Source organism: Cupriavidus sp. 05L310 (assembly GCF_056398185.1).
In genome coordinates, this window is the sequence record NZ_JBFTOX010000001.1 from 169,018 (window position 1) to 284,360 (window position 115,343).

97 protein-coding genes and 5 pseudogenes (2 of these 102 only partly in view) are annotated in these 115,343 nt (G+C 65.5%); 62 read left to right on the forward strand and 40 right to left on the reverse strand.

The genetic code is table 11. From position 1 onward, the window contains the following. A protein-coding gene (locus tag AC1DS6_RS00805; RefSeq protein WP_441627905.1) for an alpha-hydroxy acid oxidase crosses the window boundary here: on the reverse strand, positions 1-835 show its 5' portion. The gene continues 401 nt to the left of window position 1, outside the view; 835 of the gene's 1,236 nt are visible here — the first part of the coding sequence; the start codon lies at positions 833-835; its stop codon lies off the left edge, out of view. 117 nt (positions 836-952) lie between these two features. Continuing rightward, positions 953-1,882: a glutarate dioxygenase GlaH gene (gene glaH / locus AC1DS6_RS00810; protein ID WP_441627903.1), complete on the reverse strand. Its 930-nt coding sequence runs from the start codon at positions 1,880-1,882 to the stop codon at positions 953-955. Positions 1,883-1,933: 51 nt separating this feature from the next. Here glaH and AC1DS6_RS00815 point away from each other — a divergent pair, with 51 nt between their 5' ends. After that, a complete protein-coding gene (locus tag AC1DS6_RS00815; RefSeq protein WP_441627901.1) occupies positions 1,934-2,887 on the forward strand; it encodes a LysR family transcriptional regulator in 954 nt (317 codons plus the stop codon). Positions 2,888-2,962: 75 nt separating this feature from the next. Here AC1DS6_RS00815 and AC1DS6_RS00820 read toward each other — a convergent pair whose 3' ends face one another. Further along, positions 2,963-4,234, reverse strand: coding sequence for an MFS transporter (locus tag AC1DS6_RS00820; protein ID WP_441628023.1), 1,272 nt, complete (start codon positions 4,232-4,234; stop codon positions 2,963-2,965). A gap of 208 nt (positions 4,235-4,442) precedes the next feature. Beyond that, the gene (locus AC1DS6_RS00825) at positions 4,443-5,027 is read right to left on the reverse strand and encodes a hypothetical protein (RefSeq protein ID WP_477101728.1); all 585 of its coding nucleotides are present in this window, start codon (positions 5,025-5,027) and stop codon (positions 4,443-4,445) included. Positions 5,028-5,182: 155 nt separating this feature from the next. On the opposite strand from AC1DS6_RS00825, the gene AC1DS6_RS00830 reads away from it, so the two are divergent. Further along, positions 5,183-6,178 carry a Bug family tripartite tricarboxylate transporter substrate binding protein gene (locus tag AC1DS6_RS00830; protein ID WP_477101729.1) on the forward strand — a complete coding sequence of 332 codons (996 nt, stop codon included), beginning with the start codon at positions 5,183-5,185 and terminating at the stop codon, positions 6,176-6,178. Positions 6,179-6,377: 199 nt separating this feature from the next. Here AC1DS6_RS00830 and AC1DS6_RS00835 read toward each other — a convergent pair whose 3' ends face one another. Then, positions 6,378-6,938 carry an RBBP9/YdeN family alpha/beta hydrolase gene (locus AC1DS6_RS00835; protein ID WP_441627895.1) on the reverse strand — a complete coding sequence of 187 codons (561 nt, stop codon included), beginning with the start codon at positions 6,936-6,938 and terminating at the stop codon, positions 6,378-6,380. Between the two features lie 9 nt (positions 6,939-6,947). Then, a complete protein-coding gene (locus tag AC1DS6_RS00840) occupies positions 6,948-7,859 on the reverse strand; it encodes a TauD/TfdA dioxygenase family protein (RefSeq protein WP_441627893.1) in 912 nt (303 codons plus the stop codon). Between the two features lie 129 nt (positions 7,860-7,988). On the opposite strand from AC1DS6_RS00840, the gene AC1DS6_RS00845 reads away from it, so the two are divergent. The 3 genes from AC1DS6_RS00845 (at position 7,989) to AC1DS6_RS00855 (ending at position 11,795) form a co-directional block, all read left to right on the forward strand. Next, the gene (locus AC1DS6_RS00845; RefSeq protein ID WP_477101730.1) at positions 7,989-9,032 is read left to right on the forward strand and encodes an AraC family transcriptional regulator; all 1,044 of its coding nucleotides are present in this window, start codon (positions 7,989-7,991) and stop codon (positions 9,030-9,032) included. Between the two features lie 162 nt (positions 9,033-9,194). Beyond that, positions 9,195-10,037: a GntR family transcriptional regulator gene (locus tag AC1DS6_RS00850; RefSeq protein ID WP_477101731.1), complete on the forward strand. Its 843-nt coding sequence runs from the start codon at positions 9,195-9,197 to the stop codon at positions 10,035-10,037. 552 nt (positions 10,038-10,589) lie between these two features. Beyond that, a complete protein-coding gene (locus AC1DS6_RS00855; RefSeq protein WP_477101732.1) occupies positions 10,590-11,795 on the forward strand; it encodes a porin in 1,206 nt (401 codons plus the stop codon). A gap of 327 nt (positions 11,796-12,122) precedes the next feature. On the opposite strand, the gene AC1DS6_RS00860 is transcribed toward AC1DS6_RS00855, so the two are convergent. Beyond that, positions 12,123-12,389, reverse strand: coding sequence for a hypothetical protein (locus AC1DS6_RS00860; RefSeq protein ID WP_441634478.1), 267 nt, complete (start codon positions 12,387-12,389; stop codon positions 12,123-12,125). Between the two features lie 275 nt (positions 12,390-12,664). On the opposite strand from AC1DS6_RS00860, the gene AC1DS6_RS00865 reads away from it, so the two are divergent. From AC1DS6_RS00865 to AC1DS6_RS00890, 6 genes are all read left to right on the forward strand, one after another. After that, positions 12,665-13,114: a DnaB-like helicase C-terminal domain-containing protein gene (locus AC1DS6_RS00865; protein WP_477101733.1), complete on the forward strand. Its 450-nt coding sequence runs from the start codon at positions 12,665-12,667 to the stop codon at positions 13,112-13,114. A gap of 17 nt (positions 13,115-13,131) precedes the next feature. After that, positions 13,132-13,365, forward strand: a complete 234-nt coding sequence (locus tag AC1DS6_RS00870) for a hypothetical protein (protein WP_477101734.1) — start codon at positions 13,132-13,134, stop codon at positions 13,363-13,365. A gap of 105 nt (positions 13,366-13,470) precedes the next feature. Beyond that, entirely contained in the window at positions 13,471-13,689 is a 219-nt protein-coding gene (locus AC1DS6_RS00875) for a hypothetical protein (protein ID WP_441634470.1), read from the forward strand. Between the two features lie 753 nt (positions 13,690-14,442). Further along, positions 14,443-14,709: a hypothetical protein gene (locus tag AC1DS6_RS00880; RefSeq protein ID WP_441631611.1), complete on the forward strand. Its 267-nt coding sequence runs from the start codon at positions 14,443-14,445 to the stop codon at positions 14,707-14,709. 69 nt (positions 14,710-14,778) lie between these two features. Further along, the gene (locus AC1DS6_RS00885) at positions 14,779-15,201 is read left to right on the forward strand and encodes a ubiquitination-like system serine protease family protein (RefSeq protein ID WP_441631613.1); all 423 of its coding nucleotides are present in this window, start codon (positions 14,779-14,781) and stop codon (positions 15,199-15,201) included. Next, on the forward strand, positions 15,195-15,569 hold the full coding sequence (locus AC1DS6_RS00890; RefSeq protein WP_477101735.1) for a hypothetical protein: 375 nt from the start codon (positions 15,195-15,197) through the stop codon (positions 15,567-15,569). Before AC1DS6_RS00885 ends, AC1DS6_RS00890 begins: the two co-directional genes overlap by 7 nt. 157 nt (positions 15,570-15,726) lie before the next feature. On the opposite strand, the gene AC1DS6_RS00895 is transcribed toward AC1DS6_RS00890, so the two are convergent. After that, positions 15,727-15,924: a hypothetical protein gene (locus AC1DS6_RS00895; RefSeq protein ID WP_441631617.1), complete on the reverse strand. Its 198-nt coding sequence runs from the start codon at positions 15,922-15,924 to the stop codon at positions 15,727-15,729. Between the two features lie 353 nt (positions 15,925-16,277). On the opposite strand from AC1DS6_RS00895, the gene AC1DS6_RS00900 reads away from it, so the two are divergent. The 3 genes and pseudogenes from AC1DS6_RS00900 to AC1DS6_RS00910 all read left to right on the forward strand — a co-directional run. Next, positions 16,278-16,727 carry a BON domain-containing protein gene (locus AC1DS6_RS00900; protein ID WP_441631619.1) on the forward strand — a complete coding sequence of 150 codons (450 nt, stop codon included), beginning with the start codon at positions 16,278-16,280 and terminating at the stop codon, positions 16,725-16,727. Positions 16,728-17,211: 484 nt separating this feature from the next. Continuing rightward, complete coding sequence (locus AC1DS6_RS00905) at positions 17,212-17,451, forward strand: hypothetical protein (RefSeq protein WP_441631621.1); 240 nt, start codon at positions 17,212-17,214, stop codon at positions 17,449-17,451. 321 nt (positions 17,452-17,772) lie between these two features. After that, positions 17,773-18,483, forward strand: a pseudogene (locus tag AC1DS6_RS00910) (Fic family protein); the annotation flags it as partial. 251 nt (positions 18,484-18,734) lie between these two features. Here the strand turns inward: AC1DS6_RS00910 and AC1DS6_RS00915 are convergent. Beyond that, positions 18,735-19,685, reverse strand: coding sequence for a LysR family transcriptional regulator (locus tag AC1DS6_RS00915; RefSeq protein ID WP_441631623.1), 951 nt, complete (start codon positions 19,683-19,685; stop codon positions 18,735-18,737). Between the two features lie 154 nt (positions 19,686-19,839). Here AC1DS6_RS00915 and AC1DS6_RS00920 point away from each other — a divergent pair, with 154 nt between their 5' ends. From AC1DS6_RS00920 to fba, 11 genes are all read left to right on the forward strand, one after another. Further along, positions 19,840-21,306, forward strand: a complete 1,467-nt coding sequence (locus AC1DS6_RS00920; RefSeq protein ID WP_441631625.1) for a form I ribulose bisphosphate carboxylase large subunit — start codon at positions 19,840-19,842, stop codon at positions 21,304-21,306. Between the two features lie 44 nt (positions 21,307-21,350). Beyond that, entirely contained in the window at positions 21,351-21,770 is a 420-nt protein-coding gene (locus tag AC1DS6_RS00925; RefSeq protein ID WP_276288579.1) for a ribulose bisphosphate carboxylase small subunit, read from the forward strand. A 36-nt stretch (positions 21,771-21,806) separates the two neighbouring features. Beyond that, entirely contained in the window at positions 21,807-22,721 is a 915-nt protein-coding gene (cbbX, locus tag AC1DS6_RS00930; RefSeq protein WP_441631627.1) for a CbbX protein, read from the forward strand. A gap of 10 nt (positions 22,722-22,731) precedes the next feature. After that, the gene (locus AC1DS6_RS00935) at positions 22,732-23,496 is read left to right on the forward strand and encodes an HAD family hydrolase (RefSeq protein ID WP_441631629.1); all 765 of its coding nucleotides are present in this window, start codon (positions 22,732-22,734) and stop codon (positions 23,494-23,496) included. Between the two features lies 1 nt (position 23,497). After that, the gene (gene rpe, locus AC1DS6_RS00940; protein ID WP_441631631.1) at positions 23,498-24,214 is read left to right on the forward strand and encodes a ribulose-phosphate 3-epimerase; all 717 of its coding nucleotides are present in this window, start codon (positions 23,498-23,500) and stop codon (positions 24,212-24,214) included. Between the two features lie 49 nt (positions 24,215-24,263). Beyond that, entirely contained in the window at positions 24,264-25,349 is a 1,086-nt protein-coding gene (locus AC1DS6_RS00945; RefSeq protein ID WP_477101736.1) for a class 1 fructose-bisphosphatase, read from the forward strand. An 11-nt stretch (positions 25,350-25,360) separates the two neighbouring features. Further along, the gene (locus tag AC1DS6_RS00950) at positions 25,361-26,239 is read left to right on the forward strand and encodes a phosphoribulokinase (protein ID WP_035873561.1); all 879 of its coding nucleotides are present in this window, start codon (positions 25,361-25,363) and stop codon (positions 26,237-26,239) included. A gap of 10 nt (positions 26,240-26,249) precedes the next feature. Next, positions 26,250-28,262, forward strand: a complete 2,013-nt coding sequence (tkt, locus tag AC1DS6_RS00955) for a transketolase (RefSeq protein WP_477101737.1) — start codon at positions 26,250-26,252, stop codon at positions 28,260-28,262. Continuing rightward, complete coding sequence (gene gph / locus AC1DS6_RS00960) at positions 28,262-28,957, forward strand: phosphoglycolate phosphatase (protein WP_441631637.1); 696 nt, start codon at positions 28,262-28,264, stop codon at positions 28,955-28,957. The genes tkt and gph overlap by 1 nt, the downstream gene beginning before the upstream one ends. Positions 28,958-29,050: 93 nt before the next feature. Then, the gene (locus AC1DS6_RS00965; protein ID WP_477101738.1) at positions 29,051-30,259 is read left to right on the forward strand and encodes a phosphoglycerate kinase; all 1,209 of its coding nucleotides are present in this window, start codon (positions 29,051-29,053) and stop codon (positions 30,257-30,259) included. 57 nt (positions 30,260-30,316) lie between these two features. Then, positions 30,317-31,354: a class II fructose-bisphosphate aldolase gene (fba, locus tag AC1DS6_RS00970; protein WP_441631641.1), complete on the forward strand. Its 1,038-nt coding sequence runs from the start codon at positions 30,317-30,319 to the stop codon at positions 31,352-31,354. Between the two features lie 42 nt (positions 31,355-31,396). Here fba and AC1DS6_RS00975 read toward each other — a convergent pair whose 3' ends face one another. The 7 genes from AC1DS6_RS00975 to AC1DS6_RS01005 form a co-directional block, all read right to left on the reverse strand. Next, positions 31,397-32,617 (reverse strand): ATP-grasp domain-containing protein, encoded by a 1,221-nt coding sequence (locus tag AC1DS6_RS00975; protein WP_477101739.1) that lies wholly within the window; start codon positions 32,615-32,617, stop codon positions 31,397-31,399. After that, on the reverse strand, positions 32,572-33,948 hold the full coding sequence (gene pabB / locus AC1DS6_RS00980; RefSeq protein ID WP_477101740.1) for an aminodeoxychorismate synthase component I: 1,377 nt from the start codon (positions 33,946-33,948) through the stop codon (positions 32,572-32,574). The genes AC1DS6_RS00975 and pabB overlap by 46 nt, the downstream gene beginning before the upstream one ends. Positions 33,949-33,991: 43 nt before the next feature. Further along, a complete protein-coding gene (locus AC1DS6_RS00985) occupies positions 33,992-34,810 on the reverse strand; it encodes a formylmethanofuran dehydrogenase subunit C (RefSeq protein WP_477101741.1) in 819 nt (272 codons plus the stop codon). Continuing rightward, positions 34,807-35,721, reverse strand: a complete 915-nt coding sequence (gene fhcD, locus AC1DS6_RS00990) for a formylmethanofuran--tetrahydromethanopterin N-formyltransferase (protein WP_441631649.1) — start codon at positions 35,719-35,721, stop codon at positions 34,807-34,809. Before fhcD ends, AC1DS6_RS00985 begins: the two co-directional genes overlap by 4 nt. Before the next feature lie 40 nt (positions 35,722-35,761). After that, positions 35,762-37,444, reverse strand: coding sequence for a formylmethanofuran dehydrogenase subunit A (locus tag AC1DS6_RS00995; RefSeq protein ID WP_441631651.1), 1,683 nt, complete (start codon positions 37,442-37,444; stop codon positions 35,762-35,764). Beyond that, positions 37,441-38,787 carry a molybdopterin-binding domain-containing protein gene (locus tag AC1DS6_RS01000; protein WP_477101742.1) on the reverse strand — a complete coding sequence of 449 codons (1,347 nt, stop codon included), beginning with the start codon at positions 38,785-38,787 and terminating at the stop codon, positions 37,441-37,443. The genes AC1DS6_RS00995 and AC1DS6_RS01000 overlap by 4 nt, the downstream gene beginning before the upstream one ends. Before the next feature lie 442 nt (positions 38,788-39,229). Continuing rightward, positions 39,230-39,958, reverse strand: a complete 729-nt coding sequence (locus AC1DS6_RS01005; RefSeq protein ID WP_441631655.1) for a HisA/HisF-related TIM barrel protein — start codon at positions 39,956-39,958, stop codon at positions 39,230-39,232. A 9-nt stretch (positions 39,959-39,967) separates the two neighbouring features. Here AC1DS6_RS01005 and AC1DS6_RS01010 point away from each other — a divergent pair, with 9 nt between their 5' ends. The 3 genes from AC1DS6_RS01010 to AC1DS6_RS01020 are packed head-to-tail and all read left to right on the forward strand — an operon-like array spanning position 39,968 to position 42,669. Further along, positions 39,968-40,963, forward strand: a complete 996-nt coding sequence (locus AC1DS6_RS01010; RefSeq protein ID WP_441631657.1) for an ATP-grasp domain-containing protein — start codon at positions 39,968-39,970, stop codon at positions 40,961-40,963. Further along, positions 40,953-42,035 (forward strand): hydantoinase/oxoprolinase family protein, encoded by a 1,083-nt coding sequence (locus AC1DS6_RS01015; RefSeq protein ID WP_441631659.1) that lies wholly within the window; start codon positions 40,953-40,955, stop codon positions 42,033-42,035. The genes AC1DS6_RS01010 and AC1DS6_RS01015 overlap by 11 nt, the downstream gene beginning before the upstream one ends. Positions 42,036-42,072: 37 nt before the next feature. Further along, entirely contained in the window at positions 42,073-42,669 is a 597-nt protein-coding gene (locus AC1DS6_RS01020; RefSeq protein ID WP_441631661.1) for an amino acid kinase family protein, read from the forward strand. 2 nt (positions 42,670-42,671) lie between these two features. Here the strand turns inward: AC1DS6_RS01020 and AC1DS6_RS01025 are convergent, their stop codons facing one another. From AC1DS6_RS01025 to AC1DS6_RS01040, 4 genes are read right to left on the reverse strand one after another with little or no spacing between them, the layout of a single operon-like run. Then, positions 42,672-43,376 carry a (5-formylfuran-3-yl)methyl phosphate synthase gene (locus tag AC1DS6_RS01025; RefSeq protein ID WP_441631662.1) on the reverse strand — a complete coding sequence of 235 codons (705 nt, stop codon included), beginning with the start codon at positions 43,374-43,376 and terminating at the stop codon, positions 42,672-42,674. After that, a complete protein-coding gene (locus tag AC1DS6_RS01030; protein ID WP_477101743.1) occupies positions 43,373-43,996 on the reverse strand; it encodes a DUF447 domain-containing protein in 624 nt (207 codons plus the stop codon). The genes AC1DS6_RS01025 and AC1DS6_RS01030 overlap by 4 nt, the downstream gene beginning before the upstream one ends. Before the next feature lie 13 nt (positions 43,997-44,009). Continuing rightward, entirely contained in the window at positions 44,010-45,395 is a 1,386-nt protein-coding gene (locus AC1DS6_RS01035; protein ID WP_477101744.1) for a DUF6513 domain-containing protein, read from the reverse strand. Beyond that, positions 45,374-45,946 (reverse strand): flavoprotein, encoded by a 573-nt coding sequence (locus AC1DS6_RS01040; protein WP_441631682.1) that lies wholly within the window; start codon positions 45,944-45,946, stop codon positions 45,374-45,376. The genes AC1DS6_RS01035 and AC1DS6_RS01040 overlap by 22 nt, the downstream gene beginning before the upstream one ends. A gap of 490 nt (positions 45,947-46,436) precedes the next feature. Between AC1DS6_RS01040 and AC1DS6_RS01045 the strand changes: the two genes are divergently transcribed. Beyond that, complete coding sequence (locus AC1DS6_RS01045) at positions 46,437-46,847, forward strand: dihydroneopterin aldolase (RefSeq protein WP_477101773.1); 411 nt, start codon at positions 46,437-46,439, stop codon at positions 46,845-46,847. A 49-nt stretch (positions 46,848-46,896) separates the two neighbouring features. Here the strand turns inward: AC1DS6_RS01045 and AC1DS6_RS01050 are convergent, their stop codons facing one another. The 6 genes from AC1DS6_RS01050 to AC1DS6_RS01075 all read right to left on the reverse strand — a co-directional run bounded on the left by AC1DS6_RS01050 (position 46,897) and on the right by AC1DS6_RS01075 (position 54,172). Next, positions 46,897-47,814 (reverse strand): triphosphoribosyl-dephospho-CoA synthase, encoded by a 918-nt coding sequence (locus tag AC1DS6_RS01050; RefSeq protein ID WP_477101745.1) that lies wholly within the window; start codon positions 47,812-47,814, stop codon positions 46,897-46,899. Then, positions 47,811-48,785, reverse strand: coding sequence for an ATP-grasp domain-containing protein (locus AC1DS6_RS01055; protein WP_441631670.1), 975 nt, complete (start codon positions 48,783-48,785; stop codon positions 47,811-47,813). Before AC1DS6_RS01055 ends, AC1DS6_RS01050 begins: the two co-directional genes overlap by 4 nt. A 1-nt stretch (position 48,786) precedes the next feature. After that, entirely contained in the window at positions 48,787-49,800 is a 1,014-nt protein-coding gene (gene mch / locus AC1DS6_RS01060) for a methenyltetrahydromethanopterin cyclohydrolase (RefSeq protein ID WP_441631672.1), read from the reverse strand. A 39-nt stretch (positions 49,801-49,839) separates the two neighbouring features. Then, positions 49,840-50,745: an NAD(P)-dependent methylenetetrahydromethanopterin dehydrogenase gene (locus AC1DS6_RS01065; protein WP_441631674.1), complete on the reverse strand. Its 906-nt coding sequence runs from the start codon at positions 50,743-50,745 to the stop codon at positions 49,840-49,842. A 170-nt stretch (positions 50,746-50,915) separates the two neighbouring features. Then, complete coding sequence (locus tag AC1DS6_RS01070) at positions 50,916-51,995, reverse strand: beta-ribofuranosylaminobenzene 5'-phosphate synthase family protein (protein WP_477101746.1); 1,080 nt, start codon at positions 51,993-51,995, stop codon at positions 50,916-50,918. Positions 51,996-52,126: 131 nt separating this feature from the next. Next, positions 52,127-54,172, reverse strand: a complete 2,046-nt coding sequence (locus tag AC1DS6_RS01075) for a sigma-54-dependent Fis family transcriptional regulator (protein WP_477101747.1) — start codon at positions 54,170-54,172, stop codon at positions 52,127-52,129. Positions 54,173-54,358: 186 nt separating this feature from the next. Between AC1DS6_RS01075 and AC1DS6_RS01080 the strand changes: the two genes are divergently transcribed. From AC1DS6_RS01080 to AC1DS6_RS01125, 10 genes are all read left to right on the forward strand, one after another. Next, the gene (locus tag AC1DS6_RS01080) at positions 54,359-55,474 is read left to right on the forward strand and encodes an aminomethyl transferase family protein (protein ID WP_441631282.1); all 1,116 of its coding nucleotides are present in this window, start codon (positions 54,359-54,361) and stop codon (positions 55,472-55,474) included. 54 nt (positions 55,475-55,528) lie between these two features. Further along, complete coding sequence (locus tag AC1DS6_RS01085; protein WP_441631284.1) at positions 55,529-56,086, forward strand: dimethylamine monooxygenase subunit DmmA family protein; 558 nt, start codon at positions 55,529-55,531, stop codon at positions 56,084-56,086. Further along, positions 56,083-57,045 carry a PDR/VanB family oxidoreductase gene (locus tag AC1DS6_RS01090; protein ID WP_477101748.1) on the forward strand — a complete coding sequence of 321 codons (963 nt, stop codon included), beginning with the start codon at positions 56,083-56,085 and terminating at the stop codon, positions 57,043-57,045. Before AC1DS6_RS01085 ends, AC1DS6_RS01090 begins: the two co-directional genes overlap by 4 nt. An 8-nt stretch (positions 57,046-57,053) precedes the next feature. After that, on the forward strand, positions 57,054-58,097 hold the full coding sequence (locus AC1DS6_RS01095; RefSeq protein WP_477101749.1) for a heme-dependent oxidative N-demethylase family protein: 1,044 nt from the start codon (positions 57,054-57,056) through the stop codon (positions 58,095-58,097). A gap of 117 nt (positions 58,098-58,214) precedes the next feature. Continuing rightward, complete coding sequence (locus AC1DS6_RS01100; RefSeq protein ID WP_477101750.1) at positions 58,215-60,407, forward strand: oxidoreductase; 2,193 nt, start codon at positions 58,215-58,217, stop codon at positions 60,405-60,407. Positions 60,408-60,484: 77 nt separating this feature from the next. Then, a complete protein-coding gene (locus AC1DS6_RS01105) occupies positions 60,485-62,647 on the forward strand; it encodes a (Fe-S)-binding protein (protein ID WP_477101751.1) in 2,163 nt (720 codons plus the stop codon). 13 nt (positions 62,648-62,660) lie between these two features. After that, on the forward strand, positions 62,661-64,106 hold the full coding sequence (locus AC1DS6_RS01110) for a hypothetical protein (RefSeq protein ID WP_477101752.1): 1,446 nt from the start codon (positions 62,661-62,663) through the stop codon (positions 64,104-64,106). After that, positions 64,103-64,903 carry an electron transfer flavoprotein subunit beta/FixA family protein gene (locus AC1DS6_RS01115; protein WP_441631296.1) on the forward strand — a complete coding sequence of 267 codons (801 nt, stop codon included), beginning with the start codon at positions 64,103-64,105 and terminating at the stop codon, positions 64,901-64,903. The genes AC1DS6_RS01110 and AC1DS6_RS01115 overlap by 4 nt, the downstream gene beginning before the upstream one ends. Beyond that, positions 64,900-65,862: an electron transfer flavoprotein subunit alpha/FixB family protein gene (locus AC1DS6_RS01120; protein ID WP_477101753.1), complete on the forward strand. Its 963-nt coding sequence runs from the start codon at positions 64,900-64,902 to the stop codon at positions 65,860-65,862. Before AC1DS6_RS01115 ends, AC1DS6_RS01120 begins: the two co-directional genes overlap by 4 nt. A gap of 57 nt (positions 65,863-65,919) precedes the next feature. Then, positions 65,920-66,714 (forward strand): TorF family putative porin, encoded by a 795-nt coding sequence (locus AC1DS6_RS01125; RefSeq protein WP_477101754.1) that lies wholly within the window; start codon positions 65,920-65,922, stop codon positions 66,712-66,714. Between the two features lie 31 nt (positions 66,715-66,745). Here the strand turns inward: AC1DS6_RS01125 and AC1DS6_RS01130 are convergent, their stop codons facing one another. After that, positions 66,746-69,031 (reverse strand): PAS domain S-box protein, encoded by a 2,286-nt coding sequence (locus AC1DS6_RS01130; protein ID WP_441631302.1) that lies wholly within the window; start codon positions 69,029-69,031, stop codon positions 66,746-66,748. A 103-nt stretch (positions 69,032-69,134) separates the two neighbouring features. Between AC1DS6_RS01130 and AC1DS6_RS01135 the strand changes: the two genes are divergently transcribed. The 4 genes from AC1DS6_RS01135 to AC1DS6_RS01150 all read left to right on the forward strand — a co-directional run bounded on the left by AC1DS6_RS01135 (position 69,135) and on the right by AC1DS6_RS01150 (position 73,306). Beyond that, positions 69,135-70,778, forward strand: a complete 1,644-nt coding sequence (locus tag AC1DS6_RS01135) for a histidine kinase (protein ID WP_477101755.1) — start codon at positions 69,135-69,137, stop codon at positions 70,776-70,778. A 179-nt stretch (positions 70,779-70,957) separates the two neighbouring features. Beyond that, positions 70,958-71,602: a two-component system response regulator NarL gene (narL, locus tag AC1DS6_RS01140; protein WP_441631306.1), complete on the forward strand. Its 645-nt coding sequence runs from the start codon at positions 70,958-70,960 to the stop codon at positions 71,600-71,602. Positions 71,603-71,951: 349 nt separating this feature from the next. Then, a complete protein-coding gene (locus AC1DS6_RS01145) occupies positions 71,952-72,995 on the forward strand; it encodes an EamA family transporter (RefSeq protein ID WP_441631308.1) in 1,044 nt (347 codons plus the stop codon). A gap of 35 nt (positions 72,996-73,030) precedes the next feature. Next, entirely contained in the window at positions 73,031-73,306 is a 276-nt protein-coding gene (locus AC1DS6_RS01150) for a hypothetical protein (protein WP_441631310.1), read from the forward strand. 174 nt (positions 73,307-73,480) lie between these two features. Here the strand turns inward: AC1DS6_RS01150 and AC1DS6_RS01155 are convergent, their stop codons facing one another. Further along, entirely contained in the window at positions 73,481-74,899 is a 1,419-nt protein-coding gene (locus AC1DS6_RS01155; protein ID WP_441631312.1) for a pyridoxal phosphate-dependent decarboxylase family protein, read from the reverse strand. A gap of 155 nt (positions 74,900-75,054) precedes the next feature. Beyond that, a complete protein-coding gene (locus tag AC1DS6_RS01160; RefSeq protein ID WP_441631314.1) occupies positions 75,055-76,800 on the reverse strand; it encodes a sigma-54 interaction domain-containing protein in 1,746 nt (581 codons plus the stop codon). Positions 76,801-76,978: 178 nt separating this feature from the next. Here AC1DS6_RS01160 and AC1DS6_RS01165 point away from each other — a divergent pair, with 178 nt between their 5' ends. The 4 genes from AC1DS6_RS01165 (at position 76,979) to AC1DS6_RS01180 (ending at position 85,645) form a co-directional block, all read left to right on the forward strand. Further along, positions 76,979-78,526: an acyl-CoA carboxylase subunit beta gene (locus tag AC1DS6_RS01165; RefSeq protein WP_441631316.1), complete on the forward strand. Its 1,548-nt coding sequence runs from the start codon at positions 76,979-76,981 to the stop codon at positions 78,524-78,526. Positions 78,527-78,759: 233 nt separating this feature from the next. Then, positions 78,760-82,077, forward strand: a complete 3,318-nt coding sequence (locus tag AC1DS6_RS01170; RefSeq protein WP_477101756.1) for an acetyl-CoA carboxylase family protein — start codon at positions 78,760-78,762, stop codon at positions 82,075-82,077. A gap of 26 nt (positions 82,078-82,103) precedes the next feature. After that, complete coding sequence (locus tag AC1DS6_RS01175; RefSeq protein ID WP_441631349.1) at positions 82,104-84,575, forward strand: CaiB/BaiF CoA-transferase family protein; 2,472 nt, start codon at positions 82,104-82,106, stop codon at positions 84,573-84,575. A 47-nt stretch (positions 84,576-84,622) separates the two neighbouring features. Then, complete coding sequence (locus AC1DS6_RS01180; protein WP_477101757.1) at positions 84,623-85,645, forward strand: Bug family tripartite tricarboxylate transporter substrate binding protein; 1,023 nt, start codon at positions 84,623-84,625, stop codon at positions 85,643-85,645. Positions 85,646-85,751: 106 nt separating this feature from the next. Here AC1DS6_RS01180 and AC1DS6_RS01185 read toward each other — a convergent pair whose 3' ends face one another. From AC1DS6_RS01185 to AC1DS6_RS01200, 4 genes are all read right to left on the reverse strand, one after another. Then, on the reverse strand, positions 85,752-86,030 hold the full coding sequence (locus AC1DS6_RS01185; RefSeq protein ID WP_477101758.1) for a hypothetical protein: 279 nt from the start codon (positions 86,028-86,030) through the stop codon (positions 85,752-85,754). A gap of 22 nt (positions 86,031-86,052) precedes the next feature. Next, a complete protein-coding gene (locus tag AC1DS6_RS01190; RefSeq protein WP_441631323.1) occupies positions 86,053-86,511 on the reverse strand; it encodes a MarR family winged helix-turn-helix transcriptional regulator in 459 nt (152 codons plus the stop codon). A gap of 173 nt (positions 86,512-86,684) precedes the next feature. Then, positions 86,685-86,921: a hypothetical protein gene (locus tag AC1DS6_RS01195; protein WP_477101759.1), complete on the reverse strand. Its 237-nt coding sequence runs from the start codon at positions 86,919-86,921 to the stop codon at positions 86,685-86,687. An 86-nt stretch (positions 86,922-87,007) separates the two neighbouring features. After that, the gene (locus AC1DS6_RS01200) at positions 87,008-87,460 is read right to left on the reverse strand and encodes an Ohr family peroxiredoxin (RefSeq protein ID WP_441631327.1); all 453 of its coding nucleotides are present in this window, start codon (positions 87,458-87,460) and stop codon (positions 87,008-87,010) included. 339 nt (positions 87,461-87,799) lie between these two features. Here AC1DS6_RS01200 and AC1DS6_RS01205 point away from each other — a divergent pair, with 339 nt between their 5' ends. From AC1DS6_RS01205 to AC1DS6_RS01220, 4 genes are all read left to right on the forward strand, one after another. Further along, positions 87,800-88,375 carry a low affinity iron permease family protein gene (locus AC1DS6_RS01205; protein ID WP_441631329.1) on the forward strand — a complete coding sequence of 192 codons (576 nt, stop codon included), beginning with the start codon at positions 87,800-87,802 and terminating at the stop codon, positions 88,373-88,375. 494 nt (positions 88,376-88,869) lie between these two features. After that, entirely contained in the window at positions 88,870-89,892 is a 1,023-nt protein-coding gene (locus AC1DS6_RS01210; protein WP_477101760.1) for a fatty acid desaturase, read from the forward strand. Positions 89,893-89,909: 17 nt separating this feature from the next. After that, a complete protein-coding gene (locus AC1DS6_RS01215; protein ID WP_477101761.1) occupies positions 89,910-90,737 on the forward strand; it encodes a phosphate/phosphite/phosphonate ABC transporter substrate-binding protein in 828 nt (275 codons plus the stop codon). Between the two features lie 1,179 nt (positions 90,738-91,916). Continuing rightward, on the forward strand, positions 91,917-94,046 hold the full coding sequence (locus AC1DS6_RS01220) for a TonB-dependent receptor family protein (RefSeq protein WP_441631351.1): 2,130 nt from the start codon (positions 91,917-91,919) through the stop codon (positions 94,044-94,046). A gap of 243 nt (positions 94,047-94,289) precedes the next feature. Here the strand turns inward: AC1DS6_RS01220 and AC1DS6_RS01225 are convergent. Further along, a pseudogene (locus tag AC1DS6_RS01225) lies at positions 94,290-95,006 on the reverse strand (tyrosine-type recombinase/integrase); the annotation flags it as partial. Positions 95,007-95,606: 600 nt separating this feature from the next. Between AC1DS6_RS01225 and AC1DS6_RS01230 the strand changes: the two are divergent. Then, the gene (locus tag AC1DS6_RS01230) at positions 95,607-95,780 is read left to right on the forward strand and encodes a hypothetical protein (RefSeq protein ID WP_477101775.1); all 174 of its coding nucleotides are present in this window, start codon (positions 95,607-95,609) and stop codon (positions 95,778-95,780) included. Here the strand turns inward: AC1DS6_RS01230 and AC1DS6_RS01235 are convergent. Next, entirely contained in the window at positions 95,700-95,885 is a 186-nt protein-coding gene (locus AC1DS6_RS01235) for a helix-turn-helix domain-containing protein (protein WP_441631335.1), read from the reverse strand. The two genes, AC1DS6_RS01230 and AC1DS6_RS01235, sit on opposite strands and share 81 nt — an antisense overlap. A 45-nt stretch (positions 95,886-95,930) precedes the next feature. Here AC1DS6_RS01235 and AC1DS6_RS01240 point away from each other — a divergent pair, with 45 nt between their 5' ends. Continuing rightward, positions 95,931-96,638: a PAS domain-containing protein gene (locus AC1DS6_RS01240; protein WP_441631337.1), complete on the forward strand. Its 708-nt coding sequence runs from the start codon at positions 95,931-95,933 to the stop codon at positions 96,636-96,638. Positions 96,639-96,741: 103 nt separating this feature from the next. On the opposite strand, the gene AC1DS6_RS01245 is transcribed toward AC1DS6_RS01240, so the two are convergent. Beyond that, complete coding sequence (locus tag AC1DS6_RS01245; protein WP_441631339.1) at positions 96,742-97,311, reverse strand: hypothetical protein; 570 nt, start codon at positions 97,309-97,311, stop codon at positions 96,742-96,744. Positions 97,312-97,705: 394 nt separating this feature from the next. Here AC1DS6_RS01245 and AC1DS6_RS01250 point away from each other — a divergent pair, with 394 nt between their 5' ends. Both AC1DS6_RS01250 and AC1DS6_RS01255 read left to right on the forward strand, forming a co-directional pair. Then, positions 97,706-98,272, forward strand: a complete 567-nt coding sequence (locus AC1DS6_RS01250) for a phosphate-starvation-inducible PsiE family protein (protein WP_267600556.1) — start codon at positions 97,706-97,708, stop codon at positions 98,270-98,272. 55 nt (positions 98,273-98,327) lie between these two features. Continuing rightward, positions 98,328-98,748 (forward strand): annotated as a pseudogene (locus tag AC1DS6_RS01255) (transposase); the annotation flags it as partial. A 31-nt stretch (positions 98,749-98,779) separates the two neighbouring features. Here the strand turns inward: AC1DS6_RS01255 and AC1DS6_RS01260 are convergent. The 3 genes and pseudogenes from AC1DS6_RS01260 to AC1DS6_RS01270 all read right to left on the reverse strand — a co-directional run. Further along, positions 98,780-98,980 carry a hypothetical protein gene (locus AC1DS6_RS01260; protein ID WP_477101762.1) on the reverse strand — a complete coding sequence of 67 codons (201 nt, stop codon included), beginning with the start codon at positions 98,978-98,980 and terminating at the stop codon, positions 98,780-98,782. Between the two features lie 185 nt (positions 98,981-99,165). Then, positions 99,166-101,868, reverse strand: coding sequence for an excinuclease ABC subunit UvrA (locus tag AC1DS6_RS01265; RefSeq protein ID WP_477101763.1), 2,703 nt, complete (start codon positions 101,866-101,868; stop codon positions 99,166-99,168). Between the two features lie 199 nt (positions 101,869-102,067). Beyond that, positions 102,068-102,394: pseudogene (locus AC1DS6_RS01270) on the reverse strand (LysR substrate-binding domain-containing protein); the annotation flags it as partial. A gap of 679 nt (positions 102,395-103,073) precedes the next feature. Between AC1DS6_RS01270 and AC1DS6_RS01275 the strand changes: the two are divergent. The 3 genes and pseudogenes from AC1DS6_RS01275 to AC1DS6_RS01285 form a co-directional block, all read left to right on the forward strand. Further along, entirely contained in the window at positions 103,074-105,122 is a 2,049-nt protein-coding gene (locus tag AC1DS6_RS01275; RefSeq protein ID WP_477101764.1) for an ATP-binding protein, read from the forward strand. 393 nt (positions 105,123-105,515) lie between these two features. Beyond that, on the forward strand, positions 105,516-107,372 hold the full coding sequence (locus tag AC1DS6_RS01280; protein ID WP_477101765.1) for a diguanylate cyclase domain-containing protein: 1,857 nt from the start codon (positions 105,516-105,518) through the stop codon (positions 107,370-107,372). A 264-nt stretch (positions 107,373-107,636) separates the two neighbouring features. After that, a pseudogene (locus tag AC1DS6_RS01285) lies at positions 107,637-108,032 on the forward strand (aminotransferase class V-fold PLP-dependent enzyme); the annotation flags it as partial. Between the two features lie 367 nt (positions 108,033-108,399). Here the strand turns inward: AC1DS6_RS01285 and AC1DS6_RS01290 are convergent. Further along, positions 108,400-109,305, reverse strand: coding sequence for a LysR family transcriptional regulator (locus tag AC1DS6_RS01290; RefSeq protein WP_477101766.1), 906 nt, complete (start codon positions 109,303-109,305; stop codon positions 108,400-108,402). Positions 109,306-109,757: 452 nt separating this feature from the next. Between AC1DS6_RS01290 and AC1DS6_RS01295 the strand changes: the two genes are divergently transcribed. The 4 genes in view from AC1DS6_RS01295 to AC1DS6_RS01310 are tightly spaced (each overlapping or abutting the next) and all read left to right on the forward strand, a layout consistent with a single transcriptional unit that may run on beyond the window. Beyond that, a complete protein-coding gene (locus AC1DS6_RS01295) occupies positions 109,758-112,805 on the forward strand; it encodes a xanthine dehydrogenase family protein molybdopterin-binding subunit (RefSeq protein WP_441635773.1) in 3,048 nt (1,015 codons plus the stop codon). Beyond that, positions 112,802-113,617, forward strand: coding sequence for an FAD binding domain-containing protein (locus AC1DS6_RS01300; protein WP_477101767.1), 816 nt, complete (start codon positions 112,802-112,804; stop codon positions 113,615-113,617). Before AC1DS6_RS01295 ends, AC1DS6_RS01300 begins: the two co-directional genes overlap by 4 nt. Further along, positions 113,614-114,192 carry a (2Fe-2S)-binding protein gene (locus AC1DS6_RS01305; protein ID WP_441635769.1) on the forward strand — a complete coding sequence of 193 codons (579 nt, stop codon included), beginning with the start codon at positions 113,614-113,616 and terminating at the stop codon, positions 114,190-114,192. Before AC1DS6_RS01300 ends, AC1DS6_RS01305 begins: the two co-directional genes overlap by 4 nt. Then, positions 114,185-115,343 carry the 5' portion of an AMP-binding protein gene (locus tag AC1DS6_RS01310; protein ID WP_441635767.1) on the forward strand. The gene runs 440 nt beyond the window's last position, so 1,159 of the gene's 1,599 nt are visible here — the first part of the coding sequence; the start codon lies at positions 114,185-114,187; its stop codon lies beyond the right edge, outside the window. Before AC1DS6_RS01305 ends, AC1DS6_RS01310 begins: the two co-directional genes overlap by 8 nt.

Genomic DNA, 115,343 nt, shown 5'->3' on the forward strand with positions numbered 1-115,343 from the left:
CGGCGTCGGACGTATGCAAAATGCCCTTGATGACCAGGTTGCCGCGCCATCTTTGCCGGATTCGCTCGATATCCGTCCAGCTCAGGTGATCGCGTCCCGTCGTATCGCGAATGGCGGAGGCCGACAGGATCGGCGCGCCGCGAGACGCAAAAGAATTCTCAAAATGCGGCATCCCACTCGAAACGAGGGTTCTGGCGAACGTCCCGGCCAGCCAACGCGGCCGAGACACGCCATCGAATGCCAGGCGGACAGATGGTCGCAAAGGCAAAGAGAAGCCAGTACGGACGTTATTCTCCCGGTTGGCCCAAACGGGAATATCAACCGTAAGGACAAGCGTAGCGAACCCGGCCGCTTCAATCCGCTCAATCAGGGCATCCCTGCGCGCGGCGTCACCTGGCAGGTAGGCCTGAAACCACGTACCTGGCGCGGCCGCCTGAACGGCTTCCATCGGAATCAAGGACGTGCCGCTCATGATTGCGGGTATCCGCTCTTCCCGCGCCGTTTGCGCGAGGACCACATCGCCGCGGTAAGCGGCAATCGCACTGATTCCAACGGGCGCCACGCCAAAGGGAGACGCGTAACGTTGCCCAAAGATCTCAGTCGCTTGCGACCGTCCCGACACGTCGACAAGAACTTTGGGACGAAACTTGACCTCGTCGAATGCCGTCCTGTTCGCGGCAAGCGACTTTTCATCCTCCGCGGCACCGGCGATGTAGCCAAAGATCGGGCGCGGAAGCACTCTCTTTGCCGCGACTTCAAAATCGGCAAGCGAGAGGATCGGCCGCAGTCGTCTATGAATCTGACGGTTGGCGCCATAGGCAGGCTTGGCGGGCATTCCAGCGCTCGGAACGGCTTGGCTTTCTGCAACTTCTGTTTGAGATGTCATCTTGATTTGAAGCGTCTATCAGGCCCAACCGCTGTCACTATCAGCCACGCCGGATCACATCGATCATTAGGCGAACGTGCCTCGCTGGCGCATCAGCTCACGGAACAGCGCCTCGTTCTTCTCGAACGGCGCACGCCCGTGGAGGTAGAAGTAGTTGTTCAGGACAACCAGATCGCCGACGGGTAGCGACACTTCCTTTGTTCCCGGCGAAGCCTCCATGGAAGTCGACAGGTCGTTGAGAAATGCAGCCTCCTCGCGATTGCGAGGCTGTACAAACTGATCGATGAAGGACATCGACAACCCAAACTCATTCTGGAAGAAGAGTGGGCGCTCGACTCTATCGCCGACATTCTTGGACCCCGGTGCCTTGTAGAGGAAAGGCTGCGTCCCGAGACGGTGACTGACAAACCGGTCACGCGCCTCCCAATCGTCCAGATGCAGGAATCGGGACTCGCCGCCGATTGCATTCTGTTCTGCAAACTTCATCATCAACAGCCAGTCCGTCGCTTCGGTAACGAAGGTGCCATCGGTGTGCATCGTGAAGAGTCGATAGGCTTGGCGCAAATAGGAGTCGCTATCGTCCGTGTGCTTGACCACGAAGCGAGCATAGTAATTGCCCGACATCGCATCGTGGTTGCTGGGACCAAGGAGGTGCCCAATGGCAGTGCCGAAGCGAACGAAATCGTCGGCGTCCGTCGTCAGTCCCTGGAGGCCTACCGTAAAGCCACCATGCTGCCGATCCTTCACAATGCCGTTGATGGTTGTAGCGAAGTCCTCGCCGACGTGCTTCGCGAGTACATCCGCGAGCTCGTAGCGCATGAAGGGGACATACTCGAGGTTCTGAACATCGACCTTGCGTACGTCGTGCAGGAACCCAAGAAGGGCCTCGCGCTCAACGGTCACATGCAGGATGCGATGGTGATCTGCGTGGGCAGATAATTGGAAACGGGGCTCGTCATTGCTGGCAAGCACTGCCGCAGGAAACGGGGCATTCATCGATAGCTCTCCGGGATGTTGTATGGCGCTATTTCATCTGGATTCTTTGATATGATCCAGATGGAAGACAGTAATCTTTGTTCCGAAATCGAGATTAAAACGATGATTGACGTTCGCCAGTTGCAGTGTTTCCTCGCCGTGGCGGAAGAGCTTCACTTTGCGAAGGCGGCAGATCGCCTGGGTGTCGCCCAATCAGGGCTCAGCACCCAGATCCAGCGCCTTGAACAAGATTTGGGGGTCACGCTCTTGAATCGCAACAAAAGGAAGCCGGTGTCACTTACCGACGCGGGGCACCTGTTCCATGCCGAGGCTGTGGCGGCGTTGCGGCACATTGAGCGAGCCGACCAGGTGGGACGCTTGGCTGCCCGAGGGCTGGCTGGCGTCATCCGTGTCGGCTATGTGGCATCTGGCGTAAGCAGCGGCCTTTTGTCCATGATGCTGAGCGAGTTTCGGAAATCACACGAGATGGTCCGGATCGAAGTCGTGCCAATGGAAACGCCAAGGCAGCTCGAAGCGCTCAGCGATGGCCAGATCGATGTGGGAATTGTCAGGCCAAGACGGCTCTATCCGGCCGGCGTCATCACGAAAGTCATACAGACTGAACGCCTGCTGGCCGCAATGACAGGAAGTCATCCCCTTGCAAAGCGAGGGACGGTTTCAGCGCGCGCGCTAGCAGATCAGTCCTTTATCGTCCCGCAGTTTGCGGACGAGGAAGGATTCGGGTCTGCGTTATCCGCCCTGGGCAAAGCCGGGGGGTTCACGCCTCATCTGGAATATCGCGTCCAGGATTTCATCTCCGCGATTTGCCTCGCGTCCGCGGGATACGGAGTGGCCATCGTGCCTGAGTCAATGCAGAACTTCTCCCAGCCAGGTATCTTTTACACGCAGATCGCCGACTTTAAATTCTCAGTGCACCTGGCGCTAGCTCACAGGCGTCGGGAAATATCCCCGGCGGTACGGGCATTCGTGCAACTCGGAACCGAGATATTCAATGGCCGTGCCTGAATCGATCAACGGGATCCTGCATCGTCCCCGCGATGGAGGATCGTGGGGACGATGGGTTGGGTGCCGGCAGCGCGCTCAGCCGCGTCGCGTTTCCGCGACGTAACACCATCTGCCAATGAGGAACACGGTGAAGGGCAGAACTGCCGCGAGCGGTAGCCAGCGCAAGGCGACTTGAAGACCGACTGCGTCCGCTACCATACCGGTGATAAAGGGGCCTGCTGCGAGTCCCAATATATTGTTAAACAACGTCAGTGTGGCAAATGCCGAGCCATGAATAGCTGGCGGTGTGGCTCCGGCAATGATCGCGCTGCATGTGCCGAACGAGCTCGCAAGGAAGAACACGCCGGGCGCAAGGAGCGCGAGTTGCAGATTACCTTGTGGCAAGCGGAACGCAATCGCCAGCAGAGTGCCTAGCACGAGGCAATAGCCAATGGCCATGTTCCACCGCTTGAGCGACGAATCCCCGCTGATCCGATCGGTCATCACACCGCACATGAGTTGGCCCAGGCCGCTGACAAGGACGAGCCCGGCCGCCAGTACGGCCGCCTGGCTGACAGGCATGCCCCAGTAGCGATTCAGGTAGCTGGGCAGCCACACGAAAAGCGTACCCTGAACGAAGATCTGCAGGGCGCAGCCGAGGTACGCGCAAAAGACGGAACGGGACGGAAACAGGCCGGAGAAAAGCGCACGCGGTGTCAGTTTCACATGCCCGTATACCTGAGTTCCGTTCGCATTGTCCGGTTGCGCGCTTGCAAGCTTTTCTTCCGTGACCACGAAGTAATAAATGATCACCAGCACAAAGCCAATGATCGCCATCAGACCCATCGACCAGCGCCAGCCAAAGTGCGTCGCAATGATGCCGGAAAGCGAAACACCGAGCACGGACCCAAAAGCGGCGGCAGACGTAAAGCCTCCGGCAATGGTGGACCGCATATGCTTTGGAAAGACGCTAACGAGCATAGCGAATCCGACACTGCCGTAGGCAGCCTCGCCGACACCAACGAACAAGCGCGCGACGAACATCTCGTGGTAGGTGCTGGCAATGGCGCACCCGAGCGTGGCAACACTCCACACCGCAACCATCAGCGCAATGCTTTTGACTCGTCCCCAGCGGTCCGCGATTATGGAAAATGGGAGGGTCAGCACGCCAACCGCCAACGGCACCACGCTGCTAATCGAACCGAGCTGTGTATCGGAAATCTGCCACTGCACTTTCAAGAGTGGAAACAAGGCATTGATCGCCTGCCGCGACATATAGTCGGACAGTAACAGGCAAAACATCAATGCAAACACGACCCACGCGTAGGGTCGGGCACCAGTGGGAGCCGCAGCCGGCTCAGCCGGCATCGCGTTACTCGTACATGGGTTCAATTATGTCTCCTCTAGTGATTCTCGAAACTGATGGCTATTGGTGCGGCCTGCTGTCGTGTGGGCGGTGTGAAGCAAGGCCTTCGGGCCAGGGCGGCAGTGGTGGCTGCTGGCCATCAGCATCGCCGGGCGCTTTGCCGGGCGCTTTCTTTGTGTCGCCGTGCGCGCTTTGGAATTCGACGCTCGATCAGTCAAGGCCCACGAACACGGTGGCATCACGTTCGACGACACGATCCTCGGTAAGGACTTCTCGCACCGGATCATCTAGCCTGGCGCCACTTCCCGCTTTACCTTGCACGCCGTGAACTTGGCCATTTACGACAGTAATTCGCCGACGCAGGGAGCACTGGATCACCATAAGGGCCAGATTCGGCACACCTCGAGGAGTCGGTTGGTACCCGTAGCGCATCAGATCTGCAAGGCGCCATGCCTGGTGACCATGGAAGCCCTTCCAGAAGAGAAGAAACCGGTTGTTCTGCGACACCGTGGCGGGGCCAGCGCTTCGGCCAATCCGCACTCCCTGGTGGACACCGCCAAGGCCAACGGCATCGATACATACCCGTATCCCGTTGCCCTGTTCAATGCGCTCCCGTTGGCCGCGTGTGTCGACGACGACGGGGCCTTGCAGCCATGGAACCTCAAGACCTTGATCCCTGCACGGCTGATACTGGCAGCGCTCGCAAGAGACGTCTTCGAAAGTGCGCTCGCTATGTCTTGCTAGGGTTTTCCCGCTGTTTGCGCGAAATGGCAAAAACTTGTCGTAATCGGTCAAGCCGGTTGACCCGGTGCGATCCGAGAATGGACAAAGGGTGAATGTATCGCAAAGCCTGCCACAGGATCGCCGGCCTGAAGGTTTAGTGCGGCATCGAGGTCATCGGCGACAGACCTTTCCAAACACGCAAAGCGTAGCAATCAAAAGGTATAGACATGAAGAAGCAGACCAATAACTTCCGGTGGCGCGGTTACGCCTTGGCGATCGGTGTTGGTGTCGCCGGTGGGATCCCCATGGCCCAGGCCCAGGAGGCTTGGCCCAGCAAGCCGATTCGTCTGGTGGTGGCGGGGCCTGCCGGCGGCAGTGCCGACGCGTTGGCGCGACTGCTGGCGGAAGGGCTGCAGAAGACATTGAGCAAGCCGGTCATCGTAGAGAACAAGCCCGGTGCCGCCGGCGCGCTGGCGATCAGCGATTTGCAGTCCAACGGCAAGGATGGCCATACTCTCCTGGTCATCCAGGGCGGCGTCGTGAGCGAAGCGCCGTTGGCCTACAAGGTCCACTACAACCCCTTTGCGGACCTGAAGCCCCTGGCCCAGATCAGTCGCACGGGGTTGGTGCTGGTTGCCAACAAGGATGTGCCCGTCTCCAACCTGAAGCAGTTGGTGGACTACGGCAAATTGCAAAAAGACGGACTCGTCTTCGCTTCTTACGCTGCGGGACTGAAGGGCCACACCTCGGGCATGCTGCTCGGGCAACTCACGCATGTGCAAATGCGGCATGTGGGCTACAAGGGCTCTCCCCCGGCATTGAACGACCTGATGGGCGGCCATGTGCCCCTGATGTTCGATGGCGTGACGACCTCTTTGCCGCTGATCAAGGCCGGAAAGATCAAAGCGATTGCGCTGAACTATCCGACGCGGATTGCCGGATTGCCGGATGTGCCGACTTTCAAGGAGCTCGGTTACCCACAACTGGCGGAAGCAGGCTGGTTCGCCGTGTGGTCCCGCCCGGATGTCGCTCCGGCAGTCCAGCAAAAAATCCGCGAGGCGACGCTGGCGTATTTCAAGCAACCCGCAGTGCAGAATCGCGTCAAGGACATGGGCATGGAGCAGGGCGGGGGCGCCACCTCGGAAGAGTTGATGGCGGACCTGAAGCAGGCGTACCAGCAACAGTCCGCGCTGCTGAAGTCCATTAACTACCAGCCAGAATAATAAGAAATATCCGGTGCAGCGGTAGTAGCCCGGCCGCGCAACTGGCCGGCTGGGTTACTACCGTTCCGGCGCGGCCGTCAGGTAAGCATACGGATCGTGGTCATTGAATCTGTCCGGTCGTCCCTGGCGGCACTGTCGTTTTCAAATTCCGCAGTCCGGGTCCTTTTTTCCCGGCCGATGGCACTCGGCCGTGTTTCGGTCACGAGAGTTCGCGAATGAACGCTTCGGCCTGCGGCCACTCGCCATAGCCTGACGCGGGATTCAGATGCCCGACCTCGCCGAGTTCGACGAAGCGACTGCCCCACGCCTGCGCCAGGTCACGGGCGCGATCGAGACGCGTCAGGGGATCGTTGCTGCTTGCCGCAACAATGCTCGGAAACGGCAATTTGCCGCGAGGGATCGGCAGCCAGCCGTGGTCGCTCAGTGTGTCGGTTGTCGGGTAGCCTGCCGGCATGGGCGTCTCGAGGTCCGCGGGCGCTGCAAGCAGTGCGCCGAGGATCTCGGGTGTGGCGCCTCGTGCCGCCCAATGGGCGACCATCATCGCGCCTGCGCTGTGCGCCACGATGATCACCGGCCCCTCGATGGTGGCTAGCGCGCGATCGATCGCGTCGACGCGGGCAGCGCAGCTCAGCTTGTCTTGCTCAAGCGGGGCGACGCTGACCACGCCAGGCAGTTTCGCCGCCAGCAGGGTCTGCCAGTGTTCCGGCACATGGTCACGCAAGCCTGGGACGATGAGAACGGTCGTTTTCGTAGAGGCCATGTCGATCTTTCAGTAAGGCGCGTCACCGATGATGGCGGTGCGCTCCATCTTTCGGTGACACGGGGGGTAATCCATCACTGCGTAGTGTTGGGTTGAGCGGTTGTCCCAGAACACAACACTGTTTTTCTTCCAACGAAAACGCACCTGGTATTCGGGGATGGTGGCCTGGCTGACCAGGTAGTTAAGCAAATTACTGGCACCCGGCGCCTTGTCTAGCCCGTAGCGGACGTTGGCCGGCACGTTGTAATTTGTGAAGTGCGTCGTAAAACTCCCGTTGACGAACAGGACTTTCTCTCCGGTTTCGGGATGAATGCGCACCACCGGGTGCTCGGCGTCCGGGTACTGAGCCTTCAGTGCAAGACGTTTTTCGATCGGCATCGCGGCGCCGAAGCTTGCCTCGATGCTGTGGCGCGCGCGCAATGAGGCGATCTTCGTCTTGATATCCTCGGGCAACTGGTTGTAGGCCTCGACCATGTTGACCCACATCGTGTCGCCACCCACAGGCGGGCATTCGATACAGCGCAGCACGCAGCCCAACGGAGGCTTTTCGCGCCAGGTGGCATCGGTATGCCAGGAATTCTCGTTGCGTTCGGGAGGGCTGTCCGGGGTTTTGTAGATCTGAACCAGTCCGGGGTAATCGGGATGGCTGCCCACCACAGGATGGTCCTCCAGCTCGCCAAAGCGGCGCGCAAAGGCCACGTGCTGCGCGCGAGTGATGTCCTGGTCGCGGAAGAACAGCACGCGATACTTTAAGAGCAGGGCCCGGATTTCGGCCATCAGTTGGTCGTCTTCGGCAGCCGCGCCCAGGTTGACGTTGCCGAGCTCCGCACCGATCGTGCAAGTGACTGGCTCGACCTGGATCGAGTTGCCCAGAGAGGTTGCGCGGACCGCTGCGGGTGCCGCATTGAGGCGTTGAATCATGAACGTTTGTCTCCCATTGCCGATTATGCCCTTCGATCCTGGCGAGTTTGGGCGTCGCGGGTTTCTCCCGCTTGACAATACATGACAGGCATTTATCATTCTATGTCACCCTCCTACGTCAGTTCCCCGATGTCGTTACTTGTCCGCGCCGCGGCCCTCACGAACTACAGCGAGGTCGCTCGTGCCGCCGGGCTGGATCCGGTGCGAATGCTCTTTGACGCAGGGATAAGTCCGAGCGTACTGCGCGAGCCGGACATCATGATTCCAGTCGAGCGTTTTGGACGTCTGCTCCAGGCGTCCGCGACCATGTCAGGCAACGAGAGTTTCGGGCTGTGCATGGCCGAGTCGCGCCTATTGTCCAATCTTGGGGCGGTAGGATTGCTGATCCGCGACCAGGCAACGCTGCGCGACTCGCTTGGCATGCTGATGCGCTACCAGGCGATGCTCAATGGTGCGCTGTCGCTGGCGGTCGAGGAATGCGGAGGACTGGTCATTATTCGCGAGGCGGTAATGGCTGGCAACGCACATCAGCCAACACGCCAAAGGGTTGAACTGGCGCTAGGGGTAATGGTGCGGTTGATACGCCAGCTCCTCAAGCCCGACTGGGAGCCGCGGCGCGTATGCTTCGAGCACCCGGCGCCGCGCGACCTTAGTGCACACCAACGGTTTTTTGGCCCTCACGTCGAGTTCGACTACGACTTCAACTGCATCGTCTGCGCGAAGGCCGATCTCGATGCACGCAACCCGTCGGCCGATCCGGCCATGGTGCGCTACGCGCAGCAGTTGATAGACGCGTCCGCCATGCCGCAGCAGGCGACCATGCTTGAGGACGTGCGTCGCACGATCCTTCTGCTGTTGCCCAGTGGGCGCTGCAGCATCGAACAGGTGGCCGAGCACCTGGGCGTGGTGTGCCGCACGGTCCAGCGCCGGCTGGCGGAACAGGGGCGGAGCTTCTCGTCGATCGTTAACGACATCCGCACGGAACTCGCGGCGCGTCACGTCATCGAGAGCGATCGTCCGTTGACCGAGGTGGCGACCCTGCTAGGTTTTTCCGCGCCAAGCGGATTCTCGCGCTGGTATCACGCGCAATTCGGTTGCAGCCCCAAGGAGAGCCGGGCCGCAAGCGGCACCGTGCGCCGACAGACAGCACCTCCGCCGGCGAGCAGGGCATAAGCCTTCAAAAGGCCAGGGCATACGGACGCTCCTTGCGCGGGATCGCGGAGATCTTCCGTCTGGCCAGCGCGTCGCGCCGGATCGAGGACCGGGGAAGGATAGAATACCGAAGTTACGCAGCAGCCATGCGGCGTCCAGGACAGTACACCGGTATTCGAAACCATGAGCAGAAGTAAGACTGAAAACCTCCCGGATCTCTCTAGCCTCCTCACGCCAAAAAATCAGCTGATGCTGGCAGTTGAGCACGCTGTGCTAAGAGGGCAGGACTGGGCACGCGCATCCGCGCCCATTGCTGAACAGATCGCCGCCAGACTGGCGGGCGTGATCACGCTCGATCTAATCCGGTCGGGTCAGCGCCTGCTTGAGAAAGACATTAGCGAAGTGCTGCATGTAAGCCGCGCGCCAGTCAGGGAGGCTATGCGCATCCTCGAACGAGACCGGCTGGTCGAGTTTCAGGCCAGGCGCGGTGCCATCGTCACCGCGCCCGGCGAGATGGAGCTTCGCGATATCTTTAAGGTTCGAGCAGTACTCTACGTTACGATGCTGGAGCAGGTTATGCGCGAGAACTCGGACGGGCTCCAGGACGTCCTCGACGAGCGCATGCCGAAGCTTGCCAAGGCAGCGGAGGAGTCGGTCGACGCCTATGCTGTCGAGAGCTTTCTGCTGAACTTTGCGATTGTCGATTTGTGTGCCAACAGATTGCTGGTTGACATGCTGCAATCCATATCGCTTCGCACGTTGCGCTACGCTCGCCTTGGACTATCTGCCGCTCCGCAATCCATTCCTGCTTCGTTGAAGACCTGGCGTGCGCTTCAAAACGCGGCGCAGAAGCGTGACGAGAAGTTGCTGCTCTCCGTTGCCCAGAAGCGGCTGGATGAGGCGAGGGATGCCGCGCTGCGTGCTCTCAAGATGAAGCCCGGCGTTCCGATAGTCTCAAAGGACGACAAAGGCCCGGCCACGCGGGAGCAGACTGCGCAAACAGCCAGGCGGCGCAAGGCTGCCTAGTTGCACCTACGCGGGCCATCAGGGTTACTGGTTTGATGCCTGCGGTACGCAGTTCCTTCTGTTGATGCTTCGTGCCGGTGGCGGCCACCCCGGTAGCTACGCGAAGCAGCACTGTCAAGCATTACCCGCGGGGCGACGACGGCGTGGAGCGACGGCGCTTGCCTGGCTTCACCGTCGTCTACGGCTCTCTCCACCCTCGCGATGCTGCAATCATCCACACGGGGTGGCACTTCATCAAAGCTGTCGGCTCGCCTCGTCAGGTTGAGGCCGCCTCGCGCCCCATCTGCTGTTCTCACCATTCTTGTGCGTCGACGCATCGGTCCGGAAACCAATGGCTGGCTTGCCGCGCTCAAATTTATTGTTGTCGACAATAATATATCTGGTGTACAGTCCATGGACTCAAGGAACTGACCGAGCCACCGATTTGTCTGTGCGGTTGCTGTTGAGGGAAGCCCTAGGTAACTCGGGGCGTTCTTCGCCATGGCCACGACACGCGTGGCTGATGGCATCGTTTGTGACAGGCGAAAAAAATAACCTAAAGGAGAGGAGGCAATGGGATCATTGAGAAAGCTGAGCAAGCTTAATCACGCACTCATCGCTGCGGGCGCAATCTGCACCGGCGGCGCACACGCACAGAGCAGCGTGACGCTATATGGCGTGGCGGATATAAACGTTGAGTTCGCCAATCATGTCGGCGCCGTTCCCACCGCTGCCAACAAGTTCAATGCGGGCCCGTCCAACAATGTCTACCGCATGGATTCCGGCGGCCTGTCCGGTTCGCGTTGGGGCTTGCGCGGCGTGGAAGATCTGGGCAACGGCGTGAAATCCGTTTTCGTACTGGAGAGTGGCTTTAACCTGGATACCGGCACGTCGCAGCAAGGCGGCCGCCTGTTCGGTCGACAGGCCTACGTTGGCATCCAAAGCACGCAGTTTGGCCAGGTGACCTTCGGCCGTCAGTACACTTCGATGTTCGAGAGCATCGCGAACTTCGTGCCGGCAGCCTTTGCCACCCAGTATGAACCGATCGTGATGCTGACCGGCGCCAACTTCCGCGAGGACAACACCATCAAGTACTCCGGCCGGTTCGGCTCGGTCTCTGCACTGGCACACTGGTCCTTCGGTACCGGCCTGGCATTGCCGACGACGGTGGCCAACGGCCCATTGCTCGGCGGCAACGGCGAAGTGCCGGGCCAGTTCCGCCGCGACACCGCCTATGGCGCAGGGTTGACCTATATCTCTGGCCCTGTCGGTGTGGCCGTTGCGTACGACCAGTTCAATCCAACCATTTCCAACCCGTTAACAGCTGTTGCCCTCGGCAGCGGCAGCTTCAAGAAGGCGACGGTCGCGGCAAGCTATGCGTTCGGCGCGGCAAAGATCATGGGCGGCTACCGCTGGGGTCAGAACAAGGACCAGAATGGCAGCCTGATCGAGCGCGACGACTTCTACTGGATCGGCGCCAACTACCAGGTGACGCCGGCGCTTGGCCTGACGCTTGAGTACAACTACGACAACGTCAAGAGCTTCTTCGCCAACAAGTCGGTGCCGAACCCATGGCAAGTTGCCTTTATCGCGGACTACACGCTTTCCAAGCGGACTGATGCCTACCTGACCACGGCATATTCAAAGAATGCGGGTCTGGGACTGGATTCCCCGATGATTGGCTTTGCTAACAGCCTTTCCCTTGGCAATAGCTACACGCTAGCCAGCGGTCAAAGCAATATGCTCGGTGTCGCCGCGGGTATTCGCCACAAGTTCTAAAGACAGTCCAACGGTATGTGACAAGGGCTTACTTGCGCAGTGGTGCGGGCAGTCCTGCGGCATGCTCGCGTGCATGCGCTTCTCTCACATGCTCTTTGTGCTGCCTCCGCGGCACTTTTTTTGGTGCGCCCGGCGGGGCGCACTTGCTTGAGGGGCACTGTCACGTTACCAAAGCGGTTACGCAAGATGGTGGGAGAATGCGGGAAGAAAATGGAGGCTTCTGTGACTGGAAAAATGCGAAAAGGCTAAGTAACTTTCGTAGGCGCGGCGCCGATGGAGTTCGTAGAGACGGATCTGGAAGGCGAAGCCGCTACCTCCATTGACTCGTCAACCGAAGAGATGCGTGCGGTCGCAGCTGCCGTTAACAAAATATTCGCATCTTAGAGATATTGCTCCAAGTTTCACTTCCTGGCCAAGCAGCTGGAGAATGCGAGCGGTGGTCTTCTTGTCCGGGTGGGCCTGCACGCGGAAGTTGACGAATACGGTGCCGCCTTCCTGGAAGTCGAAAGAGAGCTTGTTGACCTTGGCCTCGTTGAGCACGTTGTCGTCGCCGTGCTTCTCGTTGCGGGTGTTGATGTGGTTGATCCGAACCATTTCGGTGTCGAGCGGTGGTGGCGGTTTGGGATTTGGGCAGCGCGCGCGGACATGACCTCGTCCGGGTAGGCCTCGACGCCCTCGATGCGCATGGCGTCCTTCTGGGCCTTGGCCAGCTGGTTGAGCGCGGATTGGTTGACCTCCAGCAGGTGCTGGTGCTCGGGGTGCGCGGCCACGAAGCGGATCAGCGCCATCTTGTCGGTGCAGCGCGCTTTCCAGTTCTTGCGGGTGGACAGGCCTGACACCTTCGGCGCGGCCGATGCGATGGGCAACCGATGGGCAACCGCCCGGCCGACGTGGTGACGGTCTTCGAGGCGCAGCAAGGGCAGGGCCACGCCGATCGCGCCGGTGGCCTGGGCTACCTGACCGAGCTGGCTCACCGCACGCCCAGCGCCGCGAATATCGCCCGCTACGCCGAGATCGTCCGCGACCGCGCACTGCTGCGCGAGCTGCTGGCCGAGTTCTGCGATTCGGTCGACGCGCGCGCCCACGGCTCCGGGGAGATGGCGATTCCCACCGGGCTCAATTCCCTGGATACGGCGCTCAACGGCGGGCTGCGCCACGGCAATCTGGTCATCGTGGCCGGCCGCCCGTCGATGGGCAAGACCGCGCTGACGACCGACATCGGGCTGAACATGAGCGCAACGTCATCTGGGCGCGGTATGCCTACCAGCTCGAGCGCGCCGCTGGTGTGCGCGGCTTGGCCGGGTACTACCAGAGCCTGATTGGCGTGGGAAACGACATGGCCTTGCTGGCGCTGGTCTGGCGCAGGTACGCCGGGCGGGAGAGGGCGGATCAGGATTTCTCGTTCCGGCAGATCGCGGCCGAGTGCGGCGGGAGCAAGAGCACGTACGAGCGGGCGAATAAGGTACTGGTCGCCCACCTGGCCGCGTTGGAGAAGCGGGCGGACGAGACGCTGACCACCAGTTTCCGTGCCCAGGGCGTGATCGAGGGCGATTCCTTACAAGCCGCTTGAGTTTCTGGGACAGTAGGCCTAATATCTGCCCACACTCGCAGCAGTTGTCCCCAGAGCCCGCCTTGAGCGGGCTTTCGCGTCTCCGGCCTACGGAAAGGAGTCGAGATGACGAAAGGAAGGGCGTACCGCCGCGCGCAAGTCGCACGGCTGAAGGTGTATCGGCGCAACTACCTCTGCGGGCTGCGCAACGAACGAGAGATCGGCCGCGCCGTGTGGACGCCGACGCTGTGCAGCTGCTGGATGTGTGGCAACCCGCGCCGGCATATGGGTGAGCGGACCGTCCAAGAGCGCCGGTTTATGCAGGCGCGTGTGGAAGAAGAATGACGCAAGCCCGCATGGTTCGCCCAGCGGGCTTTTTGGCATTCTGGGGATGGTGACCAAGAGGCGCGGGGCTGTAGCGGCAGTTCTGGAGGCGCGCTGAAAGTCGAAAGGCAATCGGACAGGCGATATCGCTAGCCGAGAGGGGTCCGGTTCGGGTTCGAATCCCGCCTTGGTCACCATCCTCAGCATAACCATAGGCCCACCCGGTGAAAGCCGCGTGGGCTTTTTCCATTGGAGCCAGCCATGTTCGCACCGCTCGCCTTCGGCCTTTGGTGGGGCGTCTGTGCGGAGGCATGTTGCCCTGGCTCAATGGTTTCCCGGGGCAGCCCCGTACAGCGCGCAAGGGACGGCGAAACGTCTCCGCTGGCGGGCCGAGAGAATAGCTTGCCCGATATGCCGGGGGGTAGGCAACCCCATCGCGGCCCCGGATGCCTAGAGCGCTACCATCGGCACGATCTACGAGGGTGGCGAGTGGGATGCTGACGGCAACGTGGTCACGCCGCCAGCGGCTGTGCCTGGGTGGCACGTGAACCTGCGCCTGGAACGCCCGCTGGCCGCCGGCGAGGCGACGGCACTGGGCAGCATTGTCGTCGCGCCGGAGCCGGGGACGCCATATCGGGTGTGGGCTTCGATACTTGTCTGTATAGACAGATTTCCTAAAATTGTGGTGCAGACGGAAGGCGCCCGCCCGTCGGGGCGGGGCCTGCCAGTATCGATAGTTATGTTTGGGGTACATAACGAGATCTGGAGGCTACTATGGACCAGCATGCGCGCACATTGGTGGTGTTCTACCCCCTAGAAACAGGGGAATGTTCCTTTGCAGAAGTCAGCGGCCAGAGTGTCATTCACTTCGGTCCATTCGAGTCCCGAGAGCTTGCCGAGAAGCTCCTCGCGGACATGTATCCCGAAACGCCGATCGTGGAACTGCCGGAGCAGTCTGCGAAACTCGATGATGATCAGATAATGATCCTCGGATACGCCACAGCACAGCAGGTAGCGTTTCAAGAAGAAACCGGCGAGTAGCCTGCCGCACAATCGACTAAGCCACCTTCGGGTGGCTTTTTCATCCGGCCATTCCTGGACACCATCGCGGTGTCCGAGCTGGGCCGTGCGCTGCTGGCGAAGTCCGACAACGGGTACAACGTGCTGGTCGGCAGCATGCCGGCGGCGCCAATCCTGTTTCACAGCTACGCCGACCACCCGCGGCGGCTGATTCAGATCCAGCATGGCGACGGGCCGGGCCCGCGCTGGGGCTGGAACGGTGACGTGAAGCGCCCCACGTTCACGCCCAGCGTGCTGGTGCGCAGCGGCCACTACGTTCCCGGGTACAAGACCGGCGGCGACTGCTGGTGCGCCTACTACGCCGAGCACCCGGACGAAGAGCGCGATTTCGAGTGTGGCGTGTGCCACAGCTTTGTGATCGACGGCAGCATCCAGTTCCTGGGCGACTGCACGCATGCGCTGGCCGGCCAGACGGTGCCGCTGGCCGAGTTTCCGGAGGGCTGGGGATGCTGATGCCGACGATTCCATGGCGCGCTGCAGGATTGGCGGTGGTCGCTGAAACGCTGTTCGCCGCCGGCTGGACGGCGAACGGCTGGCGGAAGGACGCTGAACTGGCCGAGCTCACTGCCGCACGCTCCCAGGCGGATCTGGCAACCACGGATCAAGCGCTGCAGGATCTGCGCGCCGCCGGCGCCAGCATCCGCCAAAAGGCCGACGAGCTCGCCGGCATCCAATCGACTCTTGGCGCCAAGCTCGACGCCATCCGCAAGGATATGAAGAATGCGAGGCCCTTGCCTGTGGATTGCCGCCCTGACGATTTCCGGGTGCGCAAGCTGTCCGACGCCGTTGAGGCAGCCAAGCAAGCCGCCGCCGCTCGATAGCGCGCTGGCGGCGCCCGTGCGTAGTACCGGATCCGCCAGCGGCGGCCGACTATGACACCTGGCAGGACTGGGTTATGCGGGACTTGCTAGGTGCGCTGGGGGAGTGTGCAGCTTGGCATCGCAAGTTGGTCGAAGCGTGGCCCATGTAGGCCGCCGTTCAGCGCCTCTTGGCGACGGTGTCCAGAAAATTACGCCCGTGGTTGGTGAGACGAACTTGGCTACGGCCGTGTTTCGGTCGTTCCAGTCGTACGAGCTGCCGATGCACGAGGCTCTTGAGGTCGGCAGGGTCCAATTCGAGATTCCCGTCTGCACTTTCGAGAAGCATCAAGGCGGCGATTTCATGAGGACTGAGCATCTTCGTCTCCTGCGAAGGGGATAGGATTGTTGAAGGTCATGCAGCGGGCGGCTGCGCCGTTGAAAAGCTAACTCTCCATCTCCGTGTCCAACCTCGCAACGCAGGATACATTTCCTTACTGCGTATGACAAAGGGAAGTGAAGTCCCCGGTTCCTGCGCGCCTTGGAAGTGGCGTTAGCGCGATTCACCTTCTCAAATCGTAATGCCTGTGTCTGGATGTAACGTAGCCGGACCGACGCGGAACTCCGTCCTCTTGTTGCTTGTCCTTTTTGTATAGTGCGCGCGTGCCGCGATGTGGCATCGCCATGCACTATGACCCGCCGACCCGCAGAAGCACCAGCAGGAGACATTTAATGAAATCAATCCAAAAGATGTGGCTTGCTAGCGTTGTTGGGTTGCTTGCTGCTTCGGGCAATGCAGCTGCCAGGGGGGATGTGGGCAGAATACTGGCTGCAACGGATGGTGCGCCACCCATGAACAGTGCGCCTGGCACGCCTGGGCTTCCCGAGGCACCAAGCAATCGCACCGTGCCAAAGGATAACTCCACCGCAATGGGGAAATCTGCACCGTCTGCGGAGTCCTCGACGAAACTCAGCGACAGTGCCATCACGATGAAAGTGAAAGCCGAGCTTCTTGCCTCGAAGGTGCTCAGGCCCAACGGAATTCGAGTGCGAACTGAAAACGGTGTCGTGCACCTCGACGGCAAAGTGCAAAATGACTCGGAGAAGCTGACGGCCCTGAATGCAGTCCGTGCAGTGGATGGCGTGCAATCAGTGGTAGATGGTCTGCAGGTCGGGAAATAGGCTGGAGCAACTGCGCTAGTCGACGTGCTGCAGCCTGAAATCTCCGAGCAGGCGGTGGCTGACACTCGGCAGTGAAAACGCGCGGGATAGGTCCGTGATATTGCGCGCGAAAGGCGCCCCGCTGGTACCGAGGGAATGGCCGGGCGAAAGGGCTCGGGCTGGCCCCGCGCGGCCTGCGCGCAAATCTCAAAGCCGGCGCATCCCCGACTTGCTGTCATGGCGTCTCGCAATGACGAACTGCCTGTAGGACGAAATCCGGCATGAAATCAGTGCGCACCCGATAGCATGTGCGCATGGCTCGAAGGATACTGGACTACCCAGTTCGGATAAGCCCATGCTGCTCTTTGTGATCGTTACCCTCGCGGCAATTGGGGTGATCGCCATTGCGATTTCCCTTTTGAAATAGTGACGATGCGCTGCTTCAAGATGAAGTCGGAATGGCTCAGTCTAAGGCCGCGGTCGCAGATCCTCCGTAGGAGATGCTATGGCTTTCAAATACACCTTCATTGATGTAACCAACGCCACGCCCGCCGGCGCCCCCGTTCTCGTGGCTGAACTGACCGCAGACGCGCCCATGCCGCATCTCGCTCTTGGTGTGGTCATTCGCCTGCCGGACGCCGCCGGCAAGCCTTGGCTAGTGAAGGAACTGAGCCTGAGTCCGATGATCGAGATCAACGTGGTCGGCGCGGACCTGGCGGTCTTGGTCTATGTGACTGCCGGGTAAGCCTCCGGCTTTCGCGGACGTCCACAAATGCGCTGCGTGGCTGTCGCGCAGCTATTCCCAGCGTCCTTGCTGGCAAGTGCCAGGTACTGCTGGACCTGACCGCATGCCAAGCAGGATGCTCCGTCGGGTACCGCGGTCAGCCTGCCGCAGCTCGGGCTCTTCGGGACCTCGCGCCCAAGCCCGGGGAACGTCTCTGGGATGCAGAACGCATCAGAGTCGAGGGAAGCGAGCCCGCAGCGGCGGCTTTACATAGGGCGGGCCACCCGGAATCGGTGGTGCTGCCCGCCTGCGTCGAAAGACAGGTACTCCGCTAGCCAGACCATTGCCCGGATCAAGGTCGGTGGCTGGCGTGACGGCGCCAGCGGTCCGATGCAGGTGGTGTCCGGCCCCATCGGCCGGCAACGTGGGTATTTCGAAGCGCCGCCAGCCAATCGCCTGGAAGCTGAAACAAGCCGATTTCTCGACTGGGTCAATGGCGCATCGAACGATCTACCTCTGCTCAAGGCAGGGCTCGGCCATTTGTGGCTCGTCACCTTGCATCCGTTTGACGACGGCAACGGCCGTATAGCCCGTGCGACCGGCGACCTGCTGCTGGCGCGCGCCGATGGCAGCCCGCAGCGTTCCTATAGCCTGTCGGCGCAGATCCGGCGGGAGCGCAAGGCCTACTACGATCTCCTGGAGCGGACCCAGAAGCGGTCGATGGATGTCACCGAGTGGCTGGCCTGGTTCCTCGATACGCTGCATCGCGCCGTCGATCAGGCGCAGGACACCCTTGATGTTGTGCTCGTCAAGACGCGATTCTGGCAGCGTTGGGCGACCACGCCACTGAACGAGCGGCAAGTGAAACTGCTCAACGGACTGCTTGATGGTTTCGAAGGCAAGCTCACCAGCTCCAAATGGGCGGCGATCGCCAAATGCTCTCCAGACACCGCGCTGCGCGACATCACGGATCTGCTCGCACGTGGCGTCCTGCGGAAATCGGATGCAGGCGGGCGCAGCACCAGCTATGAGTTGAACGACCTATCCGTGTAGGCGCGCCTCCGGGAAATGACTTGGCTCATGGGTGGAACCGCGTCTCTATGCGGTTGGTCCGCGAGCACCAAGCGCACACTCTCGTCGCTGGCACACGCGTTGCCGCAACGCATACACCCCCAGTGGGCTTGGCTGCAGTGCCGGTATGCGCCAGTTCGTGTAGCGCGCAAGCGGCAACATAACCGATGCGTGCGCCTGCCGCGCATCGGCGAACCCCGGATGCGCTACGCGCCCAGGCAGCTCTCCCATCGCTAGGCCACGCGCCGCCCGGGCAGCAGCCCGGCGTACTCCCTCCCCAGGTACTCGGCCGTTTGTTCCAGCAGGAACGCCCGGCAGCCCTCGCTGGCCGGCATCAGCCGCTTGCTCGCCATGTGCGCGATATGCCAGACGCGCTCGATCGGCGTGCCCGCCACATCCAGCAGTGCAATCTCCTTGGTGCGCAATTCCAGTGACAGAGTGTGCAGTGACAACAGGCTGATGCCCATGCCTGCCATTACGGCTTGCTTGATCGTTTCATTGCTGCCCAGGGTGACCACTTTGGCCGGCGCGAACAGGTGGTGCTTGAACATTTGCTCGGCCACCGTACGGGTGCCGGATCCTGGCTCGCGCAGCAGGAAGGTTTCGTGGCGCAGTTCTTGCAGATCGAAGCCCCCGGCATCGCGTAGCGGATGCCGGGGCGAGGCCACGATCACGTGCGGATGCATGGCGATGGGTTCGGACACGGCGTCGAGTTCGCGCGGAGGCCGACCCATCAGCGCGAGGTCGATCTCGTTGTCCTGCAGCAGGCGCAGCAGCGTTTCTCGGTTGCCTTCGGCAAAGCGCACGTCGACGTGCGGATAGCGCGCCGAGTAGCCGGCCAGCAGCCTGGGCGCGAAGTACTTGGCGGTACTGATCAGCCCGATGGAGATCGAGCCCTGGTCGATGCCCTTGACCGCCTGCAGGCCGTCCTCGGCGTCTTTCACCTCGCCCAGGATGCGCGAGGCGTGATGCAGGAAGCGGTCGCCGGCCTCGGTCAGCGTGAGCTGGCGGCTGACGCGCTCGAACAGCGGGAGCCCGACCACGGACTCGAGTTGCTTGACCTGCATGGAGACGGCGGGCTGGGTCAGGTGCAGTTCCTCGGCCGCCCGCACGAAGCTGGCGTGCCGGGCAACGGTGACGAAGATCTGCAACTGGCGAAGGGTGAGGGAGCGGAGAAAGGACATGAGGTACGCACCACCTTGTCAGATAAGGGATCCCTTATATGCGGGCTAAGAATATCTGAATTTACCTTATGTGGATAGCTGGATATCTTTTCCTCACACGCAGTCAATGCAGCCCATGCAGCCCATGCAGCCAACCCACGGGAAGGAAACCACCATGAACGCCCCTGAGACGATCCAAGCCACCGCCAAGCCCCGCAAGCGTTACGACGCCGGTGTGATGAAGTACAAGGAAATGGGATATTGGGATGCAGGCTACGAGCCCAAGGACACCGACCTGCTCGCGCTGTTCCGCATCACGCCGCAGGCGGGCGTGGATCCCGTCGAGGCTGCCGCCGCGGTGGCTGGCGAGTCGTCCACGGCCACGTGGACGGTGGTGTGGACCGACCGGCTCACCGCCTGCGATATGTACCGCGCCAAGGCCTACCGCGTGGATCCGGTGCCGAACAATCCCGAGCAGTTCTTCTGCTACGTGGCGTATGACTTGTCGCTGTTCGAGGAAGGCTCGATCGCCAACCTGACCGCCTCCATCATCGGCAACGTGTTCAGCTTCAAGCCGATCAAGGCGGCCCGCCTGGAAGACATGCGCTTCCCGGTGGCTTACGTGAAGACCTTTGCCGGCCCGTCCACTGGCATCATCGTCGAGCGCGAACGCCTGGACAAGTTCGGCCGCCCGCTGCTGGGCGCCACCACCAAGCCCAAGCTGGGCCTGTCGGGCCGGAACTATGGCCGCGTGGTCTACGAAGGGCTGAAGGGCGGGCTGGATTTCATGAAGGACGACGAGAACATCAACTCGCAGCCTTTCATGCACTGGCGCGACCGCTTCCTGTTCGTGATGGATGCGGTCAACAAGGCGTCCGCCGCTACCGGCGAGGTCAAGGGCAGCTACCTGAACGTCACCGCCGGCACCATGGAGGAAATGTACCGGCGCGCCGAGTTCGCCAAATCGCTGGGCTCGGTGATCATCATGATTGACCTGATCGTGGGCTGGACCTGCATCCAGTCGATGAGCAACTGGTGCCGGCAGAACGACATGGTGCTGCATTTGCACCGCGCCGGGCATGGCACCTACACACGCCAGAAGAATCACGGCGTGTCCTTCCGCGTGATCGCCAAATGGCTCCGCCTGGCGGGTGTCGACCATATGCATACCGGTACCGCGGTGGGCAAGCTTGAAGGCGATCCGCTCACCGTGCAGGGCTACTACAACGTCTGCCGCGATGCCTATACCAAGACCGACCTGACGCGCGGTTTGTTTTTCGACCAGGACTGGGCCTCGCTGCGCAAGGTGATGCCGGTGGCCTCGGGCGGCATCCACGCCGGGCAAATGCACCAGCTGCTCGACCTGTTCGGCGACGACGTGGTGCTGCAGTTCGGCGGCGGCACCATTGGCCACCCGCAAGGCATCCAGGCCGGCGCCACGGCCAACCGCGTGGCCCTGGAAGCCATGGTGCTGGCCCGCAACGAGGGGCGCGACATCGTCAACGAAGGGCCCGACATCCTGCGCGACGCAGCCAAATGGTGCTCGCCGCTGCGGGCAGCGCTTGATACGTGGGGCGATATCAGCTTCAACTACACGCCGACCGATACCTCGGATTTCGTGCCCACCGCGTCCGTGGCCTGAGCCCGCGCCGTACCTGACACCAACGAACAAGAGACGAGGACATCATGCGCATTACACAAGGCACCTTCTCCTTCCTGCCCGAACTCACCGACGCGCAGATCACCAGCCAGCTCGAGTACTGCCTGAACAAGGGCTGGGCGGTCGGCATCGAGTACACCGACGACCCCCATCCGCGCAATACGTACTGGGAGATGTTCGGACTGCCGATGTTCGACCTGCGCGACGCCGCCGGCATCCTGCTGGAGATCAACAACGCGCGCAAGACTTTCCCCAACCACTACATCCGCGTGATGGCCTTCGATGCGACGCATACGGTGGAATCGGTGGTGATGTCCTTCATCGTCAACCGGCCCGCTGACGAGCCGGGCTTTCGCCTGGTACGGCAGGAGGAACCGGGTCGCACGATGCGCTACTCGATCGAGGGCTATGCCGCGCAGGCTCGTCCCGAAGGTAGCCGCTACTAAGTCCGCAGCATCTCGTCGACACTCACGGAGGACACCATGTCAGCGCCGGAATCTCCCTCGCACCTGCAGCCGCCTGGCACGCTGGCGGATGTGCTCGCCAGCTCGGGAATCGCTGATTTGCTGGCACAGCTTGACCGCGAACTGATCGGGCTGGCGCCAGTGAAAGGGCGCATCCGCGATATCGCCGCGCTGCTGCTGGTGGACAAGCTGCGGGCGGCGCGCGGGTTCAGCGCCGGCGCGCCCAGCCTGCATATGTGCTTCACCGGCAATCCCGGTACCGGAAAGACCACCGTGGCCATGCGCATGGCGCAGATTCTCCATCAACTCGGCTACGTGCGCCGGGGGCATCTGGTGGCGGTCACGCGCGATGACCTTGTCGGTCAGTACATTGGCCACACCGCGCCCAAGACCAAGGAAATCCTGAAGAAAGCGATGGGCGGTGTGCTGTTCATCGACGAGGCTTACTACCTCTACCGGCCCGAGAACGAACGCGATTATGGCCAGGAAGCCATTGAGATCCTGCTGCAGGTGATGGAGAACAACCGCGACGACCTGGTGGTGATCCTGGCCGGGTACAAGGACCGCATGGACCGGTTCTTCGAATCCAACCCGGGCATGTCCTCTCGCGTCGCGCACCATATCGACTTTCCCGACTACCAGGTCGACGAACTGGGACAGATTGCGGACCTGATGCTTGGCGAGATGCAGTATCGCTTCGACGAGCAAAGCCGCGCGGTCTTTGCCGACTACCTTGCGCGCCGCATGGTGCAGCCGCATTTTGCCAACGCCCGCAGCGTGCGCAACGCGCTCGACCGCGCGCGGCTGCGGCACGCCTCCCGCCTGCTGCGGGATCCCGGCGTGGTCGCCGACGACCTCGCGCTGACCACCATCACCGCCCCCGACCTGCTTGCCAGCCGCGTGTTCGCGCCGGCAGCCCCGGCAGACCAATGAGGAGTGAGCCATGCAAGCCCTGATCTTCGATGTCGACGGTACCCTTGCCGATACCGAGTCCGCGCATCTCCAGGCCTTCAATGCGGCGTTTGCCGAAGTCGGCCTCGACTGGCGCTGGGACGTGGCGCTCTACACGCGGCTGCTCAAAGTGGCCGGCGGCAAGGAGCGGCTGCTGCATTACTGGCGCATGGCGGACCCCGAGGAAGCCCGCGGGAGCCAGGTGCGCGAGACCATCGAGGCGGTGCATGCCATCAAGACCCGTCACTATGCCGAGAGAGTCAGCGGTGGTGCGCTGCCGTTGCGCCCGGGCATTGCGCGGCTGATCGAGGAGGCCGGGCAGTCCGGCATGCCGATCGCGATCGCCACTACCACTACGCCGGCCAACCTAGATGCGCTGCTGCGCGCGCCGTTGGGCGTAGCTTGGCGCCAGCGCTTCGCCGTCATCTGCGACGCAGGCACCACCGCCGAGAAGAAACCGGCGCCGGATGTCTACCTGGCCGTGCTGGACCGGCTCGGCCTGGACTCGGCAGACTGCCTGGCGGTGGAGGATTCCGAGAATGGCTTGCGCGCCGCGCTGGCCGCGGGCATTCCCACCGTCATCACACCCACTGCCTATACCTCGCAGGACCGCTTCGACGGTGCGCTGCTGGTGCTCCCGCATCTGGGCGATCCGGAAGAACCCATGCCGCAGCACCTGCCGGGCGCGGACCACCGCTGGGCCGACCTGGCCGCTCTGCGCCGCTGGCATCGCGGCACCTTGTTCGAGGCAGCTTGATATGCATACCCATGACCATGCAAGCGGGAAAGGCACGGCGATTCGCCTGGCGCCGTCGATCCTGTCCGCAGACTTCGCGAGGCTGGGCGAGGAAGTGCGCGCGATCGAGGCGGCGGGTGCCGACCTCGTGCACTTCGACGTGATGGACAACCACTATGTGCCGAACCTGACCATCGGCCCGCTGGTTTGCGAGGCGATCCGTCCGCATGTGTCCATCCCCATCGACGTGCACCTGATGGTGGAGCCGGTCGATGCGCTGATCCCGATGTTCGCCAAGGCCGGCGCGTCGATCATCACCTTCCATCCGGAGGCTAGCCGTCATGTCGACCGCACCCTCGGACTGATTCGCGAGCATGGCTGCAAGGCGGGCCTGGTGTTCAATCCGGCCACGCCGCTGGACTACCTGGCGCATACGCTGGACAAGCTCGACATGGTGCTGCTGATGAGTGTGAACCCGGGCTTCGGCGGTCAGAAGTTCATTCCCGGCACGCTCGCCAAGCTGCGGGAGGTACGCGCGCGTATCGACCGGCACACGGACGCAGGCGGTCAGCCGGTCTGGCTCGAGATCGACGGCGGCGTGAAGCCCGACAACATCGCGGATATTGCCCGGGCGGGCGCGGATACCTTCGTTGCCGGCAGCGCGGTGTTCGGCGCGCCGGATACCGACGGTGGCTATCGCGCCATCCTGCGGCATTTGCGCGAAGCGGCGCAGACATAGCGCTGCCCAGGCACGCCAAGCAAAGACAGATAAAAAGAGGAGACCTGCCATGCCACATCAAAACCAGCCACACCGAATGACCTTGACGCAGTTCCTGATCGAGGAGCGCCGCCGCTATCCGCATGCCAGCGGCGGCTTCAACGGCCTGATCCTCAACGTCGCCATGGCATGCAAGGAGATTGCGCGCGCCGTCGCGTTCGGCGCGCTGGGCGGCCTGCATGGCAGCGCCGACGGCGCCGTCAACGTCCAGGGCGAGACCCAGCAAAAGCTCGATGTACTGAGCAATACCACCTTCCTGCGCGTCAACGAGTGGGGTGGCTACCTGGCCGGCATGGCGTCGGAGGAAATGGCGGCCCCTTACCAGATTCCGTCGCAGTATCCGCGGGGCAAGTACCTGCTGGTGTTCGATCCGCTCGATGGCTCATCCAATATCGACGTCAACGTCTCCGTGGGCAGCATCTTCTCCGTGCTGCGCGCGCCGGAGGGCGTGGATGCGGTGTCCGAGCTGCATTTCCTGCAACCCGGCACGGCGCAGGTAGCCGCCGGCTACGCCATCTACGGGCCCACCACCATGCTGGTGCTGACCGTGGGCAACGGCGTCAACGGCTTCACGCTCGATCCCAACCTGGGCGAGTTCTTCCTCACCCACGCCAACCTCACGGTGCCCGCGGACACGCACGAGTTCGCCATCAACACCTCAAACAGCCGCTTCTGGGAGGCGCCGGTTCGGCAATACATCTCCGAGTGCGTGGCCGGCCGGACCGGGCCGCGCGGCAAGGATTTCAACATGCGCTGGATTGCCTCGATGGTCGCCGAGGCGCACCGCATCCTGATGCGCGGCGGCGTCTTCATGTACCCGCGCGACAGCAAGGACCCGGCCAAGGCCGGCCGCCTGCGCCTGCTGTACGAGGCCAATCCCATCGCCTTCCTGATGGAGCAGGCCGGCGGGCGCGCCAGCACGGGCCGGCAGCCGCTGATGTCGGTCCAGCCCAGCGCCTTGCACCAGCGCATCGGCGTGGTCTTCGGCTCGCGCAACGAGGTGGAGCGGATCGAGCGCTATCACAGCGAGCCGCCCGGCGCCGAGCTTCCCAATCCCCTGTTCAACGAACGCAGCCTGTTTCGCGTTCCCGCCTGAGGTGCCCGGACATGTCCGAACGCTATCCCATCATCGCCATTACCGGCTCCTCCGGCGCCGGCACCACCTCCGTCACCCGCACCTTCGAGAACATCTTCCGCCGCGAAGGCGTGAAATCCGTGGTGATCGAGGGCGACAGCTTCCACCGCTACAACCGCGCCGAGATGAAGGTCAGGATGACCGAGGCAGAGCAGAGCGGCAATATGAACTTCAGCCACTTCGGCCCTGGCACCAATCTCTTCGGTGAGCTGGAAAACCTGTTCCGCACCTATGCCGAGTCCGGTACCGGCATGCGGCGCCGCTATCTGCACAACGCCGACGAGGCCGCCCCCTTCCAGCAGGAGCCGGGTACCTTTACCGCCTGGGAGCCGTTGCCAGAGGACGCCGAGCTGCTCTTCTACGAGGGCCTGCACGGCGGCGTGGTGACGGACGAAGTCAATGTGGCCCGCTATCCCGACCTGCTGATCGGTGTGGTGCCGGTGATCAACCTGGAATGGATCCAGAAGCTGTGGCGCGACCAGAAGCAGCGCGGCTACTCGAGCGAGGCGGTGACCGACACCATCCTGCGGCGCATGCCTGATTACGTGAACTACATCTGCCCGCAGTTCTCGCGCACCCATGTGAATTTCCAGCGCGTGCCGTGCGTGGATACGTCCAACCCGTTCATTGCCCGGGAGATCCCCGCGCCGGACGAAAGCATGGTGGTGATCCGCTTCGCCAACCCGAAGGGGATCGACTTCCAGTACCTGCTGAGCATGGTGCACGACTCCTTCATGTCGCGGGCCAACACCATCGTGGTGCCCGGCGGCAAGATGGAACTCGCCATGCAACTGATCTTCACCCCCTTTGTGCTGCGCATGATGGAGCGCCGCAAGCGCGCCGACGAGTAAGGAGCCGGCCATGAACGCACCAGAATGTATCGATCCGGCGGCGCGCTGCGCCAACGCACTGCGCTTCCTTGCCGCCGATGCGGTGGAGCAGGCCAGGTCCGGCCACCCGGGCGCGCCCATGGGTATGGCCGAGATGGCCGAGGTGCTGTGGCGGCGCCACCTGCGCCACAATCCCGCCAACCCGGCGTGGCCCGACCGCGACCGCTTCGTGCTGTCCAACGGCCATGCCTCCATGCTGCTGTACGGGCTGTTGCATCTGAGCGGTTACGCGCTGACGATGGCGCAGTTGCGGCAGTTCCGCCAGTTGCATTCGAGCACACCGGGGCATCCGGAAGTCGGCCACACGCCGGGCATCGAGACCACTACCGGCCCGCTTGGGCAGGGACTGGCCAACGCGGTCGGCATGGCGTTGTCGGAGAAGCTGCTGGCTGCCCGCTTCAATCGCGCCGGGCATACCATCATCGACCACCACACCTATGTGTTTCTCGGCGATGGCTGCCTGATGGAAGGCATTAGCCACGAGGCGTGTTCGCTGGCCGGAACATTGAAGCTCGGCAAGCTGATCTGCCTGTACGACGACAACGGCATCTCCATCGACGGCGAGGTGTCGGGCTGGTTTGCCGACGATACGCCGCGGCGCTTCGAGGCCTACGGCTGGCATGTGATCCCGAACGTCGATGGCCACGATACCCGCGCCATCGATGCGGCCATCCGCCAGGCCAAGGCGCAAGGCGAGCGGCCCACGCTGATCTGCTGCAAGACGGTGATCGGCAAAGGTGCGCCAGCCAAGGCCGGCGGGCATGAGGTGCATGGTGCGCCGCTGGGCCCGCAAGAGATCGCCGCCATGCGCGAAGCGCTGGGCTGGGACGCCGAACCCTTCGCGGTGCCGCCAGACGTGGCCGCCGCCTGGGACGCGCGTGCGCTGGGTGCCGGGCGCGAAGCCGACTGGAACGCGCGCTTCGCCTGGTACAGCACGGCCCATCCTGAGCTGGCCGCGGAGTTCCTGCGCCGCGATCAGGGCAAGTTGCCGGAAGCGTTCGAGGCCGGGCTGATGGCCTTGCTCGAAACGCCATCGGCCCTGCACGGCAAGATCGCCACGCGCAAGGCATCGCAGCTCACGCTGGAAGCGCTGACCGCCGCCTTGCCGGAACTGCTGGGCGGCTCGGCGGACCTGACCGGCTCCAACCTGACCGACGTGAAGGCCTCGGTCTGGGTCAACCATGCCGGGCAGGGCAACTATGTCAGCTACGGCGTGCGCGAGTTCGGCATGGCGGCGGTGATGAACGGCATGGCCCTGCACGGAGGGCTGATTCCATATGGCGGCACCTTCATGGTGTTCTCCGACTACTCCCGCAACGCCATCCGCATGGCCGCGCTGATGCGGCAGCGGGTGATCCATGTGCTTACCCACGACTCGATCGGCCTGGGCGAGGATGGGCCTACCCACCAGCCCGTCGAGCATGCGGCGAGCCTGCGGCTGATCCCGAACAACCAGGTCTGGCGCCCCTGCGACGGCGTGGAAACCGCGCTCGCCTGGCTGGACGCGGTGCAGCGCGGCGACGGGCCAAGCTGCCTGCTGCTGTCGCGCCAGGCGCTGACACCGTTCGCGCGCGATGCCGGGCAACTTGCCGGCATCCGGCGCGGCGGCTATGTGCTGCAGGATGTGGAGGCGCACCAGGCGGTGCTGATCGCCACCGGTTCGGAAGTGGAGATCGCCATGCGCGCGGCCGCCCACCTGGCCGAGGAAGGGATTCGCGTACGGGTGGTGTCGATGCCCTGCGTGGAGCGCTTCCATGCGCAGGATGCGGCCTACCGGGAAGCGGTGCTGCCGGCCGGCGTGCCGCGCGTCAGCGTGGAGGCCGGCGTCACCTGGCCCTGGCGCGCGGTGGTGGGCGAGCAGGGCGCCACCGTGGGGATCGACACCTTCGGCGCTTCGGCGCCGGCCGATGCGCTGTACCAGCACTTCGGCCTGACGCCGGCGCGGGTCGCGGATACGGCGCGCGCTCTGCTGGGGAGGCCGTGATGCGCATCGCACCGGACCTGCCTTACACCGCGGTGCTGGTCGACCTCGACGGCACCCTGGTCGATACGGCGCACGACATCGTGGAGGCCGCCAACCGCATGCTGGACGAACTGGGCCGCGCGCCATTGCCCTTTGACACCATCAGCGGTTTTATCGGCAAGGGCGTGCCCAATCTGGTGCGGCGCGTGCTGGAGACCGCGGCAAGCGGCGATCGGGATGGCGCCGATTCCGCCGAGGCGGTGTTCCACCGCCACTATGCGGAAGTCAACGGGCACCTTGGCCGCGTTTTCCCCGGCGTGCAGACCGGGCTGGCGGCCTTGCAGCAGCAGGGCTACCGGATCGCGTGCGTGACCAACAAGCCCAGGGCGCTGGCAGCGCCGCTGCTGGCCGTGACCGGGCTGGCCAGGTACCTGGAGGTCCTGGTCGGCGGCGACTCGATCGCGCGGATGAAGCCGGACCCCGAGCCGCTGCGCCATGCTTGCCGGCTGCTGCAGGCTGATGAGAGGCGCAGCGTGCTGGTTGGCGATTCGGCGGTTGACGTGGCCGCGGCGCGCGCGGCGGGCATGCCGGTCTTCCTGGTGCGGTACGGCTATGCCGGCCCCGGCGGCGTTGCCGCGCTGGGTGGCGATGCGGTGATCGATTCGCTGGAAGACGTGCCGGCGCTGCTTGCGCCCGCGCGCCGGATGCTGGCCTGAGTCGGGCAGGGAGAGCGAAGCAGACCCACGATGGATCAAACCGCGCAGAGACCAGATAACCACACGCCTACCACATCCGCCAGGACCCACACCATGCCCCCCATCGGTAAAGTACAGACCCTATCGTCCTTGCTCACCGGCAGCGACCTCACCGGCAAACGCATCTTCATCCGTGCCGACCTCAACGTCCCCCGGGACGCCGCGGGCGAGATCACCGACGACACCCGCATCCGCGCCTCCGTGCCCGCCATTGAAGCCTGCCTGCAAGCCGGCGCGTCGGTCATGGTGACTTCCCACCTGGGCCGGCCGGTGGAGGGCGAGCCCGATCCGCGCCAAAGCCTCGCGCCGGTGCGCCGCCGCCTCTCGGCGCTGCTGAGGCGCGAGGTGCCGCTGCTGGCCGGTTGGGTCAACGGCGGCTTCGATGTTCCGCCCGGCCACGTGGTGCTGCTGGAGAACTGCCGCGAGAACAAGGGCGAGAAGTCCAACTGCGAGGAACTCTCCCAGAAGATGGCCAGGCTGTGCGACATCTACGTCAACGACGCCTTCGGCACCGCCCACCGCGCCGAGGCAACTACCCACGGCATCGCCAGATACGCGCCAGTGGCCTGCGCGGGCCCGCTGCTGGCCGCCGAGATCGACGCGCTGGGCCGTGCGCTGGGCCAGCCGGCGCGCCCGCTGGTCGCCATCGTGGCGGGCTCCAAGGTTTCGACGAAGCTCACCATCCTCAAATCCCTGGCCGCCAAGGTCGACCAGCTGATCGTGGGGGGCGGGATCGCCAATACCTTCATGCTGGCGGCTGGCCTGAAGATCGGCAATTCCCTCGCCGAGGCGGGCCTGGTGGCGGAAGCCCGCGCCATCATCGGCATGATGGCCGCGCGCCGCGCGGCGGTGACCATTCCGGTGGACGTAGTGTGCGCCAAGACGTTCAGCGCCACTGCCGCCGGCACTGTGAAGCGTGCGGAAGACGTGGCGGACGACGACATGATCCTGGATCTCGGCCCGGACACGGCAGCGCAACTGGCCAGGCAGCTCATGGCTGCCGGCACCATCGTGTGGAACGGGCCGGTGGGTGTGTTCGAGTTCGACCAGTTCGGCAATGGCACGAGGGTGCTGGCCGAAGCCATTGCCACATCGAAGGCGTTCTCGATCGCCGGTGGCGGCGATACGCTCGCGGCCATCGCCAAGTACGGTATCGCGGAGCAGGTCGGCTATATCTCGACAGGTGGCGGCGCCTTCCTGGAATTCCTGGAGGGCAAGACACTGCCGGCCTTCGAGGTGCTGGAGCAGCGGGCGGCCGCCTGACGGGCGCCCATGCAATACCGAATTCACCGAATCAGCGTCAACTTACGGAGTTCCATCATGTCACTCGTATCCCTGCGCCAGTTGCTCGACCACGCGGGAGAGTTCGGCTACGGCGTGCCGGCTTTCAACGTCAATAATCTGGAGCAGATCCACGCCATCATGGAAGCCGCCGAGGAGACCGACAGCCCGGTCATCCTGCAGGCCTCGGCCGGCGCGCGAAAATATGCCGGCGAGGCCTACCTGCGCCACATGGTGCTGGCGGCGGCGGAGACACATCCGGATATTCCCATCGTGCTGCACCAGGATCACGGCTCCAGTCCGGCGGTGTGCCAGGCCTCGATCCGCTCCGGCTTCACCAGCGTGATGATGGACGGGTCGCTGCGCGAAGACATGAAGACCCCGTCGGACTACGATTACAACGTCGGCGTGACCCGCCGCGTGTGCGAGATGGCACACGCCGTAGGAGTATCGGTGGAGGGCGAACTGGGCTGCCTGGGCTCGCTCGAAACCGGCCAGGCCGGCGAGGAGGACGGCGTCGGCGCCGCCGGCATCCTGTCGCACGACATGATGCTGACCGATCCGGAGCAGGCGCGCGACTTCGTCGCGCGCACCGGCGTGGATGCACTAGCGATCGCCATCGGCACCAGCCACGGCGCCTACAAGTTCTCGCGCAAGCCCACCGGCGACATTCTGGCGATGGACCGCATCCGCGCGATCCATCAGAAGATTCCCGACACCCACCTGGTGATGCATGGCTCCAGTTCGGTGCCGCAGGAGTGGCTGGAGATCATTCGCCAGTACGGCGGCGATATCAAGGAGACCTACGGCGTGCCCGTCGAGGAGATCCTGCGCGGCATCAAGACCGGCGTGCGCAAGGTGAATATCGATACCGATATCCGCCTGGCGATGACCGGCGCAATCCGCAAGTCGCTGTCCGACGACCGCAGCGAGTTCGATCCGCGCAAGGCCTTGCTGGCGGCCAAGAAGGGCGCCAAGAGCGTGGTGCGGTTGCGCTTCGAGGCGTTCGGCTGTGCGGGACAGGCCTCGAGGATCAAGCCGGTGCCGTTGGAAAAGCAGGTGCAGCGCTACCGTTAGGCGTCGGTGATACGGGCGGAGATTCGGGCGGGGAAGCGAATGCTAAGCGTGCTGCTGCCGGCTGTGCGGGCCCTTGAATAGAGACGCCGCGATGCCGCCGGTGCCGCGAAGTCCGTCGTGACGCGTCTTGAGCAGGGCCAGGATCTGCGCGCTGCGCGTGCGCAGTCCGGCTTCGGTCTCGGCCGCCGTCCGCCCGGCGGCCGAGACGGAACAGAAGGGGTGGCCGGCGGCCACGTAGCTGCCGGGCACGGGAATGTCGTGGCACCAGCCGGTGCGCATCAGCGCGGCGGTGAGCGTGGCGTTGATCCGCGCCGGCGCTTGCGAGAAGACGACTTCAAAGCCACGCACGCCGGCCTGGCCTGCGGCCGGGCGCGCGGGTATTTCTCCACGGCAGGCTTGCAGGTGCGCGTGCATCAGGCCGAGCGGATAGGCATCGGCATAGAGCGCCATGCTGGCTGGCGGACGCGGGTTGACTTCAAGCACCATCAGGTCCGGCGCATCGAACAGGAAGTCGATGCTGTTGAGTCCAACCAGGCTGGTTTCGCGTGCGATGCAATGGATGATATCGACGAGGCGCGAGACGATGCCTGGAGGCAGTATTGCCGGCCCGGTCGCGCCGCGGAACAGGTAGGGACAGTCGTGATGCGACGCAATGCGCTGCAGGCTGATGCCAACCAGATCGACGCCGCGGCGGTGGGCGACGAATAGCGCGGACATCGGCAGGCCGGGTCTTTGCCGCTGGAAGTATGGGGTGGTGTCGGCGGTATCGGCGGCGATGGCGTGCTCGGAAGCCAAATGCCGGATGTGGTAGCCGCCGGTGCCGCCGACAACTTTACATAGCCAACCTGTCGGATCGCGCGGCATCTCCACGGTGGTTTCCGGATGCGGAATGCCGAGTGCGGCCAGCAGCCGGAAAAAGGCGCCGGGCTGCTTGACGCCGCGTACGGTGGCGGCGCTGTTGCCGAGCAGCGGCAACAGTGCATGACCGGCATCGAGCAACTCCGGCAGTTGTTCGAAGCCGCTGCCGGCGACCCAACCAGATGGGTGTTCGGTGTCGCGCATCCGGCGCAGCGCGGCGAGCATATGTTCTCCATCGATCGCCATCGAGCCGGCAGCGCCGATGGGCTCCCAGTGGGCAGCGATGTGACGGGTGTCGGCGTCGCCGAAGAGATCCAGCGCGGCCACGCGCAGGCCGGCTTGCGCGGCGGATTCGGCCATCATGCGGGACGAGAGGGCGGCGACGATGAGGGTTCGGGTTGGCATGGTGAGTGAGGGGGCGGCTTAACTTGGGTAACGATGAGGTCGGGAATGGCTAGATCCCGCACGTGATGCGGTGTCGGCGCGGTGTCGGGCACCAGGCCGGTCAGGAAGGCGGCCTTCAGTGCGCATTCCTCGAATTCCGATTCGGCCTCGCTATCGAGCACAATCCCGGCTCCGACCCCCATGCGGCCCGGTCGCACGCCGCCACGGGCAGGGCCAAGCACCAGCGTGCGGATGGCGACCGACAGGCAGAAGCTGCCGCAGGCACGCGCCGAGCCGGGAGCCGGAGCGTCGGCCCACCCTATGGCGCCGGTGTACAGGCCCCTCGGACTGGTTTCCAGCGCGGCGATCAGTTCCATGGTGTGATGCCGGGGTGCGCCGGTAATGGAGCCGCAGGGAAACAGGGCGCGCAGGAGGGCCGGCATTGACACGGCCTCGGGCAGGACCGCTTCAACGGTGGAGGTCATCTGGAACACGCTGGCGTAAGGCTCGATCGAGAACAACGCCGGCACCCTGACCGAACCGATTTGCGCCACCCGGCCCAGGTCGTTGCGCAGCAGGTCGACGATCATCAGGTTCTCGGCGCGGTTCTTGGCGTCGGAGGCCAGCATGCGGGCAATCGAGCGGTCTTCGGCCGGGGCCGCGCCGCGCCGCGCGGTGCCTTTCATCGGGCGCGCGGTGAGCCTGCCGTCTTCATGACGCAGGAACAGTTCGGGAGAGCAGGACAGGATGAAGGGCTGCTGCGCGTCGTGGGGCAGGGCGATCAACGCCCCGTAGGCTACCGGCTGGCGGGCGCGCAGGCGGCGGTAGAGGCCAACCGGGGACCCCGAGGCCTCGAAATCGATCCGGTAGGTGTAGTTGACCTGGTAAGTTTCGCCGGCGCGCAGCGCTTCCTGGATGCGGGCGATTGCGGTATGGAAGGCGGGGCGGTCGACGCTCGGTTGTAGTGCACCGACACGGGCCGGAGAAGGCGGTGCGCCGTCCATGCTGGCCAGCCAGGCATCCACCTGCTCGCGCGAGAGCCGGGCCAGCTTGCGGAAAAGCAGGATGCGCAGGGCAGGCTCACGCGGCCCCGTCGCCGCGAGATGACCAAGCCCATGGAGTGCCATGCCCCATTCGTAGTCGCCCAGCAGCACCGCGTGGGCGCCGCCGCGCATCGCGGCATCGGCCTCCTGCCACGCCTGCGCCAGCCCGGCCGGATCCGTGCAGCGGATCTCGCGCAGAAAGCCGGTGTACAGGCGGCTGGTGGGCTGGCCCGGCGTGGCGGTGGCGTCGTCGAGCAGCGCGTAGCAATCGTCGCCCGCAGCTGGCGCGTCGGCATGGGAATGCGGCATGGCGGACTCCTTCCAGGCCGGGTCGGGAACGGCTTGCCGGGCCTTAGTCAACGATCAGCAACTCGCCCCTGCCATCCACGGCGAGATCGCCCACCAGCCGCCGTGGCCGCAGCGCGGGCAAGGCCGTAAAGGGTCCGCCCGCGCGGGCCAGGTGGCGCGCCAGCAACGTCCAGAACACATCGAAATTGCCGTCGGTGCGCACGAAGGTGGCGCGCGCCTGCGGCCTGGCGCTGAGCAGCACGATGGTGCCGCGGCGCATGCCGTAGGCCAGATGTGTCCCGACGGCACCGGCAACCGCAATGGTGCCTGCGACCATGCGCGAGGCCGTGAAGTCCCCGGTGTTGCCCGCCACCATCGCGGTGCCGCGCCGCATGCGGTCGCCGAAGCGGTCGCCGGTGTTGCCGCCGATCACGAGCGTGCCGCCGCGCATGCCGTCCATGTCGCCTGGCAGCGCGGCGGCGGCGAAGTCTCCGGCGTTGCCGCCGATGACGACTTTGCCGCCGGCCAGCGCCGCTGCGGCAAAGTCGCCGGCATTGCCGTTCACGCGCAGCGTGCCGTCTTGCATGCCGCAGCCGAGGTAGTCGCCCGCGTTGCCGTCGACCCGCAGCGTACCGCCCGACATCTGCCAGCCGATACGGTCGAAGCGACCCAGGTCGCCTTCAAGCGTGAGAGCGGGCTCGCCATCGCCGCCGTGGGCCTGCACGGTAAACAGTTCGCCAAGGGCGATGCGCTCGTTGCCATGCCACAAGGGCAGGCGCGCTACCGCGTCCGGTGCCATGCCGGCCAGGGCGGCTGGCGTCAGCTGGCGCAGGTCAACCCGCAGCGCCGGGGCGTTGGCGAGGCGCAGGGTCAGGCCGCTCATGCGCATTCTCCCTGGCTGGCAAGCCGGTGCAGGTGAAAATGGAAGGGCCCCAGCTTGCCGCCGTAGTTGCCGGCGGAAACGCGCGCCAGCCCCGCGGCGGCGCCTCGCTCGGCGAGTGCCGCGATCCCGGCCCGCATGGCGGCGGCCACGTCGGCTTCCGTCAGGCCGTCGATCACGATCTCCAGCACGCAGCGCACGGTGGACCCAAGCTGGCTGCCGGCGACCAGGCCAGCCAGGCTGGGGCAGAACGCGTCGTTGGTGGAGGCATGCATGCCGGCGTATCTGGCGCCGACCTTCGAGCCGGAACGGACCACGCCACCGGGAAAGGGCATGATGATATTGGGAACCTGGCGCATTGCCGCCACCGCGGCCTCCGCCGCGGCCAGCGCGCTGTCGGTGTCGCGCGCCAGCATCAGCAGGTTGCCGCCGCCCACCGCCTTGACCACCGCCGTGGTCTCCTGGCAGACGAACTCGCCGTCCATCACCGGCACGCGCCAGTAGCGCACGCCGTCGATCATCTTGGCGATCTGCCAGCCGTCGCCGAAAAAGCGCAGGTTCTTGCCCAGCGGGATGGCCTCGCCTTCGGCCAGCCCCGCATACACCGCCGTGGTGGGGCAGGTCAACACGCACTGGCCGACGCGCCGCTCGACCTGCTTGGCCAGTTCCTTGCCCGACATCGAGAACAGCAGCACCGCCACGCCGGGCCGTCCGTCGGGCGAGTCGGCCGGCGCGATCTCGCGCTCGATGCCGGCCTCGCAGCCGCATGCGATCACCGAGGTGGCGAAGCCCGTTAGCGCGGCTGCGGCATGCCGGGCCCAGGTCAGGTTATGCGCAGTGACCAGCAAGCGGGTTGCCTTCATCGGAAAGGCTTCCGCGAAGGTGTCGTCGATGGTGAGTCCGTTGATCAGCATGCGGAGTGTCCCCAGGCGCGCGGCAAGGTCGGGAGCCTGTTCATACGGTGTCCTGCTTGTGCAGAGGGGCGCACTGCGCAGGCAGCAGGCGGCCGCCATTGCAGCAGGCGCACAGTTCGTCGCGGCCGATGGCGGCGTTGTCGAAGTGCAGGGCGAGATGGCTGTCGCTGTACTTGCGCAAGGTCTTTTCGATGCCTTTGTCATAGTCGGGCTCGACATAGTGCGTGCCACCGGCGGGGGTGGCCACGATGCGCCCCGCGCGCGCCACCAGGGCGCCGTCCTTGAACACGTACTCCGGTGCGCTGAACATGGTTTCGCGGTTGGCGTCCTCGCGGTACACCGCGATATCGGCGGCCGCCCCCGCGCCCAGGTGGCCGCGGTCGCGCAGGCCAAGCAGCCGCGCGGGGCCGGCGCGGGTCAGCACGGCAATCTCATATAGCGTCAGTTCCCGCTTGATATCCGGCAGCGCGCAGTTGGCGGCGACCTCGGGGTGCAGCTTGGCAAGCTGCTCGTCGCGGAAGGACTTGTCCATCAGCAGACGGATCAGATGCGGGTAGCTGGTGAACGGGCCGCCGTTGGGATGGTCGGTGGTCAGCGTCACCTGCCAGGGGTTCTTCACAGTCAGGAAGACTTCCAGGCCGATGGCCCATTGCAGTGCATTGACATAGCTTTGCTCGCGGTAGCGGAACGGCACCACGCCGCAGCCCGCGTCACACTCGATATCGGCGCCGATCCATTTGCGCGGGTGGGCGTGGTCGGCGTTTTTCACCTGCATCATGGTGTCGCCCGATGCGGTCACGGTCTGGCCGAAGATGATCTGGCCGACGTCGATGGAGATATTGGGGTTAGCGTTGACCGCGTCGGTGATGCGCAGCGCCGCCGAGGAGAACTTGCGCGGGCCATCCGCGCCGTAGCTGTGGAACTGGATGTGGGTCAGGTGGCCCGGCAGTCCTTCGAGCGCGGCTATGGTGGCAAGCGTCGATTCGATATTGCCCGGCACCCCGAGGTTGCTGGCGTGGATATGCAAGGGGTGGGGCACCTTGAGTTCCGTCAGGGCCTGGCTCAGCGTGCGCAGCACGTCGCGCGGGGTGATGCGGTAGTGCATGTGCTGGTCGTCCACATCCAGCTTGCGCTGGTTGAACTTGAAGGCCGAGATGCCGCCCGGGTTGACCACCTTCACGCCCAATGCCTTGCTGGCGTTGACGGTCCAGCCGACATAGTCGCGGATGTGCTGGAAGTCGGTGCCGCCGGCCAGCATGCGCAGGAACAGGTCGTCGTTGCCGAGCATGACATAGGCGCCATGATCGATGACCGGCGTGTCGCCCATCTCGAAATGCGTCTGGCGCGCGTTGGACGCCATCATGGCGGGCTCGAACGCAGCGGTATAGCCCATCTGCGCATAGCGGTAGCCGGTGGCCAGCGTGCCGGGCGTGCAAGTGCCGCAGGACGCCAGTTCCAGCGGGCCGCCGGCGGGCAGGTTGTCGCGGTGGTCCTCGGGCAGCAGCATCCGGGCCAGATTGACCTTGCCGCCGCCGATATGCGAGTGCATGTCGATGCCACCGGACATCACCACCATGCCGCCGATATCGAGCTCCGCCTCCGCCCGCGTGCCGGGAGGCTGTTCGACGATGCGGCCAGCGCGGATATAGACGTCGGCAAGCTGGCCGTCGATGCCCCGCGCGGGGTCGTACACGCGGCCTCCATGCAGGCGCAATGTGCTCATGATGCGGACTCCGTTGGCGCCGGCGCTTGTTGCAGCCGCGCCAGCATTTGCGCCGCCACTGCCGCGACCGTCGGCAGGCCGTCGTCGCGCAGCGGGATGAGCGGCAGCACGATGCCGCCATCGGTGCGGAACAGGTGGCCGGCCGAGCCGATGCCCGGGGTGGAAACCGGAATGAAGACGCCGGGGCGCCGCGCCATCGCGGCGGCCAGCGCGGGATGCCCGAGCACCACGGTGGGCACGGTGCTGGCGGGCGGTGGCAGGTCCGGCGTGAAACTGGCAACCCACAGCAAGGCATCGACCTCGCCGCCACGCAGCAGGCGCTCGGTCCGGTGGCGATGCGGATCGTGATCGAGCCCGCCGGGGTGCACGTGCGTGCGCAGGGGCAGGCCAGACAGCCAGGTGATGGCCTGGTTGACGGTGTTGCCGCCGTCGTCGCCGCCTAGCGACAGGCCGCCGGCGCGCGTGGTGCGGTTGAGCGTCTTGACCAGGTGGTGGATGCCTTCGATCAGCAGCGCGGCATGCTTGCCGCCCGCCTGCGCGCAGAGCGTGGAGGGCGTCCACACGATCACGGCATAACGCGCAGCGAGCAAGCGGGCCGAGAGATCGCGCAGCGCAGCCGTTGCGATGTTGCCGTCGGCCAGCGCACGCGGGCGGCACAGGGCGTTCAGCAACGCAAGCGTCTGGTACAGATCCTCGCCTTCGGGCAGCGCCACCTCGCTGCTGCGCACGTTCGGGAGTTGCGCGGCGGCGGGGTCGGCCGGCGTGCCAAGGAAGACCAGTTCGCGCGGGCACGGCGGTTCGCCGTCCATCAGTCCGCAGCGCCGGAAGAACTCGGGGTGCTTGTGCGAGGGCTGGGTGCCGATGCAAAGGATCAGGTCGGCATGATTGCGCACCTCGGCCAGGGTGGTCGTAAAGGCGCCTCGATCCTGCAGCGCGCGCAGGCTGGCCGTCATGGCGTCGCCATGCGCATGGTCGAGCACGGCGCCGCTGTGGTTGGCCAAGGCGTAAAGCGCGCGCGTGCCGGCTACATCGGTGGCGAGGCCGCCGAACAGCGGGCGGCGGCTCCCGCGCAGCAGGCGAGCGGCGGCGTCGAGGGCCTGGGGCAGTGTCACCGGGCGGCCATCGGCGCACGGCTCGGCTGCCGTTGTCCCCCGGCCGAAGGCAGCGAGCGCGCTTGCCGCGCGCGGGCAATTGCTGTCGGTCAGCGCCGGTGCCTGGCCGTCCGGGCCTTCCTGCGGGACGGCGAGCCCGTCGCACAGCAGCGCGCAGAAAGGACAGGTCCAGCTGGCCTGGGCGGCTGGGCGGCCACGGGGGTCGGAGGGGAGATCGGTTGCGGGTGCCATGCCCGAGTCGAGCAAAGCCTGTGCCAGCGGCTGGCCACCTGCCTGCCATGCGCCCGCCACCGCGAGCGCATGGCGCCTGGTGGGGAAAAGCCGATGCCTGGAGGATGCGCCAGGCGCGGTGGCAACGACACAACCGGTGCTCCGTACGCGGGGCAACCTGTCACGCCCGCGCGCGGCGCATGCGGCGCCAGGCCGCGCCAGCGCGGCGCGGCGGGCTGGCATGGAACGTGTTTATGCCTGCTTGCATGCTTGCTCGTCCGGACTTGAGCGTGGGCGATGTGTCCAGCCGGAAGTTACGCCGAAGCAATGCGCTTGATTGCTCCGCTCTCCCGTGAAATGGGAGAGCGGAGTCACACCTACGCCAGATTTCACGCGGCGATCAGTTGACCTGCCCGGAAGTCTGATGAACCGTAGGTTTGCTTGATGGAGCCCGCCGCGCGGATCAGGAGGAACGTCCTCCCTGGCCAGCCGGCGGGATACGGAGATCATGAATGGCCGATGCAACCAGCCAGGCGCTGGCCCCGGCATGCGCGGCGGCGGCGAGATCGGCGCCATGGCGGATGCCGCCGGCGCCGACCAGCCTGCGTCCGGCACCCGCCTGCGCGCGGACTGCCGCGAGCGTTTCCAGGTCCGGCCCCTCGAACGCGCCGACGCGGTCCAGCGCCATCACGATCAGTTGCGCCGGCCATGCGTCGCTGGCTTGCCACCATGCGGCGTTGCCCAGCGGCATGCCATGGCGCCGGTCGAGCGAAAGCACGGCGCCGGGCCAGGCGTCGAAGGGTGGCGCGCTGCCTGCCGCGGCGGGTGGCTCGGACAGGGTTTCGCTGCCGAACACCGGCACCACCCGCGCACCGGCGCCGCACAGCGCAGCCAGCGCCGCGGTGGCCTGCGCCGCGTTGGCGAAGCCAGCGTCCAGCCAGAGTTCGATTTCCGGCAAGGCCTGGCACAGCGCTCGCAGCGCATCGAGCTGGATGGCGCGCCCGGTGAGTGCGTCGAGGTCGGCGATATACAGCGTGGCACTGGCGCAATGCGCGAGCATCGCCCGCGCCATCTCCACCGGATCGCTGCCCGGATGCAGGCCGGACACGATGGGGCGGTATTGGTCGCGCTGGCCGCGCACCGCTCGGACAACGCGGCCGTCAAGAAGATCGATGACTGGGATGATGTGCATGGAGAGGGAATGATGACGCGTGTGTTCGTCTATGAATATATCAGCGCGGGCGCCATGGACACCCGCGCGGTGCCGCACCTGCTGCGCCAGGGCCGGGCCATGCGTGACGCCATGATCGCAGATCTCGCGCGCATCGGCGACGTGGCGATTACCTGCGCGGCGCTGCCCGGCGAGTTGCCGCCGGCATGCGATGGCGCGCACAGGGTGAGCTGCTGCGCGCGCATGCCCGGCGAGGACGCGGCGGATTTCGTGCGCCGCCAGGCGGCCTGCCACGATGTCAGTTGGGTCGTCGCGCCGGAATCCGAAGGCGTGCTGCTGAGCCTGAACTACATGGTGGGCGACGCGCGCTGGCTGGGTTGCGATGCCAGCGCGATCGCGCTGGCCACCAGCAAGCGCGCGACCGCGCAGCGGCTGGCCGCGCTCGGCATCGCCGCGACCCGGCCGTGGAGCGAAGGGGACGCCCCCGAGCCCGGACGCTGGGTGGTCAAGCCGGATGATGGCGCGGGATCGGTGGCGACGCACGCCTACGATGGTTTCGGCGCGGCGCATGAAGGCTGGCTGCGGCGCCTCGCGCACGGCGAGCCGGTGGTGCTGGAGCCGTGGGTGGAGGGCGAGCCGATCAGCGTCTCGCTGCTCTGCGGCCCGGGCGGGCCCGAACTGCTGAGCGTGAACCGGCAGCACATCCGCGTCGATGCGAGCGGACAGGTGCACGACGATGGCGTGGAGATCAATGCGATCGAATGCAAGGGGCAGGCGGGACGCCGGCTGGCGGACGTGGCCGAATGCGTGGTGGCCGGCATGCCGGGCTTGCGCGGCTTCGTCGGCATCGACCTGGTCTGGCATCCCCGGCGCGGCCCGGTGGTGATCGAGGTGAACCCGCGTGTGACTTGCGCCTATGCAGGCCTGTCGGCCGAGCTTGGCCGCAACCTGGCCTGCGAGATGCTGGCGGGACACCAGATCCTGGCGGAGCGGACGGTCACCATTGGAGCGTCCCATGGCCGCTGAGCAGCTTGTCTTCGGCTGGGACCTGGGCGGCGCCAATATCAAGGCAACGCGCCTGGAGGACGGCATCGCGGTCGATATCGCGCAGTGGGCCTGCCCCTTGTGGCAGGGCCTGCAACTGCTGGACGGTGTGCTGGCACAGGCGCGCGCGCGCTGGCCCGATTGCGCGCATGCCGCGCACGCGGTCACCATGACCGGCGAAATGGCCGACCTGTTCGAGAACCGGGAAGCCGGCGTGACAGCGCTGGCGGACGTCATGTGGCGCGCCTTCGGCGAGCGCGCCGTTTTCTTCGCCGGCGCGGCCGGCTGGCGCACGCGGCGGCAAGTGGCCGCGGACTGGCGGCACATCGCTTCGGCCAACTGGGTGGCGACCGCCCGCATGGCGGCTGCCCGCATCGGCCACGGCGTGCTGGTCGATGTCGGCACCACCACCAGCGACCTGATTCCCATCGTGGACGGCGAGGTGGCGGCGCAGGGCCGCGACGATGCCGGCCGGCTCGCTTCCGGCGAACTGGTGTACCAGGGCGTGGCGCGCACGCCGCTGTGCGCGCTCGCACGCCGCATCGCCTTCAAGGGCGCCAGCTATAACGTGATGAACGAACTGTTCGCCACCACCGCCGACGTGTACCGCGTCACCGGCGAACTGCGCGAAGCGCACGATCCCCACCCGAGCGCCGATGGCGGCGCCAAGACGCCGGAAGCCACGCACCAGCGCCTTGCCAGGATGATCGGGCACGATGCGCGTGACGCGCCCGCGGCGGCCTGGCTGGAAGTGGCGCGTCAATGGCGGCTGGCACAGATCGCGGAACTTGGGGACAACCTGCTGCGTGTCATCGACCGGTCCGGCCTGCCACCGGGCGCACCGGTGATCGGCGCGGGGTGCGGGCACTTCCTGGCGCGCGACCTGGCTGGCCGGCTTGGGCGCCCTTATCGGGCCTTCGAAGACCTCGCCGGTATCGCGCCGGCCCACGCGGAGTGGGCGCGCGTGTGCGCCCCCAGCGTTGCCGTGGCGGTCCTGCTGTGGCAGGCCGGGGAAGCGGCGGTCGCGACGGGGGGCGCGCAGGCATGCCGATAGCGATTTCCACGTCCGCCCCGCTGAAGCGGGAGGCCCCGTGCACGTCGTAAAGATCGGCGGCAGCCTGGGCCGCGATCCGCTCTTGCCGGACTGGCTGCGGGAGCTGGCCGCGCTCGGCGGCGGGCGCGTGGTGGTGGTGCCGGGCGGGGGCGGCTTTGCCGACGAGGTGCGCGATTACCAGGCGCAATGGGGGTTCGACGACCTGGTTGCCCACAATATGGCGGTGCTGGCCATGGTCCAGTACGGCTTGATGCTGCAGGGCCTGTGCCCGGCCCTGACGGTGGCCGCCGACGAACATGCGATCCACGCCGTGCTGCGCAATGGCGGCGTTGCCGTATGGGCGCCATACGGCCTGCTGCGCAAGGAGCGGGATGCGCTGGCGAACTGGGACGCGACTTCCGACAGCATTGCCGCGTGGCTGGCCAGCCGGCTTGGCGCGCAAAGGCTGGTGCTGGTCAAGTCGTGCCAGATCGGGGCGGGGATGACGCTGGCGCAGCATGCGCACGCCGGGGTGGTCGATGGGCACTTTTGCCATTACACGCGCGATGCGCCGTTTGCGGTCGACCTTCTGCAGAAGGCAGACCTGCCGCGCCTGCGCGCGTTGCTGCGCGCCAGCGCGGCGGGCGGCGGGTAGGCTCAGGCCGGCTGCGGTTCCAGCGCAACCGCCGGGTGCAAGCCAGCCCGCAACGCCGCCACCTTCCGTGGATCGAGCCGTCCGGCGCGGCCACCGTCGCACAGCGCGCCACGGAAGCCGGCAAAGTCCGGCGCCAGCGTGTGCAGCCGGGGCAGATGTTCGAGCTGCAGGGAACCGGCCAGGCCAACCTTGACGCCCCGGCGCCGCGCCATCGCTGTCATGGCGGCAAGCGCCGCCATATCGACGCAATCGAACAGGCTGCCCGCCTGCTTGCCCGCCGTATCGGCCATCACCGCCGGGAACCCCATCCCGCAGGCCTCCTCAACCAGCTTCAGGTCCAGCCCGTGGTCCGCCAGGAACACCGGCACCACCTGCCACGGCAGGGTAGCCAGCCGCCGCAAGGCCGCGCGCGCATGCTCGCCGGGCGCCACGCCCACCTTGACGTAATCGACACCGCATTTGCCAATGGTGTTGGCCATCAGCATCATGACGGCATGCTCGGCCGGCGCCAGGTCGCCGATCGTCGCGCTCAGCAGGCGCCCGGGCCAGCGCGCGCGCATCGCGCCGACCACCTCCAGCACGGTTTCCGCCGGCAGCGCGCCGAGCGCGCCGGCCTTCGGCTCTTTCAGGTCGATCAGCTCGGCCCCCGCGCTGGCGGCTTGCAGGGCCTCTTCCACATTGCGTACGCTGGTCAGCAGGGATGTCATCGCGTTTTCTCCAGGGTGGGCTCGGGGGCGGCACAAGGGGAGTGCGTGCCGATACTGCCGGCATGCCAGGCCGCAATGCGGTCCAGCAGCCATTGCCATGCTTCGCGTTCCGCCGCGCCGGCGGTCTTGTCGATGGCGATCTGCAGGTAGGCCATCTCACGGGCGATCTTGTCGGCCGGCAGCAGATGTAGCCGGCTGACCAGCACGGCGCCTTCGATGACCGCTGCCTGCGCGCGGTTGAAGCCGGCAAATTCGCCATGGCGGGCTTCGTGCACGCGCTCCATGCGCAGGGCTGGCCGCGTTGCGTCGCCGTTCTCCTGCGCAAGACGCAGTTCAATGTGGCTCAGCGCACTGGCCAGCCGCACGCCGTGGATCCGTTCCGCCGGCACGGTGGGCCACTGGCGCCGGCCGGTGAGGCAGCCGGCGAAGACACGCACGTCGGTGGTCAGGTTGACCACGGCCGTACCGGTGCCGACGATGTTGTCGTAGGTGGCGGAGGGACGGAACGGCATCAGCACGATGCCGCTGCCCTGGTAGCGCACGCCCATCGGCGCGATATGCTCCGCACCGGCCACCGAGACGGTGGTGACGACGGCTTCGTGGATTACGTCGTTGCTCATGGTTGTCATGTCCTCAGGCCCGTTTTTTCATGGTGGCGCCAGGGGCGCACCATTCGGTCAGGTCCTGCTTTTCGCGTTCGTCGGCACAGCCCCAGTCCAGCGACTGGTCCTGCACGTAGCGCTTGCCCAGGCGCCAGGCGATTTCCGCGCGGGCCAGTTCCACACCCATGTAGAAGGCATGGTTGCCGTCGGCCTCCAGCTGCAGGCGGGGAAAGAGCGCGAAAGGGTCCGCCGCCACATGGTGGCCGTCGCGGTTGTAGGCGTGGATCCCTTGCTCGGACACCTGCACGCGGAAGTTCGGGTCGCGGATCGCGCTGGCGGTTTCCGCGATTTCCTCTGGCGTGTCGGGGTAGGGCTCGCGCGCATGCAGCGTCATCATCTGGTCGGTGATGCCTTTGGGCAGGGCGTTCTGCTCGCGCGCGGCGTACATCATCCGGCGTGCCACGTCCGCCTCGCGGATGGCGCGGCGCGCATGGCCGCTGACCTGCGTGGTCAGGATCGCCGAGGCATGCAGCTCCACCGCAATGCCCATCAGGATGGCGTTGATGCCGCCGGTGTCCGCTTCGGTCAGCTCGGTCAGGTTGCCCACCCCGAGCATGATGGGCGCGGTGGGAAAGCGCTGGCGCAGCCGCTCGTAGCGCCCGAGCGAGGCCAGCAGGCCGAACGGGATGGGGTCGAGGATGGCATCGGCGATATAGGCCCGGCCGCGCTGCGCCATGGCTTCGACCGCCGCGTACAGCGATGCCTCGTCGCCCGGCTGCTGCGGCACCAGGATCGGCGTGGAGGCGACTTCGTCCACCACCCACAGGGTGTCCAGGGTCAGGCTGAGCAGGTAGTCGGCGCCAGCCTTGCCGCCGCGCACCAGTTCTTCCGCGTTCATGGAATCCACGCTGACCAGGAAGCCGTCCGCCTTCAGCGCGCGCACGGTTTCCTCCAGGTGCGGGAACGGCGTGGCGGGCAGGCAACCAAGGTCGATCACGTCGGCGCCATCGGCCCGGTGCCGGCGCGCCCGCGCGCATACGCTTTCGACGTCGAGCTGCGGCGCGTCGACGATCTCGGCGAAGATGGCGATATCGTGCCGGGACAGGTCGACCGGTTTGGCCTTGCGGTTGAAGAACTGCGGCAGGTCCTTGAGTTCTTCCGGTCCGCGCTCGACCGGCATGCCGTAGTGCAGCGAGAGCGCGTCCAGGTCGCCGCGGCAGCGGCCGGGGACGATGATGCGGTCCGCCACCACCGGCGCGGCCACGCGGCGGCGCACCAGGTCGGCGGTCATCAGCGCGGCCACCTGCACGCCGATTTCGCGGATCTCCCAGGTAAACGGCGCAGGCTCCAGGCTGCGCAGCATGCGTTCCAGGCCTTTTTCCGCCAGGCGGCCGGTCAGGAAGACGATGTGTTCCATGTCAGTGACAGTGCCTTGAGTCGTTGATCGAGTGCGCCCCGCAGCTCGCCGATGGAGCACACCACTTCGCAATGGTCGATGCGGCGCAGGCGTTCCACGTTTTCCAGTTCGATATTGCGGGGATGCAGCTTCAGCCAGCCGTCCGGCCCTTTGGTCACCACCACCGGCTCGGTGTCGCACGCGTACACGATGCCGCGGATGCCGAGCTTGCCCGCCTGCGCGAGGATATTGGTCGGCAGCGTGTCGGAGATGCCCACGGCGCATTTGGCGACGGTGTTGCTGGTGGCCGGCGCGACGATGGCGGTGTGGTAGCGGCGCGCATAGAACATGCCGACCGGCGCCGCGCTGGCGGTCTTGTCGCGGAAAACCCGGAAGCGTGCCTTCAGGTCCTTCAACTGGATGCCGTAGATCGCCAGCACTTCCTCGGCCGCGCGCGACAGGAACAGATCCACGTCGGGCAGGGCGGCGGCCAGCGCCAGGCATTCTTCGAGGAAATGGCCGGAGCCGGTGATAGCCCAGGCGAAGCGTGGCGCGCCCTCGGTCCGGGCCAGGGCATCGGGGGCGTCGCGGTCGACGGCGGCGAATGGTTCGGCGTCCAGGTGGAGGGAGGCGGGCGGGTGGGGCAACGGGCGGCTCGCTAAGGGATCGATCTGGCTGAAATGATTGCAGGAGTCGTGCCTGCCGCCTGCGCCTTGATCCGCAAGGCCCTGGCTGCGTGTTGCGCCGCGCTGACTGCGCCGTCGGCGGGACAGGTTGTGCCGTCCGGTGCGTGTGTCCCACAGCCCGGCGCCGCGCCGCCCGCCTGCGGGGCCGCGCTGGCACGGGGGCGCCGCTCGGTGTGTCGGTGTGGCCTGCTTTTTGCGAGACCAGCGCCGGAGCGTGGTCGCCGGCCGCGCGCTAGTAGCAAGTGCATTGCAAGGAGGGCAGATGAAACGAGACGACATGATGTGGCAGGCCGAAGCGGCGGAATTCGGCGCGCTGCCGGGCGTGAAGGCGGAATCCATGGCCGCCCGCGCGGCACCGGCGGCCTCGCCCGGCCCGATGGACCTGATCTTTATCGAAGGCTTCGAAGGGCAGACGATCATCGGCATCGACGCTAGCGAGCTGGGCACGCCACAGCCGCTGCGCATCGACCTGACCGCCGGGCTGCCGCGAAGCGCCGCCTGCAGCAGCGACCGGATCGGCGACACCATCGACTACGGCAAGGTCCGCACCGCGTTGCGGGAGTTGATGGCCACGCACCGGCTGCAGTTGCTGGAAGCGTTTGCCGAGCGCGTGGCGCAATTGCTGCTGGAAGACTTTGGGGCGCACTGGGTGCGGGTCGTGGTCGTCAAACCGAAGAAATTCGACGACGTTGGCGCGGTGGGGGTCGCGATAGAGCGGCGCCGGGACGCGTCGCAGCGCGTGCAAGATCGAGTGCACGGCTGGCTGGGCGGCGCCGTCAGCGTCTAGGTATGTTCCGGCGTGGCGCCGGAACAGGCCGGTGCCACGCCGCTGCGCGCTAGCTGATTCCGGGCTGGCGCGGATCGATCCGCATGGCGCATATCTGCGGATCGAGGCAACCCGCGATCATCGCGCAGGCCACCGTCAGGTCGGCGCTGGTACCTGGGTTGACGCCGGCGGCTTTCAGCTCCCGGTCCCACTGCGCGAATTCCTCCGGATCGATGGACTGGCCCGCCTCGAAGCGCCCGTGGAACAGCCGCGCCCGGTTGCTCACGCGCCTTGCCGCCGGCAGCCCATGCTTGCGCGCGATATGCGAATCCGGGAAGCGCGCAAGAAAAGCGAGATAGACGGCTGTCACCGCCCGGTGCAGCCGCTCGTGCCAGGCACCGTGCCCGGCCAGGTGCCTGCGCAACACCGGCAGCCCGAGCGTGAAAAGGTCGGCGTAGCCGTTTGCATACTGGCGCGCCACGGTATCGCGCATGGTGGCCAGGTGCATGGCGGCGCGCAGGTTCACTGTGGGCCTGGTGGCCACGTCCTGCTCCGGCGCCGTGCCAAGGCCGGCCGGCATGGCGTGCGCGATCGCGCGATAGGCGGCCTCGGTATCGGCCACGGTCAGGGCCGCCAGCACCGCCTCGATCCGCTCGCCAAGCGTTCTGGCATCGCGCGGAGGCCCGGCTTCCATGGCGGTGGCAAGCGGCGCGCATAACAGCAGGATGCCAAGATTGGTATTGCACCTGGCAACCGCCTGCGTTTGCGTGACTGCCTGTTCGATGCGTTCGCCGACCCTGAGCGCGCCGTCGGTCAGCGGTGCCACCGCCGCCGCCGCGCTGTCCAGGAAGAGCCCGGCGCTCATGCCGTGCCCCGGCGCATCCATGCTGACATTGCCCGGCTTCGCCACCGCTACGTCAAGCGTGCATGCCCACAGGAAGGCCGCGGCCGCATTGCCGGCCACGCGGTTGTCCGGCGCCGCCCTCACGCCACGGCTCCGTGGCGCGCCGCGGGCAGCTTGCGCGCCAGCAGGTCGTCGACGAGCAGGCCGGCGATATCGACTTCCGTAACCGATTGCAGTCCATGCCAGGCTGCCACGCCATTGACCTCAATGACCATGGCACCATCCGTGGCTTCCCCTTCTCCGGTGGGAACGAGATCCACGCCCGCGTAGTCGAGGCCAAGCGCCTCGGTGGCGCGCACAGCGAGCGCGGCCAGCGCCGGCGTGATCTCGGCATGCTCGCAGCGGGCGCCCTGCGCCACATTGTGGATCCAGCCCTGGCTGACGCGGCGCATGGCGGCCACCGCCCGTCCACCGATCACCAGCACGCGCCAGTCGAAGCCGGGCTTGCCCGGCGCGGCCGGAGCGGGCACGAAACGCTGCAGATAGGCCACCTGCCGGTACGCCACCAGCGCGGGCAGGGGCACGGGCGCATGGCCCGCGTCCACCGTGCCGATGCGCTGCAGCCCCTTGCCCTGTGAGCCGAACAGTGGCTTGAGCACCAGCGCGCGCCCGGCGGCGCTCTCGCGCATCACCGTGCGCTGCGCCTGCGGCGCGGATTCGCTCACCCAGGTCGCGGGTGTGGGAATGCCGGCCAGATGCAGCAGGAAGCTGGTCATGCCCTTGTCCACGCTGCGCTCGATAGCGCGCGCGTCGTTATACACGGGCACGCCCAGCTCGCGCAGCGCGTGCAGGATGCCCAGCCGCAGCGTGACCTGCTCGAAGCTGCCGGAGGCGAGGCCGCGCACGATCACGGCGTCGGGCAAGCCGCGCCCATAGCCCGGGATCACCAGCCCGTGCCAGGCCCAGGTGGTGTCGATCCGGCAATCGGCCAGGTTCACGCAGCGGCCTTCGCAGGCGCGTGCGCGCAGCGCCTGCTTCAGCCTGGCGGTATGCCAGCCGGTTTCGTCGGTCATGATGGCGACGCGCAGCGGCCCGCGCGAAGGGGAGGCGGCCATCTCAGGCCTCCACCAGCCATTGCGCGCGCAGCAGCGCCATGTTCAGTCCGCCCGAGTGCCAGGTCCGTCCGGACGCGAGATTGCTGACCCATGCTTCGGCGGGGGCGAACAGGGCCGGGTCGATGCGGTAGAAGTCGTAGCCGTATTCCCTGAACACGTCGGCGAAGGGGCGCCCATAGTCACGCGACCTGGCCGACGGGAGATCCAGCGCAAGCGCCCGGGCGGCATCGTCGTCGGCATCGACCGTCAGGTGCACGCTGCCGCCATACAGGATGGCGTCGTTGGTGCGGCCCATCGCGTCGCCGGCATCGGCGCCCGGTGGCGGCAGTGGCGCGACACCGCTGCCGCCGACGATGCGATCCAGCGGGAAGCCGAGCACGTGCGCCTTATGCAGCGCCACCTCCAGCACGCGCCCCACCACCTGCGTGGTGCCCGCCAGGCTTGCCGTCGGCGTCAGGATCACGGTCAGTTGCCCGGGCTGCAGCCCGCAGTCCCGCAGGATCTTCCGGATGACGATCTCCGGCGGCGCGCGGTCGACTTCGAGCACCAGGCAGGCGCCGCCGTCACCGGCGTGGAGCTTGTCGCGATAGCCGAGTTCCTCGAACAGCGTTTCCTTGCCGGCGAGCGCGCGCGCGGGGCCGGAGCCCAGCGCGAAGAATGTCTTGCCGCCGGTTTCCTCCTGGCTGGCGCTCAGGCTCCAGCCGGCGTACTGGCTGGCCAGGCAGGCCAGCACCGGCTGGCCGCTGCTGGCCTCGATGTGCGTTGGCCAGCCTTCGCCGCCGTGCCGCAGCCGCACCTGGCCCAGCCCGCCCATGCAGATCGCGGCGATGGCCAGGCCAGCCTCGACGCTGCCGCGCGTCTCGACGCCGGCATCGACGATGCGCACGCCCATGGGCCCTTCGGAGACCGCGAGCCGCCACTCGGCGCGATGGTCGAGCAGGCTGGCGACGAGCGGCTGGCTGAGTGCGTTGACGCTGAGTGAGCGGGCAGGGTGGGCATTCGTTGTGCTTGGCATGGGTGCCTCGGTTCGGTGGTGGGGACCAGCGCCTGGTGCTCAAGGCAGTTCGGCGGCCACGGTGCGCGCCATCGCCATGGCTTCGGGGAAGCCCAGGTAGACCGGCCTGGCGGCTTCGCGCATGGCGAGGAACAAGCGATGCTGGACCTGGTACTTGATATTGCCGATGGCGAGTGCGCCTACGCCCACGGCCTTGCCGGTGCCGATGGGCTTGCCGTCGTCCATGGCGTCCACGCCCGCGATGCCCGCCGGGGGCACGGCGTTGACGTCGGCGGCCACCAGCAGCTTGCCCGCGGCGGCACGGTCCGCCTCGCCAACGACCTGGACGCCGGCGCTTGCGGTGGCGAATACCACGTCGGCTTCGGCCAGTGCAGCCCGCAGCGCGTCGGCCGAGCGGATCAGGATGCCTTCGGTCTGCGCGTTGAAGCGTTCGTTGGTTTCCCGGCTGATGCGGGTGGCTTGCTCGCTGCCGGAGCGGTTCGATAGCCAGACGCGCGCGCCGAGTTGCGAGGCCAGCGCACCGGCGACGCGGCCGACGGCGCCGCTGCCGCCAAGTACCAGTACCCTGCGGCCGGAGAAGTCGGTTTGATGCACTTTGCGCAGTTGCCTTTCGACGGCGGCTACCAGCGCCGCCGCTGTGGTGTAGGAACCGCTCGGGTCGGCGAAGACCGACACCGCGAACGGGGGCACCATGGCCTTGCGGGCCGCGTCGAGCATGTCCGCCGCCAGCACCACGTCGCGGCCGCCGATGAAGATGCCGGTGTTGGCGACGCCTTTCGGGCCGCGGGAGAAGATGGCGTCCTGGGTCAGCGCGGTGATGTTGTCGAGGCCGGCTTCGGCGTAGGGGATGACGTGCGCGTAGCCGGCGTCGATGGCCATGTTGACGTCGAAGGGGCTGGCTTGCCGGGTGGGGGTGAACATATGCAGGATGCAGGGGCGTGCCATTTTGGGGGCTCCGTGGTCTGAGGTGCTCAACTTCAACTTCAACTTCAAAGGCCTGAAGTCAAAGGCAGTTTCACCACCCCCGCGGGGCGGCGACCTGCTTTCTTGTCTCGCCAGGAAAGCAGGCAAAGAAGGCGCCGCATACGGGAGAGGGCGGGCGCTCGTTGCGCTCGTTACGCCGCCGCATTGCAACAAGCCGCCGGCTTTGAGATACCCGCTTCATGCCGCGCCGATGGCACGACCTGCGCGCCGCGATTGGCTCCCGTGACGATGCGTGCTTCCAGGAAGGGCCCCAGCAGTCCGGCCGCGCGGGCGTCTGCCACCGCCTGTTCGGCAGCGGCCTGCGAAGGCACGATGGCGAAGCCGGTCGGCCCCCAAGAGCTTTGTCCGACGGCGGCAGGGCCGGCGCCGACTTGCCGCGTGATCCGGTCCAGCACGTGGCCGACCGCCGGGCTGCTATACACGCCGCCCTGCGCCGGCGCGAAGTAGTTGCCGATGACCTGCTGCAGGTGATTGACGCCCTCGGCGAAGGGCGCGAAGTCCTGCTCGGCGGCGGCAGGCAGGATCTGCATCAGCACGCGGTGGCAGAGATCGGCGGACAGCGCTTGCGGAAAGGGCGGCAGCCCTTGCATGGCTTGCTTCTCCGCCGCGCCGTGCAGGCCGGTGCGGCTGGTGTCGAGCAGCAGTACGATGCGCCAATCGGCCGGGAAATCGAATCGCGCCGCCAGCGGCGGCACGCTGCCCGCGCCACGCGGGCCGCTGTCCACCAGCAGCCCGCCGCGCTCGAATGCGGCGATGCCCACGCCGGAGCGGCCGCCACGGTCCAGCAGGCGGGCGATGTCGGCGCCCGACCACGGCAGGCCGTGCAGCTCGGAAAATGCCCGGCCCAGGGCCAGCGCCAGTTGGGTACCCGAGCCGAAGCCCGCATGCGCCGGCAGTACCTCATGCAGCCGGACCGCGAGCGGGCGCTGGATGCCGCTGGCTTGCTTGAGCCGCTCCAGCCAGGCCAAGACGCGCGGCACTTCCTGGCGCGCGGCGTAGTCCGCCGCGGCGACCCGGTCTTGCGCGGCCGGGCCGAGGTCGAGGATGGTCGCCGGGCCGCCGATCGACAAGCCGAGACTGCCGAAGCGCCGCCCGAGCGATGCGCCCGGGTCGAGAAAGCCCAGGTGCAGGCGCCCGGTGGCGTGAATCCGGACCGCGCCGGACGGGCTGATGCCATGAATGTCGTGGCCGGGCTTTTCGAGCGTTTGCATGGATGAGGGCCTTTCGCGAATCGCTTTGTCTGCCTGATCTATCTGGCGGCATACCGCTGCGCCGCCGGACCGCAACCGGCGGGGCGCGGCACGGTGGGGTGAGAGCGTGTCATGGCGCAAGCGGCGCGCGCTCAGGCCCCGGCCTCATGCCGCGACGCAGCCGCCTCCCGCGCGATCTCGATGCAGAGCTGGTGCATCTTGCGGTACAGCGTGTTGCGGCTGACCCGCAGCGTGCGGGCGACGGTGCTGACATTCCAGCGATGCGTCTCCAGCAGGTCCAGGATGGTCTTGCGCTCGTTCAGCTGGATGGCGTTGAAGGGCGGCAGGCTCTCCTGCGCGGGCTTGCTTGCTTCGGCCCCTGCGTCGGCTCCCCGACCGCGGCGTGCGGCACGTTGCGCGCCTTGCACGACTTCCGGAGGAAGTTGCCGGCTGGTCAGCCGCGTGCCGTCGCACAGGGCTACGGCGGTGCGCAGCACGTAGCGTAGCTGCCGCAGGTTGCCGGGCCAGTCGTAGCGCATCAGCGCCTGCTCGGCATCGGGTGCGAGCGTGGGCGGCGTTTCCTGCGGGCCGGCTTCCTCGGCCAGGATGGCGTGGATCAGGGCCAGCCGGTCGGCGCGTTCGCGCAAGGGCGGCAGCCGCAGTTCGACGCCGCTTAGCCGGTAGAACAGGTCCTCGCGAAAGCGCCCGTCGTGGACCAGTTCGGCGAGGTTGCGATGGCTGGCGCTGATCAGCTGGAAATCCACCCGGGCCGAGGTCTCGGACCCGAGCGGTGTCACCCGGCGCTCTTCCAGCACGCGCAGCAGGCGTGCCTGCAAGGCCATCGGCATATCGCCGATCTCGTCGAGGAAGAGCGTGCCGCCGTCGGCCTGGAGGATCTTGCCGCGCCGGCCTTCGCGCTGAGCGCCGGTAAAGGCGCCCGCGCGGTAGCCGAACAGTTCGCTCTCGATCAGCGATTCCGGCAGGGACGCGCAATTGATGGCTACGAACGCGCCTTGCGCCGCCGGGCTTGCCGTATGCAGCGCATTGGCGAAGACGTCCTTGCCCGTGCCGGTTTCGCCATGGAGCAGGACGGGCACATTGCGCGCGATGACGCGCGTGGCCAGCTGGACTTGCGCGTCCATGCGCGGGTCGCCGCAGGCCAGGCCCGCGCGCGCTGGCCTGGGCGCGGCAGTCTGCTGCGCCGGCGTGCCGCGTGCCGCGAGGCGACCGGGCCGGGGCAGGCAGTCCTGCGGCGGCTGCTGCGCGACCATGAAGAAACGATCCGATGCTTGCGCGAGGTAGACCGGCACCGGATGAAAAGACTGGCGCGCGCTACGTGCCACCAGCTCGTCGAGCGAGCTCATGAACAGCGTGTCGATGCGCTTGCCGCGCAATGCCTGCATCGAAGGGAAGCCGAGCTGGAGCAGGGCGCTGCGGTTGGCGGCGAGCACCACGCCGTCGGCGTCGACCGCGAGCTTGCCTTCGCCGGCGGTGTAGACCAGTTCCGGCTGGCTGTGGAAGCGGATCGGATATGCGTGCCGGAAGCGGGCATCGAACAGGCGGTTCTCGATATGGCGGCACGACATGCCGACCAGCACCGGGGAGTGTTGCTGCCACAGCAGGGGCGAGCGGCTGGTGACGTCGAGCACCGCCGCCAGCACGCCGTTCTCGTCGAAGATCGGCGCCGCCGAGCAGGTGAGGCCGGTATAGCGCTGGAAGAAATGCTCATGCTGGCGTATCGCCACCGCGCCGGCTTCCGCCAGGCAGGTGCCCATACCATTGGTGCCGGCTTCGCGCTCGCTCCAGATCGCGCCGACGCGCAAGCCTTCCGGGGCGATCTCGCGCGCGAACGGGTCGGCGGCCACCAGATGCATGACCACGCCATCGGCATCGGTCAGCATCACCGCCATATCGGGGTCGGCGAGTTGCTGGTAGAGCGTGGTCATCTCCAGCCGCGCGCAGTCGGCCAGGTCGCCGAAGCGCTCGCCGCGCTCGCGCAATTCGCTGGCGCAAAGCACCGGCGGGACGGGACGCCGTTCCGGATCGAGCCCGTATTCGCCCAGGCAGCGGGTCCATGAGCGCACCACCGCGGCACTGGCATCCGTTGCCGATTGCGGGGAGGCGACGGCGCGCGCGATGCGCTGGCCATGGGTGCCCGCGGCCGGAACGGGGAGCTGGGTCAAGGTCAAGGCCGTCATGTGTTTCTCCTCCTGCGCTGGCGTACTTCCGTGCCCTGGAGTCTGCGGACCGGGGCCTGCCGTGGCAATACCTCTTAGGCACCGCCCGCAGCTACTACCAAGGAGGTAGTGCCAAGTGGAAATTGTTGGGAGGGGGGGTAGCTCGCCATACTCCGCAAAAATCCAGACACCCTGCGGAGACTGCACATGACCAGAGAATCCATCCTGAACGTTCGGCATCGCGAACTCGGCTCCACCCTGGACGGCGATACGTGGAACGATATGCCGATCCCCTGGCGCTACCGGCGCGATCCGCAGGACGAGGTGGTGGCGGTGCGTACCGCCGCGGGCCTCTATGACATCAGCGGCCTGAATATCGTCAAGGTATCCGGACCGGATGCCGCCGCCGTCATCGACAAGATGGTACCGATCGATGTGCATCGCCTGCAGCCGGGTACGGCGCGGCTGGCTGCCGCCGTCGATGAGAACGGCGCCGTCAGCGACGACCTGATGGTGATCTGCGACGCGCCGAACCAGTACCGCCTGTCGCACGGCAGCGGCAATACGCAACGCCAGCTTGCCGCGCTCTCGAAAGGCCGCGACGTGAAGTGGGAGCAAGACTTTGACGTGCATATGCTGTCCCTGCAAGGGCCGCGCGCCGCCGCCATCCTCAAGCCGCATATCGGCATCGAGCTGGCCTCCCTGCCGTATTTCGCGCATCGCGAGACCACGCTGTTCGGCCGCAAGATCATTGTTTCCCGGGGCGGCTACTCGGGTGAGGAAGGTTTCGAGATCGCCTGCGCCGCGGCGGACGCCGTCGATCTGTGGGACGCCATCCTGGAGGCGGGCAAGCCGCAGGGGCTGATTCCCTGCTCCTGGGATTCGCTCGAACTCGCCCGCATCGAGGCAGCCTTGCTGTTCTTCCCCTTCGACATGCCGGAAGGCGATACCACGCCGTGGGAAGTCAATCTCGGCTGGGCCATCGACACCGACAAGGCGGGCGACTACGTGGGCAAGGCGGCGCTGCTGAACGCGCGCGGCAAGGAGCGCTTCTTCCAGGCCGGCGTGGCGGTAAGGCATGACCGCGCGGTGGAAGCCGGATCGAAGATCTTCGTGGACGGCAAGGCGGTGGGCGTGGTGACCAGCGCCACCTTCAGCCGCTACCTGATGCAATCGCTGGCGCTCGTGCACCTGCAGTCCGGCTACAAGGCGCTTGGCACCAAGGTTGAGATCCGCGACAGCAACGGCGCGCATACGGGCACGGTAACCAAGACGCCGTTCTACGACCCGCAGCGCCTGCGCACCCAGGTCAAGGCGGCCTGACCCGGCATCCGCGCATTTACGCACCGCAACCACGCAACCACGCAGGAGCTTGCCATGCTGGTGACAGGCATCAAGAGCATGCCGCTGTACCGCCCGCTGCAGTTCGACGGCAGCGGCAAGGTGCACCTGGCCGTGGCCCGGGGCGCGGGTGGCGACGCGCTGCGTCGCCTGGCCGGCGCGGCCAGGGCGTGCAAGGTGCTGTACGCGGCCGAGGCGGGCGCCGACCTCACGCAGGCGGTGCGGGCAAGCAGCGCCGATGTGACGGTCGCAGCGTCCACCGCAGCGCTGCTCGAGCAACTGGGCGATGCCCTGGCCTCGTTGCCGATGGGCCTGCGCTTCTACGCCGCCGGCGACGAGGATTTCCTCGCCGAGGTGAGCCGGGTGGCGGAACTGCATGGCCTGGATTCCGCCGAGATGCAATGCGAATGCGTGGCGCCCGGCGCGCGGCGGGTCTACTGCGTACATTGCCGCACCTGCAACGCAGCCGTGTCCGGCGGCATCGCGCCCTGCGCGGGCTGCGGCCGCAAGCTGCTGGTGCGCGATCACTATTCCCGCCGGCTTGCCGCCTTCATGGGCGTGATGGCCGACGCGGAAACGCCGGGGGCAGCATGAAACCGCAAGAAAGCATACCGGTACGCGTGACGCGGATCGAGGCGGTGACGCCGCTGGTCAAACGCTTCACGCTGTGCCACGCCAATGGGGAAGATCTTCCCGCCTTCTCGGGGGGCAGCCATATCGTGGTCGAGATGCAGGGCGAGGACCGCCTGCACCGCAACCCGTATTCCCTGATGAGTTCGCCGTGGGAAACCCGCCAGTACCAGATCGGCGTGCGCCGCGTCGACGAAGGGCGGGGCGGTTCGCGTTTCATGCATGAGCACGTGAAGGAAGGCTCGCTCCTGCGCGTGCGCGCCCCGGTCAATCTCTTCCCGCTGCTCAAGACGCGCCGGAAACACATCCTGATTGCCGGCGGCATCGGCATCACGCCGTTCTTCTCGCAGTTGCCGGAATTGCAGCGGCTGGGAACGCCGTACGAACTGCACTACGCCGTGCGCAGCCAGGAACACGCCGGCTTTGCCACCGAGCTGCTTCGGCTGGCGGGCGAGCGGCTGCATCTCTATGTGGAGGACGCCGGCCAGCCGCTGCACTTCGCCAAAGTGCTGGCAGGCCAGCCGCTAGGCACCGATGTTTATGTCTGCGGCCCCGCCGGCATGATCGAGGCGGTGCGCCAGGCGGCACGCGCGGCGGGATGGCCGGACAGCCACGTGCACTGGGAGCAGTTCCTGGCTCCACCGGCGGGCGCGCCATTCGAGGCAGTGCTCGCGCGCAGCGGCATCACCGTCCAGGTAGGCGCGGAGACCAGCCTGCTCGAAGCGATCGAGGCGGCCGGCGTCAAGGCGTCCTACCTGTGCCGCGGCGGCGCCTGCGGCCAGTGTGAGCTGGAGGTGCTGGAGAACGACGGGGAACTGGTCCACCACGATCACTATCTTTCCATCGAGGAAAGGGCAAGCGGCCGCAAGCTGATGCCCTGCGTCTCCCGGGCGAACTGCCAGCGCCTGGTGCTGGCGATCTAGGAGGCGCGATGCACACCACGTTCAAGCAAGACGAGACTTTCCGCGGCAACTTTGCTTATGCCAACAGCCCGGCCGCGATCCAGCGCTTTCCGTTTCCGTTCCACGAAGACCGGTACATGTACTCGGTCAACATCGAACCGCATGCTGCCGGCCCGGCCGGCAGCGTGACCGAACATCCCTTCGACGTCGACGAGCACTACATCGGCGAATGCCGCGAACGGGCCCTGGTGCTTGCGCAGGACCCGGGCCGCTGCATGGCCTTGCCGCACATGATGCAGGCGGAGTGGGACACGCTGGAGCTGATGATGGAGTCGCTGGCGGCCAGCTATCCCGCGCACTTCACGCTGCGGCGCGACGGTACGCGCTGGACCTGGGAGAACCGCCTGCTGGGCCTGCGCCAGGACTTTGTCTTTGGCGACGCCGCGACGTTGCCGTATCCGCCGCTGGAATACATTGCCCGCCAGAACCAGGGTGACTGGGTGTTGATGGATCAACGCCAGGACAACCTGTTCATGGACGCCGGCATGGTCACCACGCAGGCCGACTGGTCGTTGGATTTCGATCTCGGCATGAGTTTCAGCGAGTGGCACGGACCCGTGCCGCTGGCGCACGAACTGGGCATCTTCGACCGCGCCTTGAAGTATCTGCTGCACCTGCGCGCAGGCGCGCCGGTGCGCCGGCTGAACTGGACCATGACCATTCACCCGCGCCTGGACACCTCGCCGGAGCGCTATCCGGAGTGGGGCGCGGACCGGGCCTCGGTCACTCGCGAGACCGCGGGCGAACTGGTGCACCTGCGGGTGGAACTGCAGACGCTGTTCCGGCTGCCCCGCAGCAATGCCATCGGCTTTGGCGTGCGTTGCTACCTGATCAGCTTGCAGGAACTGGCCACGGTCCCCAGGTGGGCGGCGCGCCTGCACCGCGTGCTGCGCACGCTGCCGGACGAACTGGTCGACTACAAAGGCATCACGCGCTACCGGCAGGCCGCGATCGACTGGCTGGCGCGGCACGACGACGGCCGCACCCTCGACGCGGGTACCGCCCCGGGGTAAGCGCGGCGAGGACACAACAAGATCGGCACCCACAGAAGATTCAATGCGGAGCCAGCGCGCTCCGCACTGCTTGCGACGCCTTGCGCGATCGCCTTACAAACCGGCTGGAGACAAAAAATGGCCCGCGACCCACGCTACGACATCCTGTTCGAACCGATCCAGATCGGTCCCAAGACATTGCGCAACCGGTTCTACCAGGTGCCTCATTGCATCGGCGCCGGGTCCACGCTGCCCGGCTTCCAGGCCGCGCACCGTTCGCTGAAGGCCGAAGGGGGCTGGGCCGCGCTGAATACGGAATACTGCTCCATCCATCCGGAGTCCGACGACACGCACCGGCTGTCGGCGCGGATCTGGGACGAGGGCGACGTGCGTAACCTGCGCGCGATGACCGACGAGGTGCATAAGTACGGCGCGCTGGCCGGCATCGAGATGTGGTATGGCGGCGCGCACGCGCCCTGCATGGAAAGCCGGGCCACGCCGCGCGGCCCGAGCCAGTACGCGTCGGAATTCGAAACGCTGACCTACTGCAAGGAGATGGATCTGCGCGATATCGCGCAGGTGCAGCAGTACTACGTCGACGCCGCCTACCGGGCCCGTGACGCGGGTTTCGATATCGTCTACGTGTATGGCGCGCACTCCTACTTGCCGCTGCAGTTCCTCTCGCCGTACTACAACAAGCGCACCGACAAGTACGGCGGCTCGCTGGAGAACCGTGCCCGCTTCTGGCTGGAGACGCTGGAGAAGGTGCGCCGCGCCGTGGGCGACGACTGCGCCATCGCCACGCGCTTCGCGGTGGACTCGCTGTACGGCTGCGCGGGCATCGAGGTGGAGCAGGACGGCATGAAGTTCGTCGAGATGGCGGATTCGCTGCTGGACCTGTGGGACGTGGATGTGGGGGATATCGCCGAGTGGGGCGAGGACGCCGGCCCCTCGCGCTTCAACCTGCAAGGCCACCAGATCCCCTGGACGCGCTTTATCAAGCAGGTGTCGAAAAAGCCCGTGCTGGGCGTGGGGCGCTTTACCGATCCCGAGAAGATGACCGAGATCGTGACCAAGGGCATCGCCGACATTATCGGCGCGGCGCGTCCGTCGATTGCCGATCCGTTCCTGCCGAAGAAGATCGAGGAAGGGCGCATCGATGACATCCGCGTCTGCATCGGCTGCAACGTCTGCATCTCGCGCTGGGAAATCGGCGGCCCGCCGATGATCTGCACGCAGAACGCCACCGCCGGCGAGGAATACCGCCGCGGCTGGCACCCGGAGAGGTTTGCCAGGAAGAAGTCCGACGACGCGGTGCTGGTGGTCGGCGCCGGCCCGGCCGGTTCGGAATGCGCGCGCGTGCTGATGGAGCGCGGCCATACGGTCCACCTGGTGGACCAGGCCGAGAAGATCGGCGGCCACCTGAACCAGATCATCACGCTGCCTGGCCTGGGCGAGTGGGGCTATCACCGCGACTACCGCGAAACCCAGATCAACAAGCTGCTGAAGAAGAACAAGCAGAGCCAGCTTGCGCTGGGGCAGAAGGCGCTGACGGCCAACGCCATCCTGGAATACGGCGCCGAGAAGGTGGTGATCGCCACCGGCTCGCACTGGGTCACCGACGGCACCAACTGCCTGACCCACGACCCGATCCCGGGCGCGGACGCCTCGCGCGACGACCAGTTGACGCCGGAGCAGGTGATCGCCGGTAAGAAGGCGATCGGCAAGCGGGTGGTGATCCTCAACGCCGACACCTACTTCATGGCGCCGAGCCTGGCCGAGAAGCTGGCCACGGCCGGGCATGAGGTGACCATTGTCAGCGGCGTGCACCTGGCCAATTACATGCACTTTACGCTGGAATATCCCAACATGATGCGGCGCCTGCACGAGCTCAAGGTCAAGGAGATGGGCGACCATTTCTGCAGCCGCATCGAGCCGGGCCGGCTGGAGATCTACAACATCTGGGGCGACGGATCGCGTCGTACCTACCGCGGCCCCGGCAAGTCGCCGCGCGACGAGAACAAGAGCCATCGCTGGCTGGAGTTCGACTCGCTGGTGCTGGTGACCGGCCGCCGCTCCAACGATACGCTGCACCGCCAGTTGAAAGCGGCGGAGGACCGCTGGGAAAGCGTCGGCATCAAGGGCGTGTACCTGATCGGCGATGCGGAAGCGCCGCGGCTGATCGCGGATGCCACCTTCGGCGGCCAGCGCCTGGCCCGCGAGATCGAGGAGGCGGACGCGCAGATCCCGCTGCCTTACCGCCGCGAGGTGCCGGTCTGGGGCGTGCCGCACAAGAAGGAAGGCACGTTCGAGATCATCTACAAGATCTGATCCGGGCAGGGAACGGCCACGCAGGCCGTTCCCGCCGGACGCTTCGCGCCCCCGCATCCACACAGACGGAAGCCGCCATGCCAGCCGCAGACAAGTTCGACCCGCTCCAGGTCACCCGCGTCCTGTTTGAAGGATTCTCGTCACCTGCCATCGTGCTGTTCTACCTGGTGGGCTTCGCTGCCATCGGCGTGTTCTGCTACGGCACCTACGTGCAGATCCGCAAGTACCGGCGCGGCCAGCCGCTGGGCACGCCGCTGGAAATCGGCAAGCGCTTCATGCAGATGTGCCGCACCGTTGCCAGCCACCGCACCATCGCCCGGCGGGATCCCGCCGCCGGCCGCGCGCACCGGCTGATCTTCTACGGCTTCGCGCTGCTGTTTATCGGCACCGCCACGATCACGCTGGAATACGACATCACCGGCAAGCTGTTTGGCCTGCGCTTCTGGCACGGCAAGTTCTACCTGTGGTTCTCGCTGGTGCTCGACTGCGCCGGCGTGGCCATGATCGCCGGGCTGGTCTACATGATGATCCGGCGCGGCTGGATCAAGCCGCCCAAGCTCGACTACACCCGGCCGGACCGCAAGCCGGGAGAGCCGGGCTATGACCGCAGCGGCTACCGCCGCGAGGACTGGGCCTTCCTGTGGGCCCTGATCATCATCGGCGTGACCGGCTACGTGCTCGAAGCCGCGCGGCTGGTCTGGCTGCAGGAAAGACCCGAGGTGTGGGCGTTGCGCTGGTGGTCGCCGTTCGGCGCCGCGCTGGCCGAGGCGATGCGCACCGTGGGCGTCGGCGCCGGGGCGGCAGGCGTCTTGCGCTCCGGCTTGTGGTGGTTCCACGGCCTGCTGGCGCTGACGCTGATCGCGCTGATCCCCTTCACCAAGGTCAAGCACATTTTCACCGCCGCCGGTTCGCTGATGCTGCGCGATCCGCTGGCTGCGCAGCGCCTGCCGCGCCAGGCGGCCACCGGGGACAAGGTCGGCTACGGCACGATCACCGATTTCACCTGGAAGCACCTGCTCAACCTGGATGCCTGCACCAAGTGCGGCCGCTGCCACGAGGCCTGTCCGGCGCAAGCGTCTGGCGCGCCGCTGTCTCCGCGCGACGTGATCCTCTCGTTGCGCGAGTTCGCCAACGATACGCTGCAGAAGCAAGCCCTGCCGGACGAGGTCAAGCTGAGCCCGCACGGCAAGGACGGCGGCCAGGTGTTCATGGAGACCTTGTGGTCCTGCCGCACCTGCATGGCCTGCGTGGAGATCTGTCCGGTGGCGATCGAACACGTGCCCATCATCGTCCAGATGCGCCGCAAGCTGGTGGAAGACGGCGATATGGAGCCGCAACTGCAGAAGACCCTGCAGACCATCCACAAGACCGGCAACTCCTTCGGGGAATCCAAGCGCAAGCGCGCGGCCTGGACCAAAACGCTGCCGTTCGAGATCAAGGACGCGCGCAAGGAACCGGTGGATCTGCTGTGGTTCGTGGGCGACTATGCCTCGTTCGATCCGCGCAACCAGAAAGTCAGTCAGGCGTTCGCCACATTGCTGCACGATGCCGGCGTGAAGTTCGGCCTGCTGTTCGAGGGCGAGTCGAATGCGGGCAACGATGTGCGCCGCGTTGGCGAGGAAGGCCTTTACGAACTGCTGGCCGAGACCAATATCGCGACCCTGGGCACCGCGCAATTCAAACGCATCGTTACCACCGACCCGCATTCGTACAACACCATCCGCAACGAATACCCGGATTTTGGGGGCACTTATGAGATCGAGCACTACACCAGCTACGTGCAGCGCATGCTGGAGCAGGGCCAGATCAAGGTGCGCCAGCCGCAGCGCCTGCGCGTGACCCTGCACGATCCTTGTCACCTTGGTCGCTTCAACAAGGGCTATGGCGCGCCGCGTGACATCCTGAAGCAGATCGGCTGCGAACTGGTGGAAATGCCGCGCCATGGCGACAACTCCTTCTGTTGCGGCGCCGGTGGCGGCCGCATCTGGATGCCCGACCCGGTCGGCGTGGAAAAGCCGTCGCAGAACCGCATGCGCGAGGCCGCCGGCATCGAAGGGCTGGAAGTCTTCGTGGTGTGCTGTCCGAAGGACCTGACCATGTTCGAGGACGCCCTGAAGACCAGCGGTTACGAAGGCAAGTTCGTGGTGCGCGAGTTGATCGAATTGATCCGCGACGCCCTGGCTGAGCCGGCTGAGGCCGCCCCGGCCAGCCATGCCGCTATCGGCCTGGTGGAAGCTTAGGGCGGGGGCGGAGATGCGATTCTCGGGCCGGCACTGGAACGAGCTGCTGCGGCGTGCGCAGGAAGACGCGGAGCCTTACGCGGCCGCTGCGCTCTATCCGCACGCGTTGCCGGCACACCAGGCGTGCTTGCTGCCGCGCCTGTTCGATGCCCGCCAGGACCGTTTGCTGTTGGCGTCGGCGGGATTCCTTGCGCCAGCGGTACTGGCGCGGCTTGCCACGATCGCCCGCGACGATGCTGCGGTCGGCTTGCGCCTGGCGCGCAATCCGGCCGCTCCCGCGCAGGCGCTGGTGACGCTCTGGCGCGGCGGCGGGGGCGAGCGCCTGCGCCTGCTGCTGGCCAGGCATACGAACATGCCGCGCGGCGTGCTGGCGCAGATGGCCGAAGGCACCGCGCAGGTCGAGATTCTGCGGGCACTGTGCGAGAACACGGGTACCGCTGCCGATGTGCTGGCGGCGCTGGAGCGGCGCCACCTGCCGGTGCTGCACCGCCTGCTTGCCATCAACCTGGCCACCGCCGCGGATACGTTGCTGTCCCTGTGGGCGGCGGCGGTGGACGAGCCGGCCGTGCGCGCCCAGGTCTTGCTGCATCCGCATTGCCCTGGCCGCTTGCTGGAGGCCGTGCCCGAGACCGTGCTGGAACGGCGCTGCGGGGCGCGGCATCCGCGCGCGCCGGTGGCGCTACTGCGGCAACTGGCGGCCGATGCCGACCCGACCGTGCGGCGCGCGGCCGCCGCCCATGCCGCCGTGCCCGCGCAAGCGCTGCTGACGCTTTGCTTCGATGCCGAGGCCGGCGTGCGCCGCGCGGTGGCGGCGCGGGCGGACCTGTCGGCAAGAATGGCCGGCTGGCTGCAGGAGGACACCGATTCCTGGGTGCGCCGCACGGTGGCCCGCAATGCGGCTTGCCCGCCGGCGCTCCTGGCGATTGCCGCTGCGGACGCTCATGCCGAAGTACGGCGCGCCGCCGCCCGGCATCCAGCCTGTCCCGCTGCCGTACTTGAGCGGCTTGGCGCAGACCCTGAGGACTGGGTCCAGGCGGGCGTGGCCTACCGCGACGAACTGGCGCCGCCGCTGCTGCGCCGGCTCGCGCGCAGCGCCAGCGTGGACGTGCTGGCGGGCGTGGCGCGCAATGCCGCCACATCGCCTGCGCAGCTTTCCAGGCTGGCGGCGCACGAGAGTCCGGACGTGCGCCGGGCAGTGATCCTGAACCGCGCCGCACCGCGCGGCGTGCTGCTCGCCTTGCGTCAGGATGGCTATGCGCTGCACCGGGCGATGGTGCTCGATCACCCCAATTTCACGGATGCGGACCGCTGGCGCATGCGGGACGACCCCGACACGCAGGTTCGCTTCCGCATATTCAGTCATTTCGCGCGGCTGGCCGGCGTGCCCGCCGCCGCGCATACCGAGGCTCCGCCGAGAGCCGAACAATCAGCACCGCTGATGACGATGGAGACGCTATGAAGATACTGGTGACGATCAAGCAGGTGGCTTCGCTGGACGAGGACTTCGAGATGCGCGGTGACAACCGCGATATCGACCCCGACTTCCTGGTGCACGACCTGAACGAGTGGGACAACTTCACGCTGGAAGAGGCCATGCGGCTGAAGGAGGGGCCTGGCGGGGACAACATCGAGGTGGTCGTGGCCACGGTGGGGCCCGACAGCGCCGACGAGGAGTTGCGCAAGTGCCTGGCCAAGGGCGCCGACCGCGCGGTCCGCGTCTGGGACGACGCCCTGGAAGAGGCCGACCCGATCGCGGTGGCGCGCGTGCTGGCCGCGCTTGCCCGCCGCGAGTCCGCCGATCTTGTTTTTGCTGGCGTGCAGGCTTCCGATCACGCTTTCGGCGCCACCGGCATGGCCATGGCGGGCCTGCTGGACACACCCCATGCGGCGGTGGTGGCCGCGCTGGAATACACCCCGGGCGAGGGCACGGCAACGGTGCGGCGCGAGCTGGAGGGCGGCACCTACGCCGTCGTGAAGATCAACACCCCGGCCGTGCTCACGCTGCAACTGGGTATCAACACGCCGCGCTACGCATCGCTGCGCGGCATCAAGCAGGCGGCGGCACGGCCCATCGAGGTGGTCGGGCCGGACGACATCGGACTGGCGGCCGGCGATACCGGCGCGGCGGGATCGCTGTCGCGGGTGCGGCGCATGTATGTGCCGGAGAAAGGGCGCGCCCAGATGATCGAGGGCACCCCCGCGGAGCAGGCATCGCAACTGGCGAAGATCATCAAGGAATTCAGGGGAGAAGCATGATGGCGGGCATTCTGGTGGTAGTCGAGCATCGCAAGGGAGAACTGCGTCCGGTCAGCCGCGAGCTGATCGGCCTGGCAACTTCGCTGAAGGCATCCAGCGGCGAGCCGGTACAGGTGGCGTTGATCGCCGCCGACCCGGCGCGCCACGCGCAGGCGCTGCAGTTGGCGGGGGTGGATGAGATCGTGACGGTGCAGAGCGCCGGGGATGCCTTCGATCCGGAGGTATATGAAGCTTCGGTGCGCGCGCTGATCGCCGCGCGGCAGCCTTCGTTGGTGCTGCTGCCGCATAGCGTCGATACGTTGGGCTACGCGGCGCCGCTGGTGGTGCGCGACGGCCACGGGTTCACCACCGACGTGTTCAAGGTGGAGCGCGACGGGGACGGCTGGGTGGCCACCCGCTCGGGCTACGGGCAGAAGGTGAACGTGGAGATGGAGTTCCCGGGGCACGCCACGGTGGTGCTGACGGTGCGGCCCGGCTCGTTCAAGCCGGTGGAGGCAGCCGGCACGCCGGCCATAACGAGCCTGCCCGCGCCGCAGGTGACGCCGCGCAGCCAGCATCTGGCGTTTGAGGAGCCGGCGGGCGGCGACGACGTGGATATCCCGGGTGCCGACTTCATCCTCTCCATCGGCCGTGGCGTGGGCGAGGAAGACAACGTCGAGCAGTTCAAGGAACTCTCCGACTCGGTGGGCGCCACGCTCGGCTGCTCCCGGCCCATCGCGGATTCGGGCTGGCTGCCGAAATCTCGCCAGGTCGGCCAGTCCGGCAAGACCGCGGCCAACTGCAAGCTCTACGTGGCGATGGGCATCTCGGGCTCGGTCCAGCATATGGCCGGCATGAAGCACGTGGACACCATCGTGGCGGTCAATACCGATCCGGAGGCCTCCATCTTCACTATCGCCAAGTACGGCATCGTGGGCGATATCTTCGATATCGGCAAGGAACTGCAAAACCACTTCTGATCGCGTTCCGGCACCGCCCTCGCGCGATTGCCGCCTTTTCCTTGTCGAAGGTGAACCATGAAATTGTCGCAATCCTGGGCCAGGGTGGTAGCTTCGGGCTGTTTTCTGGCGGGCGGGGCGGGCGCGGTGTCTTGCGCGTTCGCGCAGGAAGAACCGAAACCGCCCGCCAGTCCCCATACCGTGAGCGCGAACGTCGCGCTCATGAGCAACTATGTATTCCGCGGCATCACGTATACGCAGGACCGTCCGGCGCTCCAGGGCGGCTTCGACTATGCCCATGAGAGCGGCCTGTATGCCGGCATCTGGGGCACCAATGTCAGCAGCAAGGCGATCAACGGCGCCAGCCTGGAGCTGGATCTGTACGGAGGCTATGCCAGGTCGTTCGGCGATTGGCGCTTCGATGTCGGCCTGCTGCAGTTCTACTATCCGGAAAACCCCAAGCTGCCGGACTCGGACGAAAAATACAACACGCTGGAACTGTATGGCGCCGTCGGCTGGAAAATCCTGACGCTGAAGTACTCGCGCACGCTGACCAATTTCTTCGGCTACGACAGCGCGTCGATGGGCACGGGCAAAGGCAATTCGCATGGCAGCGGCTACCTGGAGCTGAACGCGGACGTGCCGCTGCCGTGGGACGTCACGCTGGGGCTGCACGTGGGCCGCCAATGGGTGCGCAACTACGGCGATTTCAACTATACGGACTGGCGCGCCGCGCTTAGCAAGACCTTTGGCGAGGGCTGGATCGTCTCGTTTGCCTATACGGGGACCAATGCCGACCGCGCGCTGTGGGTGGCGGACGGCAAGAAGATTGGCACCGCGCACTGGATCCTGGGCCTGAAGAAAACCTTCTGATGCCATGCCTGGCACTGGCGCCGGTGGCCGCCTAAGCTTCCACCCCGATGGGCTCCGCGAGCCCGACCCGATGCTGGAAGCGGCCCTGGCCGCCGGCGCCATCGGGTTCTCCCGCCGCCGCTACCGGGATGCCGTGCCTGGCGGCGATCCGCAGCAGGCGCGCCAGGCGGCTCGTATCCGCGGCGCCGGCATCCATCCGGATGCGCCAGAAATCCGCAAGCAGCGTCCAGTCGGGCAAGGACGGGCCATCGTGCGCGGTGGCCGGGGTCAGGTCGACGCCCACGCGGACACCATCGCGGCGCAAGCCGGCAAGGGTGACATCGAGTTCGGCAAGGCCGCGATCCGCGAATTGCGGGAGGAGCACGTCGATACGGGCGAGGGTCGCTTTGTCGCCGATGGCCCGCAATGCGCCCTGCAGGCCCCGCAGCACCATGGCGTCGAGCGGCACCGCGTCAAGGCACAGGCAAAGCCGTTGCTGTGGTTCGAGCAACGGGTAGGCCTGGTCGAAGATGGCGAGCAGGTAGCGTTCTGCCAACTGGTCCAGTGTGCCGGCCTGGGCCGCATACAGGAACAGATGCGCGGCCGGGATGGCGCCGGAGCGCGTGCTGTGCCAGCATGCCGATCCCTCCGCCCAGCGCGGGCCGTCGCCAAGCGGTATGACCTGCGCCAGGCTCACCTGAAGCCCATGCGAGCTGAACGCGCGCGCGAATTCGCCGAGGGAGCGGCGCCAGGCCTGTGCCGTGCGCCGGGCCGTTTCCCCCGCGAAGGCGTAGCGCACCGTGCCATTGGCGCTTTGCCATTGCGCCGAATACACGGCGCGCAAGGCGTCGCGCAGCAGGGAACGGGCATCGGGCTGGTTGGCGATCCGGATCGCGATGCCGAGCCTGGCATTGATGGAGGCGGAGATGCCGTCGATCTCGAACGGCGTGTCCAGCATGGCGGCGATCGTGTCCACCAGCGTCAATGCGGAGATCACCGCGGCGAGCCGGCGCTCGTTCTGCGTGCGTCCCGCAAAGCGGGCAGGGTCGAGAGCCGGGCTTCCCTCGCTGGCCGGCGCCTGCAAGACGAGAATCGCAAACTCGTCGCCGCCACTGCGTCCCGCCGAGATGCCCGGGCCGCAACAGGTGGCCAGGCGCTCGCCCAGGCGGGCCAGCAACTGGTCGCCAAAGGCGCGGCCATGCCGTTCGTTGATCCGTTTCAGGTTGTCCACATCCAGGCAGAGCAGCATGAAGGGCGCGCCGTACCGCAGGGCGAGATCGATGCGGTCGAGCAGCAGGGCGCGGCTCTTGAGGCCGGTCAGCCGGTCGTGCAGCGGCTCGCGCTCGGCGCGCTCCTCGTCGCGTTTCTGGCTGCTGATGTCGGAGATGAATCCTTCGATGGCCAGCAGCGTGCCGTTGCCGGCGAAGATGCCGCGGCTGCGCTCGCTGACCCATTTCTCCTGCCCCGCGTGGGTGCGGATGCGGTAGCGCAGGTGGAATGCCCTGTGCTGCGCCAGCTGGCTCTGCACGTAGTCCCACACATAAGCGCGGTCGTCGGGATGGATCAGCTCGTCGTAGGACGGGTGGTTGAGCAGGTCCACCGCCTCCATGCCGGTCAGTTCGAAGCAGCCATCGCTGACGAACTCCATGGTCCAGCGCCGGTCGTTGCGGCAGCGGAACGCCATTCCGGGCAGGTGGTCCAGCAGGGTCGACAGACTGCGGTCGCGCGCGCGCAGCACATCCTCCGCGCGCTTGCGGGACTGGATGTCGGTCATCATGCCGGTGGTGCCGGTTACCCGGCCGTGGCCGTCGAAGCGGGGCCGCAGCCGCACCTCCATCCAGCGCGGCCGCCCGTCGTGGCAGATCAGGCGCGTCTCGTAGCGGCACGCATCGCTGTTCTGGGAGAGGATTGTGAGAAACTGTTCGCGGTTGAGCGCTTGCTCATCGGGATGGACATAACGAAACACGGGAGTGTGCAGGCAAAGGTGCACATCCAGCATGGTGACGGACTTCCACGCATGATTCAGGAAATGGAATGTGGCATCGGCATCGGTCTCGAACACGATGTCCTCGATCCCGTCGACCAGGGCACGATAGTCGTGATGCAGCGGAATCGGCCCGACACTCGGGCGATGCGTGCCGGGGTCGGCCAGTCTGGCGGGCAGGCGCCGGTTGGTGGCGGTTGCCACCGATACCAGCACCAGCGCTGCGCCGAGACAGCCCACGGCAAGCGGTGTACTGCTGGGCAGCCAGCCCATGGTGGCGCCAATGGCATAGCCGCAGGCGGCGGCCGCGCCGCTCAGATACAGCCACACGGCCAGCATGATGCTCCCCCTCACGCTAATCCCTCTCGTCTCCCTATTATTATTTCCCGGCGTTCGCTTGTTGACTTGCATGCGATCGGTCCGGGACTGAATGCGCGTTGCGACCCAAGGTGATCCGATGAATAGCAATCCCGTGCCTGCCAGACGCGCCTCGCCATCATACTTGCTTTTTTTCGCTCAGCAACACCATCGCGCGCGTCCCTGGATGGTGGTGATGACGGTCGCCGCGCTGGCCGCGCTGGCACTGATGGTGCAGCCCGTGCTGACGGCTGCGTGGTCCAGCGAGGCGGTGCGGTTCATGACCAAGGCGGCCGAATTGCGGCAGCGCGGCAGCGGTTTCGCGCGCGGCAACGAAGCCAATGGCGAAGCACGGCAATGGCTGGTGGAAGCGCGGGCATTGCTGGCCGACCCGCCGTTCGGCTCCGCGCTCGCCGAGGTGGAACAGCCGGGCGCGTCAGGGACGGTGACGGGCGCCATGCCGCTGCTCGAGCAGGCTGCCGTCGATGTATCGGAGGCGCTGCAGCGCCACCTGCGGGTCGATATCGCGGTGCGCATTGCCTTGCTGATCGTTGCCGCCGGCGGCTTGCTGGTTGGCCTGCGGCTGCGGCGCTATGCGGGCGAGGCGCGGGCCGGCATGGGTGCGGCGAATGCGGCCGATGCCCACCCGCAGGACCGCTGGCTGACCCTGCTCGACCAGGTCATGACAGCGCTGTCGGGCGAATCGCTTGGCCCGCAAGCCTTGCGCAATGTCTGCGGCGCGGTGGCCGATAGCCTGGCGGCGCGGGCATGCGGCATCTGCCTCGATGACGAGACCAGCGAAGCGCTGCAACTGCCGGCCGTGGTGCACGTGGGCGAACTCGGCTGGGCACAGGTGGAGCGCGTGCGCACGCTGGTGGTGGCCGGCCCGCATATGCTGTTCGATATGTCCGAGCATGGCGCACCGGCGCAGGATGGCGAGGCAGGGATGGCGGTGCCAATCAGCGACGGCAAGGTGCGCTACGGCCACCTGTTCCTCGTGTTCGGGACGGTGCGGGAATGCCAGTCGCAAGGCAGCCAGATCGGCGAAGCGGTCGGCAGGCATCTGGCGCTGGCCATCGGCGGTTTCCGGCGCATGCAGGAGGGGAGGCGGGTGGCGCTGATCGAGGAGCGCGCGGCGATGGCACGCGAGTTGCACGACTCGCTGGCGCAATCGCTGTCGTATATGAAGATCCAGGTCAGCCGGCTGCAGACCCTGTCGGAGCGGGGCGACGGGCGCGAAGAACTGGTATCGACGGCGGAAGAGCTGCGCGACGGATTGAATGGCGCCTACCGCAAGCTGCGTGAACTGATCACGACATTCCGCACGCAGATCAATTCGCAAGGCCTTTCCGCCGCGCTGGAAGAGGCCCTGGAAGAGTACGGCGCCCGCAGCAGCGTGGCCATGACGCTGGACAACCGGCTAAAGCACTGCCGGCTGACCGCCAACGAAGAATTCCATATCGTGCAGATCGTGCGCGAAGCCCTCTCCAATGTCGTGCGCCACGCGGGGGCCTCGCAGGCTACTGTCCGGTTGCTGCCCGCGGAGAATGGCGCGATGGCGATCACCATCGAGGATGACGGGCTTGGCTTCGAGCCTGCGGCGGATGCGCGCAACCAGTATGGCACCGCCATCATGCGGGAGCGGGCCTTGAGCCTTGACGGTGCCCTGGCCATCACACCCCGGCCGGGCGGCGGATGTTGCGTTGCGGTGCGCTTTCGCCCGGTGGGGCAGCCCGACTGGTAGGAACGGCGTGCAATGGGGGAAACCCTGAACGACGCGCCATCGTTGCTGGATGCCGTGTAACATTTCCGCTACCCCTGCAAATAGCAGCCGCCGATACAGGCGGCGATACGGCCCGAGGCGGGACGAAGTACAGACCGCCGTGGCCGCGCAGAAAAAAAATGAAACGGAGACAACTGGCCATGGAGACGAGCAATACGGTGCTGCTCATCGACGATCACGCCCTGTTCCGCAAAGGCCTGGCGCAACTCATCGGCATGGATAAGGATTTTCGCGTGGTCGGCGAGGCCGCCTCCGGCGCGGAGGGCGTTGAGATGGCCGTGCGCATGCAACCCAATGTGATTCTGATTGACCTCAATATGCCGGGCATGAGCGGCATCGAGACGATCGGCGCGTTGCGGGAGAAGCAGGTGGATGCGCGATTTATCATGCTGACGGTATCGGATAACGATCGCGATGTCGTGTCGGCGCTGCGGGCCGGAGCGCATGGCTATTTGCTCAAGGATATGGAGCCGGAGGACTTGTGTGATTGCCTGCGCAGGGCTGCTAATGGAGCCTCGGTGTTGAGTGAGTCGGTTACTGGTAGTTTGATGCAGGTGGTGGCGACGAATCAACGGGTTCCTGCCGCGCAGGCTGACCTGACTTCCCGGGAATCGGAGGTGCTGGATTTTCTGGCCGAGGGATTGTGTAACAAGACGATTGCCCGGCAATTGGGGATTAGCGTGGGGACGGTCAAGGTGCATGTTAAACATGTGCTTTCCAAGCTCAATTTGCATTCGCGGCTGGAGGCCGTGGTTTGGCGTCATGAGCATCAGAAGCGGCATTGAGTGGGCGGGGTCTTCGTGCTTTAGCTGCTGACGCGGCTGTACGTAGTTGGCCCAGCTGGCGGCAGCGTTGCACCGCCGTATCTCGCCCCGGGGGGCAGGCCAGGGATACGACGTGGGCAAGAAGGTCAAAGGTCGCAAGGGCGCCAGATGCCACCCCACCTCGGCGAGATTTCCACCCCGGAACTCCCCGCCCTCATGCCTCTTTGTAGGTATCTCCCCTTTGGATTATTGTCTGTCCTGCCTCCGCCTTCCAATAATCCTGCCTATGTCTTCCCGATGACTTGAAGACAAAGAAGACAAAAAGCAGGAGACAGGCGCGCATCCCGACGCGCTTACCACAGGAGGATCCATGACAACCGTCGGCCAAGCGAAGGTGGCATTCCGTGCCCGCAGTATCCGTTGGGGCTTTATCTGGGCGCTATGGTGCGCGGTCTTGTGGGGCGCGTGGTATGTACCTGGCGCTGCGGTCTGGAAGGAGGCGCCGTTCGCCACCATGGATATGGCGAACCCCCGCCAGTTCCTGACCGCGGCGGCGGTCATTACCACGTTCAACGCCTTCTCGGTATTGCTCTTCCTGTTCCTGTGGCTGATCGTGCTGGGCAAATTCCAGGACTTCGGCCGCACGCTGGTGCGCGTGCGGCGCATCTCCAAGTGGTACTTCGCCGCCGCGATATTCGGCGGGCCGATGGCGATCTTCGGCTCCTTCCTTGCCATGGGCTATGTGGGCGCGGTGTTCGCCGCCATCGCCGGACTGCTTTACCCGATCATCGGCGCCAGCATCGCACGCATCTGGTACAACGAGAAAATCACGATGCGTGCCGCGCTCGGCATCCTGGTGATCGTCGGCGGCGGTATCGCTATCTATGCGCCGGGCATCCTGGGCGAACTCTCCGGCGCGTCAACCCGGCACACGTCATGGTTGGGCTACCTCGGCGGCGCGATGGCGGCGATCGGCTGGGGCGTGGAGGGCGCGCTGGCGGGCCGCGCGCTCGATGTCACCGATCCGGATTGCGGCATCACCGTGCGTTTCACCGCGGAATCCATCTACTGGCTGTGCCTGGTTCTGCCGGCGCTGGCGCTGTTCGGCGATGTCGATGTCATCCACCTGATCATCCAGACCTGGAATCTCAAGGCCATCACATGGCTGCTGCTGGCGGGCATCACCTTCGGCTTCTGCTATGTGTCCTGGTACAAGTCTTTCCCGCTCATCGGCGTGGGCCGGGGGCAGGCCATTGCCGCGCTGTACGGCGCGTTCGCGGTGGTATTCCTGGCTGCCTTCACCCTGCAGTTTCCGGCGTGGAATTTCCTGCTGGGACTCGCGATGGTGGTATCGGGCGCCTTCCTGATGTACACGGAGAAGAGCGATGTCCTCGAAGTGGTCCGCTCGCTGTAAGCGCGGCGGTATTTTCCCCGAACCGGAGATGACAAGTGGCGAAAGTGCATATCAAGGGCTTCATCCTGCAGCAGATCGCCGGTACCGACGGCATGTGGGACAGCGATATCGCGGCGTCGGTCTGCGAGGAGTACGGCAAGCAAGGGCCATACTGGATTGGCTCCGTGCGCGTTATCCTGACGGACCTGTACTCGGGCGGGCTGGTGACCAGCGTCGAGGAGAAATTCGATGCTTACGCCGACAAGATGCGATTCCGCTTCCGGCTGAGCGACTTCGGCCGCCAGCGGATGCTGGATACCGGATTGCTTTAAGGCCCGCACCGCGGACCATCGACAACTCAACTGGGAGACTGCCATGTCGGATTTTTGGGGCTATCCGGGCGCGGACGTGATCGCGATCGTTGTGATAACGGCGCTCAGCCTGACCGCGCTGTATCACGCGCGGACCTTTGTTACCAAGATCTAGTGCCCTGAACCGCTGAATCGTCAGGGATCGAGCCTGGCAACATACCGCCAGGCCTCGACGATGCTGTCCGCCGCGCGATCGATGTCGTCGTCCCCGGTAGGCCAGGAGATGACCGACAGGCGCATGACTTCGCGGCCCTTCCAGCAGGCGCCGCCGACATAGCAGTCGCCTGCCGATTGCACGCGAGCCACCACATGCCGGGTCAGGCGATCGGCGGTGGCATCGTCCTGTCCCGCACCGAAGCTGACGATAACCTGGTTGAGCGATACCCGGTTCAGCACGGTGATGCCCGCTTCCTCCTCCAGCCGCTCAGCCATGCGGCGCGCCAGCCTGCAATGGCGCGCCACCATGTCGGCGATGCCCGCGCGGCCAAGGTGGCGGAGCATGGCCCAGGTGGCGAAGCCGCGCGCGCGGCGGGAGAGTTCCGGCACGTATTGCGACGGGTCGCGCTCATCGCCGGCCGCGTGGGGCAGGTAGCTGGCGGCGGCCGTCAGCGCACGCCGATGGGCGTCCGGGTGCGCGACGATGGCATAGCCGCTGTCATACGGGGTCTGCAGCCATTTGTGCCCGTCGGTCGCCCAGGAGTCCGCGGCTTCGAGACCGGCGGCGAGCGCCGCCGTCTCGGGGCAAGCCCTGGCCCACAGGCCGAAGGCGCCATCCACATGCAGCCACGCACCGCGTGCGCGGATATCCGCCAGCATTTCCTGCACCGGGTCGAACGCACCGGTATTGATCTGGCCGGCCTGCGCGATCACGATGGCGGGGCCCTCGCAGGCTGCCAGCGCGGCACGGAAGGGCTCCGCCAGCATGGCGCCGTCGCGGCCGCTCGGCACGCGCTTGATGCGATCCCGCCCGAACCCTAGCAGCCGCAGCGCGGCAAAGACGGTGGTATGTGCTTCGTCGCCGATCAGCACGTGGATTTCAGGGGCGCCGCACAGTCCCTGCGCCTCCACATCCCAGCCGGCCTTTTGCAAGACATGGGTGCGCGCGGCGGCCAGACAAGTGAAGTTCGCCATGGTCGCGCCCGTCACAAAGCCGACGGAAGCGCTGGCAGGCAAGCGCAGGATGTCGAGCAGCCACCTGGCAGCGACGTCTTCCGCCGCCGCGGCGGATGGCGAGCCTTGGTGGTTGGCGCAATTCTGGCCCCAGGCACTGGTGAGCCAGTCGGCGGCCACACCGACCGGATGCGAGGCACCCACCACCCAGCCGAAAAAACGCGGCCCTGTGGTGGGCTGTAACCCGGGCTCCGCCAGCGCGCGCAAGGCATCGATCGTCTGCGCCGCAGGCGTGCCGGCTTCGGGAGTGGGGCTGTCCCATGCCTGGCGGCATGCCGCGTACGAAGCGGCGGGAGGCTGTGTCGCGACCGCTTCCCTGAATCGCTCGGCTGCCTCGGCGGCGCGCTTCAGTACGTCGAGTTCCTTGGTTTGCCTGTGCGACATGCCAGCCTTCTCCCCCGAAGTTATCCCGATCCAATTCGTAAAAGGATGCTACATGAAATCGTCGTGAATCCGGGACTGTCAACTGACCCGCGTCATGCGAGGCCAGCCATGCACCGCAAACAGCGTGCGCCGGGCGGGTGCGCGAACCGGAGTGGTTAGCCACCCGGCCCACGCTCCAGGAGCTTGTACAGGTGGGAGCGGGAGATCCGCAATTGCTCGGCGGCGCGCTTCTTGTTGCCGTTGTGGCGCGCGATGGCGTCAACCACGGCGGCATAGGCGAGCTCGCTCATGCCCGCCGTGGGCTCGCTGGATGACCAGGCAGTGGGTGAGGGGGATGGCGGCCCGCCCGCTTCGCTATCCTCGTGCGGATACGCTTGCGCCAGCGGATGCACGCCGAGCTGACTTTCCATGCTCACTGACTCGCGCGCCGATTCCCCACGTGCAAAATCCGCGACGCCCAGCGTGCGGCCGTCGCAGAACACCAGCGCCTCCTCGATGCGCTGGCGCAACTGGCGCACATTGCCAGGCCAGGGCTGGCCGGCAAGGTGCCGCGCCACCTCGTGATCTATCCTGGGCACGGGCACGTTGTTGCGCTCGCAGAAAGCGCCAACAAAATGCTGCAGCAGGGCGGGAATATCCTCGCGCCGCTGCCGCAGGGCCGGAATGCGCAGCACCACGCCGCTAAGCCGGTAGTACAGGTCAAGGCGGAAGCGCCCGGCGTCGATGAGCGAGGGGATATCGCGATTGGTGGCAGAGATCAGGCGGAAGTCCACCCGCTGCGCGCGGCGGCTGCCCAGGCGTTCGACCATGTGGTCCTCCAGCACCCGCAGCAGCTTGACCTGCATCTCCATCGGGATGTCCGCCACTTCGTCGAGGAAAACGGTGCCACCGGCCGCCAGTTCGAGCTTGCCGGCCTGCCCCTGGCGCTGGCTTCCGGTGAAGGCGCCGGGCGCATGGCCGAACAGTTCGGACTCGATCAGCGTGGCGGGCAGGGCCGCCAGGTTGAGGCTGACCAACGGCCGTTCGTTGACCGGCTCCCGCCCGGTCACGTGAATGCCGCGGGCCACCAGTTCCTTGCCGGTGCCGCTTTCGCCCAGGATCAGCACCGGCACATCAAGGCGTGCCACGGTCTGGATCTCCCGGCGCAGGCGCTGCATCGGCGCGCTTTCACCGATCAGGCCAGGGATCGACGGGCCTTCCCGCAGGCCATCCAGCTCGCGCTGGTAACGCGCCACCTGCGAGCGCAACTCGGATAACTCGTTGTGCATGCGCACAATGGCTTCCGGCCCCTTGAACATGATCTGGCCGATGGCCCCAACCACTTTGCCGTCCTGGCGGATGGGGATGCGGTTGACCACGCGGGCGATGCCGTTCATCTGCTGCAACTGCCCGATCTCGGCTTTCCCGCTCGCCACCACCTGCGGCAGCCGTGAGTTCGGGATGACGTTCGCCGCGGGGCGGCCAATGCCTGCGCCGGCGTCCAGGCCCAGGAATCTCTCGTGCACGGGGCTGATAAAGCGTACCCGGCCATCCTGGTCGACCACGGTAATGGCTTGGTATGGGCCAGTCAGGAAGTGGTCGAGGATCGCACCCGCAAAGGGGACAGTGCCAAGGAAGTCAAGCAGCACCGCCTTTGTGTCGGCGCGGTGCAGAAGGATCAGTTGATGGCGACTGTCTTCCAGGCACAGCCCGATGTAGCGGTGAGCGCCGGCCTCAACGGGAAAAAGCCTGCGCCCGTCGGCCAGGTCCGTTGCACGGTCGCAGGCGGATTCCGCCGCGTCCGCAATGGCGGGGTCGGCACAGGCGCCGACCGCCGCCACCCGGCCGCCATCGCGCAAACGCACCAGGGCACCAAGCGCGACGGTTTCGGCTGCTGACCGTGGTGTTGTTGTTGAGGACACAGGCCGTCTCCATGGGTGTCCTCAGTGCGGACACATTCTGTCGTTGTGGCGGACATGATAGCCATGCCCGGGAAATTCTTCAATGAAATCAAGGGCCATGCAAGTGTCTTCAGGTTGGCATGGATAGTGCGTTACTAACGCCAATACATATTCCGCCGGCATCAACGGGAGACAAGCTGTGACCTGGCAGCCTGAAATCGACGAACTGGACTACCGGCGGCGGCTCGCCGCCCGCATGGGTGGCGAAGACAAAGTAGAGCGCCACAAGGCGGCCGGCAAGCTTTCCGTGCGCGAGCGCATCACCGGGATCGCCGACCCGGGGTCGTTCCGCGAGGTCGGCGGGCTGAGCGGCAGTGGCCGCTATGACAGTAACGGGCGGCTGGTGGATCTGGTCCCGTCGAACCTGGTCATGGGCCGGGCGCGCATCGGCGGGCGCCCGGTGGTGCTGGTGGGGGACGACTTCACCGTGCGCGGCGGCGCCAACGATGGCGCAGTGGGGGACAAGCTGATCCACGCCGAGAAGATGGCGCACGACCTGCGCCTGCCGATGGTCCGGCTGGTGGACGGCACCGGCGGTGGCGGCTCGGTGCGCAATATCGAGATCAAGGGCCACACCCTGATCCCCACCATGAAGGTCTGGGAGCACGTGGTGGAGAACATGTCCGTGGTGCCGGTGGTGTCCCTGGCACTGGGATCGGTGGCGGGCATGGGCGCGGCGCGTGTGGCCGCCAGCCACTATTCGGTGATGGTCAGGGAAACCGCGCAACTGTTCAACGCAGGCCCGCCTGTGCTGGCACGCGTCGGCCAGAAGCTGACCAAGAACGAGCTGGGCGGCAGCCACATCCATACCCGCAACGGCGTGGTGGACGATGAGGTCGCCACCGAGCAAGAGGCCTTCGAGTGCGCACGCCGTTTCCTGTCCTACCTGCCGCCCTCGGTCTACGAACTGCCGCCGCGGACCGAGTCGGCCGACGATCCGGCGCGCCGCGACGAATGGCTGCTGTCAGCCATTCCGCGGGACAGCCGTGCCGTCTACAAGATACGCCCGATCGTGCAGGCGCTGGTGGATGCCGATTCCTTTTTCGAGCTCGGCAGGCACTGGGGCTGCGCCATCGTCACGGGCCTGGCCCGGCTGGCCGGGTGGCCGGTGGCCGTCGTCGCCAGCGATCCGTGCTTCTATGGCGGCGGCTGGGACAGCGACACCGCGGAGAAATTCACCCGCTTTGTCGACATGGCGCAGGCCTTCCACCTGCCCGTGGTCAACCTGGTCGATATCGCCGGCTTCCAGGTCGGCCTGGAGACCGAGAAGGCAGGGACCATGCGTTATGGCGTGCGCGCGCTGGCCGCGGTCTACCAGGCGACCGTGCCGTGGTGCTCGGTCATCCTGCGCCGCGCGTACGGCGTGCCGGCAGCCGGCCACCAGCACATGGGGCGGTTCAACTTCCGCTATGCCTGGCCATCGGCCAACTGGGGCTCGCTGGCGATCGAAGGCGGACTCGAAGTCGCCTACAAGGCCGAGATCGAAGGCGCCGACGATCCCGTGCAGAAGCGCGCCGAGATCGAGCAGCGCGTGCGCAGCCTGACCTCGCCGTTCCGCAGCGCCGAGGCGTTCGTCATCGAAGACATCATCGATCCGCGCGATACCCGCACGCTGCTGTGCGAGTTCGCCGATCTGGCGGCACCGCTGCGCGAAGCCGGCATCAGCCGATTTGGCATCCGGCCTTGAGCGCCGCTTCTCCGGATTCTCGATCACAACAATGGAGACGACTGACCAGGCGCCGGCAACGCCCGCGCATGCTCGCTCGCAACCCAACACCCGCCGCCGTGGCCGCAATCGCGGCGCGAGCACGGGGCAATTGGCCGCGCAAGCCAATGACCATCATCTTGCCGCTTCCTGCCGGCGGTATGACCGGCCTGCTGGCTCGGCACTGACATCGAAGTTTGAATGAGGAGACTGAATTGAAAAAACTGTTGATCGCCAATCGAGGAGAGATTGCGTTGCGCGTCCTGCGCGCTGCGCGCGACCTGGATATCGGCACAGTCGCGGTCTATTCGCAAGACGACCTTAGCGCGCGGCACCGCATGCTGGCTGACGAGGCGCGTCCCCTCGATGGGGCGGGCCCGTCGGCCTACATCAACATTGCGGGGATCATCGCCGCAGCGAAGGAATCCGGTTGCGACGCCGTCCACCCCGGCTATGGTTTCCTGAGCGAGCGGGCTGATTTCGCCCAGGCGTGTATTGACGCCGGGATCCGGTTCGTCGGCCCGACGGTCGAGCACCTTGCGCTCTTCGGTGACAAGGGGAGGGCGCTGCGGCTGGCGGCGGAGAGCGACGTTCCCGTCATGCCCGCAACGCGAGGCGGCGCATCTCTCGAGGAAATCACCAGCTTCTTTGATGCGCAAGGCGATGCCGGCGTGGTCATCAAGGCCGTCGGCGGCGGAGGCGGCCGTGGCATGCGCGTGGTCCGGCAGCGCGAGGACCTGGCGGAAGCCTACGCGCGCTGCCGGTCGGAGGCGAGCTCCGCGTTTGGCGTTGACGCGCTGTACGCCGAGCGGCTGGTCAGCCGGGCGCGCCATATCGAAGTGCAGATTGCCGGCGACGGAGCCCAGGTGATCGCCCTCGGCGAGCGAGACTGCACCTTGCAGCGCCGCTTCCAGAAACTGGTGGAGATCGCCCCCAGCCCGGTACTCAGGCCGCAGCTGCGCGAGCAGATCATCAAGGCCGCGCTAAGGCTGGCACGCCGCGTCAACTACCAGAGCCTGGGCACCTTCGAGTTCCTGGTCGAGGAAACCGGGACCGGCGAGCAGAAGGACTTTGTCTTCATCGAGGCCAATCCCCGCTTGCAGGTCGAGCACACCATCACCGAGCAAGTCACCGGGGTCGATCTTGTCGCGCTGCAGATCGGGCTGGCAGTGGGGCGGTCCTTAAGTGATCTTGGCCTGGATCCCGCTTCGCCGCCGCAACCCAGGGGATACGCCATCCAGGTTCGCGTCAACGCGGAAATGACCGACGCGCAGGGCCTGGCACGCCCGGCTCACGGTCGCCTGGAGCGCTTCGACCCGCCTTCGGGTCCTGACGTTCGCGTCGACTCCCACGGCTACACCGGCTATGCGCCGTCGCCCAACTTCGACACCTTGCTGGCAAAGCTGATCGTGAGCAGCGCGGCGCCCGGGTTCGAGGTCGCGGTGCGGCGTCTGCAGCGTAGTCTTGCGGAGTTCCGGATCGTGGGGGTGCCGACCAACCTCAACCTGCTGCGGGCCCTCGCGCAGCGCGACGACTTCCTCACGCAACACGTACACACACGGCACTTCGAAGCGATACTGCCGGAGCTGATGGCCTCGGCGGAGGCCATTGCGGATGCCGAGCGTGCGCAGGAGGCGCTCTTCGCGGGCGCGGGCCGCCCGCCGGCTGCGCATGCGCCACGGTCCCCCGATATTGAGGAGGAGGTGGACGAAGGGTTGGTGGCGATCCGCGCTCCGCTGACAGGCCGGGTGGTGGAGATCTCGGTGCAGGTGGACGATATCGTCAAGCCGGGGCAGACGGTCGCGGTGCTCGACGCCATGAAGATGGAGCACGCGATCGCGGCGGAATGTGGCGGCCGCGTGGTCGACCTGCGACTGGAGAAGGGAGCGCTGGCAGCCGAAGGCCAGATCCTGATCGTGCTCGAGCAGGTCGAGGCCGATGGCGTATCCGTGGATGCCGCCCAGAAGGTCGACCCCCATGCGATCCGTGCGGACCTCCAGCGCGTGCTGGACCGGCATGCGTACCTGGATGACGCCGCGCGTCCCGACGCGGTAGCGAAGCGCCGTTCGCGCGGACAGCGCACGGCCCGTGAGAATGTCGCGGACCTGTGCGACCCGGATACCTTCGTGGAGTATGGCGCGCTGGCGCTTGCGGCGCAGGCCTCCCGGCGCAGCCAGCAGGACCTCATTGCCAACACCCCCGCGGATGGACTGATCACCGGCATCGGCAACATCAACGGAGGACTTGTCGGTCACGACCGGGCGCGCAGTGCGGTGATGGCCTATGACGCCACGGTGCTGGCGGGTACGCAAGGCAAGCGCAACCATATCAAGACCGATCGCATCGTCGAGGTTGCGCTGCGTGATGAACTCCCTCTCTTGCTGTTCGCCGAAGGCGGTGGCGGGCGGCCCGGCGACGTGGACTTTCCTTCGGTGTCCGGCCTGTATCAGCCGTCGTTTGCCGCGTTTGCCGATCTCAACGGGAATGTCCCGGTAGTCGGCATCGTTTCGGGGCGCTGCTTTGCCGGTAATGCGGCCTTCCTGGGCTGTTGCGACGTCATCATTGCTGACCGGTCCGCGAACATCGGCATGGCAGGACCGGCGATGATCGAGGGTGGCGGCCTCGGGGTCTTCAGCCCCGAGGACGTTGGTCCGGCTTCGGTGCAATTTGCCAATGGCGTGGTCGATGTCCTGGTTGAGAACGAGGCGGAAGCCGTGCAGGTGGCGAAGCACTACCTGTCCATGTTCCAGGGGCGCGTGGCGCACTGGAGCGCACCGGATTCCCTGGACTTGCGTCACGTCGTACCCGAGAACCGGTTACGCGTGTACGACACCCGGAAAGCCATCGAGGGGATCGCGGACATCGGCAGTGTGCTGATGCTGCGCAGCGGCTTCGGTGCGGGCATCCACACGGCGCTTGCCCGCGTGGAAGGGCAACCCGTGGGCATCATGGCCAACAACCCATATCACCTCGGGGGCGCCATCGATGCGGATGCCGCCGACAAGGCGGCGCGCTTCATGCAGCTGTGCGATGCGCACGGGCTGCCGATCATTTCGCTGATCGACACCCCCGGGTTCATGGTCGGGCCGGACGTCGAGGCACACGCCCAGGTGCGGCATGTGTCGCGCATGTTCCTCACGGCGGCCAAGCTGCGCGTCGCATTGCTGGCCGTTACGCTGCGCAAAGGCTATGGCCTGGGCGCCATGGCAATGGCGGGTGGTGGCTTCCGGTCAGCGAGCTTCACCATCTCGTGGCCGACCGGCGAGTTCGGTCCGATGGGTCTGGAAGGCGCCGTCAGGCTGGGCTTCAAGAAGGAGCTCGAAGCCGTTCCGGACGGGGCCGAGCGTAAAGCGCTGTTCGAAAAGCTGGTTGCACAGTCCTATGAGCGTGGCCACGCGATCAACACGGCCGCTGCCGTGGAAATTGATGCCGTGATTGACCCTGCCCAGACACGGAAATGGATTGTCCAGGGTATCGCATCCGCCGGCGTTCGAAGCCGCAGGGAGCGCCGCTCGTTCATCGATGCCTGGTGATCGCCATGCATACACAAGAGGGTTCCATGATGAAGAATGGTCCTGACGCGGCGCAACTGGCGTTGAATGGGCTGCGCGTACTGGAGGTCGGCACCGGTCCGGCGCTTGCGTACGCGGGCAAGTTGTTCTCTGACTTCGGCGCCGAAGTGATCAAGGTGGAGAGTCCGGCGGGCGACGCCTGGCGGCAGATGCCGCCCATGGTCTGCATTCCTGGTGCCGCGCAGCCGGAAAGCGCGCTCTTTGCCTGGCTGAATACCAGCAAGCGCAGCGTCACTGCGGATGCCGGAAGCGCCGAGGACAGTGCCTGGCTGGCCCAGCTCGCGCGAACCTGCGATGTGGTCCTGGATGCCCGCGCGCTGACCGAGGGTCCGGTCATCCTTGCCAGGCCTGTCTGGTCCGGCAATACAGCCGAGCGGCAAGGGCACGAGCCGATCGAGGTGGCGCTCACCTGGTTCGGCGAGAGCGGGCCCTACAGTCAGTATGCGGGCGCGGAAGCTGTGTGCCGAGGCCTCGCTGGCGCCGTGCATGGGAGCGGCCCGGTGGAGGGGCCGCCCCACATGCCGCACGACGTGCAGACCGCGGTCGTCGTCGGGCTTGCCGCATTCTCGGCCGCTGTCGCGGCCCTGATCGGACGCGCGCAAGGCAGCCGCCGATACGTGCTAAGTGTGCACGAGGCCATTTTCAGCGTGGTCGAAATGGAAGCGGGCATGGTGCCGGACAAGCGCCACCCGCTTCGGCGCCTCGGCGTCAACCGGTTCTGCGGCACGCATCCGGCTGGCATCTACCAGACCTCGGAGGGGTGGATCGGAATCTTCACGCACACGCTGCCTCAGTGGGTGGCGCTGTGCGAGGCGATCGGGCGCCCCGAGCTGGCCGGCGACCCTCGTTTCGCGAACGGCCAGGAGCGCATGGCCCGGGCGGACGAGATCGACGCGCTGCTCATCCCCGCGTTTCTCACGCGGACGGCCCGGGAGTGGTTCGAGATCCTTGGCGACAAGAAGCATCCGACTGTCATCGTCCCCACCATGGCGGAGTTGCTCAGCCAGGAAGTGCATCGGCGGCGCAACGCATTCGTCCCGGTCGAAGTAGGGGGAGTTTCCTTCGAAGGCCCCGTTGTGCCGCTACGCCTCGATGCGGCCGGGCCGTTGCCGGGCGGATCGGCTCCGGCGAAGGGCGCCCATAACGCCCTCTACCGGACATCCGGCCTGGATCACCACCCCCGTCTGCAGCTCCGGCGAACGTCTGCCGAGCAACTGCCGCTGCGGGGCATTCGTGTTGTCGACCTGACGATGGGCTGGGCGGGCCCCCTGGCGTCGCGAACCCTGGCCGATCTTGGCGCGGAAATCATCAAGGTCGAAAGCACCGGCTACCCGGACTGGTGGCGCGGCGCCAACTTCACTGAAGCGTTCTATCGGGACAGGCTGTACGAGAAGAATTCAAACTTCAACCTGATGAACCGCAACAAGCTGGGCATCACCCTGGACTTGACGCGCCCCGAGGGAAAGCAGTTGCTGCTGCAGTTGGCGGCGCGCGCGGATGCGGTGATCGAAAACTACTCTGCCGAGGTCTTGCCGAAGCTGGGCTTGGACTACGAAGCGCTGCGAGCCGTGAACGAGCGTCTGGTCATGCTGTCGATGCCGGCATTCGGGCTTGGAAACGCGTGGAGCAACACCCGCGCATACGGCGGCACGCTGGAGCAGGCCAGCGGCCTGCCGCTTCATACGGGCCATCCGGAGGGACCGCCGGCCATGACGTCGTACGCCTATGGCGATCCGATAGGCGGCTTGAATGCAGGGGCCGCAATGTTGCTGGCGCTGTTCGTGCAGCAAGCCACCGGTGAAGGCCGACATGTCAACCTGTCACAGGTCGAGGCCATGCTGCCAATGGCTGCGCCGTTCATCCTGGAGCAATCGGTCTCCGGAACGGTCTCGCCTCGCCTGGGTAACCGCCATCCCATGCACGTCCCGCATGGGAGTTTCCGCTGCGCAGGCGATGACGCGTGGATCGTTCTGACTGTCACTGACGCGCAATGGCCTGCCCTGTGCCGTGTGATCGGGAGGGAGGACCTTGCCGCGGATGCGCGGCTTGCCCAGGCGCCAGGGCGTCGCGCGCAGCACGACAGGATCGACGCGGCCATCACGTCCTGGTGCAAGGCCCGGGACCCGGAAGAGGCAATGCGCCTGTTGCAACGGGCGGGCATTGCCGCGGGCGTGGTTCGGCCCATGTCACAGGTGCTGCAGGACGCCCACCTGCACGCACGGGGATTCTGGCGTGGCGTCGAACGTGCCCACAGTGGCATGTACACGGCCAGCACCGCCTGGTTTCGCACTGGAAGCGAGCCCGTGCCGATCCGCAACGCTGCCCCGACCCTGGGAGAACACACTGAGGAGGTGTTGACTCGCGTGCTTGGACTGAGCGCAGGGCAGATCGCGGACCTGGAACGCATGGGCATCACAGGAAAAACCGCGAAGCCAAAGTCCTCGAAAGGGGCGGCGTAAGGTCAGAAAAAGTTTCGAAGACTACTACCCAAGAACAGGAGACAAGAATGAAGGAACTCAAATTTACGTCGCGCCGCCAGAGGGTCGCAGGCCGATTCAGAATGGCTGTCGCTGCGCTGGTCGTCCTGACTGGCGCAATTTCCGGTCCGGCCGCAGCCCAGCATGCCAGCTGGCCGAACAAGCCGATCAGGATGATCGTTCCATTCCCGGCCGGGTCATTCACCGATACCGTGGCGCGCGTCGTGTCGGAGCACCTCAGCAAATCCCTGGGGCAGCCCGTGATCGTGGACAACAAGGCGGGAGCGAACGGGTTGATTGGCGTGGCAGAGGCTGCCAGGGCTGCGCCAGACGGGTACACCTTGCTGCTTACGAACTCCAGCAGCATCACCATCAACCATCAGGTGTACAAGAAGAGCAACTACAAGCCGAAAGACTTCACGCCGGTCACGCTAGTGCTCGAGGCGCCATTCATCCTGGTCACGAACCCGGAGTGGTCGCAGAAGAATTCGGTCGGCTCGGTAGCGGACCTTTTGCAATTCGCCACGCAGTATCCCGGGAAAATCAGCTATGGATCGGCGGGCCCGGGCAATATTGCGCATCTCAGCTTCGCCATGTTGAACAACCGGGCAAAGATCAAGACCACGCATATTCCCTACAAGTCCTCTGCGCAGGCGGAGATGGCCGTGATGAGTGGTGAACTGGAGACCGCCTTTGACACCTGGAGCGCCCTCCCTCAAATCAAGGTAGGGAAGCTGAAACCCCTCGCCGTCAGTTCGTCAAAGCGCATGGCACAGTTGCCCGAAGTGCCCACCTTGGAGGAAGCCGGCATCGCGCCTTTCAACGTGACCTTCTGGATCGGCATGCTCGCGCCGGCCGGCACGCCGCCGCAGATTGTGCAAAAGCTGCATACGATCACCCGTGGGGTGCTTGATGACGGCAAGGCAAAGGCGGCGTTGGGTCAGCAGGGCGACGTGGTGATGATCGACTCCGCGAACTTCGCGAAGCGCATTGAGAAAGAGGATGCCAATTGGGGGGCTGTGATCCAGCGCGAAGGAATCACGCCGGATTGACCCGCATTACCGGATCGGGTCGAGGGACCGTCGCGAAGGCCAGGCCCTGCTTTGGCGCGGTCTCCCCATCGGGCGCGCCCGATCCCAAAAGATGAAACGGCGGGGGTCAAGCGTCACTTCGTGACCGCGTTTCCTGGTAGTCGGCCAGCTTCTCGCCGTCGACTTCCACGAGCTGGTCCAGGCGCAGCGTTTCGCCAGTCCTGAGCGTCAGGTATTCAGCGCCACCGCGGCTGTACACATCGGTAATGGTCGCGGTACGTTGCCGTGGCGTGCCATCGGCGTCGCGATAGCGGATCTGCGCGGGCCTGCGCACGGTGGCGAGGTCTTCCAGGCGGTCGTGGAACTCGCAGGCGATCGGGCTGTACTGGGCGGCTTTGCTGGTCATGCAGTGGGTCCTGTGTGCTTGTTCATTCGCTGTCTTTCACCGACTGGATCAGGTTGTTGCGTAGCGACGCAACTGCCTTCTGCATCCGTGCGAACTCGTCCGGGGCCAGGCCGGTTGCGCCGGCGAGGCCGGATTCCAGGCGCAGTTCGCGCAGCTTGCGGCCGGCCTTGGTCAGGCTGACGCGTACCTGGCGCTCGTCTTCGGGGTCGCGCTGCCGCACCACGTAGCCCATCGCCTCCAGCTTCTTCAGGATCGGTGTCAGGGTGTTCGATTCCAGGAACAGCTTCTCGCCCAGGCTGCCGACGGTCTGGTCGTCCTGCTCCCATAGCGCAACGATGGTGATGTATTGCGTATAGGTCAGCCCCAGCTGCTCAAGGATCGGCTTGTAGGCCTTGCCGAAGGCGAGGTTCGCGGAATAGACCGCGAAGCACAGGAAGTCCGAGAGCGTCGGGTCTGCGGCGGGCTTGTCGGTGGATTTCATTTGCTGCCTCGTTGGCCAAAGACGGATGGATTGCAGGCGTCGATTATAGATCGTATGCGATTGGATCGTAGGTGCGATGACTTCCCGCGGCGGTCACGCGAGCCCAAGGGGAGGGCGCCCGCGACCGGCGGCAAATCGTGCGAACCATCTGGCCTCCGAGTGGCTGCGCGGTCTCAGGCGCGCGCGCCGTCGAGGTAAGGGTCGACCTTGCCGCGGGCGCCGTCGGTGTAAGGGCTGCGCGTGCCGTGTACCGATCGCGCGCCGTCTGTGTACGGATCGGCTGCGCTGGTGACCGAGCGGGCGCCATCGGTGAAGGGGTCGCGCGCCGATCCGGCGGCTTGCGCGGCGGCAGCGGTCAGCAGGGCGGCTGCGACAACGGCGTAGCGGGCGATGGTGGTGATCGTGCTCATGGTATGCATCCTTGATTCAGGTGAATTGTTGCCGTATGCGATTAAATTGCATACGACTATTTTGCGGCAATGAGAAGGGCAGGGAATTACGAAGTAAATACGTTCAGCGCCACGTCGATATTGCCGCGCGTTGCCTTCGAGTAGGGGCAGATTGCATCGGCGGCGTGGGCCAGTTCCGTCGCCGTATCCCGCGCCAGGCCCGGCACGCGCAGATTGAGGCGTGCCTGCAGGAAGTACTCCGCGCCGGTCTGGCCCAGGTCGACTTCGATATCCACAGCCAGGTCGGACGGCAGCTCCAGCTTCATTTCCTTGGCCACCAGGCCGACCGCGGCGATGTAGCACGCCGACCAGGCGCCCGCGAACAGCTGTTCCGCGGTCGGGTGCGGCTGGACGGCCGGGAACACGTGCGCCGGGGTGGCGCTGTCGCCAGGCGACAGCGCGATGTCCAGCGTGCCGTTGTGGCCGCGCGAGGTAACGCCGGCGCTGCTGTGCGTGGTGTGGGTCTTGCCGGTGGCGAGGACTTTTTCGATCTTGCTCATGGAATGGATCTCTGGTGGTTGTCGGTTCTATGTAAATCGCATCCGTTTAAATCGCATACGATATAAACAATACTGGAACATGGGTCGCGCCTTGTCAAGGAAAAATATCGAATGCCCGCAGCGGAGCGGGGGAAAGCGCCCGGGCCGACGCTTGCGCAGCGCTGCCGATCCCCAGCACTTGCCCAAGTCGCTTGTTCTCCACAATTACGCCCTGATCGATCTGGGGCAGCCGGTCATGGAGGCGTTGTAGGACAGCGCCCGCTGAACCATTGGCGGCGCGCTCCATACAATAAACGCAGCGCGTTGCCGACGGCGGCAGCCGACAGCAAGGAGCCGAAGATGAGCAAGCCAGTATTCTCACTGCATCGGATCGATAGTGCCCCCGCACTGCACGGGCACCGGTCTCCCGTGCTTCATGTCTTTGATCGCCTTGCCGGCGCAGCCACGAGGCAGGCGGGCTCGCCTACGGCATTCATGCTGGCGGTCGGCGTCGTGGTGGCGTGGGCTTTGACGGGTCCGGTCTTCCACTACTCCGAAACGTGGCAGCTCGTGATCAACACCGGCACCACCATCATCACCTTCCTGATGGTCTTCCTGATCCAGCAGAGCCAGAACAAGGACGCCGTGGCCGTCCACCTGAAGCTGAACGAGTTGCTTGCCTCGCACAAGGAAGCGAGCAACATGCTAGTCTCGATCGAGGAACTCGATGAGGACGAGTTGCGCCAGTTGGTCACCTTCTATCGCCAGCTGGCGGAGCTTGCCGACAGGGAAGGCGGGCTCAAGTGCAGCCATTCGCTGGACGAGGCCCGTGAGAACCACGTGGCCAAGTACAGGGCCCGTGCGGCGCGGCCCGGTGGGCAGCCCACGCGCAGCGGCGACGATTCTCCCGGCGGCATCGAGATCCCTGCGCATTGAACCGGCGTCCATACCCGCAATGAGACTGTCGTGCCAGACATCGGCAAGCAACGCCATGATGCGCGACCTTGCGCGCGACCTGCGCGGGCGTCATGCACTGATGGCTGCAGGCATCGTCGTAATCCGGGCCCCGATGTTGCGTGGCGTGCCATCTGCCTTGGCACTGTTCGCTGACGGCTAGCAAGGTTGTTTCTTCGTCGCCTGAACGGACTGGGGCACAACCGCAGGTGTCTGGCATTGGCGTGCACCTTGTGCCGGATGTGGCACCTGACGTCCCGCATGCGAAGCGTAGGCAGCAACGGGTACCCGGCCCCGCGCCCGCATATCCTTATCGGCATTCCTTCGTTCCCTTATTTTCCGGCGCCGTTAAGCTGGAGTGACATCCTTCGCGCCGGGAGCCATGCACATGCCGGAGCGCCGGGCGCGGGATGCGCTGGGTGTTCGCGTCGCCTCGATTGCCGACCAGCCCGCCACCGATCGACGATGACGAAGCCATGGCAATCTACCTGGATGACATCCAATGCGCCGATATCGCGCGCGCCTCCCGCCGTTGGATATGGCGAACGGAGGTGCCTACCTGGCTGCTGATCGCGGCGGTCCATAGCGCGTGGTTTGGCATCGCGTTCAACGCCACGCGCATCGGCCTGCCGCTGGCTGTCGCGCTGCTGGCTCTCGTCACGGCCTGGTATATGTCTTTGCAGCACGAGCTGCTGCATGGCCACCCGACCCGGCTGGCCTGGCTCAATGCGCTGTTCGGCATGGCGCCGCTGGCGGTATGGTTTCCCTACGGGCTGTATCGCCGCGAGCACCTGCGCCATCACGAGGCCGACGATCTCACCCATCCGGGCGCCGATCCGGAGAGCTATTTCATGCTTTCCGGCGACTGGCAAGCGGCCGGTCCGTTGGGGCGGGTGTTGCTGCGCTGTCGCAATACATTGGCGGGACGTGTGCTGATCGGCCCGGCCTTTGCCATCGCGCAGACCGCGGCCGGCGCGGGGCGCAAGGTGCGCGACGGCGATCTGCGCGACCTGCCGATGTGGCTTGCGCACCTGCTGGCGCTGGCCGCGTTGCTGGCCGGGCTCGACAGCATTTGCGGTATCGCGCCGTGGCTGATGCTGGCCGGCGTGGCCTATCCGGCGCTGTCGCTGTCGGCGGTACGCTCGTTCCAGGAGCACCGTGCCCATGCCTTGCCGGCATGCCGCAGCGTGATCAACGAGGCCGCGTGGCCATGGCGCTTGCTCTTTCTCAACAACAACTATCACCTTGTCCACCATGATTTGCCTGCGGTGCCCTGGTTCGCGCTGGGACATATCTATCGTCGCCGCGCGGCCGACTACCAGCGGCGCAGCGGCGGTTTCGTGGTACACGGCTACGGCGAATGGCTGGCGCGCTTCGCGCTGCGTACAGCCGCGCCCGTGGTACATCCGCTGTTTCGCGGTTCTGTACGTGAAGCGGTGCCCGTTGCAACAGGAAGCGGGCAGGCCAGCAACGATGCCCGTGCGCAACTGACGGGGTGAACGTGGAAGACCGGCCGATGACCGAACGCAAGCACTGGGTGGCCGCGCTACCCATGTATAACCTGACACCCGCGCTGCATACGGACTGGCTGGCGCTGATCGCGCGCGTGGCCGACCTGCTCGCGCGGCAACGCGACCCGCTCCGGCTGAGCGTCGTCGAGCCCGCCGGGACGGTGGAGGCGCTGCACAAATTCTGGCGCCGACCGGACCTGTTGCTCTCGCAAACCTGCGGCTATCCGCTGGTGCAGGGCCTGCGGCGCCATGTGCGCATCATTGGCACGCGACGGTTCGATGCGCCGGGCTGCGATGGCGCCAGCTATACCAGCGCCATCGTGGTACGCGCCAATGACGGGCCCGCCACGCTCGCCGCGTGCCGCGGATTGCGCGTGGCCTATAACGACGAGGGCTCGCACAGCGGCATGAACGCGCTGCGCTACGCGGTGGCACAGCTGGCGCGGGACGGCCGCTTCTTCTCCGGCACGGTGCGCACCGGGTCGCATCTGGCATCGCTCGACGCCGTGGCCAACGGCGCGGCGGATGTCGCCGCCATCGATTGCGTCACGCTGGCGTTCGCGCGCGATCACCTGCCCGAGCGTCTTGTTGCGCTGCGCCAGATTGGCAGCACCGAGGCCGCTCCCGGACTGCCGCTGGTGTCTTCGCGCCACGCCGCTCCGGCGCTTAGCGCGCGTGTTGGCGCGGCGCTGGCGCAAGTGCTTTCCGGCGAGCCGGCACTGGCGCGCCGCTTGCGCTTGCGCGGCATTGCGCGGACCGGACTGGCCCACTACGAGCCGGTAGCGCTGATGGCCCGCGCCGCGGTGGCGGCCGGCTACGCGCGGCTGGTCTGATCGTGGCGCAACGCAGCCGCGTCTGCCAGCGCGCGCAGGGCGTCAGTCGCGGGTGAAGGGCACCGGGAAGCTGTACTCGCACAGCGGGATACCCGCAAACGCGGCGCGTGCGCGCGCGGCGGGATCGCGCCGTGCCTCCCATGACTTGCCCGGCAGCGCGGGGGTGCTTGTCAGCCATCGTAATGGCTTCCGGTGAGCGCCGTGGGACGCAGGCCGGTTTGTATTTGCAGGACTGCTGCTACGGATCGGAGTATCGCCGTTGAGTACTGCGCGATTTGCGTGACTGGTGCCAGCCGTGGCGCACTTTGGTCGCAGGCGATCCGACCTGCAATGCCGGTGCCCTTAGGTGATACACCGTTCAGAAAAGCGCTGGCCTCGTTGAATACCCCTCGGTCCATAGATTCCACCGCCACCAATTGACGCGGTGCGATGCCAAAGACCCGGTATGTCCCGCGTCATCGCCGGCGCGGGAAGCCGCGTGTCACGAATGTCCTGGCAAAGTCGCCAAATCCGCAACTGCTGCAGATGCCAAGATCGTTCGCCAGTGCCTGGGCGCGAGTGAAGCAGGGGGGGCAGGACAAACGACAAAAGCGCTGCACTGCGCACGCGTCCTTAGGGGCAGGCAAAAAACGGAAGCGTGGATGGCGATGGCGGGCATCGTCATTCTCCCCAACTCGCGGCTGCTCGGCAGGCATCGCATGCGCCCTAATTGCTGCTGATTGTCGCCATCATTCGCATCACGTGCCGCGCCATCGACAGGCCACTCGCACGCACCCTCGCCTTGACTCCACCACCATCCGTCACTTTCCGCACCTTCATCCGTGAAGTGCCTCATTAGGCTGTTTATTCAACTCACCTCACGGGACACGGATTGGTAATCCTCGCTGCCTGCCCGTCGCATCCAAAGATACCGCGCGGCATCAAAGTGGATTAAAGGGCGCAAACAAGAGGGCAGCATTTGACGATCTCTCACCCGCAACGGGCGATCCGCATGTGCGCCAGGACGGTCGTTGTGCATTGTTGCACCAGCAAGTTGTAGATACTCGTCGTGCCACAGCAACAGTTTGCTTGGAGGTGTGCGCATCCGGCAGCTCTTTTGTCGACTGGATCTCAATTGATAATCATTATCATTTATATTCATGCGCTTTCGTTAATTTCTTGTTGCAAGGAAGTAGAGCCATGAACACCAGTCGTTGCGGCAAGCTGCCCGCCGCACCCCAGACCTCGCTGTGCGCGACAGCGCTCGCCGTCTCCATTCTGTGCTTGGCGCCGCAACTGACGTCCGCGCAACAGACCAATGAGCAGTCGACGCAAAAGAGCAATGCCGAACATGTGCTCGATACCGTACAGGTAACCGGTAACTGGCTGGGCACCGGACTGGAGAACAGTGTGAAGACGTTCGCGGGCGCGCGCACCGTCGTCAACGAACAGCAGATCGAGCAAAGTGGGGCAGCGAGCATCGGGGACGTCATGCGACGGATTCCAGGGGTGCAGTCAACCGATAACTCCGGCACCGCCGGCAGCGCTATCTCGCTCAATATCGGCGTGCGTGGCCTGACCGGCCGGTACACGCCGCGCTCTACGGTCCTGCTCGACGGCATTCCGATGGCGGTGGCGCCCTACGGGCAGCCCCAGCTGTCCTTCGCGCCGGTCAGCCTAGGCAATATCGAGTCGATTGATGTGGTGCGCAGCGGTGGCGCGGTGCGGTATGGGCCGCAGAACGTTGGCGGCGTTATCAACTTCAATACCAAGCCGATTCCCGACGGGCCGGAAATCACCGGCGATGCCTCGATTCGCGAGAACATCTACACCGAAGGCGGCGGCAGCAATACGCAATACAGCGCATTTGTCGGCACCACGCTCGAGAACGGTCTGGGACTGGCCCTCCTGTATTCGGGCATGGCAGGCCGCGAATGGCGCAAGGGCAGCGATGACGATGTTAACGACGTCGCCTTGAAGTTTTCGTATGACATCACCGGCAGGTCGCGGGTCTACGGCAAGATGTCCTACTACGATGTGCGCTCGCGCACGCCCGGCGGGCTGACGGTGGCACAGTACAACGCGGACCCGTTTCAGAATACGCGGCCGAACGACTACTGGAGCGGCAATCGCACGGGCTTCGACCTGGGATACGTGAACACGATCTCCGCTAGCCAGGAGTTCGAAATCCGCACTTTCTTCAACGACAGCTATCGCCAGAGCACGCTGCAGCAGAGCGCCACCCAGATCGCGCACCAGCCTCGCAACTACTCGACGTTCGGTATTGAACCACGCTACACACAGCGCGTGGCGCTGGGCCCGACCCTGCATGACATCACCGTCGGATACCGCTATATCCGCGAGCGTGGCGATGACAACGCGTACAACCAGAGCCTGGTGACCGGCGTGGCAGGCCCGACCACCACGTTCGATAACGCAACCGATGCCCACGCCGTCTATATCGACGACCGTATCGCCATCGGGAGTTGGCGCATCGTGCCGGGCGTGCGTTTTGAACATATCGACACCACGCGCCAACAACGGGGGGCGACATCACAGTTCGAAAGCATGAATAACAAGGCACTGCCATCGATCAACGTTTCGTATCTGGTGAACAACGCATGGATCATGTTCGCTGACTACAGCACGTCGTTCGGACCGGTGCAAAACACCCAGCTCAATTCGCAGACACCGAACAATCCGCTGCAGCCGGAAGTGGCCCGTACGTTCGAACTGGGTACCCGTTGGACCGACAACCGGATCAAGGCCGAATTGACCGCGTTCAAGATCAAGTTCGACAACCAGATCCTGCAGGTGCCGGGCCTGTTTCCCGCCACGTTCCAGAATATCGGCGCTACCGATCACGATGGCGTGGAAAGCGCGATCGATTACACGTTCGATCGCGCCGGTCTGCTGGCGGGCCTGAATGTTTACGCCAACTACACGTACACGCGAGCGATTCAGAAGTCGGGCGCTACGGCCGGCCAGGACGTACCGTTCTACTCGCGCAATACGGATACGATCGGTGCTCGCTACGACTGGCGCAACTGGACCTTCAATGTCTCCACGACGCATCAGAGCTCGCAGTACTCCGACTTGGCCAATACGGTTGCCGAGTCGGCGGATGGTAGCGTGGGGCGCATACCGGGCTTCCGTACCTGGAACCTTCAGGCCATGTTCAAGGTGCCGCAGTGGAAGCGTACCGACATCACCATCGGCTTGAACAACGTGTTCGACAAGCGTTATTACACACGTACCACCGATAGCAATGCCGGTCGTCTGGTCGGTGCGCCGCGCATGGTTTACATCCAGGCACGCGCCGGCTTCTGAGGCCGATTCAGGAGCGGCCAGGCGGTATCGGCAGACCGCTTTTGGCCGGCCCGACCAGGCACCAGTCTTGAGCTGCGCATTGAGCGCTGCGGCCCGGAGGCCGGCTGCCTCGCCAGTAGGGTAGGCCTCGCAGCCGTCGCCTTGGGACTCCCCCAGCATACCCGCGCGATCGACGGAGGAAATGCGATTCCGGACATTGTCCTTGCGTGATACAACTGCGCGTCTGGCCAAGGCGAGCACCTGTCACCCTTCGCGCGTCCAGCCGATCCGGTGGCGTTCCTGCGTGGCCGCATGGCGGGCATCGTCCTCCGTGTGCAGGTAGGCGCTGGTGGTAGAAATCGATGCGTTCCCGAAATTGTCCCGCACGAAACGCAGGTCCACCTGCTGGTTGGTCATGTGCGACCCCGCGGTATGGCGCAGCCAGTGCGCTGACGCGCTGGCCAGCACCGCGGCACGGCTTTCCCACTCGGGGCCGCGTGAGCGCAGGCGCTGGGCGGCCATCCCGAAGACTTCCTTCAACACCAGGTGCAGGGCACCGCGTGACAAGAGCTTTTCCTTGCCGATGATCGGCAGCACGATGGGGCGTGCCTCGCCGGGATGCGGTGCCGGTGGCAGGCCGTACGCCTCGCGATAGCGCGCCAGTTCCACGATCAGTTCGTCCGTCGCCGGCACCAGCCGCGTCTTGTTGCCTTTGCCGGTCACCTCCAGCCACCAGCGCTCCAGGCCCTCCCGGTCGCGCCGGCAAAAGAACGCGCCCATCCGGGTCTCGGCCACTTTGGCCGCGCGCAGGCCGCCGAGATACAGCACCGCGAAGAGCCAGCGGCAGCGCGCCGCATGCAGGCGCTCGCGCTCGGTCGCACTGTCGCTCGTACCCGGCATCGCCTCGATGGTGTCCTTGACCGTTTGCCACATGGCGTGGCTGAGGTAGCGCGTGATGCGGGGCTTGGACTGGCCGCGTCGGCTGCTGTTGAGGATCGTTAATCCCGCTAGCGGTGACCGCTATATCCGCTAGCAATCGCATGGCTGTAAACCATTGATCTATATTGCGAAACGGCCGTTCAGTGGCGATTTTTGCCGTTGTGCAAGAGCAACGCCATTTTCCGTCCATGTCCAACGATTCCGCTAATACGGCGCGGCGGATCATTAATTCGGCTAACACGGGCTACGCCGAGCCGGTGTCGGCGAAATTCTATTGCTGGCCGGGCAGGGCGGACGGGGAGGGTGATAGTTCGGTAGAGCCATGCGTATGACCTCGCGAAAGATCGGAAAAATAGGGGTATTCTGGCGATCGGCGTTCACGCCACGACCTGCGCGCCGGGGAGATCTCCATTGAAAGCACTCGCGAGCATCGGCAGGAGAAGAGCGTTTTTCCTTCATCTATCCTGGCTGGCACCCACATTTGCGGAATTTGAGGTCGCCATTAGCCGAAATAGCGATCTGCAACACATGCTGCGGATCTGCTGCTGTCGTCGCGCAAGGTCACGGCTGAAGAGGCGCTGCGCATGGGACTGGTCAACCGGATCACGCCGCCCGATGCGCTCCTGGCCCAGGCGCACAGCTATGCGCTCGATTCGCGTGATGAAGCGGCAACTGTGGGAGACCCCATATCAAAGCCTCGGCGAGGCGATTATGGATGCCAACCAGGAAATGTTCCTAAGCATCCAGAGCGCGGATTTCAAGGAAGGCGTGGCACACTTTCAGCAGCGGCGGCCGGCAGCGTTCACGGGGGAATAGCCGCAGCCGTTGTGCCAGCTTCCCCCAGCCAGCGCCATAGCGTGGCGGGCTGACGCCGAGGCGACGGGCCGCCTCCTGGCGATTGCCGCCGCATAGTGCCAGCACCGTCAGTGCCCGCTCGCGCGGCTGTCCGTTTTCCGCGGAGTCGTGGTGGTATCGCTCGATCCGCTCTCGCTAACCAATGTCTACAAGAGTATTTACCTCGGTAACAAAGGCGTGATCGGGGTGCTCGGCACTGAAGACTTTATATTCCGGGCGCGCTTGAGCGGGTCGAGCGCCATGCCTGGGCAGTTCGTGCCGGCAAGCTCCGAAGTCCGAAAAGCCCTCTCCGGGCCCGGAGACGCGCAAGTCATTGATGAGAGCCCCATCGACGGCATCGAGCGCATATTCGGCATCCAACGGCTGTCACGGGGCGATCTCGCCGTGGTGGTGGGCTACAACGTGCATGAGGCCTTGGCGGCGTATCGGAGCAGACTGATGGTGATTGTCATGCTCGCGAGCGCCATTTCCGCTCTGATTGTCTACTTCCAGTTCCGCCAGGCAAAGGCCATCAAAAATCTGGCCTTGCTGGCAGACCGGGAAGCAGTGGTGACCCGCAGCCTGAATGAGAGAAAGCAGCATCTCCATGCGCTCTTTCTTGCCGTTGACGAAGGCATTGGTGTCTTCGACAGGAATCTCGTGATCGATGACGCCAATCCGGCGCTCTGCAGCTTGCTCGGCGTCTCGCTCGGGGAATTGCGCGGCGCTACACCGCAGCAATTTATCAACCACCTGTATCAGGGCCGCCGTCCCTCCCCCGATGCGACCGCTCGCGCGAGTCCAGCGCACAGCGCAGAACGATCTCCCCATTCTTCGTGACCGTGTTGAAAATCCATGCCCTGCGACCATACCAGGGGTGCCAGCGATACAGAACTTCCCGTGAGTCGGTAATGTGGGCGTTGTGTTGACGGCTTGTAATCACCTACGCGGCCACACCAAGACCTTCAAGCACTGGAGCCAGCACAGCATGGCCCACGATGTGGAGGCCCGGACCTCTACCCATGAGTTCTGCGATCCGCACCTCTGTGAGCAATCCTGCCGCGCAGTCCTCTTCTATCTGCGCGCCCAATGCGGCTTTGGCCAAGACCAAAGTCGCGTCGGCCTGCCGCGACAAGCCGCTCGCCGATTGAGCATCATGGGCAATCAGACCGTCAAGCACCGGGACAATGGCCTCCAAGTTTCCCTTGATCATTGCTTCCTTCAAGCCCTGAACCACGAACGTGACCATGCGCCAAATTTGCTGCGGCTGCCCGTCGAGCACCTTGTCGATCGATGCTCGCGCCTCAAGTGGCGACATGGTCGAGCACGGCGCAAGGGTAATGCTCATGGCATGTGCGAGCTTGACGAGTTGATGTTCCGCCAAGCGTTCCAGAAGCTTCTCGAATGCACGCGTTTGTGTGCCATTGGCGAGCGCCTCCGCCAGTCCTTCGGTGGTGCGCTGAGGAACAAGCGCGACTCGGCGCGGAGAGCACGTGGTACCTCTCAATGTCATGCGGCGGATGCTCTGCTAGCGGATCGATGTCTACAACGACCTCGCGCGTTGCGGAGCCCGGCGTTGCAGTGCCGAGTCGCATCGAAAAGGTCAAGACATAGCCGAGAGCGTGGAAACCGAGGACCAGCGGGCTAGGCTTATTGCCAGGGGAGTACGCCTTGCGCAGGGCCTTCTCTTCGGCCGGCCGATGGCGCATTCGTCCTTGCGCCGCTGGATGGGCGAGCGTGTGCACGGCGTGCCGATATCAAAAGCCGGATATGGAATTTTAAATGACTTTGCGGATTCCGCACCCTAATATGTTAAGGAAGCCCTCATCCCAGCCCGGAGAGGCTCATGCCCCCGGCTTCCCTCTCAATCCGCTCCGTCGATGTCTAACTATCTGGAAGGGTGAACCATGAGGAATGAAAGAGGCGGCCTGCGCAAGGATCTCGATGCATATCGGCTGCAGTGGCGCGTTCTGAGCTTCTATGAGCGCTTCGAGCAGATCGTTGCCCACATCCTGAGCGCAGTGGTTTCAGTGATCATTGTCGTATCGCTTTGGCAACTGATACGCGCGGTCGCCATGTTGCTTATGTCGGGCGCACTGAACCCGCTGGATCATGGGACGTTTCAATCGGTGTTCGGCATGGTCATGACACTGCTGATCGCAATGGAATTCAAGCATTCAATCACCAGGGTTATGGTGCGGCGCGACCACATTGTCCAAGTCAAGACCGTCATCCTCATTGCCCTGTTGGCGATAGCGCGCAAATTCATCATTCTCGACCCGGCCACGCCGCCCGCGCATATCGCCGCTCTTGCGGCTGCATTGGTTGCGCTTGGCATCGTTTACTGGCTGATGCGCCAGCGCGACGACCCGGTTGATGCCGCGATGGCTGAACAAGGCAAATCTGCGCCCATGAAGGCGGCGCATCAACGAGGCATCGAACGGGACGGCAACGATCAGGATGCGAATGCCTGAGCGACTCGTGGCCTTCTCGAAAGCGGACACCCGCGTCATGGTTCTGGTCAGCCTTCGCCAGCGATCCGCGGTCGCCATCTGCAACCACCGGCTGCAGCGCTTCGACGGCGACGAGGCGGTCACCTTCCAGTGGAAGGACTACAAACATGGGCCCGCAAGCCGGACCATGTCGCTCGCGGCCGACGAATTTCATCCGCCGCTTCCTGCTGCACGTCCTGCCCGACGGCTTCAAGCACATCCGCAGTTACGGCCTGCTGGCCAATCGCCACCGAGCAGCCAAGCTTGCCGCCTGCCGCCGGGTGGCCCCAGCGGACGACACCTCCAGCCTCATGGACGACTACCGTGACCGTTACCAGCGACTCACCGGCAGGTCGCTACACGATTGCCCCATCTGCGCCAAGGGTCACATGGTATGCATCGAAACGTTCCTGCCGGGTGCACTTCCGCGTGCGCCGCCCCCTCACCATGTTCACTGATCTGTTGGCATTGCCCTCGACCACGTGTCCATTATTCCTGCGGGCAACGCGCCCGGGCTTGCTCCATCCAGGTCTTTCTGCATGGAAATGTCTGAAAGCTGCCCGATTCGACGCCGCCGGGATCACCCACCGGCTCGTCGCCGTAGGCGAGGACGCCGAGCGCTGACGCGGGCGAGGCGGAAAAGGTGAGGGCGGCGCCGATCGCGGCGATGGTGCTAATGCGCTGCGTCAAGGGCAGTAGCTTCTCCGCATCAAAAATGAGCAATCGTCCAAGTTCGCCCTTGGGCGACCGCTTTCAGGAGTCGAACTGCCTCCCGGATGTCGAATAGTTGATGTGAGCCAATGACGGCTCGTGGCCGAACGCGGTCCTATCAAAGGGTTTTCGGCGTGCCCCGCCGACCCACCAGATCAACGAAATCAACGAAATATCACGGCCCGCAGATAGCTCGCGGTACGACTGTCCACGGCGAGCGCCACCGTCTCCGGCACGCCACTCACAACGATCCTCCCGCCGCTTTCTCCCGCACCCGGGCCGATGTCGAGGATCCAGTCGCTTTGCGCCGCGACACGCATGTCGTGCTCGACCAGCACCACAGTATTGCCGGCATCGATGAGCCCATGCAGATGCACCATCAGGCGATCGGTGTCGGCTGGATGCAGACCGGTCGTCGGCTCGTCGAGGATGTAGAGCGTATCCCCGCGTTGCGCACGCTGCAACTCGGTCGCAAGTTTGATGCGTTGCGCTTCGCCTCCGGAGAGCTCGGTGGCCGGCTGACCAAGCCGTAGATAGCCGAGGCCGATATCACGGAGCACAGTCAGTGAGCGCATCACCTGCGCCTCGTCGACGAAGAAGTCGCATGCCGTGTCCACGGTCATCGCCAGCACCTCGGCAATATTGCGCTCGCGCCAGCGAATCTCGAGCGTCTGCGGGTTGTAGCGGCTGCCCTGACAGGTCGAGCAGGGCGCGTAGACGCTGGGCAAAAACAGCAGCTCGACCATCACGAAGCCTTCGCCCTCGCACGTCGGACATCGCCCCTGCGCGACGTTGAACGAGAACCGGCCGGCGCTGTAGCGATGCTTGCGTGCAGCGGGAGTCGCGGCGAACAGCATGCGCACAGCGTCGAACAACCCGCAATAGGTCGCGAGATTCGAGCGCGGCGTACGGCCAATCGGCTTCTGGTCGACGCGCACGAGACGTTTGATCTTGTCCATGCCGGCTGTGATCCGCCCGTCCGTCGTGACGGGCGGGGTGGCAAAGAGCGGGTCGACTTCATCGTCTTCGGCAAGATCGGCTGTGCGCCCGAGATGTTCCGCCACAAGCTCCGTCAGCGCCTGGCTCACGAGGCTGGACTTGCCGGAGCCCGAGATGCCCGTTACCGTGGTCAGGCAACCCAGTGGAAAATCCGCAGCAAGATTGTGCAGATTGTTGCGCGTCACGTCTTCGAGCCGCAGCCAGCCGCGGGACTCGCGGCGCGGACGGGTCGCAGCCTCGCTCGCCTGCGCCTCTAACTCGCCTTGCGCAAACAGGTAGCGGCGTGTGCGCGAGTTTTCGACATCTGCAAGGCCGGCGGGTGGTCCGCTGTAGATCACACGTCCGCCCGCCTCGCCGGCATCCGGGCCCACGTCGACGAGCCAGTCGGCGCGCCGCATCGCGCCAATGTCGTGCTCGACCACGAACAGGGAATTGCCCGCAGCCTTCAGGCGCTGCAACGCTTCGAGCAACGCATCGCCGTCCGCGGGATGCAGTCCGGCAGACGGCTCGTCGAGCACGTAAACAACGCCGAATAGTTGTGACGACAACTGCGTCGCGAGCCGCAGCCGTTGCAGTTCTCCGGAGGACAGCGTTGGCGTCGCACGGTCCAGCGCAAGATAGCCGAGACCGAGGTCGATCAAGGTTTTCAGACGTTCGAGCAGTTCGATCGCGAGCCGCTGCGCTGCCACACGCTTCTCGTCGGACAGGTTAGGCGTACGGCGCACGTCAGGCGCCCCCTGGTGAGCCTGTCCGCCGGCCGCGACACGTCTGGCGGTCGCCTTGCGCCGGCTGTTCCTGTCGAGAATCGCGCCGTCGGGAGATGTGCTGGAAGACGGCCACTGGCCGCGCGAGACGGGTTCGAGCAACGCAGCGAGCCGAGCGATGGGGAGTTGTGACAGCTCGCCGATATCCATACCGGCGAATGTCACCGAGAGTGCTTCCGCCTTCAGACGCTTACCGTGACACGACGGACATTCGCCGCCGATCATGAACTGCGACACGCGTTTCTTCATCAACGCGCTCTGCGTGTTTGCGAAGGTATGTAACACGTACCGGCGCGCGCCGGTGAACGTGCCCTGGTAGCTGGGCTGTGCCTTGCGCCTGAGGGCGGCGCGCGTCTCCTTCGGCGTGAAGCCGGCATAGACCGGCACCGTTGGCTGTTCGTCGGTGAACAGAATCCAGTCGCGGTCTTTCTTCGGCAGATCGCGCCACGGCGTGTCGACGTCGTAACCGAGCGTGACGAGTATGTCGCGCAGATTCTGACCGTGCCAAGCGGGCGGCCATGCCGCGATCGCGCGCTCGCGAATCGTGAGCGAGTCGTCGGGCACCAGCGAGCGTTCGGTCACGCTATATACGCGGCCGAGCCCATGGCAGGTCGGGCAGGCGCCCTGTACCGTATTCGGCGAGAAGTCCTCCGCATACAGCATTGGCTGCTTCGGCGGGTAGCTGCCGGTTCGCGAGTACATCATCCGGACGAGGCTCGACAGCGTCGTCACGCTGCCCACTGACGAACGCGCGCTCGGCGTGCCACGCTGCTGCTGCAAGGCGACCGCCGGCGGCAGGCCTTCGATCGCATCGACGTCGGGCGCACCGACCTGCTCGATCAGCCGCCGCGCGTAGGGCGCGACCGACTCGAAGTAACGCCGCTGCGCTTCCGCGTACAGCGTGCCGAATGCGAGCGACGACTTGCCGGAACCGGACACGCCGGTAAACACCACCAACGCATCGCGGGGAATGTCGACGTCGACATTCTTCAGGTTGTGCTCCCGTGCGCCGCGAACCTGGACGAAGCCGCGTGGCGCGAGCGTGGGCGACTCAGGGTGATCAACAGAATGCTTGACAGTCGAGGACCGTGAGGGCTTGGTCATGGCAGCAGGGATAGGTGCGGGGGTGACGGCCTTAAACGTGGTCGCAAGCGGCGTGCCGCTGGGTCCCACCGTACGAGGCGAGCTTGCGATCAGACTCCTTACTCTACTGGATTTTCATGCGTAGGCTCTTGGGCCACGAAATGGTTCGCTGGTTATTTCGACCACGCTACCGTGAAGTTACTTCCTGCGATTGTGAATGTCAGTCTTCGTCCTGAGGTGGCTTGCCAGGAAGCGCCCAGATTCGCCGGCCCTCATCCACCGCGCGCTGCACCACGATGCGTGGCAGCACCGTGGCAAAACGCGTGGCCTCGACGAACTGCACGATGGTGCCGAGGATGCCGATCTCGAATTTTGGCTGCAGCGTGAGGTCTTCGATCTGCGTCGCGGCGTCCAGCACGCCGCGCAAGCCATGGCGTTTGGTGGGCAGCACCAGTTCCAGCCCGGGCAGCTTGGTGAGTTCCACCGCCGCCGGCAGTTCCGGGCCATGCTCGGCGCTGGTGACCAGCACCATTTCCTCGTCTGCTAAGTGGGTCGATTAGGTATCAATGAATCTGTGTAACGTGACTGAGCGTATCATTTTTTTGCTGCGGCAGGCCTCGGAAAGCCTGGCCGATAACTGGGGAAAACCCTTATCTGTGGCGCGCGGTGAGGCCGTATGTGCCCACTAAGCACCGCCCTGCTCGACATCATTAGAAGTGATGAATGCAATCAAAAAATAATATTATAACTAATACCATATTCTCACTAAGCTCCTGCTCGATGTTGCATGAACCAGCGGATTCGCCCACTGGGTCCGGCGCGCAGAACGGAGTCAGGAATGAGAACAAACGATGCTGGCGGCATGACCGGCACGACACAGGAAACAGCGGCAGCGGGCGTTTGCCCCGCGCCGCGACACGCTTTCCCGTGCCGGCCCGCAATCCCCGCTAGCCAGATCGACCGCCCCGGTCCCGCCACGCGGGAGGACCGGTCATGAGCGACATGCGCAGCCTGCCGGCAGCAGCAGCGGCCGTCCACCTTGAATCCACTGCGGCCGGGCGCCAGCGTCACGTGGGCCGCGCGATGGAGCGGCTCGAGGACGCCGCGATCTAACAACTGACTCGAGAGCCCGTCGCGGGAAAACCGCACACCGGGTTCGGAGGCGGGGGACGGCGCTCGCCGTTTCCTAGCGCGTTCATTTCATCTTTTCGGGGTGGCTAGGATTCATGGGTCTGGAGATATATAGGCCGCTAGCGGCCGAAGGCACGGCGCGCACCATCACCCCGGGCATTTCGGCATTCATGCTCGTATTGTCGGTCTGGCTGGGGTTCGCGCTCTGGGCCGGATGGGACAGAGGCAGCGAATTACGCAGGATCCAGGCTGATGCCGACCGGCTTGCCTATACCCTCGGCCAGCACGTCGAGCGCACATTGATGGAGGCGGACCAACTGACCTCCCTGCTAGGCGGCGCCGTCATCGAACGGGGGCTGGATTTGCCGCTTGCCGAATGGACCCGCAACGGTCATCTCGGTGCCGAACCCTTCCTTCAAACCGCGATTCTGGACGAAAGTGGCGTCCTCAGGGCATCGACCAATCCGACATTCGAAGCGCTTGACCTAGGCGATAGCGAGCATTTGCGCATACACGCCGACAATCCCAGGCCGACATTGTTTGTCAGCAAGCCGCTGCGGGGGCGCAGTTCAGGTCGCTGGGTAGTTCTGCTTTCCAAGGGAATCGTTGGGCCGACCGGCCGTTTCATGGGGGTCGTAGTGGTGTCGCTTGACCCACTCTCCCTGACGAGCATCTACAAAAGCATCTATTTGGGCAGCCGGGGTGCAATCGGTCTGCTGGGTACCAATGATCTCATCTACCGGGTGCGTTGGAGCGGGGCGGCTTCCGACCCTGGGCAACCGCTGCCGGCGAGCTCTGCGGCCCGGCGAGCCGTAGCTGCCGCGGCCCACGCCGAAGTGGTGGAGAAGAGCCCACTGGACGACGTCGAGCGCATTTATGGCGTACATCGGCTGTCGAGAGGAAACCTGGCGGTCGTGATCGGCTACGACCTCCATGAAGCACTATCAACGTACCGCAGCAGGCTGCTCCTCGTCGCTTGCATCGCAAGCTTCGTATCCGCGCTGATCATCCTCGTCCAGATGCGCCAGGCCAAGTCAATCAAGAGGATGGCGAAGCTAGCGGATCGCGAGGCAGTGGTCAGCCGCCGGCTACGAGAAAGGAACCAGCACCTGCATGCGCTGTTCTTTGCGTTGCCGGACGGCGTTGCCATTTTCGATAAGGATCGCCACGTGGAAGACGCCAACGGCGGGCTGTGCGACGCCCTGGACGTTTCGCCCGGGGACTTGCGCGGCGCCACGCCACAACGGTTCGTTGACCTTCTGTATCGAGGCCGACGTCCCACGCGGGACTCAGTCACCCCGTCCGAACTACTTGCGAAGATCGACTGTGCCGCAGTCTCGCACGAATTTAGCGGCGTTATCGAGTTCGATATAGCGGATTCATCCAGCTACGCCATTCGTGTTGTGCATACCAGCGACGGCGCTGGCTGTGTGGTGGCTGTCTGGGACGTAAGCGCAATGCGGCGCGAGGAACGGGCCAAATCGCATTTCATTGCTACCGCAGAAGCTGAAATCAAGATACCCATCGCAAACGTCGTCGGATATGCCGACCTCCTCGCCGCCGATCTGATCCCCCCGGAAAAACGCCTTGGCATCTATCGCACGATTCGTTCGCAAGCCCAGCGCATCAGCCAGTTCGTTTCGAATCATCTTCAACTGACGCGCCTGGAAACACTAGGAGCATCCGAGATGACGTTTCATCGGGTGGATCTCGCAAGGCTCGTGCGAGACGTTGTTGAGGCAGGGTTCACGGACGATAGCCGGGTGACGCTGGAGTCCGCGAGAGAGCCTGTCTGTGTGATGGGTGACTCCGCCTCCCTCGCCAGCGTGATACGCCATTTGCTGGAGAATGCCGTGAAGTACGGGCTTGGGAGAGAGGTCAACATCTCGGTCGCTAGCGCGTCGGACGAACGCCGCAACGCCATGCTGAAAGTGACCGATCGAGGCATGGGGATCAAAGTTGACGAACTCGGGCTGGTGTTCGACAAATTTTTCCGAGGCAAGCTGCAGCATGGGTCGGCCGGCGATGGTCTGGGCCTTGCCCTCGTGCGTGAGATTGTGCTGCTACATCGCGGCCATATTTCTCTTGAGAGCGAAGTAGGCAAGGGCACGACCGTTACGCTGCACCTTCCGGCGGTGGAATAGCCTTAATGTGTCATACGCCGCGCGGCGCGATCTGCGATGCCACGTCACCGACGACAATCATGGTCGTGGCACCGTTGTCAAGCGCCGTTATAACGGCCTGCCAAAATCCTCCATTGCGGCGTGCCAATCAGGTGAGCCCACGCAAAGTCGCCGGGATCATTCTTACGCCGTGCCTTGCATATCGTCTTAACGGTCAAGGCGAGCGCGTGAGCCGCCGAGTAAAGAGACGAGCCTGCCTCAGCGAATTGCCGCGCCGACTTCCCTGCGTGTGACGTGATCGGCGAGGACGTCAATAAGTGCGTTTCACAATCTGACCGGAACGGAGCATGGAGCGTGAAAGACGAATGCATCATGGATGCGCAGCAGCAACAACGATAACCAGCCAGCGCCACCATGCCACCAGAAAGCGACTACGATCAGTACTTTGAGCGCGTGACCCGGGTCGCCGCGCGCGCGCTGAATTTACCAATATCCGTCGTATGTCTCGACAGACTGGGCCAGCCAGAAGTCATGGGCGCAAGCGGGTGCGAACGGGACGTCGTATTCCATGTGGAGACGTACTATAGTCGGACGCTCCAATGCGAGGAACCGTTCGTCGTCAGGGATGCGCTGTCCGATGCGGAGCTTGCGCAAGGGCCACTGGCAACCAGCGAATTGCTGTTCCGCTTTTTCGCAGGCATTGCGCTGCGTCTACCGTGCGGCCGACCCATCGGTATGCTATGTGTGATGCACGCGTTGCCGCGGCGCTTCAGGCGCCAACAACGTCAGATGCTAGTAGACTTGGGACAAATGATCGAGCACGAAGTTGGCCTGCGCAAGCTGGACAGCTCTGATCGTTTGGAGGTGCTTCACGCGATCGACCGACTTCAAGCCCAGCATGCGCTTTACGTCGAGACGTTCCATCGAACGCCGGTCGCTATCGCGCATATCGGAAGGGACTGGGAGTGGCGGCACATGAATGATGCCTGCGTGAAATTCTTCGCGCACTCGCGCGCTCCGCTGCCGAAAACGAACATCCTCGATCTGCTGGATGCGAGCGACCGGACCAACCTTGAACAGGCCGTGCAGGCACTTAATCGTGGCCGCGGGGTCGAGGTCCGGACGCTCGACGTAACGTTCCGGTTGCGCAACAAGCAAAGTAGGCCAGCGCGAGTGCAGGTGGCACCGAAGCAGACGACGTCGACCCGCGACGGAGGCTGGCTGTTTGTCATTCACGATACCCAGGCGGAGCAACGGGAAAAAGCCGCGCGCGATGCGCGGGAGGCTGCGTTGCATCGGGGAGCGCATGAGGCCTCGGAGGTTCTGCGCAGGGCGCGCGAGCAACTGACGACCGCCGAGCGGCAATTGGGAGACACGCGGGTAGATTTGCGCGCCATTGCTGACAATTTGCCGGTGCTGGTCGCTTACGTCGACAGTGAGCGACGTTTTCGGTTCGCCAACTCAACCTATCGCGAGTGGCTGGGGTTGGACCCGGAGGAGATCGTGGGACGACTCACCCATGAAGTTCTCGACGCTGACTATGCTGCTGCCATCGAGCCGTACGTCCAACGCGTGCTCAACGGCGAAAGGGTCGAGTACGAGGTTGGAGCGACGCTTAACGGGAGTCGACGTGTCCTGCGCGGTGTGCTGGTGCCGCGTCGGGTCCACGATCAGGCGGCTGATGGGTACTACCTGCTGGTGCAGGATGTGACTGAGCGAACGGCATTGCTTGATCGCCTGCGGCATCAGGCGTTCCACGACGCGCTGACCGGCCTGCCTAACAGACGCTCGTTCCTCGAGAGGCTGGATGAGGCGTGCGCAGCAAGCGGCGACGGTGTGGCTGCCATCATGTTTATCGACCTGGATGGCTTCAAGGCTGTCAACGATACATACGGGCATCAGTGCGGCGACGAAGTACTTGTTGAAGCCGCGCGCCGGATCAGCCGCTGCGTACGTGGCGGGGATCTGGTTGCGCGGCATGCAGGGGATGAGTTCACGTTGCTTCTGACCGGCCCTGCGTTCGATCGTGCTGCACTGGAGAAGATTGCACGCGCAATCCTGCGGACACTGAGCCAGCCCATAAGGTTCGGGGCGAACGTCGTCCAATTATCGGCGAGTATCGGCGTGCTACCGCACGACCAGGCAGCCTCATTGAGTGGCGAAGCCCTGTTACGCGCCGCGGATGCCGCAATGTATCGTGCGAAAGTCGCAGGCAAGGCGCGTATTGTCGTGCACGAGCTTAACGATTCACCGGCCGGGATGCGCGGTTGAGAACGAGGAACGTCGCTGATTCCGGAAAATGATGCTCGTCGCGTAGGCGATGCAGGATTAAGTAACTTCACGGTAGCGTGGTCGAAATAACCAGCGAGCCATTTCGCTGACCCAAGCGCCTACGCATGAAAATCCAGTAGAGTAAGGAGTCTGATCGCAAGCTCGCCTCGTACGGTGGGATCCAGCGGCGCGCCGCTTGCGACCACGTTCAAGACCGTCACCCTCGCGCCTATCCCTGCTGCCATGACAAAGCCCCCACGGTACATCTCCGGCGCGAAGCTGGACATTGAGGAAATCGTGCGGCGGGCGCGGCTGGTCAAGCCCGGCCTCTACATCATCGTGGACGCGGTACAGCACGCGCCGCACGGCCTGATCGACCTGCAGAAGACGCCCGTCGACGGGATCAATATCGCGCCGTACAAGTTCTTCGGCTGCCGGGGATCCGGCATTGCCTGGCTATCGGATAGCGCCTCGCTGCTGCCGCACCACAAACTGAACGGCAAGGCGCCTGGGTTCTGGAACCTGGGCAGTTCCGCGCCCTGGCAGTTCGCCGTGGTCTCTGAAATCGTCGATTACGTTTGCTGGCTCGGCGGCCTATCTGGCACGGCGGCAGATGGCGAGGGCGCTGCCCGCAGGACACTGTTCGAGCGCGGCATTAGCGTTCAGCGCCTCTCGCCTGTCATCGGGTCAAACACGTTTATCAGAAACTATGATATTTCGGATCAATAAACAGTATTAGACCTGATGCACCTTCCTGACTAGGCTTGCCTCACATTGAGTGCGACGGGGCCAGTCTGGACCAGTTTGGCCTGAGCCGCACACCGACGACCCAGGAGTCACGCCATGCCCAGACAACCCGCCGAAACGACGAACAGCGCGCCGTAAGCCGCGCCATTGCCCGAAGGGGCGCTGACCCTGCGCAGCTGGCTGCGCCACCTCGGCAACATGGACCGGCTGGCAGCGATGCGCCGCGCGCGGTGCGCAGCCCGATGCAAGGGCAGGGGTAGCCAGGGCCGCCGCACCCGGATCAGGCGGCGGTGCCTGACACCCTCCGGATCTCCTCGGCCACGATCGCGATCAGCGCATCGGCTGCTGTGCTGAGCGGGCGCTGCGGATGGCTCACGCACACCAGGTGGCGCACGATGCGCGGCGCCAGGATGGGGTACATGCGCAGCCGGCCCTCGTCCACCGCGCGTTGCACCACGATGCGCGGCAGCACCGTGGCAAAGCGCGTGGCCTCGACGAACTGGACGATGGTGCCAAGGATGTCGATCTCGAACTTCGGCTGCAGGGTCACGTCTTCCAGTTGCGTGGCCGCATCCAGCACGCCGCGCAAGCCGTGGCGTTTGGTGGGCAGCACCAGTTCCAGCCCGGGCAGCTTGGTGAGTTCCACCGCCGCCGGCAGTTCCGGGCCATGCTCGGCGCTGGTAACCAGCACCATTTCCTCGTCATGAAGGGATTGCACATGGAGCGAGAGCTTGCCACGGGGCTTATGCACCACGGCCGCGTCGAGCTGGCCGGCGGAGACCAGGTCGATCAGCGTGGCGCTGAAGCCGTCCGCCACCGATACCTCCACATTCGGGTAGCGCGCATTGAAGCGCACCAGCGACCCCACCAGCACGCTTTCCGTTTCGGAAGCCACCATACCGATGGAGATGTTGCCGGCCACCTGCTCCTCGCGTTGCATCAGTTGCTGCCGGGCGTTGGCGAGGTCCCGCGTGATCGGCAGGCACAGGCGGTACATCATGCGGCCGGCCGCTGTCGGCACCATCCCGTGCGGGATGCGATCGAACAGCTTCTGTCCGAACTCTTCTTCCAGCTTGGCGATCTGCATGCTGAGCGCCGGTTGCACGATATTCAGCCGCTTGGCCGCGCGCGTGACGGAGCCGTCTTCGAACAGCGCAATGAAGTACTGGATCTGTCTGAGGTCCATGCTAAGTGGGTCGATTCGGTATCAACGAATTTGTGTAACGGGACTGAGCGTATCAGCTTTTTTGCTGCGGCAGGTCTCGGAAAGCCTGGTCGATATATGGGGGAAACCCTTATCTTTGACGTGCTGTGAGGCAACATGTGCCTACTAAGGACCGCCCTGCCTGGCATCATTAAAAATGATTAGCACAATCAAAAAACAATATTAGAACTAATACCATATTCTCACTAAGCTCCTGTTCAACGTTGCATGAACCGGCGGATTCGCCCACCGGGTCCGGCGCGCAGAACGGAGTCAGGAATGAGACAGAACGATGCTGGCGGCATGACCGGCACGACACTGGAGACAGCGGTAGCGGGCGTTCGCCCCGTGCCGCGTGGCATCTCCCCGTGCCGGCCCGCAATCCCCGCTAACCAGATGGACCGTGCCAGTTCCGCCACGCGGGAGGGCCGGTCATGAGCGACAAGCGCAGCCTGCCCGCCGCAGCGGCGGCTATCCACCTTGAATCCGCAGCGGCCGGCGCGGCCTCGCGCCAGCGTCACGTCGGCCGCTCGATGGAGCGGCTCGAGGACGCCGCGATCCTCACCGGCCGTGGCCGCTATGGCGACGACCTGGGCGTGAAGCCGGGCACCCTGCACGCCGCTATCGTGCGGTCCCCGCATGCGCATGCCGAACTTGGCACCATCGATGCCAGCGCGGCACTTGCCGCGCCGGGCGTGCATGGGGTGCTGACCGGCGCCGACCTGGCAGCCTGGTCGCGCCCCTTCGTGGTGGGGGTGAAGGCGCCGATGGAGCAATGGGCGCTGGCCACGGACCGCGTGCGCTATGTGGGCGAGCCGGTGGCCGTGGTAATGGCCGAGAGCCGTGCCCTGGCCGAAGACGCGCTCGACCTGGTGCGGGTGAATTACCGCGTGTTGCCGCCGGTGGTATCGATCGAGGCCGCGCTGGCCGACGATGCGCCCATCCTGCATCCCGGCGTAGGCGCCAATGTGGTGAGCGACCGCCACTTCCGCTACGGCGAGCCTGAAGCCGCCTTTGCCGCGGCTCCGCACCGGGTCACGCTGACCGCGCACTATCCGCGCAACACCTGCACGCCGATCGAATGCGGCGTGGTGATTGCCGAGTTCCTGCCCGGTGACGAAGGCTACGACGTCACCTCCAATTTCATGGGGCCGTTCTCGCTGCATGCGGTGATGGCGATGGCGCTCAAGGTGCCGGCCAACCGGCTGCGCCACAAGGCCCCGCGCGATTCCGGCGGCAGCTTTGGCGTGAAGCAGGCGGTGTTTCCTTACGCGGTGCTGATGTGCCTGGCGTCCCGCAAGGCCGGCGCGCCGGTGAAGTGGGTGGAGGACCGCCTCGAACATCTCAGCGCCGCCACCTCCGCCACCGCGCGGCTGTCCACGCTGGAAGCCGCGGTGGAGTCAGACGGCCGCATCAAAGCACTGGCCTATGACCAGATCGAAGACTGCGGCGGCTATCTGCGCGCGCCGGAGCCCGCTACCTTCTACCGCATGCATGGCTGCCTGACTGGCGCCTATGACATTCCCAACCTGCTGGTGCGCAACCGCGTGGTGATGACCAACAAGACGCCCACCGGCCTGGTGCGGGGCTTTGGCGGCCCGCAGGTGTATTTTGCGCTGGAGCGGCTGGTGCATCGCATCGCGACACAACTCGGGCTCGATCCACTCGATGTGTATCGCCGCAACTTTGTCGCCGCCGATGCCTTTCCCTATCGCGCCGCGGCGGGCGCGTTGCTGGACTCCGGCAACTACCAGCTGGCGCTGGCGCGCGCGCTGGAAGAAGGCGGCTACCACGAGCTGACGTGCCGCCGCGATGTCGCACGCGCCGAGGGCCGGCTCTATGGCATTGGCTTTGCCGCCATCGTCGAGCCCTCGGTGTCGAACATGGGCTATATCACCACCGCCATGCCCGCCGAGGCGCGCAAGAAAGCGGGGCCGAAGAACGGCGCCATCGCCAGCGCCACGGTCAGCGTCGACCTGCTCGGCGGCGTGGTGGTCACCATTGCCTCGACGCCGGCCGGGCAGGGCCATATGACAGTGTGCGCGCAGGTGGTGGCCGATGTGCTCGGCGTGAATCCGGCCGACGTGGTCGTGAACGTCGAGTTCGATACGCACAAGGATGCATGGTCGGTCGCCGCCGGCAACTACTCCAGCCGTTTCGCTGGCGCCGTGGCCGGCACAGTGCACCTGGCCGCCGAGCGGGTGCGCGACAAGTTGGCGCGCATCGTGGCACCGCAGTTCGGCTGCACGCCCGCCGAGGTGGTGTTCGAAGACGGCCGCATTGCCCGCAAAGGCGCGCCCGAATCTGGCCTGCCCTTCACGCGCGTGGCCAGCAATGCGCCGCACTGGTCACCGCAGCAGTTGCCGGCCGGAGAGGAGCCGGGCCTGCGCGAGACGGTGTTCTGGTCGCCGCCCAACCTGGAAGCGCCGGATGAGAACGACCGCATCAACACCTCGGCCGCCTACGGCTTTGCCTTCGACATGTGCGGCGTAGAGATCGACCGCGCCACGGGGCGCGTGCGCATCGACCGCTACGTGACCGCGCACGACGCCGGCACGCTGCTCAACCCGGCGCTGGCCGATGGCCAGATCCGCGGTGCCTTCGCCCAAGGGCTGGGCGCGGCGCTGATGGAAGAGTTCCGCTACGGCGCCGACGGCAGCTTCCAGTCCGGCACGCTGGCCGACTACCTGATGCCGACCACCTGCGAGGTGCCGGACCCGGTGATTGTGCACTTGGAAACGCCAAGCCCCTTCACGCCGCTCGGCGCCAAGGGCCTGGGCGAGGGCAACAACATGAGCACGCCGCCCTGCATCGCCAACGCGGTGGCCGACGCGCTCGGCGAGCAGGACATCCGCCTGCCGCTGACCCCGGCCAAGGTGATGGCCATGGTGGGCTTCGACGATCCGCCGCCGTCGCGCCCCGAGCTGCTCGAAGCGATGCGCGAGGCCGCCGTGCCCGCGGCCCGCAAGGGCAGCGGCAAGGCGCTCACCGCGCGCGGCTCAGTGGATCTGGATGCCACGCCCGAAGCCATCTTCGCCGTGCTGGTGGACCCGCAGGCACTGGCCAAGGTGGTGCCAGGCTGCCACGCGCTGGAGCGCACCGCCGAGAATCACTACCGCGCCGACGTGACGGTGGGGGTTGGCATGATCAAGGCCCGCTTCGAGGCGGAGATCGCACTGTCGGACCTCGATCCCCCGCGCCGGCTGCGGCTGGCAGGCGCAGGCATGTCCTCGCTGGGCAGTGCGCGCGGCGCCGGCCTGGTGGAGCTGGTCCCGCATGGCAGCGGCACGCGCCTGAGTTACGACTACGAGGCCGAGGTATCCGGCAAGGTCGCTGCCGTGGGCGGACGCATGCTGGAAGGCGCCGCCAAGGTGGTGCTGCGCCAGTTGTTTGAATCGCTCGGCCGCCAGGCCGCCGGCAAGCCGGTACGGCCGCAAGGCTGGCTTGCCCGCCTGCTGGCCCGTTTGGGAGTCCGTCGATGAAACCATCCGCTTTCGATTACCTGCGCGCCGAAACCACGCAGCAAGCGCTCGATGCGCTGGCCCGCGGCGGCGAGGGCGCGCGCGTGCTGGCCGGTGGCCAGTCGCTGATGGCGGTGCTCAACATGCGCCTGGCGGCGCCGCAACTGCTGATCGATATCTCGCGCACCGCCGAGCTGAACACGGTGCGGGTGGAAGACGCTCACCTGGTGGTGGGTGCCGCGGCCACGCAGGGCAGCGTCGAATGGCGCACCACGCTGGCCGACGAGGTGCCGCTGCTGGCCATGGCCTTTCCGCATATCTCGCATTTCCAGATCCGGAATCGCGGCACCGTGTGCGGCTCGGTCGCCCATGCCGACCCGAGCGCGGAATTGCCCCTGGTGCTGACCGCGCTGGGCGGCGAGGTGGTGTTGCGTTCAGCCCGCCGCCGCCGCGTGCTGCCTGCGGCCAGTTTCTTCCAGGGCATGTTGATGACGGCGCGCGAGCCCGACGAGCTGGTGGAGGCGGTGCGCTTTCCGCTGCGGCGCCCCGGCGCGCGCTACGGCTTTGCCGAGTTCTCCGCACGCCATGGCGATTTTGCGCTGGTGGCCTGCGCGGCCACCGTGACCGATGACGCCATCGCGCTGGCGGTTGGCGGCGTGGCGGACCGGCCGGTGCTGGAAACCTGGCCGCGCCTGCAGGGCAAGGACCTGGAGGAGGCCATCAACGATTTCAGTTGGAAACTGGGCGCGCAGGACGACGCCCATATCAGCGCGCAGTACCGCCGGCACCTTGTGCGGCAACTGGGCATGCGTGTGATCGAGGAGGCAAAATGAGCAAGACCACCAAGGGCGCCGTATCCGGCAAGCCCGCCGAGGTGATGCAGCGCCAGGAGCAACGCCGCATCACCCTGACCCTGAACGGCCGCGAGCGCAGCGGCTATTGCGAGCCGCGCGAGCTGTTGTCGGACTTCCTGCGCCACGAGCTCGGTGCCACCGGCACCCATGTGGGTTGCGAGCACGGCGTCTGCGGCGCATGCACGGTACGCGTCGACGGCGTTGCCGCGCGCTCGTGCCTGATGCTGGCGGTGCAGGCCGAGCACCGGGCCATCGATACCGTCGAAGGGCTGGCGCCGGCCGAGGGACTGGGCGATCTGCAAGAAGCCTTCCGCCGCCACCACGCGCTGCAGTGCGGCTTCTGCACGGCCGGCATTCTGATGTCGTGCGCGGACTACCTGGAGCGCGTGCCGGAACCCAGCGAAGCGCAGGTGCGCGACATGCTGTCCGGCCACCTGTGCCGCTGTACGGGCTACACCCCCATCGTGGCCGCCGTGCTCGACGTAGCCGCGATCCGTGCACGGGCTCGTTATGCTGCTGCCGGCGTAGATACCCAGGAGGCCTGCGATGCTTGATCTAGGCCGCACCTTCCTGCAAAGCGTGGAGCGCAGCCCGCACGCGCCCGCCATTGTCGACGGCGACCTGATGCTTACCTATGCGCAATGGTACGAGCGCATCCGGTGCGTGGCGTCCGGCCTGCGCGAGATCGGCCTGGCGCCGGGCGATCGCCTGCTGGCCGTTCTGCAAAACCGCTGGGAAATGGCGACGCTGCACTGGGCCTGCCAGTTCGCCGGCATCGTGATGGTGCCGCTGAACTGGCGTGCCAAGCCGGAGGAGCTCGATTACTGCGTGCAGGATGCCGGCGTCAAGGCGCTGGTGTTCGAGCCGGTCAGCGCCGATGCGGTGCTGGGCAGCCCGGCGGCGCAGGCCGTGCCCTGCATAGCGCTGGACTGCGCGGCTGGCGGCTCGATGTCCTTCGCTTCGCTGCTGGACAGCGTTGCGCTGCATGGCGGCCCGGTGGCAGAAGCGGGCGATGTCTCGCTGATGCTCTACACCTCGGGCACCACCGGCAAGCCCAAGGGCGTGCCGCGCCGCCACCAGCAGGAGCGTGCCGCGGCGCTGGCGCACGTGGCGCAGAACCTGTATCGCCATGGTGAGCGCACCCTTGGCGTGATGCCGCTCTACCACACCATGGGCGTACGCTCGCTGCTGGCAATGGCGCTGGTGGACGGCCTGTTCGTCTGCGTGCGGCGCTGGAACGCCGGGCAGGCGCTCAAGGAGATCGCCACCCACAGAATCAGCTGCCTGTACCTGGTGCCGACGCTATACCACGACCTGCTGGCCGATCCGGGGTTCGATGCCTCCGTCGTGCGCAGCGCGACCAAGCTCGGCTTTGCCGGCGCCTCGATGAGCGACGGCCTGCTGCGCCGCCTCGCGCAGGCCTTCGAGCCGGAGCTGTTCGTGAACCACTACGGCTCGTCGGAGGTGTACACCTTCAGCGTGGACCAGCGCGCCACCCGCAAGCCCGGCAGCGCCGGGCGCGCCGGCATCAACACGCGCCTGCGCGTGGTGCGCCTGGATGCCCGCTCACCCGACGATCTGGCGGCTACCGGCGAGGAAGGCCAGATCATCGCCGACCTGCGCGGCGACGAGGCCTTCGAGGGCTACTGGAACCGCGCCGACGCCAATGCAAAATCGCTGCGCGATGGCTGGTACTTCACCGGCG

Coding starts and splice junctions, on each gene's coding strand:
- AC1DS6_RS00850 (WP_477101731.1), top strand. CDS start 9,195: ATGAGCAGAAGTAAGACTGAAAACCTCCCGGATCTCTCTAGCCTCCTC.
- fhcD (WP_441631649.1), bottom strand. CDS start 35,721: ATGCTGATCAACGGACTCACCATCGACGACACCTTCGCGGAAGCCTTT.
- AC1DS6_RS01145 (WP_441631308.1), top strand. CDS start 71,952: ATGACAACCGTCGGCCAAGCGAAGGTGGCATTCCGTGCCCGCAGTATC.
- AC1DS6_RS00845 (WP_477101730.1), top strand. CDS start 7,989: ATGTCGTTACTTGTCCGCGCCGCGGCCCTCACGAACTACAGCGAGGTC.
- AC1DS6_RS00995 (WP_441631651.1), bottom strand. CDS start 37,444: ATGAGCACATTGCGCCTGCATGGAGGCCGCGTGTACGACCCCGCGCGG.
- AC1DS6_RS01120 (WP_477101753.1), top strand. CDS start 64,900: ATGATGGCGGGCATTCTGGTGGTAGTCGAGCATCGCAAGGGAGAACTG.
- AC1DS6_RS01095 (WP_477101749.1), top strand. CDS start 57,054: ATGCACACCACGTTCAAGCAAGACGAGACTTTCCGCGGCAACTTTGCT.
- AC1DS6_RS01015 (WP_441631659.1), top strand. CDS start 40,953: ATGGCCGCTGAGCAGCTTGTCTTCGGCTGGGACCTGGGCGGCGCCAAT.
- AC1DS6_RS01115 (WP_441631296.1), top strand. CDS start 64,103: ATGAAGATACTGGTGACGATCAAGCAGGTGGCTTCGCTGGACGAGGAC.
- AC1DS6_RS01085 (WP_441631284.1), top strand. CDS start 55,529: ATGCTGGTGACAGGCATCAAGAGCATGCCGCTGTACCGCCCGCTGCAG.
- AC1DS6_RS01110 (WP_477101752.1), top strand. CDS start 62,661: ATGCGATTCTCGGGCCGGCACTGGAACGAGCTGCTGCGGCGTGCGCAG.
- AC1DS6_RS00925 (WP_276288579.1), top strand. CDS start 21,351: ATGCGCATTACACAAGGCACCTTCTCCTTCCTGCCCGAACTCACCGAC.
- tkt (WP_477101737.1), top strand. CDS start 26,250: ATGAACGCACCAGAATGTATCGATCCGGCGGCGCGCTGCGCCAACGCA.
- glaH (WP_441627903.1), bottom strand. CDS start 1,882: ATGAATGCCCCGTTTCCTGCGGCAGTGCTTGCCAGCAATGACGAGCCC.
- pabB (WP_477101740.1), bottom strand. CDS start 33,948: ATGCCGCATTCCCATGCCGACGCGCCAGCTGCGGGCGACGATTGCTAC.
- AC1DS6_RS00820 (WP_441628023.1), bottom strand. CDS start 4,234: ATGCCGGCTGAGCCGGCTGCGGCTCCCACTGGTGCCCGACCCTACGCG.
- AC1DS6_RS01195 (WP_477101759.1), bottom strand. CDS start 86,921: ATGAGCACGATCACCACCATCGCCCGCTACGCCGTTGTCGCAGCCGCC.
- AC1DS6_RS00860 (WP_441634478.1), bottom strand. CDS start 12,389: ATGGTTCGGATCAACCACATCAACACCCGCAACGAGAAGCACGGCGAC.
- AC1DS6_RS00975 (WP_477101739.1), bottom strand. CDS start 32,617: ATGCCAACCCGAACCCTCATCGTCGCCGCCCTCTCGTCCCGCATGATG.
- AC1DS6_RS00895 (WP_441631617.1), bottom strand. CDS start 15,924: ATGCTCAGTCCTCATGAAATCGCCGCCTTGATGCTTCTCGAAAGTGCA.
- AC1DS6_RS00945 (WP_477101736.1), top strand. CDS start 24,264: ATGCCACATCAAAACCAGCCACACCGAATGACCTTGACGCAGTTCCTG.
- AC1DS6_RS00915 (WP_441631623.1), bottom strand. CDS start 19,685: ATGTCCTTTCTCCGCTCCCTCACCCTTCGCCAGTTGCAGATCTTCGTC.
- AC1DS6_RS01045 (WP_477101773.1), top strand. CDS start 46,437: ATGGACCTGATCTTTATCGAAGGCTTCGAAGGGCAGACGATCATCGGC.
- AC1DS6_RS01185 (WP_477101758.1), bottom strand. CDS start 86,030: ATGACCAGCAAAGCCGCCCAGTACAGCCCGATCGCCTGCGAGTTCCAC.
- AC1DS6_RS01305 (WP_441635769.1), top strand. CDS start 113,614: ATGAGCAAGACCACCAAGGGCGCCGTATCCGGCAAGCCCGCCGAGGTG.
- AC1DS6_RS00965 (WP_477101738.1), top strand. CDS start 29,051: ATGCCCCCCATCGGTAAAGTACAGACCCTATCGTCCTTGCTCACCGGC.
- AC1DS6_RS01105 (WP_477101751.1), top strand. CDS start 60,485: ATGCCAGCCGCAGACAAGTTCGACCCGCTCCAGGTCACCCGCGTCCTG.
- AC1DS6_RS01155 (WP_441631312.1), bottom strand. CDS start 74,899: ATGTCGCACAGGCAAACCAAGGAACTCGACGTACTGAAGCGCGCCGCC.
- AC1DS6_RS01100 (WP_477101750.1), top strand. CDS start 58,215: ATGGCCCGCGACCCACGCTACGACATCCTGTTCGAACCGATCCAGATC.
- AC1DS6_RS01025 (WP_441631662.1), bottom strand. CDS start 43,376: ATGACATCCCTGCTGACCAGCGTACGCAATGTGGAAGAGGCCCTGCAA.
- AC1DS6_RS01245 (WP_441631339.1), bottom strand. CDS start 97,311: ATGACATTGAGAGGTACCACGTGCTCTCCGCGCCGAGTCGCGCTTGTT.
- AC1DS6_RS00840 (WP_441627893.1), bottom strand. CDS start 7,859: ATGATTCAACGCCTCAATGCGGCACCCGCAGCGGTCCGCGCAACCTCT.
- AC1DS6_RS01250 (WP_267600556.1), top strand. CDS start 97,706: ATGAGGAATGAAAGAGGCGGCCTGCGCAAGGATCTCGATGCATATCGG.
- AC1DS6_RS00890 (WP_477101735.1), top strand. CDS start 15,195: ATGCTGATGCCGACGATTCCATGGCGCGCTGCAGGATTGGCGGTGGTC.
- rpe (WP_441631631.1), top strand. CDS start 23,498: ATGCATACCCATGACCATGCAAGCGGGAAAGGCACGGCGATTCGCCTG.
- AC1DS6_RS01230 (WP_477101775.1), top strand. CDS start 95,607: ATGCGCTCGATTCGCGTGATGAAGCGGCAACTGTGGGAGACCCCATAT.
- AC1DS6_RS01200 (WP_441631327.1), bottom strand. CDS start 87,460: ATGAGCAAGATCGAAAAAGTCCTCGCCACCGGCAAGACCCACACCACG.
- AC1DS6_RS01275 (WP_477101764.1), top strand. CDS start 103,074: ATGGGTCTGGAGATATATAGGCCGCTAGCGGCCGAAGGCACGGCGCGC.
- AC1DS6_RS00880 (WP_441631611.1), top strand. CDS start 14,443: ATGGACCAGCATGCGCGCACATTGGTGGTGTTCTACCCCCTAGAAACA.
- AC1DS6_RS01000 (WP_477101742.1), bottom strand. CDS start 38,787: ATGGCACCCGCAACCGATCTCCCCTCCGACCCCCGTGGCCGCCCAGCC.
- AC1DS6_RS01265 (WP_477101763.1), bottom strand. CDS start 101,868: ATGACCAAGCCCTCACGGTCCTCGACTGTCAAGCATTCTGTTGATCAC.
- AC1DS6_RS01295 (WP_441635773.1), top strand. CDS start 109,758: ATGAGCGACAAGCGCAGCCTGCCCGCCGCAGCGGCGGCTATCCACCTT.
- AC1DS6_RS01205 (WP_441631329.1), top strand. CDS start 87,800: ATGAGCAAGCCAGTATTCTCACTGCATCGGATCGATAGTGCCCCCGCA.
- gph (WP_441631637.1), top strand. CDS start 28,262: ATGCGCATCGCACCGGACCTGCCTTACACCGCGGTGCTGGTCGACCTC.
- AC1DS6_RS01055 (WP_441631670.1), bottom strand. CDS start 48,785: ATGGCCGCCTCCCCTTCGCGCGGGCCGCTGCGCGTCGCCATCATGACC.
- AC1DS6_RS01075 (WP_477101747.1), bottom strand. CDS start 54,172: ATGACGGCCTTGACCTTGACCCAGCTCCCCGTTCCGGCCGCGGGCACC.
- AC1DS6_RS01290 (WP_477101766.1), bottom strand. CDS start 109,305: ATGGACCTCAGACAGATCCAGTACTTCATTGCGCTGTTCGAAGACGGC.
- AC1DS6_RS01215 (WP_477101761.1), top strand. CDS start 89,910: ATGACCGAACGCAAGCACTGGGTGGCCGCGCTACCCATGTATAACCTG.
- AC1DS6_RS01010 (WP_441631657.1), top strand. CDS start 39,968: ATGATGACGCGTGTGTTCGTCTATGAATATATCAGCGCGGGCGCCATG.
- AC1DS6_RS01080 (WP_441631282.1), top strand. CDS start 54,359: ATGACCAGAGAATCCATCCTGAACGTTCGGCATCGCGAACTCGGCTCC.
- AC1DS6_RS00985 (WP_477101741.1), bottom strand. CDS start 34,810: ATGAGCGGCCTGACCCTGCGCCTCGCCAACGCCCCGGCGCTGCGGGTT.
- cbbX (WP_441631627.1), top strand. CDS start 21,807: ATGTCAGCGCCGGAATCTCCCTCGCACCTGCAGCCGCCTGGCACGCTG.
- AC1DS6_RS01300 (WP_477101767.1), top strand. CDS start 112,802: ATGAAACCATCCGCTTTCGATTACCTGCGCGCCGAAACCACGCAGCAA.
- fba (WP_441631641.1), top strand. CDS start 30,317: ATGTCACTCGTATCCCTGCGCCAGTTGCTCGACCACGCGGGAGAGTTC.
- AC1DS6_RS00875 (WP_441634470.1), top strand. CDS start 13,471: ATGACGAAAGGAAGGGCGTACCGCCGCGCGCAAGTCGCACGGCTGAAG.
- AC1DS6_RS00920 (WP_441631625.1), top strand. CDS start 19,840: ATGAACGCCCCTGAGACGATCCAAGCCACCGCCAAGCCCCGCAAGCGT.
- AC1DS6_RS01125 (WP_477101754.1), top strand. CDS start 65,920: ATGAAATTGTCGCAATCCTGGGCCAGGGTGGTAGCTTCGGGCTGTTTT.
- AC1DS6_RS01070 (WP_477101746.1), bottom strand. CDS start 51,995: ATGCAAACGCTCGAAAAGCCCGGCCACGACATTCATGGCATCAGCCCG.
- AC1DS6_RS01210 (WP_477101760.1), top strand. CDS start 88,870: ATGGCAATCTACCTGGATGACATCCAATGCGCCGATATCGCGCGCGCC.
- AC1DS6_RS01090 (WP_477101748.1), top strand. CDS start 56,083: ATGAAACCGCAAGAAAGCATACCGGTACGCGTGACGCGGATCGAGGCG.
- AC1DS6_RS01280 (WP_477101765.1), top strand. CDS start 105,516: ATGCCACCAGAAAGCGACTACGATCAGTACTTTGAGCGCGTGACCCGG.
- narL (WP_441631306.1), top strand. CDS start 70,958: ATGGAGACGAGCAATACGGTGCTGCTCATCGACGATCACGCCCTGTTC.
- AC1DS6_RS01005 (WP_441631655.1), bottom strand. CDS start 39,958: ATGCACATCATCCCAGTCATCGATCTTCTTGACGGCCGCGTTGTCCGA.
- AC1DS6_RS01180 (WP_477101757.1), top strand. CDS start 84,623: ATGAAGGAACTCAAATTTACGTCGCGCCGCCAGAGGGTCGCAGGCCGA.
- AC1DS6_RS01135 (WP_477101755.1), top strand. CDS start 69,135: ATGAATAGCAATCCCGTGCCTGCCAGACGCGCCTCGCCATCATACTTG.
- AC1DS6_RS01030 (WP_477101743.1), bottom strand. CDS start 43,996: ATGAGCAACGACGTAATCCACGAAGCCGTCGTCACCACCGTCTCGGTG.
- AC1DS6_RS00815 (WP_441627901.1), top strand. CDS start 1,934: ATGATCCAGATGGAAGACAGTAATCTTTGTTCCGAAATCGAGATTAAA.
- mch (WP_441631672.1), bottom strand. CDS start 49,800: ATGCCAAGCACAACGAATGCCCACCCTGCCCGCTCACTCAGCGTCAAC.
- AC1DS6_RS00870 (WP_477101734.1), top strand. CDS start 13,132: ATGGCCTTGCTGGCGCTGGTCTGGCGCAGGTACGCCGGGCGGGAGAGG.
- AC1DS6_RS00835 (WP_441627895.1), bottom strand. CDS start 6,938: ATGGCCTCTACGAAAACGACCGTTCTCATCGTCCCAGGCTTGCGTGAC.
- AC1DS6_RS00900 (WP_441631619.1), top strand. CDS start 16,278: ATGAAATCAATCCAAAAGATGTGGCTTGCTAGCGTTGTTGGGTTGCTT.
- AC1DS6_RS00935 (WP_441631629.1), top strand. CDS start 22,732: ATGCAAGCCCTGATCTTCGATGTCGACGGTACCCTTGCCGATACCGAG.
- AC1DS6_RS00865 (WP_477101733.1), top strand. CDS start 12,665: ATGGGCAACCGCCCGGCCGACGTGGTGACGGTCTTCGAGGCGCAGCAA.
- AC1DS6_RS01035 (WP_477101744.1), bottom strand. CDS start 45,395: ATGGAACACATCGTCTTCCTGACCGGCCGCCTGGCGGAAAAAGGCCTG.
- AC1DS6_RS00855 (WP_477101732.1), top strand. CDS start 10,590: ATGGGATCATTGAGAAAGCTGAGCAAGCTTAATCACGCACTCATCGCT.
- AC1DS6_RS00950 (WP_035873561.1), top strand. CDS start 25,361: ATGTCCGAACGCTATCCCATCATCGCCATTACCGGCTCCTCCGGCGCC.
- AC1DS6_RS01220 (WP_441631351.1), top strand. CDS start 91,917: ATGAACACCAGTCGTTGCGGCAAGCTGCCCGCCGCACCCCAGACCTCG.
- AC1DS6_RS00830 (WP_477101729.1), top strand. CDS start 5,183: ATGAAGAAGCAGACCAATAACTTCCGGTGGCGCGGTTACGCCTTGGCG.
- AC1DS6_RS01175 (WP_441631349.1), top strand. CDS start 82,104: ATGATGAAGAATGGTCCTGACGCGGCGCAACTGGCGTTGAATGGGCTG.
- AC1DS6_RS01065 (WP_441631674.1), bottom strand. CDS start 50,745: ATGGCACGCCCCTGCATCCTGCATATGTTCACCCCCACCCGGCAAGCC.
- AC1DS6_RS00905 (WP_441631621.1), top strand. CDS start 17,212: ATGGCTTTCAAATACACCTTCATTGATGTAACCAACGCCACGCCCGCC.
- AC1DS6_RS01190 (WP_441631323.1), bottom strand. CDS start 86,511: ATGAAATCCACCGACAAGCCCGCCGCAGACCCGACGCTCTCGGACTTC.